This is a genomic window from Vibrio sp. 1457 (assembly GCF_033340195.1).
GTDB classification, from domain to species: Bacteria; Pseudomonadota; Gammaproteobacteria; order Enterobacterales; family Vibrionaceae; genus Vibrio; species Vibrio alginolyticus.
The window spans coordinates 1-115,343 of sequence record NZ_JAWOWA010000010.1; the positions used below are offsets into that span (position 1 = coordinate 1).

General features: G+C 43.2%; 106 protein-coding genes, 2 tRNA genes and 1 pseudogene (1 of these 109 running past the window's edge). 53 read left to right on the plus strand and 56 right to left on the minus strand.

All coding sequences use genetic code 11. From position 1 onward, the window contains the following. The 8 genes from R7Z41_RS12220 to R7Z41_RS12255 all read right to left on the minus strand — a co-directional run. Window positions 1-171, minus strand: a 171-nt coding sequence (locus R7Z41_RS12220; RefSeq protein ID WP_318136370.1) for a transposase, incomplete at its 3' end; no start/stop codon positions are given. A gap of 166 nt (window positions 172-337) precedes the next feature. After that, window positions 338-1,039 carry a response regulator transcription factor gene (locus tag R7Z41_RS12225; RefSeq protein ID WP_169643992.1) on the minus strand — a complete coding sequence of 234 codons (702 nt, stop codon included), beginning with the start codon at window positions 1,037-1,039 and terminating at the stop codon, window positions 338-340. 107 nt (window positions 1,040-1,146) lie between these two features. Continuing rightward, complete coding sequence (locus R7Z41_RS12230; RefSeq protein WP_169643994.1) at window positions 1,147-2,028, minus strand: hypothetical protein; 882 nt, start codon at window positions 2,026-2,028, stop codon at window positions 1,147-1,149. Continuing rightward, on the minus strand, window positions 2,018-4,402 hold the full coding sequence (locus R7Z41_RS12235) for a fimbria/pilus outer membrane usher protein (protein WP_169644015.1): 2,385 nt from the start codon (window positions 4,400-4,402) through the stop codon (window positions 2,018-2,020). Before R7Z41_RS12235 ends, R7Z41_RS12230 begins: the two co-directional genes overlap by 11 nt. A gap of 91 nt (window positions 4,403-4,493) precedes the next feature. Then, on the minus strand, window positions 4,494-5,189 hold the full coding sequence (locus R7Z41_RS12240; RefSeq protein ID WP_169643996.1) for a fimbria/pilus periplasmic chaperone: 696 nt from the start codon (window positions 5,187-5,189) through the stop codon (window positions 4,494-4,496). Window positions 5,190-5,191: 2 nt separating this feature from the next. Continuing rightward, window positions 5,192-5,899: a molecular chaperone gene (locus tag R7Z41_RS12245; protein WP_169643998.1), complete on the minus strand. Its 708-nt coding sequence runs from the start codon at window positions 5,897-5,899 to the stop codon at window positions 5,192-5,194. Between the two features lie 75 nt (window positions 5,900-5,974). Beyond that, a complete protein-coding gene (locus R7Z41_RS12250; protein WP_169644000.1) occupies window positions 5,975-6,475 on the minus strand; it encodes a hypothetical protein in 501 nt (166 codons plus the stop codon). 77 nt (window positions 6,476-6,552) lie between these two features. Continuing rightward, a complete protein-coding gene (locus tag R7Z41_RS12255; RefSeq protein ID WP_225492135.1) occupies window positions 6,553-7,059 on the minus strand; it encodes a hypothetical protein in 507 nt (168 codons plus the stop codon). A 480-nt stretch (window positions 7,060-7,539) separates the two neighbouring features. On the opposite strand from R7Z41_RS12255, the gene R7Z41_RS12260 reads away from it, so the two are divergent. Continuing rightward, window positions 7,540-7,626 (plus strand) — tRNA-Leu (locus R7Z41_RS12260). Between the two features lie 36 nt (window positions 7,627-7,662). Then, window positions 7,663-7,736, plus strand: a tRNA-Cys gene (locus tag R7Z41_RS12265). 429 nt (window positions 7,737-8,165) lie between these two features. Here R7Z41_RS12265 and R7Z41_RS12270 read toward each other — a convergent pair. From R7Z41_RS12270 to rnk, 5 genes are all read right to left on the minus strand, one after another. Continuing rightward, window positions 8,166-9,371: a GGDEF domain-containing protein gene (locus tag R7Z41_RS12270; protein WP_224721242.1), complete on the minus strand. Its 1,206-nt coding sequence runs from the start codon at window positions 9,369-9,371 to the stop codon at window positions 8,166-8,168. Between the two features lie 133 nt (window positions 9,372-9,504). Then, window positions 9,505-9,906 carry a hypothetical protein gene (locus tag R7Z41_RS12275; RefSeq protein WP_225477817.1) on the minus strand — a complete coding sequence of 134 codons (402 nt, stop codon included), beginning with the start codon at window positions 9,904-9,906 and terminating at the stop codon, window positions 9,505-9,507. A gap of 56 nt (window positions 9,907-9,962) precedes the next feature. Further along, entirely contained in the window at window positions 9,963-10,490 is a 528-nt protein-coding gene (locus R7Z41_RS12280; protein ID WP_318136369.1) for an ABC transporter substrate-binding protein, read from the minus strand. A gap of 227 nt (window positions 10,491-10,717) precedes the next feature. Further along, window positions 10,718-11,677 carry a GGDEF domain-containing protein gene (locus R7Z41_RS12285; RefSeq protein WP_025767735.1) on the minus strand — a complete coding sequence of 320 codons (960 nt, stop codon included), beginning with the start codon at window positions 11,675-11,677 and terminating at the stop codon, window positions 10,718-10,720. A 238-nt stretch (window positions 11,678-11,915) separates the two neighbouring features. Continuing rightward, window positions 11,916-12,323, minus strand: a complete 408-nt coding sequence (rnk, locus tag R7Z41_RS12290; protein ID WP_005376048.1) for a nucleoside diphosphate kinase regulator — start codon at window positions 12,321-12,323, stop codon at window positions 11,916-11,918. 526 nt (window positions 12,324-12,849) lie between these two features. Here rnk and nirB point away from each other — a divergent pair. The 4 genes from nirB (at window position 12,850) to cobA (ending at window position 17,731) form a co-directional block, all read left to right on the plus strand. After that, the gene (gene nirB / locus R7Z41_RS12295) at window positions 12,850-15,414 is read left to right on the plus strand and encodes a nitrite reductase large subunit NirB (RefSeq protein WP_213971866.1); all 2,565 of its coding nucleotides are present in this window, start codon (window positions 12,850-12,852) and stop codon (window positions 15,412-15,414) included. Window positions 15,415-15,427: 13 nt separating this feature from the next. Next, the gene (nirD, locus tag R7Z41_RS12300; RefSeq protein ID WP_005387969.1) at window positions 15,428-15,751 is read left to right on the plus strand and encodes a nitrite reductase small subunit NirD; all 324 of its coding nucleotides are present in this window, start codon (window positions 15,428-15,430) and stop codon (window positions 15,749-15,751) included. A 195-nt stretch (window positions 15,752-15,946) separates the two neighbouring features. Further along, a complete protein-coding gene (locus R7Z41_RS12305) occupies window positions 15,947-16,798 on the plus strand; it encodes a formate/nitrite transporter family protein (protein WP_033907034.1) in 852 nt (283 codons plus the stop codon). A gap of 174 nt (window positions 16,799-16,972) precedes the next feature. After that, window positions 16,973-17,731, plus strand: a complete 759-nt coding sequence (cobA, locus tag R7Z41_RS12310) for a uroporphyrinogen-III C-methyltransferase (protein WP_213966209.1) — start codon at window positions 16,973-16,975, stop codon at window positions 17,729-17,731. A 16-nt stretch (window positions 17,732-17,747) separates the two neighbouring features. Here cobA and R7Z41_RS12315 read toward each other — a convergent pair whose 3' ends face one another. Next, window positions 17,748-18,188 (minus strand): DUF4174 domain-containing protein, encoded by a 441-nt coding sequence (locus R7Z41_RS12315; RefSeq protein WP_017820187.1) that lies wholly within the window; start codon window positions 18,186-18,188, stop codon window positions 17,748-17,750. Between the two features lie 119 nt (window positions 18,189-18,307). Here R7Z41_RS12315 and R7Z41_RS12320 point away from each other — a divergent pair, with 119 nt between their 5' ends. Beyond that, window positions 18,308-18,796: an NYN domain-containing protein gene (locus R7Z41_RS12320; RefSeq protein ID WP_005387978.1), complete on the plus strand. Its 489-nt coding sequence runs from the start codon at window positions 18,308-18,310 to the stop codon at window positions 18,794-18,796. 86 nt (window positions 18,797-18,882) lie between these two features. Here the strand turns inward: R7Z41_RS12320 and R7Z41_RS12325 are convergent, their stop codons facing one another. Continuing rightward, window positions 18,883-20,214: an anaerobic C4-dicarboxylate transporter gene (locus R7Z41_RS12325; protein WP_213972772.1), complete on the minus strand. Its 1,332-nt coding sequence runs from the start codon at window positions 20,212-20,214 to the stop codon at window positions 18,883-18,885. Between the two features lie 419 nt (window positions 20,215-20,633). Between R7Z41_RS12325 and R7Z41_RS12330 the strand changes: the two genes are divergently transcribed. After that, window positions 20,634-21,371 carry a siderophore ferric iron reductase gene (locus R7Z41_RS12330; RefSeq protein WP_053303660.1) on the plus strand — a complete coding sequence of 246 codons (738 nt, stop codon included), beginning with the start codon at window positions 20,634-20,636 and terminating at the stop codon, window positions 21,369-21,371. A gap of 89 nt (window positions 21,372-21,460) precedes the next feature. Beyond that, entirely contained in the window at window positions 21,461-23,632 is a 2,172-nt protein-coding gene (locus R7Z41_RS12335) for a TonB-dependent receptor (protein ID WP_005376064.1), read from the plus strand. 49 nt (window positions 23,633-23,681) lie between these two features. On the opposite strand, the gene R7Z41_RS12340 is transcribed toward R7Z41_RS12335, so the two are convergent. Further along, the gene (locus tag R7Z41_RS12340; RefSeq protein ID WP_005376066.1) at window positions 23,682-23,873 is read right to left on the minus strand and encodes a DUF2986 domain-containing protein; all 192 of its coding nucleotides are present in this window, start codon (window positions 23,871-23,873) and stop codon (window positions 23,682-23,684) included. Window positions 23,874-24,009: 136 nt separating this feature from the next. Between R7Z41_RS12340 and R7Z41_RS12345 the strand changes: the two genes are divergently transcribed. Together R7Z41_RS12345 and R7Z41_RS12350 are read left to right on the plus strand one after the other, a co-directional pair. Then, window positions 24,010-24,519 carry a GNAT family N-acetyltransferase gene (locus R7Z41_RS12345; RefSeq protein ID WP_054579612.1) on the plus strand — a complete coding sequence of 170 codons (510 nt, stop codon included), beginning with the start codon at window positions 24,010-24,012 and terminating at the stop codon, window positions 24,517-24,519. Between the two features lie 14 nt (window positions 24,520-24,533). After that, complete coding sequence (locus R7Z41_RS12350) at window positions 24,534-24,923, plus strand: nitrous oxide-stimulated promoter family protein (protein ID WP_054575964.1); 390 nt, start codon at window positions 24,534-24,536, stop codon at window positions 24,921-24,923. Window positions 24,924-24,972: 49 nt separating this feature from the next. Here the strand turns inward: R7Z41_RS12350 and R7Z41_RS12355 are convergent, their stop codons facing one another. Then, window positions 24,973-26,133 (minus strand): MFS transporter, encoded by a 1,161-nt coding sequence (locus R7Z41_RS12355; RefSeq protein ID WP_033907039.1) that lies wholly within the window; start codon window positions 26,131-26,133, stop codon window positions 24,973-24,975. A gap of 176 nt (window positions 26,134-26,309) precedes the next feature. Then, window positions 26,310-26,744, minus strand: a complete 435-nt coding sequence (trxC, locus tag R7Z41_RS12360; RefSeq protein WP_065275331.1) for a thioredoxin TrxC — start codon at window positions 26,742-26,744, stop codon at window positions 26,310-26,312. A 162-nt stretch (window positions 26,745-26,906) separates the two neighbouring features. On the opposite strand from trxC, the gene R7Z41_RS12365 reads away from it, so the two are divergent. Further along, window positions 26,907-28,001 (plus strand): ketoacyl-ACP synthase III, encoded by a 1,095-nt coding sequence (locus R7Z41_RS12365; RefSeq protein WP_206969315.1) that lies wholly within the window; start codon window positions 26,907-26,909, stop codon window positions 27,999-28,001. An 85-nt stretch (window positions 28,002-28,086) separates the two neighbouring features. On the opposite strand, the gene R7Z41_RS12370 is transcribed toward R7Z41_RS12365, so the two are convergent. From R7Z41_RS12370 to R7Z41_RS12415, 10 genes are all read right to left on the minus strand, one after another. Next, window positions 28,087-29,412 carry a DUF1501 domain-containing protein gene (locus R7Z41_RS12370; RefSeq protein WP_206949017.1) on the minus strand — a complete coding sequence of 442 codons (1,326 nt, stop codon included), beginning with the start codon at window positions 29,410-29,412 and terminating at the stop codon, window positions 28,087-28,089. Between the two features lie 9 nt (window positions 29,413-29,421). After that, entirely contained in the window at window positions 29,422-30,990 is a 1,569-nt protein-coding gene (locus tag R7Z41_RS12375; RefSeq protein ID WP_206949016.1) for a DUF1800 family protein, read from the minus strand. Window positions 30,991-31,397: 407 nt separating this feature from the next. Continuing rightward, complete coding sequence (locus tag R7Z41_RS12380; protein ID WP_149192249.1) at window positions 31,398-32,660, minus strand: hydroxymethylglutaryl-CoA reductase; 1,263 nt, start codon at window positions 32,658-32,660, stop codon at window positions 31,398-31,400. Between the two features lie 352 nt (window positions 32,661-33,012). Then, on the minus strand, window positions 33,013-34,230 hold the full coding sequence (gene manA, locus R7Z41_RS12385) for a mannose-6-phosphate isomerase, class I (protein ID WP_176311570.1): 1,218 nt from the start codon (window positions 34,228-34,230) through the stop codon (window positions 33,013-33,015). Window positions 34,231-34,354: 124 nt separating this feature from the next. Next, window positions 34,355-35,695 carry an MFS transporter gene (locus R7Z41_RS12390; protein WP_206949015.1) on the minus strand — a complete coding sequence of 447 codons (1,341 nt, stop codon included), beginning with the start codon at window positions 35,693-35,695 and terminating at the stop codon, window positions 34,355-34,357. Window positions 35,696-35,701: 6 nt separating this feature from the next. Next, window positions 35,702-37,204, minus strand: a complete 1,503-nt coding sequence (gene uhpB, locus R7Z41_RS12395) for a signal transduction histidine-protein kinase/phosphatase UhpB (protein WP_225478083.1) — start codon at window positions 37,202-37,204, stop codon at window positions 35,702-35,704. Next, window positions 37,204-37,812 (minus strand): transcriptional regulator UhpA, encoded by a 609-nt coding sequence (uhpA, locus tag R7Z41_RS12400; protein ID WP_225478082.1) that lies wholly within the window; start codon window positions 37,810-37,812, stop codon window positions 37,204-37,206. Before uhpA ends, uhpB begins: the two co-directional genes overlap by 1 nt. Before the next feature lie 138 nt (window positions 37,813-37,950). Then, a complete protein-coding gene (gene uhpT, locus R7Z41_RS12405) occupies window positions 37,951-39,345 on the minus strand; it encodes a hexose-6-phosphate:phosphate antiporter (protein WP_021707729.1) in 1,395 nt (464 codons plus the stop codon). Between the two features lie 405 nt (window positions 39,346-39,750). Next, window positions 39,751-40,581 carry a formate dehydrogenase accessory sulfurtransferase FdhD gene (gene fdhD / locus R7Z41_RS12410; protein WP_017447522.1) on the minus strand — a complete coding sequence of 277 codons (831 nt, stop codon included), beginning with the start codon at window positions 40,579-40,581 and terminating at the stop codon, window positions 39,751-39,753. A 53-nt stretch (window positions 40,582-40,634) separates the two neighbouring features. Further along, the gene (locus R7Z41_RS12415) at window positions 40,635-41,519 is read right to left on the minus strand and encodes a LysR family transcriptional regulator (RefSeq protein ID WP_005460961.1); all 885 of its coding nucleotides are present in this window, start codon (window positions 41,517-41,519) and stop codon (window positions 40,635-40,637) included. 666 nt (window positions 41,520-42,185) lie between these two features. Here R7Z41_RS12415 and R7Z41_RS12420 point away from each other — a divergent pair. Together R7Z41_RS12420 and R7Z41_RS12425 are read left to right on the plus strand one after the other, a co-directional pair. Beyond that, on the plus strand, window positions 42,186-44,510 hold the full coding sequence (locus tag R7Z41_RS12420; protein ID WP_225478081.1) for an FdhF/YdeP family oxidoreductase: 2,325 nt from the start codon (window positions 42,186-42,188) through the stop codon (window positions 44,508-44,510). 195 nt (window positions 44,511-44,705) lie between these two features. Further along, window positions 44,706-45,183 (plus strand): annotated as a pseudogene (locus R7Z41_RS12425) (DM13 domain-containing protein). Between the two features lie 198 nt (window positions 45,184-45,381). Here the strand turns inward: R7Z41_RS12425 and R7Z41_RS12430 are convergent. Further along, window positions 45,382-45,831, minus strand: a complete 450-nt coding sequence (locus R7Z41_RS12430) for a YkgB family protein (RefSeq protein ID WP_005376100.1) — start codon at window positions 45,829-45,831, stop codon at window positions 45,382-45,384. Window positions 45,832-45,978: 147 nt separating this feature from the next. On the opposite strand from R7Z41_RS12430, the gene R7Z41_RS12435 reads away from it, so the two are divergent. Both R7Z41_RS12435 and R7Z41_RS12440 read left to right on the plus strand, forming a co-directional pair. Further along, complete coding sequence (locus R7Z41_RS12435) at window positions 45,979-46,779, plus strand: PhzF family phenazine biosynthesis protein (protein ID WP_206969327.1); 801 nt, start codon at window positions 45,979-45,981, stop codon at window positions 46,777-46,779. Window positions 46,780-46,918: 139 nt separating this feature from the next. Further along, window positions 46,919-47,617: an aspartate/glutamate racemase family protein gene (locus R7Z41_RS12440; RefSeq protein WP_225478080.1), complete on the plus strand. Its 699-nt coding sequence runs from the start codon at window positions 46,919-46,921 to the stop codon at window positions 47,615-47,617. Window positions 47,618-47,684: 67 nt separating this feature from the next. Here R7Z41_RS12440 and R7Z41_RS12445 read toward each other — a convergent pair whose 3' ends face one another. After that, complete coding sequence (locus R7Z41_RS12445; protein ID WP_017820173.1) at window positions 47,685-49,388, minus strand: FAD-dependent oxidoreductase; 1,704 nt, start codon at window positions 49,386-49,388, stop codon at window positions 47,685-47,687. A 151-nt stretch (window positions 49,389-49,539) separates the two neighbouring features. Between R7Z41_RS12445 and R7Z41_RS12450 the strand changes: the two genes are divergently transcribed. Genes R7Z41_RS12450 through R7Z41_RS12460 form a run of 3 tightly spaced genes read left to right on the plus strand, consistent with a single transcriptional unit; the run spans window position 49,540 to window position 50,704 of the window. Next, a complete protein-coding gene (locus R7Z41_RS12450; protein WP_005376206.1) occupies window positions 49,540-49,830 on the plus strand; it encodes an ArsR/SmtB family transcription factor in 291 nt (96 codons plus the stop codon). A gap of 5 nt (window positions 49,831-49,835) precedes the next feature. Next, on the plus strand, window positions 49,836-50,249 hold the full coding sequence (locus R7Z41_RS12455) for a YeeE/YedE family protein (RefSeq protein WP_372058356.1): 414 nt from the start codon (window positions 49,836-49,838) through the stop codon (window positions 50,247-50,249). A 14-nt stretch (window positions 50,250-50,263) separates the two neighbouring features. Further along, window positions 50,264-50,704 (plus strand): YeeE/YedE family protein, encoded by a 441-nt coding sequence (locus R7Z41_RS12460; RefSeq protein ID WP_213905156.1) that lies wholly within the window; start codon window positions 50,264-50,266, stop codon window positions 50,702-50,704. Between the two features lie 53 nt (window positions 50,705-50,757). Here the strand turns inward: R7Z41_RS12460 and R7Z41_RS12465 are convergent, their stop codons facing one another. Beyond that, window positions 50,758-51,621, minus strand: a complete 864-nt coding sequence (locus R7Z41_RS12465; RefSeq protein ID WP_225478079.1) for an endonuclease/exonuclease/phosphatase family protein — start codon at window positions 51,619-51,621, stop codon at window positions 50,758-50,760. 309 nt (window positions 51,622-51,930) lie between these two features. Between R7Z41_RS12465 and nrdD the strand changes: the two genes are divergently transcribed. Then, window positions 51,931-54,051 (plus strand): anaerobic ribonucleoside-triphosphate reductase, encoded by a 2,121-nt coding sequence (nrdD, locus tag R7Z41_RS12470; protein WP_225478078.1) that lies wholly within the window; start codon window positions 51,931-51,933, stop codon window positions 54,049-54,051. 83 nt (window positions 54,052-54,134) lie between these two features. Beyond that, complete coding sequence (nrdG, locus tag R7Z41_RS12475) at window positions 54,135-54,605, plus strand: anaerobic ribonucleoside-triphosphate reductase-activating protein (protein ID WP_005376213.1); 471 nt, start codon at window positions 54,135-54,137, stop codon at window positions 54,603-54,605. An 84-nt stretch (window positions 54,606-54,689) separates the two neighbouring features. Here the strand turns inward: nrdG and R7Z41_RS12480 are convergent, their stop codons facing one another. Next, window positions 54,690-56,075, minus strand: coding sequence for an MATE family efflux transporter (locus R7Z41_RS12480; protein ID WP_318136368.1), 1,386 nt, complete (start codon window positions 56,073-56,075; stop codon window positions 54,690-54,692). A 120-nt stretch (window positions 56,076-56,195) separates the two neighbouring features. On the opposite strand from R7Z41_RS12480, the gene R7Z41_RS12485 reads away from it, so the two are divergent. The 3 genes from R7Z41_RS12485 (at window position 56,196) to R7Z41_RS12495 (ending at window position 59,091) form a co-directional block, all read left to right on the plus strand. Continuing rightward, on the plus strand, window positions 56,196-57,053 hold the full coding sequence (locus R7Z41_RS12485) for an AraC family transcriptional regulator (protein ID WP_005388028.1): 858 nt from the start codon (window positions 56,196-56,198) through the stop codon (window positions 57,051-57,053). A gap of 155 nt (window positions 57,054-57,208) precedes the next feature. Then, window positions 57,209-58,396, plus strand: coding sequence for an aromatic amino acid transaminase (locus R7Z41_RS12490; protein ID WP_165401668.1), 1,188 nt, complete (start codon window positions 57,209-57,211; stop codon window positions 58,394-58,396). An 11-nt stretch (window positions 58,397-58,407) separates the two neighbouring features. After that, window positions 58,408-59,091 carry an ATP-dependent zinc protease gene (locus tag R7Z41_RS12495; RefSeq protein WP_130545637.1) on the plus strand — a complete coding sequence of 228 codons (684 nt, stop codon included), beginning with the start codon at window positions 58,408-58,410 and terminating at the stop codon, window positions 59,089-59,091. Window positions 59,092-59,213: 122 nt separating this feature from the next. Here the strand turns inward: R7Z41_RS12495 and R7Z41_RS12500 are convergent, their stop codons facing one another. Both R7Z41_RS12500 and R7Z41_RS12505 read right to left on the minus strand, forming a co-directional pair. Further along, on the minus strand, window positions 59,214-59,750 hold the full coding sequence (locus R7Z41_RS12500) for a hypothetical protein (RefSeq protein ID WP_017634623.1): 537 nt from the start codon (window positions 59,748-59,750) through the stop codon (window positions 59,214-59,216). Between the two features lie 154 nt (window positions 59,751-59,904). Continuing rightward, complete coding sequence (locus R7Z41_RS12505; protein WP_047101087.1) at window positions 59,905-60,279, minus strand: YgiW/YdeI family stress tolerance OB fold protein; 375 nt, start codon at window positions 60,277-60,279, stop codon at window positions 59,905-59,907. Window positions 60,280-60,434: 155 nt separating this feature from the next. On the opposite strand from R7Z41_RS12505, the gene R7Z41_RS12510 reads away from it, so the two are divergent. From R7Z41_RS12510 to modC, 4 genes are all read left to right on the plus strand, one after another. Next, window positions 60,435-61,886 (plus strand): cobyric acid synthase, encoded by a 1,452-nt coding sequence (locus R7Z41_RS12510; protein ID WP_213904500.1) that lies wholly within the window; start codon window positions 60,435-60,437, stop codon window positions 61,884-61,886. Between the two features lie 69 nt (window positions 61,887-61,955). Further along, complete coding sequence (gene modA / locus R7Z41_RS12515; RefSeq protein ID WP_053349904.1) at window positions 61,956-62,711, plus strand: molybdate ABC transporter substrate-binding protein; 756 nt, start codon at window positions 61,956-61,958, stop codon at window positions 62,709-62,711. A 27-nt stretch (window positions 62,712-62,738) separates the two neighbouring features. Continuing rightward, entirely contained in the window at window positions 62,739-63,428 is a 690-nt protein-coding gene (gene modB / locus R7Z41_RS12520; protein WP_213901221.1) for a molybdate ABC transporter permease subunit, read from the plus strand. Next, window positions 63,425-64,531, plus strand: coding sequence for a molybdenum ABC transporter ATP-binding protein ModC (gene modC, locus R7Z41_RS12525; RefSeq protein ID WP_225478076.1), 1,107 nt, complete (start codon window positions 63,425-63,427; stop codon window positions 64,529-64,531). The genes modB and modC overlap by 4 nt, the downstream gene beginning before the upstream one ends. A gap of 76 nt (window positions 64,532-64,607) precedes the next feature. Here the strand turns inward: modC and R7Z41_RS12530 are convergent, their stop codons facing one another. Beyond that, on the minus strand, window positions 64,608-65,045 hold the full coding sequence (locus tag R7Z41_RS12530; RefSeq protein ID WP_005376232.1) for a DUF3069 domain-containing protein: 438 nt from the start codon (window positions 65,043-65,045) through the stop codon (window positions 64,608-64,610). A gap of 273 nt (window positions 65,046-65,318) precedes the next feature. Between R7Z41_RS12530 and R7Z41_RS12535 the strand changes: the two genes are divergently transcribed. Continuing rightward, window positions 65,319-66,278, plus strand: a complete 960-nt coding sequence (locus R7Z41_RS12535) for a diguanylate cyclase (RefSeq protein WP_171053575.1) — start codon at window positions 65,319-65,321, stop codon at window positions 66,276-66,278. Between the two features lie 252 nt (window positions 66,279-66,530). Here R7Z41_RS12535 and R7Z41_RS12540 read toward each other — a convergent pair whose 3' ends face one another. Beyond that, complete coding sequence (locus R7Z41_RS12540; RefSeq protein WP_225478075.1) at window positions 66,531-67,769, minus strand: GGDEF domain-containing protein; 1,239 nt, start codon at window positions 67,767-67,769, stop codon at window positions 66,531-66,533. Window positions 67,770-68,022: 253 nt separating this feature from the next. On the opposite strand from R7Z41_RS12540, the gene R7Z41_RS12545 reads away from it, so the two are divergent. The 10 genes from R7Z41_RS12545 to R7Z41_RS12590 all read left to right on the plus strand — a co-directional run bounded on the left by R7Z41_RS12545 (window position 68,023) and on the right by R7Z41_RS12590 (window position 77,874). Next, window positions 68,023-68,391, plus strand: a complete 369-nt coding sequence (locus R7Z41_RS12545) for a late competence development ComFB family protein (protein WP_005376241.1) — start codon at window positions 68,023-68,025, stop codon at window positions 68,389-68,391. A gap of 41 nt (window positions 68,392-68,432) precedes the next feature. Then, window positions 68,433-68,714, plus strand: a complete 282-nt coding sequence (locus tag R7Z41_RS12550; protein WP_005376244.1) for an HlyU family transcriptional regulator — start codon at window positions 68,433-68,435, stop codon at window positions 68,712-68,714. A 434-nt stretch (window positions 68,715-69,148) separates the two neighbouring features. Continuing rightward, window positions 69,149-70,705, plus strand: coding sequence for a Re/Si-specific NAD(P)(+) transhydrogenase subunit alpha (locus tag R7Z41_RS12555; RefSeq protein WP_054575447.1), 1,557 nt, complete (start codon window positions 69,149-69,151; stop codon window positions 70,703-70,705). Window positions 70,706-70,713: 8 nt separating this feature from the next. After that, window positions 70,714-72,090, plus strand: coding sequence for a Re/Si-specific NAD(P)(+) transhydrogenase subunit beta (pntB, locus tag R7Z41_RS12560; RefSeq protein ID WP_005376248.1), 1,377 nt, complete (start codon window positions 70,714-70,716; stop codon window positions 72,088-72,090). Window positions 72,091-72,245: 155 nt separating this feature from the next. Then, window positions 72,246-73,700: a sensor histidine kinase VxrA gene (gene vxrA / locus R7Z41_RS12565; protein ID WP_025767766.1), complete on the plus strand. Its 1,455-nt coding sequence runs from the start codon at window positions 72,246-72,248 to the stop codon at window positions 73,698-73,700. Continuing rightward, window positions 73,675-74,337, plus strand: coding sequence for a response regulator transcription factor VxrB (gene vxrB, locus R7Z41_RS12570; RefSeq protein ID WP_005376251.1), 663 nt, complete (start codon window positions 73,675-73,677; stop codon window positions 74,335-74,337). The genes vxrA and vxrB overlap by 26 nt, the downstream gene beginning before the upstream one ends. Window positions 74,338-74,343: 6 nt before the next feature. Next, window positions 74,344-75,225 (plus strand): DUF2861 family protein, encoded by an 882-nt coding sequence (locus tag R7Z41_RS12575; RefSeq protein ID WP_053303637.1) that lies wholly within the window; start codon window positions 74,344-74,346, stop codon window positions 75,223-75,225. Window positions 75,226-75,285: 60 nt separating this feature from the next. Then, window positions 75,286-76,407 carry a conjugal transfer protein TraF gene (locus R7Z41_RS12580; RefSeq protein ID WP_213961300.1) on the plus strand — a complete coding sequence of 374 codons (1,122 nt, stop codon included), beginning with the start codon at window positions 75,286-75,288 and terminating at the stop codon, window positions 76,405-76,407. Window positions 76,408-76,448: 41 nt separating this feature from the next. Beyond that, complete coding sequence (locus R7Z41_RS12585; RefSeq protein WP_005376257.1) at window positions 76,449-76,610, plus strand: YoaH family protein; 162 nt, start codon at window positions 76,449-76,451, stop codon at window positions 76,608-76,610. A gap of 874 nt (window positions 76,611-77,484) precedes the next feature. After that, entirely contained in the window at window positions 77,485-77,874 is a 390-nt protein-coding gene (locus R7Z41_RS12590) for a universal stress protein (RefSeq protein ID WP_017634770.1), read from the plus strand. Window positions 77,875-77,964: 90 nt separating this feature from the next. On the opposite strand, the gene R7Z41_RS12595 is transcribed toward R7Z41_RS12590, so the two are convergent. Beyond that, window positions 77,965-78,177 carry a hypothetical protein gene (locus tag R7Z41_RS12595; RefSeq protein ID WP_005376260.1) on the minus strand — a complete coding sequence of 71 codons (213 nt, stop codon included), beginning with the start codon at window positions 78,175-78,177 and terminating at the stop codon, window positions 77,965-77,967. Window positions 78,178-78,473: 296 nt separating this feature from the next. Continuing rightward, a complete protein-coding gene (locus R7Z41_RS12600; RefSeq protein ID WP_225478074.1) occupies window positions 78,474-79,313 on the minus strand; it encodes a LysR family transcriptional regulator in 840 nt (279 codons plus the stop codon). 81 nt (window positions 79,314-79,394) lie between these two features. On the opposite strand from R7Z41_RS12600, the gene R7Z41_RS12605 reads away from it, so the two are divergent. Next, entirely contained in the window at window positions 79,395-79,745 is a 351-nt protein-coding gene (locus R7Z41_RS12605; protein WP_225478073.1) for a hypothetical protein, read from the plus strand. Between the two features lie 687 nt (window positions 79,746-80,432). Here the strand turns inward: R7Z41_RS12605 and yciH are convergent. From yciH to R7Z41_RS12625, 4 genes are all read right to left on the minus strand, one after another. After that, window positions 80,433-80,744 (minus strand): stress response translation initiation inhibitor YciH, encoded by a 312-nt coding sequence (gene yciH / locus R7Z41_RS12610; protein WP_005376292.1) that lies wholly within the window; start codon window positions 80,742-80,744, stop codon window positions 80,433-80,435. A gap of 1 nt (window position 80,745) precedes the next feature. Next, a complete protein-coding gene (locus tag R7Z41_RS12615) occupies window positions 80,746-81,132 on the minus strand; it encodes a DUF3319 domain-containing protein (protein ID WP_005376294.1) in 387 nt (128 codons plus the stop codon). Between the two features lie 128 nt (window positions 81,133-81,260). Beyond that, entirely contained in the window at window positions 81,261-82,250 is a 990-nt protein-coding gene (locus tag R7Z41_RS12620) for a D-alanine--D-alanine ligase (protein WP_225477849.1), read from the minus strand. Between the two features lie 149 nt (window positions 82,251-82,399). Next, a complete protein-coding gene (locus tag R7Z41_RS12625; RefSeq protein ID WP_005390018.1) occupies window positions 82,400-82,969 on the minus strand; it encodes an SPOR domain-containing protein in 570 nt (189 codons plus the stop codon). 236 nt (window positions 82,970-83,205) lie between these two features. Between R7Z41_RS12625 and R7Z41_RS12630 the strand changes: the two genes are divergently transcribed. After that, window positions 83,206-85,839: a bifunctional acetate--CoA ligase family protein/GNAT family N-acetyltransferase gene (locus R7Z41_RS12630; protein WP_225477848.1), complete on the plus strand. Its 2,634-nt coding sequence runs from the start codon at window positions 83,206-83,208 to the stop codon at window positions 85,837-85,839. A gap of 77 nt (window positions 85,840-85,916) precedes the next feature. On the opposite strand, the gene R7Z41_RS12635 is transcribed toward R7Z41_RS12630, so the two are convergent. Next, window positions 85,917-86,804 carry a LysR family transcriptional regulator gene (locus R7Z41_RS12635; RefSeq protein ID WP_017634152.1) on the minus strand — a complete coding sequence of 296 codons (888 nt, stop codon included), beginning with the start codon at window positions 86,802-86,804 and terminating at the stop codon, window positions 85,917-85,919. A gap of 231 nt (window positions 86,805-87,035) precedes the next feature. Here R7Z41_RS12635 and R7Z41_RS12640 point away from each other — a divergent pair, with 231 nt between their 5' ends. Further along, on the plus strand, window positions 87,036-89,174 hold the full coding sequence (locus R7Z41_RS12640; RefSeq protein ID WP_213866344.1) for a TonB-dependent hemoglobin/transferrin/lactoferrin family receptor: 2,139 nt from the start codon (window positions 87,036-87,038) through the stop codon (window positions 89,172-89,174). 335 nt (window positions 89,175-89,509) lie between these two features. On the opposite strand, the gene galE is transcribed toward R7Z41_RS12640, so the two are convergent. Together galE and R7Z41_RS12650 are read right to left on the minus strand one after the other, a co-directional pair. Then, complete coding sequence (gene galE, locus R7Z41_RS12645) at window positions 89,510-90,526, minus strand: UDP-glucose 4-epimerase GalE (RefSeq protein ID WP_005376309.1); 1,017 nt, start codon at window positions 90,524-90,526, stop codon at window positions 89,510-89,512. A gap of 54 nt (window positions 90,527-90,580) precedes the next feature. Next, entirely contained in the window at window positions 90,581-92,539 is a 1,959-nt protein-coding gene (locus R7Z41_RS12650; RefSeq protein ID WP_017821899.1) for a diguanylate cyclase domain-containing protein, read from the minus strand. Window positions 92,540-92,858: 319 nt separating this feature from the next. On the opposite strand from R7Z41_RS12650, the gene R7Z41_RS12655 reads away from it, so the two are divergent. The 3 genes from R7Z41_RS12655 to R7Z41_RS12665 are packed head-to-tail and all read left to right on the plus strand — an operon-like array spanning window position 92,859 to window position 95,229. Next, window positions 92,859-93,614 carry a 5-oxoprolinase subunit PxpA gene (locus tag R7Z41_RS12655; RefSeq protein ID WP_225477846.1) on the plus strand — a complete coding sequence of 252 codons (756 nt, stop codon included), beginning with the start codon at window positions 92,859-92,861 and terminating at the stop codon, window positions 93,612-93,614. Then, window positions 93,614-94,297 carry a 5-oxoprolinase subunit B family protein gene (locus tag R7Z41_RS12660; protein WP_225477843.1) on the plus strand — a complete coding sequence of 228 codons (684 nt, stop codon included), beginning with the start codon at window positions 93,614-93,616 and terminating at the stop codon, window positions 94,295-94,297. The genes R7Z41_RS12655 and R7Z41_RS12660 overlap by 1 nt, the downstream gene beginning before the upstream one ends. Next, complete coding sequence (locus tag R7Z41_RS12665; protein WP_213877332.1) at window positions 94,294-95,229, plus strand: biotin-dependent carboxyltransferase family protein; 936 nt, start codon at window positions 94,294-94,296, stop codon at window positions 95,227-95,229. Before R7Z41_RS12660 ends, R7Z41_RS12665 begins: the two co-directional genes overlap by 4 nt. A 28-nt stretch (window positions 95,230-95,257) precedes the next feature. Here R7Z41_RS12665 and R7Z41_RS12670 read toward each other — a convergent pair whose 3' ends face one another. The 3 genes from R7Z41_RS12670 to R7Z41_RS12680 form a co-directional block, all read right to left on the minus strand. Continuing rightward, window positions 95,258-96,697 carry an FAD-dependent oxidoreductase gene (locus tag R7Z41_RS12670; RefSeq protein ID WP_225477841.1) on the minus strand — a complete coding sequence of 480 codons (1,440 nt, stop codon included), beginning with the start codon at window positions 96,695-96,697 and terminating at the stop codon, window positions 95,258-95,260. Between the two features lie 352 nt (window positions 96,698-97,049). Then, window positions 97,050-99,506: an ABC transporter permease gene (locus R7Z41_RS12675; RefSeq protein WP_165439106.1), complete on the minus strand. Its 2,457-nt coding sequence runs from the start codon at window positions 99,504-99,506 to the stop codon at window positions 97,050-97,052. Next, window positions 99,506-100,198 carry an ABC transporter ATP-binding protein gene (locus tag R7Z41_RS12680; protein ID WP_005376323.1) on the minus strand — a complete coding sequence of 231 codons (693 nt, stop codon included), beginning with the start codon at window positions 100,196-100,198 and terminating at the stop codon, window positions 99,506-99,508. The genes R7Z41_RS12675 and R7Z41_RS12680 overlap by 1 nt, the downstream gene beginning before the upstream one ends. On the opposite strand from R7Z41_RS12680, the gene tesA reads away from it, so the two are divergent. From tesA to R7Z41_RS12700, 4 genes are all read left to right on the plus strand, one after another. Continuing rightward, window positions 100,197-100,799, plus strand: coding sequence for a multifunctional acyl-CoA thioesterase I/protease I/lysophospholipase L1 (gene tesA / locus R7Z41_RS12685; protein WP_005376324.1), 603 nt, complete (start codon window positions 100,197-100,199; stop codon window positions 100,797-100,799). The two genes, R7Z41_RS12680 and tesA, sit on opposite strands and share 2 nt — an antisense overlap. Window positions 100,800-100,881: 82 nt before the next feature. Beyond that, window positions 100,882-102,081 (plus strand): enoyl-ACP reductase FabV, encoded by a 1,200-nt coding sequence (gene fabV, locus R7Z41_RS12690; protein ID WP_225477839.1) that lies wholly within the window; start codon window positions 100,882-100,884, stop codon window positions 102,079-102,081. Between the two features lie 181 nt (window positions 102,082-102,262). Next, the gene (locus R7Z41_RS12695) at window positions 102,263-104,176 is read left to right on the plus strand and encodes a sensor domain-containing phosphodiesterase (protein ID WP_017821934.1); all 1,914 of its coding nucleotides are present in this window, start codon (window positions 102,263-102,265) and stop codon (window positions 104,174-104,176) included. A gap of 71 nt (window positions 104,177-104,247) precedes the next feature. Further along, window positions 104,248-105,903 (plus strand): ABC-ATPase domain-containing protein, encoded by a 1,656-nt coding sequence (locus tag R7Z41_RS12700; RefSeq protein ID WP_225477837.1) that lies wholly within the window; start codon window positions 104,248-104,250, stop codon window positions 105,901-105,903. Window positions 105,904-105,982: 79 nt separating this feature from the next. Here R7Z41_RS12700 and R7Z41_RS12705 read toward each other — a convergent pair whose 3' ends face one another. Together R7Z41_RS12705 and R7Z41_RS12710 are read right to left on the minus strand one after the other, a co-directional pair. Further along, window positions 105,983-106,603, minus strand: coding sequence for a DNA-J related domain-containing protein (locus R7Z41_RS12705; RefSeq protein ID WP_005376328.1), 621 nt, complete (start codon window positions 106,601-106,603; stop codon window positions 105,983-105,985). 128 nt (window positions 106,604-106,731) lie between these two features. Then, complete coding sequence (locus R7Z41_RS12710; RefSeq protein WP_005386285.1) at window positions 106,732-107,571, minus strand: isopenicillin N synthase family dioxygenase; 840 nt, start codon at window positions 107,569-107,571, stop codon at window positions 106,732-106,734. A 242-nt stretch (window positions 107,572-107,813) separates the two neighbouring features. Between R7Z41_RS12710 and R7Z41_RS12715 the strand changes: the two genes are divergently transcribed. After that, a complete protein-coding gene (locus R7Z41_RS12715; RefSeq protein WP_005376330.1) occupies window positions 107,814-108,410 on the plus strand; it encodes a DUF2238 domain-containing protein in 597 nt (198 codons plus the stop codon). On the opposite strand, the gene cutA is transcribed toward R7Z41_RS12715, so the two are convergent. The 5 genes from cutA to R7Z41_RS12740 form a co-directional block, all read right to left on the minus strand. Next, window positions 108,372-108,704 (minus strand): divalent-cation tolerance protein CutA, encoded by a 333-nt coding sequence (cutA, locus tag R7Z41_RS12720; protein ID WP_005376332.1) that lies wholly within the window; start codon window positions 108,702-108,704, stop codon window positions 108,372-108,374. The genes R7Z41_RS12715 and cutA overlap by 39 nt on opposite strands. 14 nt (window positions 108,705-108,718) lie before the next feature. Beyond that, on the minus strand, window positions 108,719-108,970 hold the full coding sequence (locus R7Z41_RS12725) for a hypothetical protein (protein ID WP_005376334.1): 252 nt from the start codon (window positions 108,968-108,970) through the stop codon (window positions 108,719-108,721). Beyond that, entirely contained in the window at window positions 108,954-110,663 is a 1,710-nt protein-coding gene (locus R7Z41_RS12730) for an SgrR family transcriptional regulator (protein ID WP_053307684.1), read from the minus strand. The genes R7Z41_RS12725 and R7Z41_RS12730 overlap by 17 nt, the downstream gene beginning before the upstream one ends. 79 nt (window positions 110,664-110,742) lie before the next feature. Next, window positions 110,743-110,976, minus strand: a complete 234-nt coding sequence (locus R7Z41_RS12735) for a DUF3389 domain-containing protein (protein WP_005376338.1) — start codon at window positions 110,974-110,976, stop codon at window positions 110,743-110,745. Window positions 110,977-110,982: 6 nt separating this feature from the next. Further along, window positions 110,983-111,417: a hotdog fold thioesterase gene (locus tag R7Z41_RS12740; RefSeq protein WP_005376340.1), complete on the minus strand. Its 435-nt coding sequence runs from the start codon at window positions 111,415-111,417 to the stop codon at window positions 110,983-110,985. A 201-nt stretch (window positions 111,418-111,618) separates the two neighbouring features. On the opposite strand from R7Z41_RS12740, the gene R7Z41_RS12745 reads away from it, so the two are divergent. Further along, complete coding sequence (locus R7Z41_RS12745) at window positions 111,619-112,407, plus strand: M48 family metallopeptidase (RefSeq protein ID WP_017634168.1); 789 nt, start codon at window positions 111,619-111,621, stop codon at window positions 112,405-112,407. 74 nt (window positions 112,408-112,481) lie between these two features. On the opposite strand, the gene R7Z41_RS12750 is transcribed toward R7Z41_RS12745, so the two are convergent. Next, the gene (locus R7Z41_RS12750) at window positions 112,482-113,510 is read right to left on the minus strand and encodes a site-2 protease family protein (protein WP_225477855.1); all 1,029 of its coding nucleotides are present in this window, start codon (window positions 113,508-113,510) and stop codon (window positions 112,482-112,484) included. 422 nt (window positions 113,511-113,932) lie between these two features. Between R7Z41_RS12750 and R7Z41_RS12755 the strand changes: the two genes are divergently transcribed. Both R7Z41_RS12755 and R7Z41_RS12760 read left to right on the plus strand, forming a co-directional pair. After that, the gene (locus R7Z41_RS12755; protein ID WP_005376347.1) at window positions 113,933-115,168 is read left to right on the plus strand and encodes an outer membrane protein transport protein; all 1,236 of its coding nucleotides are present in this window, start codon (window positions 113,933-113,935) and stop codon (window positions 115,166-115,168) included. Between the two features lie 20 nt (window positions 115,169-115,188). Next, window positions 115,189-115,343, plus strand: partial view of a VolA/Pla-1 family phospholipase gene (locus tag R7Z41_RS12760; protein ID WP_225477835.1) — the 5' end (the start) only. Its footprint extends 2,254 nt past the window's final position; only the first 155 of its 2,409 coding nucleotides appear in the window; it begins with the start codon at window positions 115,189-115,191; its stop codon lies off the right edge, out of view.

Sequence of the window (115,343 nt, forward strand, 5' to 3'; positions counted from 1 at the left end):
AGTAGTAATGGCTAAGTCGCTGAATTGGCGAGGTCTGCCGCGCTTGCCTTGTTTGTTTTGCTTCCACTCGGCTATCGCTTCCTCATCAATCCAAAAGGTCAGAGAACCACGGTTTATTAAGGCTTTGTTGTACTGCGTCCAGTTAGTTGTTTTGTAACGAGGTTTAGGCATGAGGCTACGATGATTAATGGGTGTAGCCGATCAGATCGTAGCTTCTTGATTTAGTTCCATCGATTTAAGCAACAAAGCCAGCTCGCGGGTGAATAGTTACTATCAAAGAACTGATAGATGAATTAGATGTTTTCACCGTGAATTTAGTTTGCAAGCAATGAAAAGGTTAGTGATGATACTGGGTAAATAAAATTTTATCATAAATAAAGCTTGCCTTTTGAATGGCTTCCTTACGGTTATTTACTTTTAATTTTTTATATATGTTGTAAACATGTGTTTTAACGGTACATTCAGCGATAAATAAATCTTCAGATATCTCACGATTGGATGCGCCTTTGATGACAAGTTTAAATATTTGAATCTCTCTCTTGGTTAAATGAGTCTGTTTCGCTTGCAGCTGTAGTGCATAAGGACGAATGTCGGTTATCATCTCTGTCATTACTTTTCTTGGCAGCCACAGATCACCATCAATTACGCTTTTTAAACAACGCGTAAAGTGCTCTATAGGTGCATCCTGGTAGATAATCCCTTTCAAATCTATGAGATACATTAATTGTGTTTCTGCTACTATCATTTCTCCAATTTCTTTAGGAAAATCATAAATTATCCATTTATTGGATAATACCTGTGATAACGTTACTTGGATATCGATAACCTTTTCTAAGGTTAGATAACTAATAAGAACGAGATCAGAGCTGATGGTCTTAGTAGATTTATTAATTTCTTGTAAGCATTTTCTTTCAAAAGAAAAATAGCCACTTTTGTTTATTTCTTGTATTATAAATTGGTTGCTAATCCCGTCATCGCCTATCAAAAGTATATGCTTTATAGCCCGATTACAATTATGTTCTTGTTCTACATAACTCATAGTTATAATTTCCGTTTTTTATTGTGCTCACTTATAGATTAGTCAATTCTAGGTAACAACGCGGAAGTTTGCCAATGTGGTATTCATATTTTGATATATGTATCGCTTTATGGCTGTTGGGATAAATTAGGTTCGATTGATATCTGCAATGTGTCTTCGTATTGACCTCCAGGTTTTTCTTCTGCGTTACCAATAACAAAGATCAGAGGAATAGGTTGACCAGTCGTAGCAGCGTGACGTGGGATACGTACACTAAATTGTGTAAGATTGACGTAGTCGTTGTCGAAGATAATTTGATAGGGAATATCCCACTTGGGTTCATGTGATTCGTGGCGTAATGCACCATGATTTGATGACTCCAAAACAACCGCATAGGCAGAGTTACTTTGAACCCATAGGTTAGGCGATGAATTGATTACTTTGTTTGAGTGTAACGTTCCTAAGTCAAGGTCATAATGTGGTTGTGATAATCCGTAAAAATGAATTTTCGCTGCTGGTGGTACATCCACAGTGACAGGAAGCAAAGTAGGACTTATTTCTATTTTGCCGTCTATTTGTGCATATGACGTAGCAACTTCTAATACGCCTCGATAGATCCCTGACGTTAACCATTGTTTAGCGGGAAAGCGCATTTGTACGGTTGCAGCAGGTTGGTTCTCGGTCAAAGTAAAGCGCCATTGATTAGCTATTGTGTTACCTGATTGCCCACTCCACTCGAAAAAGAGCGAATCTTGACGGCTACTTTTCAATGATTTACTTGTATCGTCAAGCTGTAAAACTAAGTTCAGTTTGCAGCCCTCACCAATAATATTTGCACTCACACGATAGGTATTGGTTGTTGCAAAACTGCTGTTATTGAAGACATCGTATTTTGCTTGTGTTGATACTGGTTGGATAGACAGAGAGTTAGCTTCACAAGCCCAAACAGAAGGTATATTAGCCAATGGTAGCAAGAACAACGCGCTCCGCTTTAGTTGTTTAATCGACATATAACTCTCCTAATCTGATCAAGGTGTCACTTCGTTCACTAAGATTAATAACTACTGACTCTTGTTCTTTAGTGTCAAGAACGAGTTTGTATTGCCCCGGTTTTAATCCAGAAATCGCAAAAACACCACTACGGTTTGTAAAGAATTCAATTGGTTGTTGCTGTGTTTTACCAAGGTACTGCGCAAAGCCCGCAACAAGTGAAATAGGGCTGTTACTTTGACGATCGAACAGTTTACCAATGACGGTTAATACCGCATCAGAACCAATTTGCAGTTGGAATCCTTTTTTATAGCCAGGTTTAACCCAAAAAGCGCCTTCTCCGAGATCGTAACCGGGTGGTAAGTTTTCCACGTCGTATCCGATCACTTGGCTGCTATAGGCCACAAGGTCAGGAACCAACGCAGAAGAGTCTTCATAGAGATAGACGCGTGCTTGCTTACCGTCTCGGGTAGGGTCGATGGCAATGTCGTTCTCTGCAAGGCTTTCATGTTTATTAATGATGGCAAACGCTTCTCTAACGGGTCTTCCTATTGTCACTGATGACCCTGCAAATGCCACCGCACTACTAAGCTTAAGATCGGTGCTATGATTTCTCGTATTATCACTGATGCTCTCAAGGCGAGAGGTGTGACTCGCGCTTAATTCATAGCGGTTTGCCGTATAGTTAACCCCAAGATTAACATCCGCGTCAGTCTCTTTGTTATTAATGGCACTGGCAAATGCAGAAACGCCGCCAGTGCTTCCAATATTATTTTGATAACTATAATCTAAGGCACTTTCATTGAGTTCTGTTGAATAACGACCAACGACACGTGTTTGTTTGCTGAGTGGCCAACTTAAGGTGAGAGTCGTGCTAATGTCATCGCTCCCCCTCTCGTTATTCTTATAATTAACACGAGCGCTCCACGTGGCGGGTGTATCGAATAATCTTGCAGATAGGCTGGGGCTTACAATCCAATAGTCGTTTTTTTTATCAACGCCAGCTCGATAATTTAGAGTAACAGCCGCGCGTAATGAACGTGAAAGATAGATGGATCCAAAAGCACTAGCATAATGAGTCGTTAAATTAATATCACTGCTTGATGCTTCATATGCCGATATTCCACTGAAGCTATTGCTTAAATATTCATAACTGAGGCTTAACTGTGGCTCTAGTGAGTTTGATTTAGAAAATTCGGCATCGAATGCTACTTTATAAGCGTCACCGCGACCATAAATCGGATGATCACTGTGTGAAGCGTTTAATTCAGTAATGCCTAGTTTAGAAGCGAAAAGTGCGCTAGCACCATATTGGTATAGGTTTTCACGCACTTGAGAATTAACTCCTAAGGTTAACCAAGGTGAGACACCAACATCGAGATAACCGTGAAAAATACGTTCATCCGTGAGGTATTCTAATTGTTTATTTTGGATTTCTGATGGAACGCCATACATGATACTGTATTCGAATTCGCCACTGTTTAATAAATCATTACCGGTCGCAATCGAAAATTCAATGCGTTCTTCATTTCCTGAACGATCAGTAATAACGAGCTCAATATCATTGTTTCCTTGTGCTAGTGGAATATCACTGAGATTATAACTGCCCGCACCAAGGGTTAATCTTTGTACAGGGATGCCATCGATATACACATCGACATTAGACGTGCGCTGGAGTGTGAATGATTGACTTGCACGAGGGCGTACATTTTTGGTGGGTATAAGAGTGAAGTCACGCGTCACGCCAACTCCCAAAATGTCTGTTCCATCTTGAAAAGCTTGACCACTGTTGTACATATCGCCTATTACTACTCGAGTACCTTGTTGGGGGTAATCGATATTAAGGCGTGTGCCTTCTCTAATGTAGCTTGAACCGGTTAGAGAACCATTTTCTATAAAGGATTCATATTCAAAATTAAGCATGCTTAGATTGAATGCTGAGTCGAATCGACTGCGATATAGGCTTTCTCGAGCAGAGTCTTCGTCGACAAATTGACTTTCATTGGCGGAAAGCGACACATTCACATAGCCACTCAAAAGGCTTGGCTTCGCATAATTATATAAATTTCCCGCTTCGCTCATAGATAAATTCTGTGTCAGGCTGGACTGTGGTGGGATTGTCAAGACACATTCTAATGAAGCAAAATCAAAGGTTAAACTTACCCCTGTTTGTGCGAAGTGCTGTTGAGACAATATGTCATCACCACTGGATTCTTTAAGCGCATTTATTACCTCTTGTGTCACAACTGACGTTAGGAGAGACAGGGTGTCCTCTTTGGGTAATAAAATTTGGTTGTCTGCCGTAATGGTGATGTCTGCTTCACCTAATATAGTATCACTGACCCTTAGTAAAGAGGTGAGTTTAATATCTCGGCCAGTTGGATTAAGCACCATTTCTTGGCTGTGGGCAGCAGAATTTATTATGAATAGAACCAAGCAGCACATGAAAGTGGGCGTAACCAACGTGCGCATGATCTTAAAAATGTCAGTTTTCATAACCATGATATATGCCAACGGGTAATTGAATCGAAGAAGAATGTACAGTAATAGTAGAATGAGGCGGAACAAACTGCTCACCCAGCGCCTTATGCACGGTCTGATTAATATCATCAGGAAGGTTGTCGAACCTGAGTAATGAAGTGAAGGTAAATCGATTCCCGGTGTTAGTGAGCGTTAAACTACCATGTTCACCAATATGTAACTTTATGTCCGGTTGAAGAGAAGACGAGTGAACGTGTAACAGTGCATTGTAGTGGATCTGTAGATTAATCCCAGTAGACAAACCATTCACCTTTTCAACTTGAGTACTGCTTCGATTTATATCGGCGGTGCTAAAGCGGATAAAGTAACTTTGCGACATTTCGAGAGGCACTTTACTTAGCCATTGTATTCTAAATGTTTGACGCTTTCCGGGCGCGAGCATTGCTGCGGGCGGAAACACCAAAATGTCTTCATTTGGTGAGCTAGACGTAGACGTTTCAAACGTACCATTAGGCGCAAATGTCAAACGTCGAACGTTGGCTTCAAGTGCGAGCGTTTTGGTTGAGTTGTTGGAAACTACCAACTGCGAAGTTAGTTGATGATCCGTATTTAGCTCAATGACCGTGGGGGAGAGTGTAATTCCAAACGCTTGAGTATATATAAAGCACACTATCACTCCGGCTAATAAACGCCATTGCATCGTTACTCCTCCTGTTCAATATCAATTGATAGTGTACGAATGTTGAAGTTCTCGAGTGGCAACATTTCAAAAGAACGTTTGGAGTGGGGCAATACTAACGTCCCTGAGATACGTTGTGAAATTTCATTTCCTTTTAAATAAGTAGATTGAGTGCCATCGGATACTTTCCACGTCGTGTTGGTTAATCGTCCGTAACTGTTGCCGCTATTCAGCACATCTAGAACCCAATTGTCTTTGTCGTTTTGTTTTATACTTGTGACGGAAAACTGGGGCGAGGTGTTTTGCGGACGAACATTGATGAGCGTGTTGAATCGAAGAAGTAAACTCACTTGGCCTTGATTGCTGCTGGCTCGTTCCACTTTAACTTGTTTAACCGCAACCCGATACGCTTTAGATTCAGTGATGGATGGATCGCCTAAGTAACGAATCATAACTGATTGTGCCCGGCCTGGTTCTATAATGGCAGTGACGGGTATGACCAATAATTCTTCATCCGCAGGCACAATGGTCTCGTTACCATATTCATCCATGGTCATGAAATAGGGTTGTAGTTCTACCGTCAATGGCACAGTAGAGGTATTCTCCACCCGCATCGTCATTTGAGCACGTTTCCCTAATGGTGCCATCTCGGCAGACATCGGTTCTACTTTAAAAGCATGTGCGAACATACACGTAAACGACAAAAAGAAAAATGTGAACCAACGAATCATAGCAGTGAGCTCCATCAAAAAAATCTTACATGACAATAAAGGAGGAGGCGAAATACGCCCCCTCATTCTGTACGTTTAGTTTGAGGTGATATTCACAGTTAATGTGTCAGAGTAGCCACCAGCCCAAGGAGATGTCTCGGTAGTAACAATGTCAATTGATGCACCTACACCAGTAGCCAAATTGCCTGAACCACCATAAGATTGAGAAGCTGAAACATCGTTTAGACCAGGGCCACCCGGTGCGTTCAATGTAAAGGATGCTAAACCGCCAGCAGGGTTAAATGTTGCGTCATATTTTAGAGCAAAGTCTTCATTATCATCCGACTCCAAACCACCTTCCGCACTGGTCATGGTAACGGTCGCACCATCTGCATCATTACATTTCAATTCCAGACCACCTACACTAACGCTTTGAATTGTTGAGACGTTACCAAAGTCAATTAACTGTGTGGCAAGGCCAGTCACTTCACAAACAGGTGATACATAACCAACTAACTGAACGTCACCTGGAGCGGCGTAAGCGTTAGCACCAAAAATAGCGGTTACAGCAGCTGCACAGAGTGTTAGCTTTTTCATAAGAAATTCCTTTCACTTTTGATTGTTGGCTCAATTACGGCTGAGCGTATATTGCTCTGCAGTTATTTGCAGAGTTCCTACTTTGTTACGCTATGAATTGAAGGGTATACTTCAATTTCAATAACGTCATGATAATAACCCGCATAAAGCAAGTTATTTTCGAGCGTTACCCTAAGTACTCCTCGTTGAGTAAAAGGAATAACACCAGAGCTGTCTATCATTGCGGGCGAAAGCAATTGTCTACTAAGTCGACTTTCATTTAATCGAAGCTCATCGACTTGCAACGATAATTCGTAATTTTCAATTAATTCAACGCCCTGATGTTCATATTTAAGGCCACCATATTGAGAATTGATGGTGATCCCCAAAGGGCGATTGCAATATAGTGAGAAGGGCAATGATTGCGTCTTCTGCTCAGAAAAGGTCATCACATTGCCTGATAAAAAAGTAATCTCACAACGATCTTTAATTTGACCTGCTAACCCCATGGTCAAGGTGTTCGCACGGACATAGAAAGGGATCGATAGGCTCATAACCGTTAGCGTTATCACGAATCTACGAAGAGTAAAAAATATTTTAGTCATTTACTCGCCCCTATCTGTTCAATTGCATTCGTTGTTTAACAATTCAAACTATAGAAAGCACAGACTTTGGCATAGTAGTAAAAAAAGTTGATTATTAATGGAGAGTAGGAGAAATAGTATGAGTTTAGTTAAAAGAAATGAGCCCATTTGTTTGCAATAGGTTGATATAAAATGAGTTGTATTTATTGAGGTTAAAAGTTAGCGAATAAAGAATATTTTACTTATTGTAAATGTCTGATTTATAAACTAGCAGAAGTATGCGTTTACGATATGTTTTCAGGCAACGAATTGCTAGTACAAAAAGGGGATAGGAATCGACATTTCTGGTATTAATTTATACAAATAGGTGGATTTATCTCCAGTCAGTTGATAAATAGAATATTTTTTGTTGACCTAAAATTATTATCCGTTAAAGTACGCCTCGTTCTCACGGCAAAGGTCGCGAGATAGATGGTGTCTAACCCATCGCATGATTGCGTTGCCCTGGTGGTGGAATTGGTAGACACAAGGGATTTAAAATCCCTCGGCGTTCGCGCTGTGCCGGTTCAAGTCCGGCCCGGGGCACCATCAAAATCTTTGGTGACAGAGATAAAAAATCAGAAAGGCGCCTTGGCAGAGTGGCTATGCAGCGGATTGCAAATCCGTGGACCTCGGTTCGACTCCGGGAGGCGCCTCCATTCTTTTACTTGTCCATGAGTTCCGATAGTAACCTGTAGGATCTCAACTTCTCAGATTGTTCAAACACCATCGTGTTTACCATAATTTCATCTGCCCCAGTGCGTTCCACAAGTTTCTCAATTTTCTGTCCGGTGAAGTTTGTTCCGTCGGAAACGGGTGCCAAATCCAGAACAGATAAACGAGGAAAAGACATAGGATAGTTATAGCCTGTTAATGAATCTTAACTATCATATGGTGGTGAAAGTTGACGTTTAAAAGGGGAGGATTAACCATTCACAATGGATTATTTTTCTTCAATGCTTGGAGAGCGTTTAGCTTACGAGTTTAGCTTTTGCTATGTGATAAAAGCGGCTTTATTACTGTAAGTGGCCACAGTGGTCGATATCGTTGAATATTCGCATGTAGAACGTTTCCACAGCTACTTTAGATTAAAACATAGGCCTCTTTAACAGCGAACTGCTGTTGTCGACAATAGTGAACGAGCTAGCTTTAGAACGTTTTGACTGATACATAGACTTGTCTGCCGCTGTTAATAATTCATGTACATTCGACCCATGCTCAGGATAGAGTGCAATACCAATGCTAGCTCCGACGCATAACTCTTTACCTTTAAAATGAATTACTTTTTCTATTTCTTGGATATAGCGTAGTGCACATGCAGACAGAGACGTACCTGTTGTGTGTGAACGATGAATAATAATAAATTCATCTCCACCAAAGCGGCCTACCATGTCTGATTCGTCGATAATACTTGATAATCTACTAGCTACAGATTTTAACACTGCATCACCTGCCTCATGGCCATGGCTATCGTTAATATCCTTAAATAAATTTAAATCTATAAAAAACAAACTAAACCTATTCTCACTGCCTCTGAAATTACGCGTAAGCTGGATCAAATGTTTTTCTATTGCTCGACGATTGTAGATATTAGTTAAGGAGTCGTGCTCAGACAAAAATACCAAACTTTCTTTTTGACGATTTAGAACTGAAGTTTGATTCTCTACTTCTTCTTTAAGTTTTGATTTTGATATTGTTGTGTGGTTTAACAATGCCGCCATTTTATTGAAGTAACAAGACAGATTTTCAAATTCCGTGAATTGATTTTCTGAAGGGATTTTATAGTCAAAATTTGACCTGCTTAATTGTTTTATTCCATTTATAAACCTTTGAAAGCTTCTCTTGAACTTTATTTTTATATAAAAGCATAATAGCATAACAACCAGAGAGATAAAAATAATACCTGCTTGAGTGTAATAATTTAAATTTTGTAGTTTTGTAGACTTATTATTAAGTATTTTTTTATAAATATATATTATTTCATTATTCATATCCTGGGATACAATGTTTATTCTGGATTGTATGACAGGATTTGATTTATTATAATTTACGACTGAATCATAATGGCGATCTTTGTCTAGTAAATGATTATTTTCGTATTGAACTAAAAAATACAGTTCGAGATTCATTTTTTTTAGGTCTTTAGTAAGGTATAAAACATCTTCATTTTGAGATAATAATTCGTTTAATTTGTTATGAGAAATCATGAATTGTGTGAAATTGTTTTTTCCTCTATTTTGAGTGTAAGCCCAAAGATAACTACTTAATGACTCTAATGATATTTGTATGTCCATTATTTGGTTTAATTGTTTCTTGGCTTTATAATCTTCTATTTTTATGAAGCTTATGTATACTATAACGCTGATACATAGTATTACGCTTAGACTGAATAGTGATGCTAAATAGTGGTTTAACGAACGATGCATTTTAATCTAGACCATCAAAATATGAATTGATATAGTTTTCTTTAAATATTTTTCTGTAATTTGGAATCTGTCCTTCTACATAGTTTTGTTTTAATGCCCAATTAGCTTCTGATTGTAATGTAAATAATAAAGAATTCGTTAAATTTAATCGAAAGTTATAATCATCCCAACTCCAAGATATTTCTTCAACTGTTATGTTAAGTTTTTGTGATAGTATTTTCATTGTTAAATGAGGGTTTTTATCCATCCAGTTAATTGAGTGATGAAGTGACTTTATTATTTTCATTACTTCTTGATCTGATTTTTCAATGTGTATTTCTTTTGATACAAGCAAAAAGTAAAGTTTATACACGCCAATAATTCCTATGTTCTTTACTTCTTCATTTATTCTATTCTTGGCCATAAATCCGTATGGCTCCCAAGTAGATATTGCATCGACGTTTCCTTGCATTAAATGATTTATAATAACCTGCGTTGTTGATGATATTTTTCTACTTTTTCTAAATCAATGTCATTTACCTGTAGCAACAAGTCTAAGTAATATTCGCTAGCGCTCTTTTTTATTACACCAACCTTTTTTCCTGGTAATTTATCTATACTTTCTATGCCAGACCGCTTTTTAGTTAGCAGCTTAATATCATTCGTAGAAGATGCAAAAGAAGTGATTAATGCTAAATCTTTGTATTCAAAGCTTTTAAACATCAGTACGCTTTCAGAAAAAGTGGCGTAATTAACATGGTTTTCTAGAAGTAGGTTTAAACATTCGACCCCTCCAAAGCACATGATAAGTTCGACGTTTAAATCGTTTTCTTCAAACGCACCTATGTGCTCTGCAATGATAAAAGGGGCTGACAGAGGCGTCTTAGATATACCGATTGTTGTAGGTTTGTGGATAGCATTTGATACCGTTGTTAACTTTAAATAAGCAACTACTAATGCAGAAAGAACTAAAATTATGATAACTGTAGAAATCTGTTTTGTATCCATCAAAAACAACTCCCTTCATAATAGTAGTAATTAATCTATCAGTTAAATGAGTGTAGTTGCTTATTGGGTTGATGCTAGGAGAGGAGGGGATTTATTTGTATCGTACCAAATTTATGAGTACCTAGGGGTAATTTCGGTAACTGGCTTAGATATAAAGAATTTATCTTTAGTTAGTTCAAGTTGTAGCAAATGACTGATTTCATAACATGATGATTTATGGAGAGATATCAACTTTTTAAGTTGAAAAATTGTACTCCATTTTTGCCATTTTTCTTTATCTCATACATTGCGTGATCGGCTTTTTGATACACTTCATTAAACGGTTGCTTTCCTTTGTTAAAGAGACAAACACCGATACTCATTCCTATCGTTACTTTATGTAAGTCTTGATTTATCGCTGGAATGATTGAATCTAAGAGTTGATTGCAAAGTTGGGATATTTCCTCTCGACTTGAATGCCAGTTTAAGATAACAAATTCATCGCCTCCTATGCGTCCAACTTGAGACTTGCTTGACGCAAGCTCTGTTAAGCTATTGGCGATATTGATGAGGAGGGTGTCGCCAGTATGATGGCCTAGCTGGTCGTTAACTGCTTTAAAATTATCTATATCAACAAACACTAAAGCAGACTGCTGAGACGGTTCGGTTTGAGGTTGATGATTAAAGTTTTCCTCAATTGCTTTTCTATTTAACAATCCAGTCAATGGATCACTCGAAGCCAACTTGGCCAGTTGCTGCTCATAACGCTTTTCTTTTGTAATATCGATATGAGTACCCATCATCCGTAGTGGTTCGCCATCAGAACCATACTCGACGATGCGCCCTCGATCGTAGACCCAACTATCACTGCCGTCTTTATGAATCATGCGATGAACTACCTCATAAAGGTCGGTTTTGCCAGCTAGGTGATCTTCAAATGCACCCACCGCAAGATCATAATCTTCAGGGTGGAGATTGTTTTTCCACGTTTCAACCGTCGCGGTTAACTCATGGGGCTGATAACCTAGCATTTTGCCCCACTGCATATTGAATATCGTCAAAGTACCTGAAGGAATATGCTGCTCCCACAAACACAGTCCATTACTGTCGAGTGCAGCATTCAACTTTTCTTGTAGTCGCGCATTCTTCCGCTTCAGCTCTTCATTTTCTTTTTCTAAGCAGGCAATTCGAGTTAGATATTCTTCCATTTTGCGCATAATTTACGTCGTTTTCGGAGCGACAATATACGAAAAATACTTTGCAATTTCTATGATTGAGCTTGGAGATATAAATATTGAATATGCGGTAAATAATAAAGAATCGGTGATGTTACTTAAGAGCAGCAAAGTAAATGCTTGGAAAACAAAGAAGGAAATAGGGGGTAAGCGAGGGGCTCTCCTGGTGCAAAGTCTTAAATGGAGGCCTTTGCACCGGGACTACTGAGGGCTAGCGGTTTAGTGCACCACAACGCTCAGGTTGGTATGTGATATCGACAATTTCAATTGTCTTCACTTGATTATTTGGCATTGGCCATTCAAGTTTTTGGCCGACAGACAAACCGATCAGTGCGCTGCCTACGGGCGCAAAAATAGAGATATCATCACTGCTTTTCAGTTCAGAAGGGTAAACCAGTGTCTTTGTCATGGTTCTATCTTCACCTGAAAATTTAAACTCTACAGTCGAGTTCATCGTGACCACGTTATCTGGCATTTGTTCTGGCTCAAGAACTGTTGCTCGGTCGAGCTCTGCTTCTAATTCCACAAGCTCCGCTGCGATGTTTGGCATTTTATCCAACAAGGCCGTGATTCGGTTCATATCTAAGCTTGAGATGTAGATAGAATTGTTTTCTGACATTTTATGACTCCCAAATAAAAGGCCGCCTCACAAAAATGGGACGGCACTCTATATGTCAATTACGGTATCAATCATATGGACGCTATTCCATATGAACTAAACCCGATTTTAGTCTTTATAGTGCGACTTAGCTAGTAAAAAATTTTTGTTGTGAAGCTTGATTTTTCTAAATCTTTCAATCACTTCAGATATTGTTCTCTGATCACCTTGAAACGGTGAAGTCAAGTGAGTGCGTCGTTTAGAAGCAAAACAGGATTTATCGTAGGTGTGCTCGGTTTCGATGGTCAGCCTTACTTCATAAAGCAAAACGGTATAGTCCGTTGCTAGCATGGCTTCGGTTATCTCAGTTTGTTAAAACTACCAATATCCGTTAATAAATTACTTTTTATTTCGCAATAGTCAGATAAATACGTTCATCTACCCCTTTAGGGTAGTTTGAAATTGTAATTGATTTACATCATGTATTAATTTTCTTTCACAATTAACAATGAGCTCAGTGATAAGAACCTAACCCTTAGGAATTATAATGAGCAAGTTGAAGCTAGTAGTCATCGGTAACGGTATGGTAGGGCACCGTTATATTGAAGACTTAGTCGAGAAAGCTGATATGTCTAATATAGACATTACGGTTTTCTGTGAAGAACCTCGTGTCGCATACGACCGTGTGCACCTTTCCTCTTACTTTTCTCACCATACTGCAGATGAACTTTCTTTAGTAAAAGAAGGCTTCTACGAGAAACACGGTATTAACATGCTGATCGGCGAACGCGCGATTAACATCAACCGTGAAAACCGCATTGTTTACTCAAGCACTGGCCGTGAAGTTCAATACGACAAGCTGATTCTTGCTACTGGCTCATTCCCATTTGTTCCACCTATCAAAGGTCACGAAAGCAAAGACTGTTTTGTTTACCGTACTATCGAAGATCTTAAAGCGATCGAAGCGTGTGCGAAGAAGAGCAAATCAGGCGTTGTTGTCGGTGGTGGTCTGCTAGGTCTTGAAGCAGCAGGCGCACTGAAAGCACTGGGTGTAGAAACACACGTTGTTGAGTTCGCACCAAAGCTGATGGCTGAGCAACTTGACCTTGCTGGTGGTAACCAACTTCGTCAAAAGATCGAGCGTATGGGCGTGAACGTTCATACTAGCAAAAATACGCTTGAGATTGCGCCAGAAGGTAAAAGTGCTCGCAACGTTATGCGTTTTGCTGACGGCACTGAGTTAGAAACAGACTTCATTGTATTTTCAGCGGGTATTCGCCCACAAGACAAACTGGCTCGCCAAATGGAGCTAGAACTTGGCCCTCGTGGCGGTGTTGCTATCAACGACCATTGTCAGACTTCTGATGAGAACATCTACGCGATTGGTGAGTGTGCGTCTTGGAATGAAATGTTCTACGGCCTTGTTGCTCCGGGTTACAAGATGGCGACCGTTGCGGTTGATCACCTACTAGGTAACACAGAAAGCAAATTCGAAGGCGCTGATATGTCTGCGAAGCTGAAATTGTTGGGCGTGAAAGTAGGTTCTATCGGTGATGCGAACGGTCGCACTGAAGGTTGTAAGAGTTACGTTTACCAAAACGAAGAGCAAGAAGTTTACAAACGTCTTATCGTTTCTGAAGACAACAAGAAGCTGCTAGGTGCAGTACTCGTGGGTGATACGTCTGACTACGGCGATCTGCTTCAATTGATGTTGAACGAAATCGACCTACCAGAACACCCAGACGCATTGATCCTTCCTGCACACGCAGGCGCTGAGAAACCAGCACTAGGTGCAGACGCTCTACCAGAAAGCGCAGTGATCTGTTCATGTTTCGATGTAACCAAAGGCAAGATCGCACAAGCGGTTGCTAATGGTCACCACACATTGGGCGACATCAAAGCAGTGACTGGCGCTGGCACAGGCTGTGGTGGTTGTATTCCTCTAGTCACTTCTGTTCTAAACGCAGAGCTTGCTAAATCTGGTATCGAAGTGAAGAACGACGTTTGTGAGCACTTTGCTTACTCACGCCAAGAGCTATTCCACTTAATCCGTATTGAAGAGATCAAAACGTTTGATGAGCTTCTGGAGAGATACGGTAAAGGTTACGGCTGTGAAGTATGTAAACCACTTGTGGGCTCTATTTTGGCGTCTTGCTGGGGTGAGCACATCCTTAAGCCACAACTGGTTAAGCTTCACGACACGAACGATAACTTCCTAGGTAACATCCAAAAAGACGGTACTTACTCTGTTATCCCACGTATGGCGGGTGGTGAAGTAACACCTCAAGCACTGGGTGCGCTAGCGAACGTTGCTGCTGAATACAACCTATACACCAAAGTAACCGGTGCTCAACGTATTGGTCTGTTTGGTGCTCAAAAAGACGATCTTCCAGAGATCTGGCGCAAGCTTATCGACGCTGGTTTCGAAACAGGTCAAGCGTACGCAAAAGCACTTCGTATGGCGAAGACATGTGTGGGCTCAACTTGGTGTCGTTACGGCGTTCAAGACTCTGTTGGTCTGGGTTCTTACATCGAGAACCGTTACAAAGGCATTCGTACCCCTCATAAGATGAAGTTCGGTGTTTCTGGTTGTACTCGTGAGTGTGCGGAAGCACAAGGTAAAGACCTTGGCATCATCGCGACTGACGCAGGTTGGAACATGTACGTATGTGGTAACGGCGGCATGAAACCTCGTCACGCAGACCTACTTGCAAGTGACCTAGATAAAGAAACACTAATCAAGTACATCGACCGCTTCATGATGTTCTACATCCGTACTGCTGCGCCACTACAACGCACATCAGTTTGGATGGAAAACATGGAAGGTGGCGTTGACTACCTACGCGAAGTGATTGTTAACGACAAGCTTGGTATCAACTCTCAACTAGAGGCAGACGTAGCGAAGCTTGTAGACGAGTACGAGTGTGAGTGGACTGCGACCATCAACGACGAATCACAACTGACTCGTTTCGCGCACTTCATCAACTCTGACAAGCGCGATGACAACGTTGTGTTTGTACAAAAGCGTGAACAGCACCGCCCAGCAACCTTCACGGAAAAGCACCCTGAAGCGAAAGGCGACATCCTACACGTAGCGATCACTGAAGCATAAGGGAAGGTTGATTATGTCATTTGAAAAGATTTGCCAAATCAGCGACATCGTACCGGGCACAGGTGTTTGTGCACTGGTTGATGGTCAGCAAGTTGCGGTATTCCGCCCAACACAAGCAGAAGAAGTGCTGGCGATCAGCAACACAGACCCGTTCTTCCAATCAAACGTGCTTTCTCGCGGTTTGATCTGTGAGCACCAAGGCGAGCTTTGGGTGGCTAGCCCACTTAAGAAGCAACGCTTTAACCTGACAACAGGTGCGTGCATGGAAGACGAGCGTTTTAGCGTGAAAGCGTACAAAACCCGCGTAACCAACGGCGAAGTAGAAATCTCTGCGTAAGCTTGGTTTTCATTCCCTCCTCTTAGGGGGAGGGAATGAACTGAAACCTAGATTTAATAGACAAAGGCTTTCCAAGCATCAACTCAGGGGAACAGGGAAGCGAGGTGTTGTAGACAGCGTTCAGGTGTCAACGGGAAGCCTTTCTCTATTCAATCTTTAACTTTTTAACTTTCAACTTTGGATAAGGACACATTCATGTCTACTGATTTTAAGCCTGCAGAATTCGTGCAAACCATGATCAATGTTGGTGAAGCGAAAACCAATACAAGCACGCGAGATCTTCTCCTTCGCGGTACGATGGCTGGCGTTATTCTTTCGCTTGCGGTGGTGGTTGCTATTACCGCGATTGTACAAACGGGTATCGGCCTTGTAGGAGCACTTGTTTTCCCCGTTGGTTTCGTAATTCTAAGTGTGATGGGGTATGACCTAGTGACCGGTGTTTTTGGTCTAGCGCCTCTGGCTAAGTTTGCGAACCGTCCGGGCATCACTTGGGGTCGTATCTTCCGTTGTTGGGGTCTTGTAGGCTTGGGTAACCTTATCGGTTCTCTGATCGTTGCTTACCTAGTGGCTATCTCTCTAACAGGTAACTTTTCTCTAGAACTGAACGCAGTAGCGAAGAAATTTGTCGCTGTTTCTACCGCGCGTAGCCTTGGTTTTGAAAACATGGGTATGGACGGATGGATCACATGTTTCGTACGCGGCATCTTCTGTAACCTAATGGTGTGTCTAGGCGTTATCGGCAACATGACGGCACGTTCGGTGTCTGGTCGCGTAGCAATGATGTGGTTCCCAATCTTCATCTTCTTTGCGCTAGTATTTGAACACACCGTAGTAAACATGTTCCTATTCCCACTAGGTATGATTCTAGGTGCGGATTTTGGTATCGCGACTTGGTTGAACTTCAACCTTATTCCAACCATTCTAGGTAATATTGTCGGTGGTCTCGTAATGACTTGTATTCCACTGTACCTAACTCACGCAAAAACAGCGCCTTCTATCAACGTAGTTGAAGAAGAAGTAAAAACAGAGCCTGCAATCGCAAAATAAACCGCTTTTATCTGGCCCTACCTATGGTAGGTAGGGCTGTTCAACTCATTTAACTTTCGATAAGTATTGTATTGATTTAGCTATAAAAAGTAATAACTCCTTAGAGTGGTTTTAGCCCTAAGTGCATAACGCGAGTGTTACTCTTTATATCTAAATTTTTCGATAGGCGTTGATATGACTACTGCTCACTCATCTTTAAACAGCGGCTTTGTTTCTCTTGTTGGTGCAGGTCCAGGTGATCCTGATTTGCTCACAGTAAAAGGCTTAAAAGCCATTCAAGCGGCTGAAGTTGTTGTATACGACCGTTTGGTGTCGAAAGACATTCTAGAATTGGCTCATGCATCAGCAGAGATGATCTACGTAGGTAAAAAATTAGACTTTCACTGTGTGCCTCAAGATCAAATCAACCAAATCTTGGTGCAGAAAGCACAAGAAGGTAAGCGTGTTGTGCGTCTGAAGGGCGGTGACTCATTTATCTTTGGCCGTGGCGGTGAAGAGTTAGAAGAACTAGCGGAATTTGGTATCAAATACGAAGTGGTTCCGGGTATCACAGCAGCAGCGGGTGCAACGGCTTATGCTGGTATTCCATTAACACACCGCGACCATGCGCAAAGCGTTCAATTCATCACTGGTCACGTACAAAGAGATGGTCGTGAGATTGAGTGGCATTCACTGGCGCAATCCAACAACACGCTTGTGTTCTACATGGGTTTGAAGCAAAGCGGCCACATTATGGATAAGCTGATCACTCACGGCTTAGATCCTGAGATGTCATGCGCCATTATTGAAAACGGTACGCGCCCGGAGCAGCGCGTGTTCCAAGGAAAGTTGAACGAGTTATCGAGCATGGCAGAGCAAGCTGTGAGCCCAGCATTGATTGTGGTTGGTAGCGTTACTCAGCTGCACAACAAATTGGATTGGTTCGCAAAGTAATACTGCCCAGAAGTGACTATATTTTACAGGGGCTTTGTTGCCTCTGCATTTCTTGCTTACGCATAGGCATTTGATCAATGAGGTTGTTGATAAACGGCCAGTCTGTTTCTGCGCCCCAACGGTGCTTTTCTAGACCATCTTTACCAAGCAAAATAGCAGTATGAGAACCTTTTTCGACCGCATAAAGACGAGCTAGCATTTTTAGGTCGAACTCTTCTTTAAGCCAAGCAGGAAAAGTATAACCTTGTTCTGTAATGACCAGTGTGACGACATCTCTGTCTTCCAACTCACACTCATTCATAAGTGTTTCTAGCAAGAATTGTTTGACGTATTCATCATTTTCCGGCGCAAAGTAGAGCACACTTCTATGTGGCCAGTATTTGGAGTGCGCTGGATAACCAAATGCTGTCGATGACAAGATACAAGAAAGCAGTATCACTAGTAACTTTCCGCCCATGACAGTTCCCCTAGAAACCCAAATAACTTTTTATACGTTAAGTTTAGTGGAATTGGCTCATTGTGCTTTTTCCAAAACTGGCATAGGGTAGGCAGCAAATAAATTGAGCGTAGAAATAGATGAGTTCGGAAAGCAAACAAAAAATCGCCATTTTGGTTGATGTACAGAATGTGTATTACACCTGTCGCGAAGCGTATCGAAGCAATTTTGATTACAACCAGTTTTGGTATGTTGCCACACAAGGGAAAGAGGTGGTAAGTGCTCGTGCTTATGCCATCGCGAGCAATGATCCCAAGCAACGTCAGTTCCACCATATTCTTCGTGGTGTTGGATTTGAGGTGATGCTTAAACCCTACATCCAGCGTCGTGATGGCAGCTCGAAAGGCGATTGGGATGTGGGTATTACTCTCGATGCAATTGAAATTGCTCCCGAAGTTGAGGAAGTGATTCTAGTTTCGGGAGATGGAGACTTTAGTCTGCTAGTAGAGAGAATTCAGCAGCGCTTCAATAAAACGGTGACCGTTTATGGTGTACCTAAACTTACATCTCAAACTCTGATTGATTGTGCCGACAATTTTGTCGCGATTGATGACGATTTCTTGCTGTAGTGAATAGTGCAATAAAGAAAGGCGAGTCACTCAGGCTGTACGAAACGTACAATGACTCGCCTCTAATTTATCCTTGATTTGGCTAGTTACGAAGGAATGATCATTTGCCCTAGCAAGTAACCCAAGCAACACGCACCAATCACGCCGATTAAGCCCACAGACATGAATGAGTGGTTGAAGTACCACTTACCAATCTTAGTTGTGCCCGAGGTATCGAAGTTCACAGTCGCGATATCTGAAGGGTAGTTTGGAATAAAGAAGTAGCCGTATACCGCTGGCATCAAGCCGATAAGCAGCGCAGGTTCCAAACCTAAGCCGAGACCAACAGGCAGCATCATGCGAGCCGTTGCAGCTTGAGAGTTCACCACAACCGACACAATGAATAACGCAATCGCGAATGTCCAAGGGTAGTTGGTTACCATCTCTACGATGCCGGATTTAAATTGAGGCATAGCGTACTGGAAGTAGGTATCTGACATCCATGCAATACCGAAGATAGCAATCGCCGCCACCATACCTGACTTAAACACCACGCCATTTGGTACGTCACGCGGGTCAGTTTTGGTCGCAAGCAAAATGATACCGCCGAAGCAGAGCATCATCATTTGAATCACAACTGCCATGCTGATTGGCTTCGAGCCATCTACGATGGTACGAATGTCTGGCCACATCGCGATAACGACGATAACCAAGATAGAAGCAATGAACAGCAATACAGAGTTACGAGCACTTGTTGGTAGTACTTCATCAAGAGACGTAGCAGTTGTGTTGAGGATCTTTTCGCGCCACACAGGATCTTTCAAACGCTCTTGGTATTCTTCATCGTCGTCTAGCTCTTTACCACGCTTTAGGCTGTAAAGTGACATCAACAACGTACCGAATAAGGTTGCAGGTACAGTAACGAGCAGAATTGAGAGCAGAGTGATCTCGTGTTGAATATCAGAGAGTTGCGCCAAGTAGTAAACTACGGCCGCTGAAATTGGTGATGCCGTGATTGCGATTTGAGACGCGACAGAAGCGGCAGCCATAGGACGCTCTGGACGAATGCCGTTTTTCAATGCAACGTCGCCAATGATTGGCATAATGGAGTAAACCGCGTGACCTGTACCGAGCAAGAAAGTCATAAAGTAAGTCACAAAAGGAGCAATAAGGGTGACGCGTTTTGGGTTCTTACGAAGCACACGCTCGGCAACTTGCAGCATGTATTTCAAACCGCCAGCGGCTTCAAGAATGGAAGCACATGTTACCACCGCTAAAATGATCAACATGACGGTGACAGGAGGAGAGGTTGGCGGCATCTTAAAGATGAATACTTCAATCACCAAGCCAATTCCGGATACGACCCCAAGGCCTATACCACCATAACGTGAGCCGATATACAGCATCACGAGCAAAAATAGAAACTCAAGATACAACATGTGGATTTCCTTATTCAAAACAGAGGGCTACATAGCCAAATTACCTCTTTGTATTGTCTCGATATTCAGAAAGAAAATACTTCATGTTGTTCACAATCCGCTGGATAAGAAACAGCAATATTCAATTATTGGCAATAACTCACGCTACACAGGGAAACTGTTAACACAGTTTTATCAGGGTGTTTTTATGCTGTGTATTTTTGCGATCATGTGAGCGTTAAATGCGAAGAGGTTTAAGAGTTTGTTGCTATTCATCGCATACGTAACCAGACCTTACAGCTTCACAGAACTCGGAAATACAGTCATAACTAACCCTAAGAGTGCTTCTTTGTTATGAAAACGCAAAGGATAATAGTTTGCATTGCGATTGGGGCTTGGGTATAAAGGTGTCAGAATGACTACACCAACAATAAGCCACCATGTCTGAGCAATTTTTCCCGCAACTGTTTCAAACTTCGAGTGAGATTACACCTTACCTACACGGTGATATCGGCGAGATAGGGCAAGAAGCTATCCATATAGAGAATGATATCAACCCGATCATCCAAGTCCTTTACCAGCAAATCTCGGAGGCTCATCCGGAAGCGGGAAAAGCATATTGGTTGACAAGAACGTGGGATTTACTTTGTTGGCAGCCAGTTTATGTCGCATTCATCTCTATTTACGGTTACCACACGTTGCCAAACATTCGCGAGATAGCGCAGCACCTCAAACCTTGTTTTGTTTCTGGGTACCGATTCGCCGACGAAGCGCATATACATGGCGAGCCAGAAGCGTTGATAAAAGAGGCGGGGCGTCAAATCCGAGAACTGTTCGACTTCTATCAACAAGAGATGAGTCAATGGACACGCATTCGTCCTGGCTTCACCCATCAATTGATGTCGGACGGAATCATGGCTTGTTTAATTCGTCTCCAACAGCGCTTTCCGCAAATGACTAACTCGACACTTCAGGAGCATGCGGTCTTGTGGCTAAGCGCAATGGGTTTGGATGTTGATAATAGCCGCTCACTTCATGAGACGGGATCTGATCAGCCGCTAAAGTTAGTAAGAAAAAGTTGTTGTTTAGTCTATAAGTGTGAAGGCAGAAAGCTTTGTGCAGATTGTCCTCGTTTAGAGGAAAATCGACAGCTTATGAGCAAGAAGGTTCTTAATTAACATTTATTTAACTTGTGTAACAGTGCTCGATTTGAGAGTGAGAATAAGTATCATTGCATGCTCTTGTTGACAACAAAAAGATAAATACAATGATGAAAAGGACGTTTTCTTTCAATCTCATCGTACTTGCGATGAGCAGTGGATACGCAGTTAGCTCAATAGCAGCAGAAGATCTTCAACAAACATCGACTCCGAGCGATGAGCAATTGGTTGTTGTAGGCAGTGTGATGCCGAAATCGATCTCCGATATTCCAGGAACGGTTTGGTTTGTTGGCCAAGAAGAGATTGCTCAGCAATATCGTGCGGGCAAGACACTGGGTGATATTCTTTCTGCAACCATCCCTTCTTTAGACGTCGGCACCGGTGGTCGAACTAATTATGGTCAGAACCTTCGCGGTAGAGCAATGTTGGTAATGATTGATGGTGTCTCGTTACAGTCTTCTCGCCCGATTAGTCGTCAGTTAGACGCAATAGACCCATTCAACATCGAGCGAATTGAAGTACTATCTGGTGCAACCTCCATTTATGGTGCAGGCGCTACTGGTGGTGTTATTAACATTATCACCAAGAAAGCGTACTCGGATGACTTGTCGTTTGAATCCTACGTGAGTGGCACTACAGGCTTTAATAGCAGCGATGACTTTGATTACAAACTCGCTCAGTCTATCTCGGGTGGTAATGAGCGAATTACCGCTAGAGGTTCGGTTGTGTACACCGAGACACAAGGTGCATTTGACGCAAATGGCGACATTGTCACCCCAGACATTTCACAGGGCTCCTTGCAGTATAATTCAACGCTCGATGTTATGGGATCGACCGAGATTCAAATCTCCGATGCCAGCAAGTTAAACCTTGTCGCACAATACTATGACAGCCAGCAAGATTCGCCATACGGTTTGTACATTGTTAACAATAAATTTGTTGATGTACGAGAGGGGTTCGATTCCGACCGTGAACATGGTACAGAGCGAGTTCTCTTAAGTGCGAACTACGCTCACGACAGCGTATTCGGTCATCAACTGATAGGCGAGTTATCTTACCGTAGTGAAGACCAAACCTTTACTCCTTATTACCAAAGTGCCTCTCAACAAAAAACAGAAGTTTTTGCTGGGCGCTTAGCGTTAGCTAAAAGCTGGGAGTCATTCAAACTTGTTTATGGTGTCGATGCGTACTTAGACCGTTTTGAAAGTAACCAGGCTCTGTTCGATCCAACCATTGCGAACAGCTCTGGGAACTTAATTAATCGAACCTATGCCGAAGTGGGGCGTTACCCAGATGTTGATGTGGCGTCTTACGCAATGTTTGTCCAGGGGGATTACCAAATCAATCAAGATTGGTCAGTACAAGCAGGCTACCGCTACCAATACATGGACAATAAGATTGATGATTTTGTTGCCTATAGTATACAAAAGAAGATCGCATCGGGTAATGGTGTATCAGCGGATGCGGTACCAGGTGGCAGCACTGACTACTCTGTGAGCTTATTTAATTTGGGCACCATTTATCAGCTTAACGATGAATCTCAGCTTTGGGCGAACTTCTCTCAAGGTTTCGAACTCGCTGATCCTGCAAAGTACTACGGCCAAGGTAGCTACGATGCCGCGGATGCAAATGGTCACTACGCGTTGAACAATAGCATTAATGTATCTGACTCAAAAATGTCGGGCATCAAAACGGACAGCTATGAAATTGGTTACCGATTAGATACGGATACTGTCGCACTGCAAGCGGCGGGTTACTACTCGGTTTCGGATAACTCAATCAAGTATGACAAGAAGACGCTCCTAATCACCAATGTTGATGACGAGCAACGTGTATACGGTGCCGAAGCAAACATTAACTACTGGGTAAACCGTGATATTTTGTTAGGTGCATCAGGTCACTATGTGGTTTCTGAGCTTAAAACCAACGGTAAGTGGGAAGATCTAAGCGCGGGTAAAGCAAGTACATCAAAAGCGAACGCGTGGGCGGCTTACTATCAGGATGGCTATTCAGTACGTTTACAAAGCCAGACGATGTTTGATTACGAAGATGACGCAAACAATAAACTAGATGGATACACTACGTTTGATCTTCTTGGTAACGTAACACTACCTATCGGGCAGTTAGGTTTTGGTATTCAAAACCTATTTGACGAAGACTACACAACCGCTTGGGGACAACGTGCGCAGATTCTTTATGCAGCACACTACGATGCAGCAGCGTACGACTACAAAGGAAGAGGTCGCACATTCACACTGAACTACAGTGTCGAATACTAAAGCTAACTCTCTCCGAATATCAAAAAAGCCGCTGAAAGCGGCTTTTCTTTTAGGCTTGATCTGTCTGCGCTGTGTCTACAACGTTTTCCGTGTGTTCTGAAGCTTGGTTTTGTTCTTCAGCTTCCATTTTCGCGCGTTCAGCTTTGGAGATATAACGCGGCTTATTGCTCTTATGTAGCTTAGCGTTATGCTTCTTCTGCTTCGCTTTCAAGATCTGATTGATTTTCTTCTTGCGGTTCATGGTGGTGGTCCTTTAATTTAGCGAGGCAGGATAGTTACTTTTTTATCAAGTTACAACTAAATAAGCGCCGGTATCGGTCGCAAAATTCAAGTACGTTCCTATGTCCAATCATCTATCGCGTTTTAATGGAGCCCAAATGAAAACACTGTACACCGAACGTTTGATACTGCGTCTTGTGAGTGTAGATGATGCACCATTTATACTAGAACTTTATAACCACCCAGACTTCTACCGTTTTGTCGGAGACAAACAAATTCGTACCGAATATGAAGCGGCGCGTTACATAAAAGAAAACATGCTACGCATGCAACAAATTAAAGGCGTGAGTTTACTCGTTGTAGAGAAGAAAGAAGATGGGCAACCCATCGGGATTTGTGGGTTGGTTAAACGTGACACATTACAATACTATGATCTCGGATATGGATTTTTACCTTCCGCTTATGGCTTCGGCTACGGAACGGAGTCTGCAACCGCAGTGCTGGAATACGCTAGAGAGGAAATGAAACTCGATAATTTGGTTGCCATCACCAATAATGACAATATTCGTAGTATAAGTTTGCTCAAAAAACTGGGCTTTGAGTTTGAACGAGTTGAGCAGCAATATGATAATGGCCGCACGTTAGAACTTTACACAATGATGTTGTGATTTTTGGATAGCGCATGAGCGATATTTTACTTGGCAAACTCGCCACTGAATTTAAGACAGTAAAAGCCATGGTAGAGGTTTACTGTCATGACCATCATGGAACAAAACGTGACTTATGCTCAGAATGTCGTGAGCTGCTTGAATACGCAGAAGTGCGCCTCGACCGCTGTCCTTATGGAGAGAATAAACCGACGTGTAACAAATGTCCGATTCACTGCTACAAACCAGAGCCGAAAGAACAAATGCGTTTGGTCATGCGTTACTCTGGCCCCAGAATGTTACTGAAACATCCCATCTTGGCGGTTCGTCATTTGCTTCATGAAAAGCGCATGGTACCGGAAAAGCCTGCAGCGAACGCGTCAAACCGTCACAAGCGTTTATCTAAACAAAAATTCGAAGAATAAAAAAACGAGGGCGACATGCCCTCGTTTTCGTTGAGTAGAAGCGGCGTGATTAGAGGCCAGCGGCCATACGCTGCTTGGTTTTGCTCGCAGCAAGTAGCATGTATACGCCAGTCGCAACCAAAGCGGCAAACAAGTAGCCTAGTAAGCCGTGTTCTTGGCCCATGAATTTATCAGCGACAACTGGGCCAGCAACAGAGCCGATGCTGTAGCTAAACAGCATGACTTGTGTCGCAGAGACAATAAAGCGTTCATCAAGTCCTTCGCAACCTAAGTTGATTGCTATCGGGTACAAGGCAAAAGTAGCTGCACCTAAAAAGAATAATGCAGCAGCCAATACCACGGCTGACGAGGAAATAAAGGTCATACCGATCGAAAAAATACCCAAAATACAGAAAAACGCCATTAGCACTGTGCGGCTCATGTATTTGTTTAGCGCGGTCACCATTGGTTGAACTAGCATGCCACCTAGAATCACTAGCGCCATCAATGTACCAATGTCTTGATGGCTAATTTTACGGTTAGTTAACTCAACTGGCATTAATCCGTAGATCGCGCCTAAGGTCAAACCTGAAACAACACAACCAATAATTGCTGCATGGTTTAGTTTGGCAATTTGCTTAAATGATAAAGCGGTTGATTCATGGCTGTTTGGCTGCTCACACTCAATGAACATTAGCACCAGCATCGCCATTAAGATCAACGTCGTGATCGCAATAAACGGAACGCCGCCACTTACGCCAAGCACGCCAATACCAAACTGGCCTAATGCTGAACCACCATAAAGCGATAGCATGTACAAGCTCAAACGTTTCGCACGCGATGCTTCGTCTCCAGACATTAGCCAAGACTCAACAATGACAAAAACACCAGCAACCGCGATACCCGCAATAAAGCGAGCGGCAAGCCACATCAATCCGTTAGCAAACACGGGTAGTGTGACGATAGTTAGCGAAAATACGGCCAAGCAACCAATAAACGCGTTACGGTGACCAACTTGACGTACGATACGTTCAATAAAAATCGCGCCAGTTAATAAGCCGCCATAAAACACACTCGCCAACCAACTCGCGTAATCTGCTGAGATGTTGTATTCACCGAGCATGAGAGGGATCAAGCTCATTAAATAGCCCGAAGCCACCGCATAAAGAGACAGTGCGACGACTGGAACTGTAACTCGTGGTGATGCTGCAGGAACGACTGTGTTTTCCACTGTTTTGCGCCTATAAGTTAAATGAAATCTAAGGGTTATTCGGCGCGAATATGAGGCTAATAGTTAGGCAAGTAAAATGATAAATTTAAGTCGTTTCGATAAATAATATTTGTTAACTAGATAGGTTGATAAGTTGCATAAAAACGCCAACCTACAAACAAGGTTGGCGTGGAAGATTATTTAGTAAGTGCTTGATTTAACCATTGATCGAATTGAGTTTTAGGTAACGCACCATTGATCATATCAACGCGTTGACCATTCTTGAAAACCATAATGGTAGGAATACTGCGAATACCAAATTGCGTCGCAAGTTGTTGTTGAGCTTCGGTATCAATCTTAACAAAACGAGCCGTTCCGGCTTGCTCATGAGCAACATCAGAGAAAACAGGAGCAAAACCAACGCACGGGTTGCACCATGGGGCCCAAAAATCTACTACAACAGGCATATCACTTTGTAATAGAGCAGAAAAGTTATCTTGTGTACCTTCGATAGGCGAGCCGTCTAAAAGTGCACTTTTACATTTACCGCAAGTTGCAGATTCGGCAACGCGCTCATTAGGGATACGATTTAGACCGCCGCACGAAGGGCAGCGAGTTTTAAACGATGACATGACTTCTTCCTTTATTACGTATTGATGAAAACATGACTTACCAGTCAGCCTCATTATTTGTATACTTATTTTTTAACCTGCCGAAATAACGCAGCGCAGGTTTGTATTTGAGCCTAAGGTTCTAAGAAATTTTATTAAAATACAACAATAAATAGGTCTGCGATGACAAATTACTACGCTGAAATTACAGGTTGGGGGAAATGTGTTCCGCCAGCCGTGCTCTCTAACGATGATCTTAGCACTTTCCTCGATACTTCCGATGAGTGGATTCGTACCCGCACTGGTATCGAAAACCGCCGCATTAGTCATGTAAACACGTCAGACATGGCGACCGTTGCTGCTAAACATGCATTAGCTCGAGCAGGCGTCGATGCCACAGACGTGGATTTAATCATTGTGGCGACTTGTTCACCAGATTCATTGATTCCAAATATCGCGTCTAAGGTACAGCAGAACCTAGGTATTCGTGCAGCCGCTGCCTTTGACTTAAATGCCGCATGTACGGGATTTGTCTATGGCCTAGAAACGGGCACACGTTTGATTCAATCAGGTAACTATCGTAACGCGATCATTATTGGTGCGGAAAGATTGTCTTTCTACATCGATTGGGCAATGCGAGATACCGCGGTTCTATTTGGTGATGGTGCGGGCGCCGTTGTGTTATCAAGAACGGAAAAAGAAACGGGTTTACTACAGTCTCAAATCGGTTGTGACGCAAAAGGCCGCGATATTCTGTCCGTACCAAAGTTTGGTACTTGTATGGATCGCTTTGCGGAAGACAACGGTTACTGGGATTTCAACTTTGTAGGACAAGAAATTTTCAAACGTGCAGTAAAAGGCATGGGGCTAGCTGCGAAAACCGTACTGAAAGCATCACAGTTAACGACGGAACAAATCGATGTTGTGATTCCGCATCAAGCGAATATTCGTATTATTCAAACCTTGTGTGACCTGTCTGGAATTCCACACGACAAAGCGTTTGTTAACATTCAAAACTATGGCAATACTTCAGCTGCGACGGTGCCAATTGCATTGTGTGAAGCGGTAGAGCAAGGTCGAGTTAACCCAGGTGATAATATGCTTCTTGCTGCATTTGGTGCAGGTTTGACATGGGGTGCGGCAGTATTGAAATGGGGTGACCGCGTAACGCCAATTGGCGAAAGTGGTGCGGTTCTGCCTGAATGTGAGCAATCCGCGTTAGAATTACTTGAGCGTGCCATTAAGCTGTGTAACGAACGCCGTCGCGACGAGGTGTAACGGACACTTTGCAAACATAAGATGAGTAAGGGAGCGCGAGGCTCCCTTATTTGATGATGTGTTCTACAGCTACCTGTAAAATATCTTACGACATAAAACCCAGGTTTGAATGAGTAAAATTACGGATGTTCGGGAACACGTATTCCAGTGCAGCGTTATCACTCACGCCCATCCACTGTGCTAGTGTTGAACCAACTTGATCAGCGGCAATTTTGGGTATGAGTCGGCCTTGAGAGTAATCATCGTTTCCGCCCAGTATTAGTTCCGGCCATGTACCGATAGGTTGTTTCCCATTTACCGCGCCTCCAATTAATAGTTGATGGCCACCCCAGCCATGATCGGTACCATTTCCGTTGCTCATCATCCGTCGACCGAAGTCAGACATAGTGAAAGAGGTGACTTGCTTGTTTAGCCCTAACCGTTCGACCGCACGATACATTGCTAAAAGGTTTGTCGCGAGATCCTCAAGTAACACTGGATGACGTGCCAATTGCGAATCGTGCAGGTCATACCCAGAGTGTTTAACGAAAAAGACTTGTCGTTGCTGCTTCAGGACATCTTGGCTTGCTATCAATTTGTACACGGTTTGCATCTGCTTGCCGAGCGTCGATGACGTAAACAACGGCTCGTCAGCAATGTGGTTGAGTTGCTCGCTCAGTACACTACTCATTACCATCGACTCATCAACCATCAAATTAAAATGACCATTAAATGGATTGTCAGTTTGATGAGAGAGAAGGCGATCATAGATCCCCTTGTATAGCGGGTTATCAATCGCGGTAAGCTGAACTGCGCGATCTTTTTTCAGGACGGTTTGGCGGTGTTTCATTGCCCGTAACCAAAGCGAGTTGCCATGCACACTGTATAGCGGTGTTATTTCTGATTCAGAGTTTAATACATCCAACATTCTGCCAGCCCAACCAAGATTTTTAGACTCGCTCATTCCACCAAGTAACCAAGCGTCTGTTTGAGAATTATGAGAAAACAGTTGCTCGGGAAGTGATGCTTCACCTTGCTCAATAGCTTGTTTGGTGACGGGATGGTTGAGAATGCCACTATTGAGCACGATGCTGGCATCGCCTTGTTCGAAAACGGAAGTTAACGCATTTAACTTTGGGTGTAAGCCGAGCTTCACTGGGTGATTTGAGCTATCGACAGCACTCAAATTGATAGGGAGTATGTCTTCTTTGGCGACAGAGAGTGGCCCTCTGACTTTGGAATATTGACGATAGTGCGCCTCCGATAATGGCAGTATGGTGTTGAATGCATCGTTTCCGCCTGCTAAATACACACATATTAATGCTCGAAAGTCATTGGATGGCGCTGCGAGAGAGTAACCTGGCAGACTAAGAGAGGCTAGTGCGCCCATCGATAGCGTGCTTTGTATAAAATGTCGTCGTGAAATATCCATAATTCACTCCTAATCCTGAATATAGAATTCGTCGCCAGAAATGGCGGTAAATATCACTAGAGCGAGTTTTGTTGTTGGCACATAGTCCCCACGATAATCATTCAGGGCGGTGAGCATGAGCTCTTTCAATTCAGCAGAAGCCGTTCCAGCAAAGAAACGCTCGTTAACCAATTCGACTAAGGCACGGTGATCGTCCAGAAGAAGATAAAACTCGTTAAGATCGAAGTGGTAGGAATCACCACCTCCTCTACGAGTGCTGGTTAACATATAGTTGACCAAATCGGTATAAACAGACCAATTGAGAAGTTCATACTCTGGAGAGTTAATACCAGACTCCGTAAACTCGTTAGACGGCTGATAGTCTGGAGAGTAAAAATTAAACACGGAAGGAGAACGAAGCGGCCCTTGATTAGCGATGTTCATCATCGTTGTTGCGTCTTCGTAACGTGATCCTTTAACCGTAAAACCTGATGCTCGATGAAAATTAGTCAGGACCAGTATCGGTTCTTTCACTTTTATAGGCGGTGTATCCGTCATCCCTAATGCTTCAGGATCGAGCAATATGGCTCGAACAACGGCGGTTAGATCGCCTTTTTCTCCTTCCCCATTGTTGTTAAATATCGTAGCAACACGCGCGACGTACTCTGGGCTTGGATTTGAACTGACCAAACGTTGGATAAGTAATTTTGAAACAAATGGAGCAACATTTGGGTGAGACATCAACATATCAATCACTTTTGAAAGCTCTTCTTGTGCGGTTAGACCCGATGGGATCACGTTCCCTAGAAATCGCTTCTCGCCGGTGTCGTGTCGCTGACTGATAACTCGCATCGGTTTCACGAATGCGATGTCGGAATTTTTCCATCCAGTTAATGCTCGCGCGAGCTCTTGAATATCAGTTTGATTGTACGTGGGGATAGGTTTGCCTGTTGCGTGGTTTAGTTTTTTACTGCCATCTAAATTGAGTTCATACAAACCGATAGTGAATAGCTGCATTAACTCTCGAGCAAAGTTCTCATCGGGAAGCGTTCCTGTCGCACTATTTTCTTTTGCACTACCGAGCATAGATAAATAGCTCCCCATGACTGGATGGATGGAAACGTCATACAACAGGTCTCGGTAGTTGCCAAACGCATGTTCAACCAACAGATCGTAGTAATTCACTAACCCTGTAGGTTTGCTGGAAAGAACGCCGCCATAACGAGAAACGACTACGATCTGACTCAATGCATAAGCCATTCGCTGTCTGAGCTGATCTTCAGCAGTAACAACAATCTGATACCAAGCATTTTCGCGGTTTGACTGTAGGCCTTTAGAAAAAGGCGTTTGATAAAGTGGTTGATGGTAGGTTGCTGGCAGGTTGATTTGTTCCTGTATCCAGTCCTCTAACCCGTTTTCCCTAACCTCATTAATTAACGCAGGAGTTGGTCCAAAAGAGGTTTGATAGAGAAAACGCGCAACGGTTTGATCGGATGGGGATTGCTGTATTTGTGCTGATACATTAGGCACATGGCTCAGCAATAAGATAGCCAATCCTAGTACCCAAGCAGAGATTTTATTTAGCTTCTGACGTCTCATAGTTAACTCGCTTACCCGAAGTAACGATTTAAGTCCATTTAACGGGAGTTATTAAGCTCTTTTGAGCTGTTTAGTAAATTTATGAAAATCAAGCAGCTGCATAGGCGAGTATAGTAGCTATAAGTGGTGAACAAAAAACTCAAACGGTGAATTTGGTACTATAGTGCTAGAAGTTTTTGATGCTATTTTTTCTAAGATACTGATATTAAATATGGCCAGTGAAGAGTAATAAGAAGAGATATCGCAATGGATATAGAAGGGGGACAGCTAAAGTACTGTTAACAAGAGATTGGTATGTTTGTTAAGGCTTAAGTTAGTTTCAAGAAATTATTGAGCCAATAAATAAAGTCCATTGGTTTGCACAAGAGAAAACCACACGGATGTTCTCTTGTACAAAGCAACAAAGGTTATTTTCGGGCAAGCTTATGGTGAGCACGAGAAAAGTGATCGGCACAAAATGCGCCAACAATCGAGAGTTCGCCAGCCAGACAAAGCGCAGCTGCGACTTCGGCTAACGCTTTCGCTTTGCCGTTGCCGTGCAAACCCAAAATATCCAAACATGCTTTTTGTGTTGGAAGGCCAGTACCACCACCAACCGTCCCCACCATGATGTTTGGCAAGGTCACGCACGCGTACAAGTTGCCTTGAGCGTCCACATCCATACGAGTGATTCCAATGGCAGACTCTGCAACGCAAGCGGCATCTTGACCACAAGCAATGTACAGCGCGGCAAGCGCGTTTGCGTAATGCGCGTTGACGCCAATTGTCCCGCTGAGTAAACCGCCCACTGTGGTCATTTTGCCAAATTGAACCATAGACTCCGGCGTCGTATGCAGATATTTTTCCACCAACTCAGCAGGAATGGTCACTTCGGCGGATACTTTCTTACCGCGTACCGAGCGCAGTGTGTGTGCGTTTGGTTTTTTGTCGCCTGATAAGTTGCCATCCAAGAATGCTTGAGTTGGTTTGATTGGGCTGGTCGCCAAAATATGATGGAACACTTCGTTTGTTGCGATGGTCACCATGTTTTGTCCGGAAGCGTCACCAGTCACGTATTCAAAGACCAAATAAACATGGTTTCCTTCGATATTTACATTGATGTCTTTGAGTTTGCCATGTGAGGTGGTGGATTCCGCTATTTGACGAAATGCGTCAAACTGGGTCACAACCCAACTGACGAACTGGCCAGCGTCGGCAAGGTTATTAAAGGCGAACACTGGCGTTCGGCTCACCCCTTCACTCAGCAACAATGCGCTCGCGCCACCAGCGGCGGTGATAAGATTTGCGCCACGGTTGTAGGAAGCGACTAACGCGGCTTCTGTCGTTGCGAGCGGAACCAAAAAGTCATCGTTCGCATACAAGCCGTTGACGCGCAAAGGGCCTGCAATGCCGACCGGCACATTAACAGTACCAATGAAGTGCTCGATGTTGTTGGAGTAAGCATCGCAATGTGACTGCGTGAAAGGATCAAGGAGATGATCTTTATTGGTCACGTGTTCCAATACTTGCCAACGGCGCGCCAAATGCTTATCCGATAGGCCAGGGCTTAAGCAGAGACGTTTCTCTGGCTTGTGAAACTTCGGTTCTAATGCCGATTGAATCTTACTGCTGGTTTCGATATCGGAAAGGGCGGAGCTTTGAACAGGGTTATCTTGGTTTAACTTCGGCATACAAACGTTAACTGAAAAATCGAACCAGAGATTGTAGTGATTGAGGCTTTGATTACAACGTTGATTATACGTTTTGCAACAAATACCACTATGCAAGCGCCTTTATTATCCAAGTGATTTGATATTGGAGCGACGAATTTACCGGACATAAATGGGTTTTGACAATGAATGTTGCAGTAAATGGCAGATCCGGGAGGTTATGGCTTTTAGAGAAACTGGCCTGTAGGTGTTTGGATTCGGCAAGGTGTAAGCATGAGCGCCTTAAAAGCGGAATGGTTCAATCTATGAAAGGAATAAATTGTCTAACCCAGTCCCTTGGGTCAGACGTTAGTTTGAATCGGTTGTTCAAAAACTAGTTGAAGGCGCGAGCCACACGTCCCGCACTTTGAATACGGTAATGGCCAACGTAAGCAGGAACAAATACAGATTGTCCCTTCGCGGCGGTTAACGTCTCACCGTTATCACTGATGAGTGTCAGGTCGGCATCAATCGCCATCAAAATCTCTGCGCTATTGGCATCAACCACTTCATTGTTCGGTTGGTTAAGAATGCTGAAACTAAAGTCTGCCACTGGGACCGGATAAAGGCTTTGGCAACCATTGGCATTGGGTTTAAGAACAAGGCTGTTAAACGGCTTAGGCACAAAATCTGTGCATTTAACCAGTTCTTCAACATCCATATGTTTCGGCGTGAGTCCTGCACGCAAAACGTTATCTGAGTTCGCCATGATCTCTAATCCCGTACCTTTAATGTAAGCGTGTGGCGTTCTTGCGCTCAGGAACATCGCTTCGCCAGGTTGCAGCGTGATGACATTCAACAGTAATGGCGAAAACAAGCCGACATCGCCAGGGTATTGAGTGGATAGATCCAAGATGAGCTGGTAAACGTCGCTGTCAGTGCCTTGTTCCGATTGACGTGAAGCGTGGGCAAGAAGCTGTTTCAGTGCTCGCTCTTTTGTTTCTCCTTCCATGGTAAGAATGTGCACAAAGAAATCGCGTAAACCTTGTGAGTTGATTTCGCGTTTGAATGTGTCAAGAGGCGCGCGTAGCTCATCGATATCGCAAAGGCTAAATGCCTCAATAATCTCGGCATACGAGCGAAAACCGTTCATGGCTTGGTAACTTGTCAGCGCGTACACCAACTCTGGTTTGTGGTTTGGATCCTTGTAGTTACGATGGCTTGCGTTTAGTGGGATCCCGGCACTTTGTTCTTTTTCGAAGCCTATTTCGGCATCTTGTTTGCTTGGGTGAACTTGAATCGACAGTGCATGTTCGGCCGCTAAGATCTTAAACAGAAAGGGCAGGTCGCCAAATTTCGCTGCGGTTTCTGCTGATAAGTAAGCGGGTTGGTTTTGTTTGATCAGTTCAGACAAAGGCAGCGTGTTCTGCTCAATCTGAACTTCAGAGCAGCCGTTTGGGTGAGTACCCATCCATACTTCTGCTTGAGGCTCATTCGTTTCGTTAGAAAAGCCAAACAAATCGTGAATAGAAGAGGTGCTTCCCCAAGCGTAGTTTTGGATTTTGTTGTTCATTTGAAAGAAGCTATGCGATGAAATAGTGTTCAAATTCATGAATTTTTCCCATAGTTAACCCTCCGAACTGAATCGGAAGAAAAATTGAGCAGAGATACGTTAAATAAGGTGGGCGAGCGCGGTTAGGTCACTCGCCAATTTGCCCGAAGGGCGATAAGTCGATTTACAACCGAGGTTTTGGTTCGAGTGGTTTTCGTGATGGTTGCGCTTGCAAAAATGGCAGCAACAAAAGGCCAATGACGGCTGCACAAACTGAAATGGTGATGAAGAAACCCGTCCAATGATATTCTTCAAGAATTAACGCCAGTGGATAACCAGACAATGCTGCGCCCATGTAGGCGAACAAGCCCACGAATCCTGTTGCCGCGCCGGCAGAGTCTTTGTGAGAGCACTCCGCCGCCGCCATACCGATCAGCATTTGTGGTCCAAAGACAAAGAAGCCGATGGAGAACAATCCCGCTGCTTGGAATGCAAAGTTGGTCAGAGGCATTAGCCAAAGCGCAGAGACAGATAAGAAAATCCCAATCGCGAACAGCAAGTTCATTGGTCCACGGTTACCGTCAAAGAGTTTGTCTGAGCCCCAACCCGCAACCAATGAACCAACAAAACCGCCAATTTCAAACATCGACAGAGCAGCGTTGGCATTAATCAGGCTATAGTGATGCTGCTCGGTCAAGTACAGGTTTCCCCAGTCATTGATTGCGGTTCGGACGATGTAAACCAACACGTAACTGAACGCGAGTAGCCAGATGTATTTGTTGTTAAATACGTACGATTTCAGAATTTCTCGGTAGGTGAGGCCACGTCCGTAATTTTCTTGCGCAAGTTCTAGTGCGTCGTTGCGCCATTGTCCGACACTTGGTAAGCCCATTGTTGTGGGTTTGTCGCGCAATCGCCAACAAACGAATAGACCGAGTAATACCCCGATGATGCCGGGTAGAATAAAGCCTTCACGCCAGCTGTAGTGCAACGTTAAATAGCCCACCAAAATAGGGATCAGAGCGCCACCAACGTTGTGTGCGGTGTTCCAAATCGCCCATAAGAAGCCACGCTCGGAGCGTGAATACCAAGTGGTTAACAGCTTGGAGCATGAAGGCCAGCCCCAGCCTTGGAACCACGCGTTTAAGATCCACAGAGTAATGAAAGCCGCGAGTGAGCTAGAAAAACCGAACGCGATATTGACCAGACCTGTCGCAATCAATCCTAATCCCATGAAATAACGAGGGTTAGAGCGATCTGAAATCGTACCGGAAATAAACTTCGAGCAGCCGTAAGTAATGTAGAAAAGCGTACCGATAAGGCCCAAATCGCCCTTATCTAAGCCAAGATCGGTAATCATCGCTGGTGCGGCGTAGTTAAAGGTCTTACGAGTAAAGTAGAAACCTGCGTAGCCGATGTACATCCCCAACATAATGTGCAAACGCCAATGGCGGTAACGCTGGTCGATTTGCTCGTTGCTCAGACTCGGTTGAGTAAATTTAGGTGAACGTAAAAATCCAAACATCTTGAGTTACACCTTAGGTAAAGTAATGCTGATTTGTGTGCCGATCACTTGATCGCTGGTGGAGTAGATAACCATTTTTCCACCTAACGCGTGCACACGCTCTTGCATGCCGCGAACGCCCATGCCTTTCATGCTGTCCTGAACTTTGAAGCCGACACCATCATCGTGAATCATCAATGACACCGCCGCTTCTCCGATCGTCAGTTCAATAGTGATCAACTGCGCTTCTGCATATTTGGCGGCGTTATTCAATGACTCTTGGCATAAACGGAATAGGGTGACTTTGAGCGTGTCACTCAAGTTGGTGTAATCGCCTTGCCAGTTCAGTTGAACAGTCGTTCCGTGATTGGCAAATTCCATCTCTCGCGTCAGTTGCTCGACGGATTCTTTCAAGTCCAAATCATCCAGCATTTTTGGTCTTAGCTTGCTTAACAGTCGCTTAGTGGTGTCGTACACGTTGAGGGAAAGCCCTTCGATCATGTCGGCGCAACCCACGCTTGTTTCTGTGTTATTTACCCGCTTAATGATGTTGGCTTGTGTGCGGATCGCCGTGATGTTCTGTCCAATTTCGTCATGTAGCTCGCGCGCAATATCGCGTCTTACCGATTCTTCCGCTTTGATAAGCTGGCGAGACAAATTCTGATTGCGTGCAAGTTCGCCGCGCAGTTTGTGATTGAGGTCTTTTTGTTTCTGAACCCCTAAGCCGAGCATAATGCCGGTGATGGTTTGCGCCGAGAGAGATAATAACAAATCGGTGATTTCTAGATTTGATACGCCGCTGCGAGCCGCAATCAGCGCAATGCTGTTGAGCATGGTGGCGAGCAGGGCTCCTTGCCAGCCGTAACGAAGTGCCAACACGATAATTGGGATAGCCATACAAAATGGCGCAAATCGTTTTAGCTCTTCAGGTAAACTGGTTTGCACCAAAATACTGCCGATCAAAAGCAGCGCATAAAGCACGATATGACGCACCTGAAATACAACGGCATTACTAAGTAGGAGAGAGCTAAGCGGAGACCAACGACTTTGGAACAAATAGCTCCACAACAGGTAGCACATAGGAACCAGCATCAGCCCACCAGAAATACTGGCTAACCACACCATGTAAACAGAAGGCACGTGAAAGCCGACCGCCATTACGTTGATGAAGGCGGTAATGATGATCACAACGCCCATTACGGCTAAGTGGCGGTTTTGGTCACCGTAGTAGTATTTTTTCGCAATCAGTGTGACCGGGATACTGGCAATGCTCGCAATCAGCACGGTAAGCCACTGCGGTTGACCCAGTAACATCGCAAGTGCGATGGAAAGTCCCCACTCCGAAAGGTAAATCGTCGGCCAATAAGCGGCACGAGTGTGAAGGGCGACACCTAATCGTAAAGCGAAAGGAAACAATAAGATCGCCAACTCGGGATCATTGACAAAGTAATAGGCAATCACCCACAAGCAAAACCAGGCGCAAGCCATAACAAAAAGTCCGCAAATGGTGGTAACAGCATAAGCTCGCATTAAAAGGACTCTTGAGAAAATAGTTTGGCGAGCTCAACGTTGTTTTTCACGCCGAGTTTGTCGATGGCATTCGCACGATGAACATGCACAGTCTTGTGGCTCAAGCCAAGCTCTGCCGCGACAGACTTTACATCCAACCCAGTGGCAAGTAGCTGACATACCTCGTTTTCACGTTTTGTCAGTTGGCATAGAGAGGCGGTGTTGTCTCTAGGCGTTGCAAGTTTAAGTGCAATATCTGATGTGAGGTAACAGCCGCCAGAAGCACTGGTTCTCACGGCTTGAATAAGTTCGTCTGGGCTACAGCGTTTACTAAGATAGCCTTTTGCACCTAGCTTTAGTGATTTTTCCACCATCGCAGGGGAGTCATGCACGCTAAGCATCACGCAGGCAATGCCAGTTGGTATTTCGCTGAGAAAGTTTAAGCCGCTTTCATCTGGCATGGAGATATCTAGGATGACGACATGAGGGTGTACCGCAGGCAAGCCTTTTCGCGCTTCGGCGACAGAGCCGAATTCACCAACAACGGTAATATCACTTTCTAAATTTAATAATTGTGCGAAACCTGAACGCACGATGACGTGATCATCAACTAGAGCAACATGAATCATTATTACAACCAAATAGAGCAGACGACTAACAACAATAAGCTCCAACAGGAGCCAATAGAAAAATCTTTAATGATACTGAATTGAGCCATGCTTTTTAATGATCTTGCGCGCTTTACCGAAGTAAAGCGCGCAGAGAAGTTAGGCTTGGTTTTGTGCAAGTTGAAGCTTCTTCGCGTGTCGAATCTTCTTCTCTTCCGCGATAGCGACGAAAGCAAGCAAAACAATACAAATCATGGCGGAGGTATCTAGGGCTGCGAAGGTACCTTTCCAACCTGTTAAGCCGAAGATAGGTGTACCGTCTGCAATCATACCGAGACCAAGTTTCGCGAAGCTGTCACCGATTAGGTAAGCGAATGTACCTTTTACGCCGTCAGCCACACTGATTGCTTTTTTAGGGACAAAACCAACCGCGGCAACACCGATAAGAAGTTGCGGACCAAACACCAAGAAGCCCAATACAAATAGAGAGGCTAAGTACATGAACTCGCTAGTGGCGTGTTGGTAGAACTCAAGCGATACGATGATCAAGCCAAGAGACACACAAGCTACCAATGCGCGGCGACCGTTTGCTAGGTCAGATAAGTAACCCCACATCAAAGTACCCACAAGCGCACCGACTTCGAACAGAGTAAAGCCAGAGATTGCCGTTTCTTTTGAAAGACCAAGCTCTTGGTATGCGTATACCGTTGACCATTGGTCGATACCGATACGCACGATGTAAAGGAAGATGTTGGCAAAGCAAAGTAGCCAGATAACTTTGTTTTTAAGAACGTATTCAACAAAGATTTCTTTTTTGGTCATCTGGTTTTCTTCAGCGGCGGTGTCTTCTTCACTCACTGCTTCATCGAAAAGTTCTTCTACTTTACCTAGACCGTAAGCTTCTGGAGAGTCGCTACCAAAGCGCATACCGATAAAGCCGACGATGATCGCGATGATAGAAGGGAACACGAACATGCCGATTACGTGCCCGTCGAATAGGTAGTTGGCACCGAAAAGAGCAACACCGGCTGCGCCCGCACCACCAACGTTGTGTGACATGTTCCACAAGCCGAGGTAAGAGCCGCGTTTGTTACGAGGTGTCCATTTTGTAATGGTTGAGTAACTAGAAGGGCCACCAGTACTTTGGAAGAAACCACTTAGAGCGTAGAAAGCCACCATCAAGAACAGGCTTGCACTACCGCCGCCCATGCTGAAGCTGAAACCAAGCATTGCAAGACCAGAAAGGATCAGCATAAAAGGGAGGAATTGCTTGGTGTTCTTACCGTCAGCGTAGTAAGACACAACGGTTTTACCGATGCCGTATGTGATGGAGAAGCCAAGGCCAATAAGACCTAGGTCTGTCATGCTCAAACCGTAAGTTGAGATCATGTCGTTTTGCGCGACATTGAAGTTCTTACGAATCAAGTACATGGTTAGGTAGCCGATGAATACGACCAAGTAAGATTGGATGAACGGTTTAAACCACATCTTTCTTCTAACTTCGACGGGAAGATCGAGGGTCGGCTTCCGCACCTGTTCGAGGAATTTTAACATGATGAACTCTCTTGTAATTGTTTTAGAAACACAACGGAGACCGTTATGCGCTCTTGTTACCTTTGACTGAGCGGAATTCTAGAGAGTGGTTTTGTGAGGCACATGAGATGGTTGCCTAGATCGGCTAGGAAAAATTCCTAGAAATGCCTAGTAAGGCGGAAAAGCGTGAAAAGAGTCACACAAAATCCTTACTAATCTATGGGTCTTTGACAGGGTTCTATCGGATTGGAAAGCGTTCAAATGCAAGCAGGTTAATATACGCAAGCTTAGTGCTGACAAGGGGTGAGCACGTTTGGTTGGAGAGAATAGTGGCTTGTCGCTAAGTATCAATTGGGAACGAGAAGCAAACAACAGAAACCCGGAGGTCTCTGTTAGAAATATTAGGAATTTGGCTAGGTTGACGTGTTAAGGCGCAGGGCTGTATAGACGTGGCGAGCCGTGTTTTGGTAAGTGAATTAGGTTCAAATGGTTTCTTCTTGCCCATTCGACAGTTAACGCTGTAGGTGCAGATAAGCAAACCAGAGTGGGGATACGCGCGCGAACGGCTTTGTGGATCAACTCTAAGCTGCAACGGCTTGTCATGATAGCGAAGCCACTTTGAGGCTCGATGTGATTGTTGGCCAATGCGCCAATCAACTTATCTAGCGCGTTGTGACGGCCGATGTCCTCTCGGCACAACTTGATGTTGCCTTGTAAATCTGCAAATAAAGCGGCGTGTAACGCGCCAGATTCACGTGCGGCTTCTTGATGCAGTGCGACTTTGTCTCGCAGCCCTTCAAATACATCGGAGCGCGGAGGAAGAGACGGTGTTAGCGGTGCCAAATCAGGCAAAGCTTGTTCCAGAGCCTCTACACCACAAATGCCGCATCCGGTTGTGCCGGCAAGATTTCGGCGCTGTGTTTTTAACGCCCAGAAAGCGCGGTTGCTGATTTCCACTTCCGCATAGTGAGATTCGTGATCGCCACCAATTTCAATGTCTTTAATCTCTTTGAAATCGTGGACGATGCCTGTGCTTAGGCTAAATCCTTTCACGAAGTCTTCCAGATGGCCTGGCGTCACCATCATGACCGCTTGGCTAATGCCGTTATAGCTGATAGCTAAGGCGGATTCACTCGCCAGCGACATTTGTTGCACTGGGCGGCCATCAATCAATTCTCGGTAATTGAACGCACTTGGTTGAGGTGGTGCTTGATTGAAATCGGACAGTTCAAAATAAGATTGAGTAGTACATCTCATGAAATCACCTCATAAGCCGTTATGTATGCCAAAAATTGACGTGTGGATTCTTGTTATCGATTGAATATGTTTTTTGCTTCTGCGAAGCACTGATCGGTTAGCGCGGAGAAGGGTTCTTGTTTTCGCTTTAACAAACCTAGCGGGGCGTGAACGGCGGCTTCTTCGATAGGGATAATGCGAAGCGTATCGTTCAACTCTTCCAATCCACAATTCAGCGGCATAATGGCGCAACAAAGGCCACTGGTTACTGCTTGGATCAAGTGAAAGGTGGAGTTACTTTCAATGACGGTTTGCGGAACCAGCCCTTTACTCACAAAGCTAAGATCAATGGAGTGGCGATAGTGCATGCCCTTCGAAAGCAGCCCTAGCGGAATGTTATTGAGTGACTCCCATAACACTTCAGATTCGGCAAAATCAAAATGACGCTCATCGAATAAAACGCCAAGTTTGGTCGAGTCGAGCTCGATAACATCGAAGTAAGCGGTGTTAACTTGATCGACATAACACATCCCCAAATCAAGTTGATTTCGATTGAGTTGGTCTATGATCTGTTCGGTCGTCATGGAGAGTATTTGAAAGCGTAACTCAGGGAACTGTTGAGCTAATGGTTTGAGCAATTGCATAGGGTTTTGGCTGGCGAGTGGCACCATTCCAAGCCGAAGAGAGCCGACCAATTGACCACGGCAGTTGGCGGCTTCGGCTTGCAATCCATCATGAGCTGCTAAGACGGTTTTTGCCCAAGCCAAAATGCGTTCTCCGGCTTCTGTAAATCCTTCAAATCGTTGACTTCTTTGGATTAATTCGAGATCGAGTTCTTCCTCTAAGCTTCGGATCCTCATGGACAAGGTAGGCTGCGTAATGTGGCACAATGCGGCGGCTTGACCAAAGTGTTTGGTCTGTTCAAGTGCGATGAGATATTTAAGTTGTTTGATATCCATAATGGCTTGTTAACCTTGCGTTGTGAGTCACATGTACGGGGGAACTCCCTAAAAAGGGCACAGCACTACCGTACTTTTTAAGCGCTGGAGCGTTTTAACTAGGGAATGGAAAACCAAAACCAAGTCAAGAATAAAACCACACTCAAAATTGATCTGAATCAAGGCTATTCCTGATATTAATTAGGGTCAAATTTAAAGTATCTATAGTGTGATAGATATTATCTATTATCAAGAGTGCCGATTTTATTGAGTTCGTTAATCGAACTAGGTGGAATCGAATGGGAAAACGATTAACCTCATAAATTGTATTGATTAAAAATGTGATAACCGTCAGTGGAAAAATTCGTCATAGATTTTGTTTATCACTCGGTCAGGATTATCAATTGGACGCATATTGAATATCGACTTAATCTTTGATTTAGATCAAGACGCAACAATGCGAATTGAATCTACCAGTCATAGAAACAGTAGGCGGGTATCCGATATCAAGAATCTAGATAAGTAAACGCTCGGACAAGCGAGAGCATGTTGAGTGGTTACTTATTTGGATTAAAAAATACATGGATTAGAAACTAAGCCCTTCAATACTTCCGCATTATCTCAATAAATAACGCGCTTGTTTTCACGGGCACCCTGCTTGCTGGTATATCTGCGAGGAGTAAAGTCGTGAGCCAAAAAGAACAAATAAAAGCATACAAAGGTCCAGCTGGTGGTTGGGGTGCACTGAAAGCCGTAACCAGAAGTTGGTGGGGCAGTGAAAATGCAGTTAAAAACATTCGCACTATGCTCAAAACCAACCAAAATGGCGGTTTCGACTGCCCGGGATGTGCATGGGGTGAGTCGCCAGATAGTGGTAAAGTCAATTTCTGTGAGAATGGCGCGAAAGCGGTAAACTGGGAGGCGACCAATCGTCTGGTTGATCCTGAGTTTTTTGCCAATCACAGCGCTTCTTCTCTCTCAACTCAAACCGATTACTGGTTGGAATACCAAGGCCGTATCACGCACCCAATGCGATACGATGCTGAATCCGATCACTACGTGCCAGTCTCTTGGGATGAGGCTTTTGCACTTGTCGCGAAACATCTCAATCAATTGGATTCGCCACACCAAGCTGAGTTTTATACCTCTGGTCGTGCAAGCAACGAAGCGGCGTTTTTGTATCAGCTATTTGTGCGCGCATTCGGTACCAACAACTTCCCAGATTGTTCCAACATGTGTCACGAAGCCAGTGCAATAGGGATGAAAGACACCATTGGCGTTGGTAAAGGCACAGTGATCTTTGATGATTTTGAAGAAGCCGACGCGATTTTTGTGATTGGTCAAAACCCGGGCACGAATCACCCACGAATGCTTGAACCTCTGCGCGAAGCGGTAAAACGTGGTGCACAGGTTATCTGTCTAAACCCGCTGAAAGAGCGCGGATTAGAGCGTTTCCAAAACCCACAAATGCCGATTGAGATGTTGAGTAACGGCTCAGAGCCTACCAACACGGCGTACCTGCGTCCTGCTTTAGGTGGAGACATGGCAGTGTTTCGTGGCATCGCGAAATTCTTGTTGCAATGGGAACGCGAGGCATTGCAAAACGGTGGCAAAGCGGTATTTGACCGTGAGTTCATCAAGCAACACACGATAGGTATTGATGAGTATTTGGCTGAAGTGGACGCAACCTCTTGGGAACACATCGCGGAACAATCGGGTCTTGATTTAAGTGAAATCGAGATGGTAGCGAGCATGTATCGACGTGCAGAACGTGTGATCATGTGTTGGGCGATGGGGTTGACTCAGCATCGTCACTCTGTACCAACCATTAAAGAAGTCGCAAACGTGCAATTGTTACGAGGTAACGTTGGTAAGCCGGGCGCGGGTCTTTCACCAGTGCGTGGTCATAGTAACGTTCAGGGCGACCGTACGATGGGCATTGATGAAAAACCTTCAGGTCTGTTGTTGGATCGCATTGAAAGTCGATTTAACTTTGACGTCCCGCGTGGTGAAGGCCACAACACTGTGCAAGCCATTAAAGCGATGGAAGAAGGGCAAGCGAAAGTATTTATCGGTTTGGGCGGTAACTTTGCACAAGCAACGCCAGATACAGAACGTACGCACAACGCGATGCGAAACTGTAATTTAACCGTACACATTTCGACGAAGTTAAATCGTTCTCACCTTGTCACAGGTAAAGATGCGCTTATTCTTCCATGCTTAGGCCGTACTGAGATTGATCAGCAAGCGACTGGCCCACAAGGCGTGACGGTTGAAGATACCTTCAGCATGGTACATATCTCATTTGGTCAGCTAAAACCGCGTTCGGAGCATTTGCGTTCAGAACCAGCGATTATTGCCGGTATTGCCAATGCGACACTCGGGGCAAAACCAATTGATTGGTTGTGGGCGATTGAAGATTACGACCGTATTCGCGATTTGATTGCCGACACGATTCCGGGCTTTACCGACTTTAACCATAAGCTTAAACACCCGGGTGGATTCCACTTGGTAAACCCAGCTGCCGAGCGTCGATGGAATACACCAAGCGGCAAAGCACAGTTCAGCTCTAGCGAGTTGCCGAAACAGTTGATCAGCGAAGCGATACTCGAAAAAGGCCAAAAGCCAGATTTGATCTTGCAAACCATGCGCTCACACGACCAATACAATACGACACTTTACGGCTTGAATGACCGTTATCGTGGAGTATTTGGTATGCGCGAAGTGCTGTTTATCAATGAAGCGGATATTCGTAAACTCGGTTTTGAACCGGGCGACAAAGTGGACATGGTGTCACTGTGGGAAGATGGCGTTGAGCGCCGTGTGAGCGGATTTACGCTTGTTGCCTATGATGTACCAGCAGGTCAGGCGGCGGCTTACTATCCAGAAACAAACCCATTAGTTCCTTTGGAAAGTTATGGGGATAGAACGTTTACGCCAACCTCTAAGTTTATTGCGATAAAATTGGAAAAATCGACATCCGATAAGATCGCTTTGGTGGAAGCGGAATAGTGAGCAAACCGGCACAACGACATTTCCGATAAGCAAACGGCTGATATTAATTATCAGCCGTTTTTAATTGTGCTCAGTCTGCATTTAGTGCGCATAGCTTGTGTATAATGTTAATGACATTATGCTGCTCGATAATAGACAGATAAGGCCGATTTGAATCTAATTTCAAGTAGTAAAACTAATAAGAAGATGCTTATGACCTTGAAAAATATAATTAAATTAACAATCAGTCACTTAGTGGCAGTTTCTATTGGCATTGCGATAGGTATCTATACTTTACCGATCCTTATTGCACCACCTGCGCCGACCGATGAACAAGTTGCTAAGAGCAAGCAAGGTGCAGAATACAGCGCAGTGTTTAAGAGGGAACTCAAAGGTAGCGATGCTTTTCATTGGGGGAGAGGGAGAAATTCATTTGAGTTCTGAAGTCATTACGTTGGTAGGAAAACTCGCTCCCGGACCAGACTATAAACTCTATCTATCTCCTAAGTTTGTCGAAACGGAACAAGAGTTTAATGACCTTAAATCTGAGATGAGCTTAATTGGTGATGTCAAAACGTTCGATAACTTCGTTGTTGAGGTTCCTCAAAGCACTTCAATTTCTGAATACAATACGGTTGTTGTATGGTGCGAGACATTCGGTGAGTTCATTACTTCGGCAAAGTATCAATAAACCTTAGCAGTAGAGTGAAAGGCTTTTCTTTTCACTTTACGCTAGGATGTTGTTTCGCATAATTAAGAGGCAAAGACTCTTAAACACTCTAAATTTAAGAGCCTTTGTTTAGAGTTATTGACAGAACCATTCGACCTGTAAGTCGTTTGCACCTTTCAGGCTACGTTCTGGAAAAACAAGATTTCGAACTATTTAGAGTTATTCTCTGTTTGGCTTGTTTCGTTCGATGACGCTAATCGCAATGGCTAAAAATAGAATATCTTTTACTAAAAAGAAGTTTGTCACCAAAACCCCATCAGACACTTTCCATGTATTCGGTGTCGTAATTAGAAAGCTGAGTGTCGCAAGAAAAATAATTGCGGCGGCTATGCCAGAAAAATAAGCGACTCGTGTGTTTTTAAGGCCAACGATTAATCCAATAGCGACAATGATTTCTGTTGCGCCAATGATGTTTGATACGGCTTGAACTGACATCACATCATACAACCAACTCATCAGAAAATGATTTTCAACGAGCGGTTGTATAAGCTTGGCCTCTGTAGGTGTGAATTTATAAATACCAATCCATATTAGAACTAAAGAAACGCCGAAAACTCCGATAAGATATCCAATTGAGTCACATTGATGATGGCTTTTTACGTTTTGCATAATTAACTACATTCTCCTGTTTGTTAGCGCTTCCAACAAGACCTATAAGGTTGGTAGAAAATTTCATAGGTTTTTTTCGCTCAAACAACAGATATTAAAAATCACGTGATACAGAATTACGTGTTTGATAGAACTTAAGGATATTTCGTGGAAGTTAAAATTTTTCAGGTTGACTCGTTTACATCAGAGGTTTTCAAAGGTAATCCCGCGGGTGTTTGTATCACAGAGTCAAGCCTTGATGAGGAAACGATGTTGGCCATCGCGGCCGAGATGTCGTTATCTGAAACGGCATTTCTGTCACTCAATACAATGCAACTTCGTTGGTTTACACCGAGGACGGAAGTTGCTTTGTGTGGACACGGCACACTTGCAACGGCGCACGTTCTGAAAGAGCAGGGGTTATATAATACTGGAGATACGATTGAGTTCGTTACGCTATCTGGGGTTTTAACTGCACAACTCGATCATGAAGAAATTCATTTGGTGTTTCCTGCGCCAACTTTAGATATGAGAGCGAGTATTAACAAAGACTTACTTCATGGCTTGGGGCTAGATGCCGCCAATGTAGTCGCCTACGGTCAGTTTGATAATAAGCAGTTGATCGTCATTAATGATGAATTTGTGCTTGAACAGCTCGACCCTGATTTTGGTGCGCTGCTTAAACAAAAGGGCCGTGGCGTCGTCATCACTGCTCAATCAAGTACTGACGCCGATTTTGTCTCTCGATACTTCGCGCCTTGGGTAGGTGTTAATGAGGACCCAGTTACAGGCTCTGTACATTGCGCTTTATGTGTTTACTGGGCTAAAGAGCTCAACAAAAAGCAACTGAAAGGCTTCCAAGCCTCCGAGAGAAGTGGGGTCGTCCATACAGAGTTGTTAAGCACTGAGCACGTTAAGCTTTCTGGAAATGCAGTAACGATATTGCGAGGATATATGAGAATCGCGTAGCTGTCCTTGTGGGAATGATTTTATTTTCGTGTTACCCAATGCTCAATATTGAGGACGCTTGAATGCTACTTATTTAAGTGGCTGATTTTTTTTGTAAAAACACCCCTGGCACGGTGGTGTATAACGATTGGAGAGTTATATGAAAACTATCGGTCTTCTAGGTGGTATGAGCTGGGAGTCGACGCTTAGTTATTACAAATTGATCAACGAAGGAGTCAAAGAGACGTTAGGCGGCTTAAATTCCGCAAAAATTTGTATGTATAGCGTGAATTTTTCGGAGATAGAGAAACTTCAACATCAAGGTAAATGGGAAGAAACGGCAAGCATTCTATCTGATGCTGCATCTTTAATAGAAAAAGGGGGCGCTGACTTCATTCTTATTTGTACTAACACAATGCACAAAGTTGCGCCTCAAATTGAAGCCAGTATTAATATCCCCATACTACATATCGCAGACGCGACTGCTGAGTTACTTCGTGAGAAAGGGGTTCAAAAGGTCGGACTCCTTGGTACTCAATTCACAGTGGAGCAAGACTTTTATAAAGGAAGGCTTTCCGACCGTTATGGGCTTGATGTCGTCATTCCCGATCAAAACGACCGCTCTAAAGTACATAACATTATTTATAAAGAGTTATGCCAAGGTGAAATCAAAGAGGAGTCAAGGACGATATACTTGCAAATTATTGAAAAACTAAAAGAGCACGGAGCTGAAGCTGTGATTCTCGGGTGCACTGAAATTGCCTTACTTGTAAACCAAAGTCACACCGAGGTTACACTACTTGATACCACTTCTATCCATGCTCAAGCAGCAGTCCGTTTGGCAATTGAAGGTGAATGATCTACGCTTTCTTTCCTGAAAAAAAAGAGAAAACCAAGCACGTGGTTTTCTCTTTTTTATTATCAAGTTATAAGCGAGCAAATTTGAGAGTTCTGTATCCACCAATCAAGTTGCGGGCTTTGTAACCATTGTTGACCAGCTGACGGTATGCTACGTTACCGCGTAACCCAACTTGACAGTAAATCACGATCTCTTTGTCTTTAGGAAGTTCGTGCATGCGACGACGTAGTTGATCGACAGGAATATTAATTGCACCTTCAAGATAACCAACGGACTCCAATTCACCAGGATTACGAACATCAAGTAACAGTTGGTCTTCTGTCAGTGAATCCATTTCATCATAATGAATCGCGGTCGCATCGCCTTTGATGATGTTATTTGCCACAAACGCCGCTTGGTTAATTACATCTTTAGCAGAGCCATAAGGTGGCGCGTAAGTTAGCTCGAGGTGTTGCAGTTGCTCTACCGTCATACCAGCACGCTGAGCAACTGCCATTACGTCGATACGTTTATCAACACCGTCTTTACCTACTGCTTGTGCACCTAATATTTTACCTGTTACTGGATCAAACAGCATTTTGAATGACACGGTTTCTGCACCTGGGTAGTAACTCGCGTGACTTGCTGTATGCACATACACTTTTTCATAAGCGATGTTTTCACGTTTCAGCTGTTTCTCGTTTTTACCAGTAGAAGCGACGGCTAAATCAAAGATCTTACAGATCGCCGTGCCTTGCGTACCTTGGTAAGTTTCTTGGCGGCCAAGCATGTTGTCTGCTGCCATTCGGCCTTGACGGTTTGCCGGGCCCGCAAGTGGCACTAGAGTTTGCTCGCCAGTCACGAAGTCTTTCTCTTCTACCGCGTCGCCGACAGCGTAGATCGAAGGATCGCTGGTTTGCATGTATTCATTGGTATAAATACCACCAAGAGCGCCGATTTCTAAGCCAGCTTCTTTTGCTAATTTGGTCTCGGGGCGAACACCAATTGCCATAATCAGAATATCGGTGGTGAGTCTTTCACCATTGTTTAGTGTTAATTCCAATTCACCTTCTAGATGTTGGTGTTTTTCGCTCTCACCAGAGTCGAAACTTGCCACGTGCTCGTTAGGTACGAATTTCACCGACTCAAGTGCGACGCCAAGTTTAAGGTCGATGCCTTTCTCACGAATTTCAGCATGTGCGAAGCCAGCCATTTCACGGTCAACGGGCGTCATCACTTGATCCGCCATTTCAACTAATGTGGTTTTTATGCCTAGCTGGTGGAAGGCTTCCATCATTTCCAAACCGATAAAACCACCACCAACGACCGTAGCGTGTTCAACTTTGTTGGTTTCGATCGTTTTAATGATGCGATCCATATCTGGAATATTGCGCAGCGAGTGCGTTAACGGGTTATCAATACCCGGAATAGGCGGCACAACTGGACCTGCGCCAGGGCTGAGTAGAAGAAAGTCGTAGCTCTCTTGGTATTCAGAGCCATCAAGCAAATTGTTAACCGTAACCGTTTTGTCTTGACGGTTAATAGAAACCACTTCGTTCATCACACGGACATCAACATTGAAACGCGCTAGAAAGCTTTCAGGCGTTTGAAGAAGCAGTTTGCTGCGCTCTTGGATATCGCCACCAATGTGATAGGGTAAGCCACAGTTTGCAAATGACACAAATGGACCGCGTTCAAACATAATGATTTCTGCGTCTTCACTAAGACGACGAGCGCGAGCTGCTGCAGATGCACCGCCAGCAACCCCACCAATAATCACGATTTTGCTCATGGATTTCTCCTGCTGAATGATCGAAAACGCCTACACCTTACTTAAATAAATTAGCTAAGTCTAATGTTATTTAATCTACATTAGCATTGACTTAATAATATTAATTAGTAATATCTAATAAAATGTAATGTAGTAATGAAGAGGCATAAGAATGGGCGACAGTATGCTACAAAGTGCGACCGAAGCGAGTGAGCTGCTTAAAATTATGGCTCATCCAGAGCGCCTAATCGTGATGTGTAAGCTGATTGAAGGCGAGAAAGGGGTCGGTGAACTTTTTGAAGGTTCATCATTAAGCCAATCTGCTTTTTCACAACATCTCACCGTATTGAGAAAGCACGACATTATTAAAGCTAGAAAAGTTTCTCAGCAGGTATTCTATTCAATTTCTGATGAAAGAGTTGGTCCGCTGGTTGAGGCCTTTAAGCAAGTTTTCTGTAAGTAATCAGTTTGGCGGTTGCTATGTTTGAAGTTCCTTGGATGTCGCTGTTGGGCGGCATAATAGTTGGCGTATCAGCGATAACACTGATGCTATTTACTGGCAAGACTGCTGGGATCAGTGGGATCTTAAACGGTGCCGTTGAGAACGCAGATCGCGTTTGGCGCATTGTTTTTTTAATTGCGATGGTATTAGGTGGCGTGTTTGCTGTTTATGTTCTTGGCGGGCATGTACCAGAACAGTACAGCGGTTCTGTTGTTTTAGTTATCGTTGCTGGCTTGTTAGTCGGTGTCGGTACGCGTATCGGCAATGGTTGTACTAGTGGTCATGGCATTTGTGGGATAGGGCGTTTCTCAATCCGTTCTGTGGTCGCGACGTGTACTTTTATGGCCACAGCCATGTTAACCGTCTTGCTAGTATCGTGAGGAATAGTGCCGTTATGAAAACTCATGTAATGAAAAGTATTAAGCAAATGTCCGTTGTTGCATTTTCTGGTGTGCTCTTTGGTATTGGTATGGTGGTCTCTGGTATGGCTGAACCGGCAAAAGTGATTGGCTTTCTCGATATTACTGGAGCATGGGATCCAAGCTTAGCCTTTGTAATGGGCGGAGCACTTGCGGTGTTCGTTCCAGCTTATCTTTTATTAATAAAGCCAAGAAGCGAATCTGTGTTTGGTGATGAGATTGTATGCCCAACTTCTAAAGCGATAGACAAAAAGTTAGTCGGTGGTGCTGTACTGTTTGGTATTGGTTGGGGTTTACTGGGTGTGTGTCCTGGTCCTGCGGTTGCCAGCCTTTTCACTGGCAACACACAAGTTCTGCTCTTTATAGTGGCAATGTTGGCTGGGTCATTCACCGCTAAAAGAATGGTTCGTGGCTAAAGAGTTCTTCAACGCAAAAAAGAGTATCTCAACGTTAACAGAGAACTTAAACGCTAAAAAGTGAGTGTCGTAGAAACCGGGCAATGGTCACTCAGTTTATAGTCGAGTACATCTTGTGTTTTGAAAACGGTTTGAACACCAGACGACACCTTTAAATCACCACTCGCAATGATGTGGTCTATCACCGAGCGGAATTGGTGGGTTTTATTCGGCTTACGATTAGAGCGCACTTTACATTCCGCTTTAGTGTCTTTAGTCACTAGCTTTGCACTAGTATTGTCCGATATCACGTCCCACAACCAATCTCCTTGATAACCCAAGTTGTGGTTAAAGTCGCCAAGCACGACATAATGTTGTTTGTTGTCCTCGCGCGCCTTTATCCACTTAGCTAGTGCCTGTCCTTGTTGTTTCACTATCTTACAATCGCGGTTATTACGATACGCGCCACTGCAACCCGCTTTCAGATGTACAGAGAGTAGGTGAGTCTCGTTTTCTTGGTTTGGATTTAAAACAAGGTAGCTCGCGAAGCGCAGCTTGCTGTTGCCTCGTGTGATAGAGAAGTCTGGCTTGTCTAATACGCTTACGCCATTGCGCACGGCAAAGCCTGTGTATTGGTTGGTGTCGTTAAACTGAAGGTGTCGGTTGGAGGCGTTTGAACGATCGGAAAGATAAATAGTGAAGTCATTGCCAACGGCTTTTTGGATGGCAGCAGCACGTTCGACTTCTTGAAAAGCAAGAATGTCGGCTTGTGTTTTATCCACATAGTGGGTCAGTTTTTCAAAATCTTGTGGTGTTCTCGACACTTTTCCACCATCTATAGATAACCATTCTATGTTCCAACTGGTTAGATTGATGGAGTTTTGAGCAAATGAAAGAGAACTAAAAAGTAATATTAACGTAACAAAAAGTGATCGCATTTTGGCCTGTTGCACTTCTATCTTTTAGCGTATTCCTTTCCATCCTTTATCCTACAAGACCTCCAAAAATAGCAAGTAGATTTAGTACCAATTTTGCAATTTTCATGGTTTTCTTCGCAACTGAGATCAACGCCAATAAGATCGATTTCTTCTTGTTCGCTAGCCAATCTTTATTGATCAAAATCAATGTTTTCGAGTGGTGCTTCTCGTTAAATACGCCACAATATATTGTGTTGCCAGAATAAAAAATAACCCCATATAGTGTGTTTGTGGATAACTCTGTGAGTATGCTCGGGTAAGGAGAACAAAGTGAAACCAATCGTAATCAAACGCGACGGATCAAGAGCTCCGTTCAACAGGGATCGTATCCAAGCAGCAGTTGAAGCAGCAGCGGAAAACAAAGATAAAGATGTCGCTATTTATGCTCTTAATGTGGCTCTTGCTGTCGAGTTACAGTTAAGAGAACACGATGAAGTTCACATCCATGAGATTCAAGACTTAGTCGAAAATGAACTCATGCAAGGTCCTTACAAAGCCCTAGCGCGTTCTTACATTGAATATCGCCACGATCGCGACATCGCTCGTGAGAAGCAAAGTGCACTAACTCGCGAAATCGAAGGTTTGATTGAAGAAAGTAATCTGGATCTAATCAACGAGAACGCGAACAAAGACGGCAAAGTAATTCCGACTCAACGTGACTTGTTGGCTGGTATCGTAGCGAAACACTACGCGAAGACGCACATTCTTCCTCGCGATGTGGTTCAAGCGCACGAAGTGGGTGACATTCACTACCACGATTTAGACTACGCACCGTTCTTCCCAATGTTTAACTGTATGCTTATCGATCTTAAAGGCATGCTGACGCATGGTTTTAAAATGGGTAACGCTGAGATTGATACGCCAAAATCAATTTCGACTGCAACAGCGGTAACAGCACAAATCATTGCTCAAGTCGCGAGCCACATTTACGGCGGTACAACCATCAACCGTATTGATGAGGTTCTAGAACCGTACGTAATCACAAGCTACGAGAAACACCTAGAGATTGCAAAAGAGTGGAACATTGCTGAGCCAGAAGAGTTCGCAAAAGCGCGCACTGAGAAAGAGTGTTACGACGCATTCCAATCTCTAGAATACGAAGTAAACACGCTGCACACAGCGAATGGACAAACCCCATTCGTTACGTTCGGTTTTGGTCTTGGTACAAGCTGGGCATCCCGCCTTATTCAGAAATCGATTCTGAAGAATCGTATTGCAGGTCTAGGCAAGAACCGTAAAACAGCGGTATTCCCTAAACTTGTATTCGGCATCAAAGATGGTTTGAACCACAAATCAGAAGATCCCAACTACGACATCAAGCAACTTGCGCTTGAGTGTGCGTCTAAGCGTATGTACCCAGACATTCTTAACTACGACAAAGTAGTGGAAGTAACCGGTTCATTCAAAACGCCAATGGGTTGCCGTAGCTTCCTTGGTACTTACGAAGAAAACGGTGAGCTGATTCACGAAGGTCGTAACAACCTTGGCGTCGTGAGCTTGAACCTTCCTCGTATCGCTATCCGTGCAAACGGAAGCGAAGAGAAATTCTACGAGTTTCTAAATGACCGCCTACGTCTTGCTCGTAAAGCACTAGAGACACGTATCTCTCGCCTTGAAAACGTGAAAGCACGAGTGGCCCCAATCCTATACATGGAAGGCGCATGTGGTGTTCGCTTGAAAGCAGACGACTCAATCGCAGATATCTTCAAGAACGGTCGTGCGTCTATTTCTCTTGGTTACATCGGTGTACACGAGACAATTAACGCGCTATTCGGTACAGAAGCGCACGTTTATGATGACGCTGTTTTGCGTGAAAAAGCGGTCGCGATCATCAAGCATCTAAAAGATGCTGTGAATCAATGGGCTGACGAAACAGGTTATGGCTTCAGCTTATATGCAACGCCAAGTGAAAACCTATGTAGCCGTTTCTGCCGAATCGATGCGAAAGAGTTCGGTGTAATTGAAGGCGTAACAGACAAAGGTTACTACACCAACAGCTTCCACTTGGATGTAGAGAAGAAGGTGAACCCATACGACAAGATCGACTTTGAGATGCCTTACCCAGAAATCTCAAGCGGCGGCTTTATCTGTTACGGCGAGTTCCCGAACATGCAACGCAACGTTGAAGCACTAGAAAACGTATGGGATTACAGTTACACCCGAGTGCCTTACTACGGTACAAACACGCCAATTGATGAGTGTTACGAGTGTGGCTACAACGGCGAGTTTGACTGTACAAGTAAAGGCTTCACTTGCCCAAGCTGTGGCAACCATGACTCAACTAAAGTATCAGTAACACGTCGAGTTTGTGGCTACCTAGGCAGCCCAGATGCACGCCCGTTTAACTTCGGTAAGCAAGAAGAAGTGAAGCGTCGAGTTAAGCACCTGTAAGGTTTACTACCACTCGTTTTACACTTTGAAAATCAACTTTAAACAGGTTGATTTTCTCTTTCTCGATAACACAGAGACGCATTATGAATTACCACCAATACTATCCAATTGACGTTGTTAACGGACCGGGTACGCGCTGCACGCTGTTTGTGTCGGGTTGTGTGCATCAGTGCCGTGGCTGTTATAACCAGTCGACGCAACGTTTGGATTCTGGTGTACTTTTCACGCAAGAAGCGGAAGACAAAATCATCGCTGACTTAAACGACACGCGTATCAAACGCCGTGGCTTGTCGTTGTCGGGTGGAGATCCGCTTCACCCTGCTAATGTGCCTCATATTTTGAAGATAGTGAAAAGGGTGAGAGAGGAGTGCCCAGGTAAAGACATTTGGGTTTGGACTGGCTACACGCTGACGGAACTGAATGACGCGCAAAGGGAAGTGGTGCAATACATCGATGTTTTGATTGATGGTAAGTTTGAACAAGACAAGAAAGACCTCAATCTCGAATGGCGTGGCAGTTCAAACCAAATCATTCATCGCTTTACGGACATCTAATCAAGCATTCTCCGCACATAAAAAGGGCTCACGCGTGCATAACGGGTGAGCCCTTTTGGTGTGAGTTCGTTAATGTCTTTTTGGTTACGCTGTCACCGATTGGTCATCTTCAACCATATTATTTATCCAATGTTTAGATTGAATACGGTAAGTCGTCAGTACGCCTTTCACTAACTCTTCCGCGAGCAGAGACATCAAGACAAAATGCAAAGGCAGCCCTAACACCATGCCTGTGTAATAAGTAAGGGGGATGCCAATAGCCCACTGACCGAACGTGTCGATGAAAATGCTATAGCGAATATCAGCGCCACTCTTTAGTACGCCGCCAATCCCAACCATGTTAAACACCCTCAAAATCATACCTAGCGCCATGACTAAACATACGTTAAGTGCCATGTCTGCATCGGTTAACGGGCTCAGTACCAATAGGTGATGAATCATGGGCGAGCTCAACCACACTAGGAAAAACAGCAAGGTGGCTAAGATTGCGCTGGTTAACACATACCACCACGCCGTTTTCTCGACTCGGTCATAATGTTTTGCACCAATATCATTCCCAAGAAGAACGGATGCAGCGACCGCAAATCCCATAAAGGTTGAAATCAGTACCCCTTCAATCGGTGATAAGAATGAGATGATCGCCAGTTCTGAAACGCCCAATTGACCATAGATGATGCTGTAAACGATCAATCCACCAGTCCAAAGCGCATCGTGGACCAACATGGGTAAAGAAACCTTAAAGTACTTTTTTCGATACTGTTTTAAGCGGCCTTGTACCCAATCGAACTTAGTCGGAATTAGGTAAGCATATCGTTTGTAGAAAAAATAAATCAAGACGGCGGTTTGGAAAAATCGAGAAACAAAACTACCTACGGCTGCACCAAATACGCCCCATTGAGGGAAACCAAATAAACCAAAAATCAAAACATAATTAAGCGCGACGTTAACGACAATGGCGGAGATACTAACGTTGGTTGCAAGTTTGGTTTGGCCCACGGAGCGCAATACCGCTTCAATCGGTACTACTATCGCCGTAGCAATGAGGCTAAAGCCCGTAACCACAAGATAATCACGTGCATAAGTGACGTATTCAGGATCGTCTGACATAAAAGAGACGATCTCTTCATCAAAAATCGCATAAAGAACGATAAACGGCAGCGTCACCAAAATGGAAATAAACCAAGATTGCGCCAACGTTCTGCGAATTCCGGCTAGGTTTCCTGAGCCGTAGTATTGAGAAGCAAGTACGGTAACTGCACCGCACAGGCCAAAGACAACCGCTAGGTTGAAGAAAAAGATACGATTTCCAACTCCAACTGCTGCCGTTGCAGATTCTCCGAGTAGGCTTACTATGAAAATATCCACGACGCCGAGCAAAGCAAAAAGCATGGACTGAAGTGAAACAGGTAGGCCAATCGTAATCAGCTTTTGCCAAAATGCTTTATCGATGTATTCGCGTGTTAAGAGCATCGCATTTCTCCTTAAAGATTAATGCGAGTAGTTTATCCTCATGATTTGGCGGTGTATTTTTCAAAGGAATCCAAAACCTTTGTAAAACTCTCTACTAACGCACATGTGAGCCAATAAATCATGGAAGATAAACAAGAACGCTACGCGATTTCAGAAAAAACTTATCAAGAGTTTATTGATCACAGTCGAGTATTAGCACTTGAGGAGAGAGGCATTGTGCAGTGCGGCATTGCCACTTGTCGTGACTTCTTCTCTGTTTATCGTAAAAACCAAAAGAAACACATGCTGCTCTATACGGTGCGTGGTAAAGGGTGGCTAGAGAGTGGGACTTATCGATACGATTTGGAACCGGGCTCGTTGATTACAGTACCCGCAGGTGTTGAAAACGGTTTTGGTATAGAAGAAGAACCATGGCAGATCGCGTGGCTTTTTCTTGCTCCTGATAGAGAGTGGCCGATATTAGAATGTGATGTTCGCTATCAGCTTTCATCTACACCTGAAGTGATGTATGCATGTATCCAAACACTACTACGCAGCATTCACCTTCCAATCGATTATGGTGGTGCGGTAGGTGAGCATAGTGTGGCTCAGTTAGAGCTGATGTTAAACATGCCGCCCTCAGAGTCGATATCACGCAGCCAATTGAGGCTTCGGCGTGTATTTGACCTTGTCCAACGTCAGCTCCATAAGGATTGGAGCGTTGAGCAGGTGGCGGCTCTATATCCATGTTCGGAGCCTCATTTGCATCGACTGACTCAAAAGCAGTTTGGTCGAAGCCCAATGGCACATTTAACGCGTATGCGCATGGAATATGCTGCTAGGTTACTTCGTTCAACAGAATGGCCAATTCAGCATATTGGAGAAATAGTCGGATATCCGACCAGCGCTAACTTTAGTACACGTTTTAAAGCGTGGTCGACCATGACACCAAGAGAGTTTAGAAAAAACGGTAGAGTGGATTGGTACGACGAGGAGTGAATCGTTCTTTTTCTGAACGATAGAGCGCACAAAACTCACCGCAATCCAGAATTTTGTTCTCTAATTGATGAAATAAGTGAAAAATCATTTCGTCATTTTTTGCGATGGTGTTAACGTGAGGTTCGGTACTTGAATTTCAAAGGGTTATGACTTTCATGTTTTCTAATCTCCCAACTCCCGTATTAGATCCTATTTTATCTCTATCCGTTGCATACCGTAACGATGAACGTCCAAACAAGGTTGACCTTGGCATTGGCGTATACAAAAACAGCGCAGGCGAAACGCCGATTATGAAAGCCATTCAAATGGCGCAGGATGTCGTTGTTGAAACTCAAAAAACCAAGTCTTATGTTGGTCTTGCGGGTTGCGAAGAATTTAATAAAAGCATGATCGATTTGCTGCTGACGGGAACGTCTGCAATGGATCGTGTTGCAGCTATTCAAACGCCAGGTGCAAGTGGTGCGCTGCGTATGCTCGGTGATCTAATGAAGATCGCACAGCCAGATACGACGGTTTGGATTTCCAACCCAAGCTACGTAAACCACAAGCCCGTGATGGAAGCAGCAGGCCTTAAAGTTAAGTTCTACCACTATTTCTCTTCGGAAACGAAACAAGTAGACACCGCAAAAATGATGGATGATCTTGCGAAAGCTGGGCCTTCAGATGTGGTACTTCTTCATGGTTGTTGCCACAACCCAACTGGTGCAGATATTGACTTCTCTGCTTGGCAAGCCATTACAGAATTGTCGCAGAAGAACGGTTTCATCCCATTTGTGGACATTGCTTACCAAGGCTTCGGTGATGGCCTAGAAGAAGACGCAAAAGGTCTTCGTTTTATGGCAGATAACGTTGAAGAGATGTTGATTACTACTTCATGTTCGAAGAACTTTGGTCTGTACCGTGAACGAACTGGTGCAGCGATTGTGGTTGGTAAGAACATGCATGATGTAACCAATGCAAAAGGTAAACTCCTCACTCTAGCTCGCTCGACTTACACGATGCCACCCGACCATGGTGCATCTTTAGTTAAGACCATTCTGCAAGATGACAATCTCACTTCCGTTTGGAAGCAAGAATTGAGTGAAATGCAACATCGTTTGGTTAGCCTTCGTCAAAGTTTGTGTAACGAGTTGAGAAACAACCATAATACAGATCAATTTGATTTCATTGAGGGTCACAAAGGCATGTTTACTGTGCTAGGCTTTAGTGGAAACCAAATGGCGCAACTGCGTGAAGATTATGGCATTTATGGTGTTGGCGATGGTCGAATTAACATTGCCGGACTTACCGAAACTCATATTCCATACGTAGCGGACGCAATTAAGAAAGTATCTCAAGCTTAATTGGAGTGTGGATGAAAAACTGGAAACTGATTCTGCCGCTTATGATGAGCGGCAGTTTAATTGCTTGTACGTCAACTCAAACGACGCAGGAACCTGTTGAGCCAAAGTCGCCAAAGGTCGAAGAGCCCGTTAAAGTCGAGCCAGAAGTGAAACCTGATGTAGATCCAAAGCCAGAGGTGGAGCCCAAACCAGAAGCGAAACCTGAGAAAAAGCCGGAACCAAAACCTAAGAAGCCAGTCAAGGTCACAAAAACACCCGATGGCATGTTAATTCTTGGTTCTGAAGAATGGGTTTATGTTCCTGAAATTGACCAGACTTTCAAGGCTAGAGTCGATACAGGGGCGACAACATCATCAATTAGTGCGACTGACATTGTTCCGTTTGAGCGTGATGGTAAAGACTGGGTTAAATTTAAGATAGATTTAGGTGACAAAGACACCAAAGAATTTAAAGTACCCGTTGAGCGCTGGGCTAAAGTTAAGCAGTCTTCGTCAGAAGAGGTGGATAAACGAGCGGTGGTAAAAGCCTACATTACCGTTGGGGAGCACAAAGAAAAGACAGAGTTTACGTTAGCGGATCGCGGACATATGACGTTTCCAATTTTGCTTGGTCGAAGCTTTTTTAGAGATATTGCCGTTGTGGATGTATCGAAAAAATATGTGCAAGATAAACCTAAAAAAACCGCTAAAAACTGATGTATTACAGCTAGTTTCTGCTACAAGCTAATAATTCGTGATTAACAAAAAATGGCCTCCAAAATCGGAGGCTATTTTTATTGAATCATATGCTTGCTTGTGATGCCTGGTAGTCATATCCACTAAAATGCAAAACGAGCAGACATTACAATTTGCTGGCCATAGACACCATTATTTTTAAAATCTGCACCAAGCGATAGTTGCTGAGTTGAGTGGAATCGTGCGCCTAGATTGTAAATGGTATTCGAATCGTCATTATCTATGATTTGGCCAATACGGCCATGTAGCTCAACATTTTGCATAAACCAAATACGAGTGCCAATATTCACTTCCGTGCGCCACTCGTCGCCGACTTTATCACTGCCGTTCTCTTTAATGTTGTGTACCAACATTTGGCCATAAATATCTGCAAATTGGCCTGCTGGCCCATTAAAGCCTATACCACCAGCAATGTCCCAGTCTCCGCTGAATTCACTGTCTGCGCGAGCAATGAAATGGGTATTCTCTGTAAAGTAGGTATTGAACTCGCCACCAAATGTACCAGGGCTAGTGCCCATGCGAAATTCCATCGTGTTGTAGTTGAAATTATTTGCATGTGCGGAAAGTGGCAAAATAGCACACAAACCAAAGGCTGCAACCTTTAGAGCTTTACCTAGCATGGTGTCTCCGGGCAAGATGAATAAAATGAACAAAAAAATGGTCTGCAAAAAGCAGACCAAGATTGATAAAGCTATCATTTTAAGTGCTTGCCGTCACTATTTAGCTGTAATCGTAACTACATCATGTTGATATGCACAGCAATCGGGGTTTGTTTTACATGACCACGAGTTGTTCGACTTCAATCTCTGGTTTGTTCCCGCCTTCAAATTCGCCAAACAGACGGACTTTAGTCGTGTGATCAATCGGAGTATTTAGCTGAATATCGTCATCGAGTTCGACCATCACTTCACCGGAACCATCGCTAAAGACAAACTTATCCGCGCGAACTTGACGTAATAAGTTACCTTCAACGACTACATCTTTTTCAGTAAACATATTGGAGTCGTTTAGCAAGGCGTCCAATTTTTCCACAGTGACAGGACCATTAAACTGCAAGTTTGATTGGTTTTGAGCGTGATCTTTCGCGAACGCGATAGAAGGAGCAATAACTAAGGCGGCGATTGTTGCGATAATTGTATTCTTTTTCATGTTACATCCTCATCGGTTTGTTTTGATGGGTTCATTAAAACAGAGCTTGTTTGAACCAATGATGATTTCAACATTCATATTCTATTCATTTGCTTGAGTAAGTGGGGACGATGACGTTATGATTGTTCATCTTCCTCTATTCCTTACAAATGTTCATGAAATCAGCGATCCCATCTTTAATGGTTCAAGGCACCACTTCGGATGCCGGAAAAAGTGTCCTTGTGGCAGGTTTATGCCGTGTATTAGCACGAAAAGGGATAAATGTTGCCCCATTTAAGCCACAAAACATGGCACTAAATAGTGCGGTAACCAAAGATGGCGGTGAAATAGGTCGAGCACAGGCCGTTCAGGCACAGGCGTGTAATATTGAGCCAACTGTACATATGAATCCGGTTTTGATTAAACCTAACAGTGATACAGGTGCTCAGATCATTTTGCAGGGTAAGGCGATTTCCAATATGGATGCGGCTGGCTTTCATGATTACAAGAAAGTAGCGATGGACACGGTGTTAGATTCCTTCTCTCGTCTGACTCAAGAATTTGATTCGATCATTATCGAGGGCGCGGGGAGTCCTGCTGAAATCAATTTACGAGAAGGCGATATTGCAAACATGGGTTTTGCTGAGGCCGCTGATGTACCAGTGATCATTGTTGCTGATATTGATCGTGGTGGAGTGTTTGCACATTTGTACGGAACACTTGCGCTACTTTCTGAATCTGAACAAGCGCGAGTAAAAGGATTTGTTATCAACCGTTTTCGAGGTGATATTCGTTTATTGCAATCGGGCCTCGATTGGCTAGAAGAAAAAACAGGTAAACCTGTACTTGGTGTACTTCCTTTTCTTCATGGTTTGAATTTAGAAGCAGAAGACGCGATCACTGCACAGCAAGAGCTGCACTCTGAGGTAAAACTGAATGTTGTTGTGCCTGTTTTAACCCGGATTAGTAATCATACTGATTTTGATGTGCTGCGATTGAATCCAGACATCAATCTACGTTATGTAGGTAAAGGCGAAAAAATAGATAAAGCCGACCTGGTTATTTTGCCTGGGACCAAATCGGTCAGAGACGATCTGGATTATCTAAGAAGCCAGGGGTGGGATAAAGATATCTTGCGTCATATTCGTCTTGGTGGAAAAGTGATTGGTATCTGTGGCGGCTACCAGATGCTTGGAAACTTGATTGATGATCCAAACGGCGTCGAAGGCCAACCAGGTCAAAGCGAAGGACTTGGCTTGCTTGATATCACTACGACGCTAACTAACAGCAAACAGCTTACAAACACACAAGCACAGCTTTCTCTTAACGGCAAAACAGCCAATGTAAAGGGTTATGAAATCCACGTAGGGCGAAGTGAAGTACGGGGCCTGCAACCTCTTACATTCAATTCCGGTGAAGCGGAGGGGGCGATCAGCGAGTGTGGCCAAATCATGGGAACCTACCTTCACGGGTTCTTTGACGAGGCAGATGTCTTAAGCCTGGTATCAGAATGGGTAAACGGCATCCAAATCAAACAACAAGACTTTGAAGAGTTAAAGGAGCAAGGCATTAATCGCATCGCAGATGCGATAGAACAACATATGCGCCTTGATTTTTTGTTTAAATAGCCCATTAACTGATTGAACTTTATATTTAAATAACCTGTTCTTTCGCTTGCCTTGTATTGGAGTATCTCTATGAAAGCATGGAAACAGTATGCTTGCCTTACGGTAGTATTAAGCATTTCATTTTCAGCAAACGCAGCAACGAACCTAAAAGTGTATGCAGCCTCTTCTATGACGAATGCGATTAACGAGATCGCGCAAAACTTTGAAGAAAAGTATGACGTTTCTATCACTCCCGTTTATGGTGGTTCTTCTTCTATCGCTCGACAAATTATCAATGGCGCACCAGCGGATGTATTCATTTCTGCGAACACGAAATGGATGGATTATTTGGTCGATAAAGACGTCATTTATCGTGACAATGTCACAAATCTAGTGCGCAATAGCTTAGTGTTGATTGCGCCTCAGTCTTCAGAATTAACCTCATTTAACTTTTCTGATGCAAAGGCATGGGAGAAGGCATTGCATGGAAATCGTCTTGCTTTAGGCAATCCGACGTCAGTACCTGCTGGTATGTACGCGAAAGAGTCATTGACTACACTGGGTGTATGGAAAGCGGTTCAAACTCACGTCGCACCAGCAAAGAACGTGCGCTTAGCTTTGGCGTTGGTTGAACGTGGAGAAGCGCCTTTAGGTGTGGTCTACAAAACCGATGCTCAGTTAACTGATAAAGTCAAAATTCTCGGCGAATTTGCGAGTGATACGCATGCGGCTATTGTTTACCCGGCTGCAATTGTGAATGATTCTACTGAGTCGGAGCAGTTCTTCCAGTACCTAAAATCGGACGAAGCCGCACGCGTTTTTGCTCAATATGGCTTTCAGCAATAAACCGGCCTTCAATTATAGGAACGAAGCGTGACAGAACTGGAATACCAAGCCTTAATGTTAAGCCTCAAAGTAGGCGCGTACGCAGTACTTTGGCTGATTCCTCTCGGCGTTTTTCTTGCTTGGCTACTTTCTCGAAAAACGTTCTTTGGTAAATCGATTCTCGATAGCTTAATTCATTTACCACTGGTATTGCCGCCAGTGGTAATCGGCTATTTATTGTTGATTTCTTTAGGACGACAAGGGCTCCTTGGAAAGTGGCTCTATGAAAACTTAGGGGTAGTATTTAGCTTTAATTGGAAAGGGGCAGTAGTCGCTTGTATTGTCGTGGCTTTGCCTTTGATGGTTCGTTCAGTACGCTTAAGCTTAGATAGCGTCGACCCTAAATTGGAGCACGCAGCCTCTACGTTAGGCGCTTCTCCTTTAAAAGTGTTTCTCACCGTCACGTTACCACTGACCATTCCCGGAATTATTACGGGCACGATGCTGTCATTTGCTCGTAGTCTTGGCGAATTCGGGGCGACGATCAGTTTCGTCTCTAACATTCCGGGTGAGACCCAAACGATTCCGCTGGCAATGTACAACTTTATTGAAACGCCAGGTGCAGAAATGCAGGCGGCTCGTCTGTGTATCATTTCTATCGCGTTAGCCTTGTCTACATTAATGATCTCTGAATGGCTAAATCGTAAAGCGGCAAGCAGATTGGGTGCGAAACAATGACGATTAAAGTCCAATTTAAACAAATGCTTGGTGAGACTGACTTCGACATCAAACTTAAGTTACCCTGTAACGGAATTAGTGCCTTGTTTGGACGATCTGGTGCAGGTAAAACGACGTTGATTAACATCATCAGCGGATTGGTCACTCCAAGGCAAGGGTATGTTGCGGTTGGTGAGCATGTTTTGTTTGACAGTGAACAGGGAATCAACCTACCAACGCACAAGCGTGGTATTGGTTATGTGTTTCAGGATTCACGTTTGTTTCCTCACTATTCGGTTCAAGGCAATTTGTTATATGGCGTTAAAGAAAAAGATGACGAGTATTTTGATGCAGTCACCGAACTCTTGTCTATCAAACCGTTACTAAAGCGCTTTCCGGTATCACTTTCTGGTGGTGAAAAGCAACGTGTTGCGATTGCGCGCGCATTGCTATCTAAGCCCAATTTGCTTTTGATGGATGAGCCACTTGCCTCACTCGATATGCCAAGAAAGCGTGAGGTAATGCCTTTTCTCGAGGAGTTGTCGGAGAAGGTAAATATCCCTATTATCTATGTCACACACAGTCTCCAGGAAATTTTAAGGCTTGCTCAGCACCTTGCAATTATTGACCAAGGTAAAATTTCGAGTTCAGGTAAGCTTGAGGAAGTGTGGGCTTCTCATGCTATGCGTCCATGGCAATCTTTCTCAGATCAAAGCAGCTTATTTGAAGGCCGGATTGCTGAACATCATGAACGTTATGCACTGACTTGTATCAACCTTGCACCTAATGTATTCCTGTGGGTGCAAAAGATTGACGGAACACCAGACACGCCAATACGCTTGCAAGTGCGTGCCAACGACGTTTCTATCACGCTCGAGCAACCCAAGGCGACGTCGATTCGAAATATTTTGCCTGCTATTGTCGATTCCATTGAGGCGTTTAACGCAGCCGATGACAAGCAGAGTATTAATGTATCACTCAAGCTAGACGAGAAATGTTATTTGTGGGCAACGATCACACCGTGGGCCCTTGATGATCTCAACCTAAAAGTTGGTAGCCGTGTTTTTGCACAAATTAAAGGTGTCAGTGTGACACAAAAAGATATGGCACTAACGCCTCATTAACCGTTTAGACTGATTTACGCTTCATGATCAAAAAAGGCCGCAAAGTGCGGCCTTTGTTACTAGAAGAATGTCGGAATTACTTCGCGAATACTTCTTTGAATTCACGCTTAAGAAGTGGGTCACGACGTGCTTTCTTAAGTTGCTTAACCATGTCTTTCACACAGTTGTGAAGCACATTATCAAGTAGTTGAGCACGGTATTCTTCTTTATCTTCATCTGTCATGTTTTCTGGCAGATTAAGAGTCGGAAACTCTTCCATCACATTAATACCAGCGAATGCTTGGCCTACAGAAACTAGAGCATGAAACTGTTCAAAGTTGTCTAGAATGTTCTGTGCACTTGCTGGCATTTCGTCCCATGATTCACGTACCGCTTCTTCAGACACTTCATGGATAGAGGTAACCATTTCGAACATTTGCTCTGGAACTTCGTCAAATTCGATAACTTTACGTAGCTCTGGAGAAATGCTGGCTAGATCGATTTTTTTGCTTTCGCTGTTAGTTGCTTCTGACATGGTGTGTCTCTCATTACAAAAAGGCGGGAATATTAATACCAAATGCATCAAATAGCTATACCCATTAATCCACAAGATGACCAAAGTGAATTAGTTTGTTGAACTTCTGCTCACAGGCCATGATTAGATAGGGTAACGTCCAGTCTAACTGCTTTATGCAATGGATTCCGTGATATTCAAACAAAAATATAGCACTTAATTATGAGTCGAATGCAACAACTCTATGAGTATGGTATATGTTTAATAAAGACATAATTAAAAATGGAACGCGTTATGCAACCGACAGGGACATCGATGCGAATCCTTCTGGTTGACGATGTTCAGCTAGACAGGATGCAGTTGGCTATTCGTCTAAAGCAACTTGGACATATTGTAAAAGCCGTAGGTAGTGGACTAGAGGCGTTAAATACCTACGAGAGTTTTGATCCGGAACTGGTGTTACTCGATATATCAATGCCAGATATGAACGGGTTTGAAGTCTCTCTTCATATAAGAGAAACGTTTCCGGATTGGATCCCAATTATTTTCTTGAGTAGTCACGAAGAGCCAGAAATGATTGCTAAAGCCATAGACGCGGGCGGTGATGACTATTTAATTAAGCCGGTAGATAAACTGGTACTGAACTCTAAACTTATCGCAATGCAGCGTATTGCTCATATGAGACGAGAGCTTAAGCAAGCGACAGCTCAATTAGAGCAAGTTAATCAACTTTTGACTCAGCAAGCGAATGAAGATGGCCTAACCAAACTCTATAACCGCCGTTATATCGACCATAAGTTGGAATCGATGGTTGCATGGCATGGCCGTCACAACATGCCAATGGCTTTGATTCTATTGGACGTCGATTTTTTTAAACCGTTTAATGATAATTACGGTCATATTGAAGGCGACCGTTGCTTGCAAGCGATTGCGAATCAACTCAAGGCTACTTTTTGTCGCTCTGGGGAATATGTAGGTCGATATGGTGGAGAAGAGTTTGTTGTGTTGCTAGGGTGTACCGACACTCAAACAGCAGAAAGAGAAGCCGAGCGTATACAAGAGGCTATGTATTTTCTCGATTACCCACATGAGTATTCTAGTGTGTCAAGTAGAGTGACGGTGTCACAGGGTGTTTTTGTTTTTCAACCGACAGGGAAAGAAGTGCAATCAGATTTGTATGCGACAGTTGATAAAGCACTATATACATCAAAATCTTTGGGAAGAAACACACATACTGTGGTTAATTCTTTTTAAAAACAAAATCTTATGAATATTACTCCTTTTGTTGCGTTGTCACTTTTTGGTGGTTATTTTAAAGCTAACTCAAAGTAAGATAGGCAAAACAGTGCGAACGGAATGTCGCAATCGGGCGTATACCTTATACCTTTGATTAGATAGATAACATCGGGATAGTGGCAACGATGAGTGCTGTTATTATGCTGATGGGGAAGTTCGGTTTTGTTTTAAACCCGGACAAGCTTGTTAACTTTCACGATTGGTGAGGGTCTAACGAAGCTTTATGCAGTTACGTCCGGCCTTTTTCGCTTTGTAAAGTGCTTCGTCCGCTAATTTAATGACGTCCAGAGGAGCTTGCCCACTCCGGCTATCAGCAACTCCGAAACTTGCGGTAACAAAAACCGACTTTCTTTTCGAGCTGTTGCTACCACGACGTTTTTGTCCTTGTTTATGGTTCTCAGGGCGAGATTCTTCATCGCGTAATATCATCTCGTATTCTGCAATCGATTTGCGAGCTTCTTCCAAAAAGTTCTTACATTCGTCAGCGTATTTGCCTTTAAAAACGATGGTAAATTCTTCTCCGCCAAATCGATAAACTTTTGCGCCGCCTGGGGTTTTAGTGAGGCGCGAAGCGACCATTTTTAGAACGTCATCACCAGTATCGTGACCGTAGGTGTCGTTAAACTTTTTAAAATGGTCAACATCAAGCATTGCGATCGTGAACTTCTTACCCATGTGTTTTAGATCGAGATCAAGTGCACGTCTGCTCGGAATCAGCGTTAGGCTATCGGTGAAAGCCAGTTGATGGCTAGCGGAAGCGGCATAAATAATGATAAGCAGCCCTGTTAGCGTAAACATGGTGCTTGATATGTACTGCACATCAAAGGAAATGAACGTCGCAGACGCCAATACCATGGCAGAGTAGGTCATCGCATGGATAATTTCATTCTTCTTTAAAACAAGGATTCCAAGAAAACAGACAATACCCACGCAATATAAAACAAGAATTAAAGGCAGTTTAGAGACCGTAGGTACAATAAATAAAATACCGCTTGTCCATTGTTCAAACCCTCCTTCAACGTAATATGCTAGCGTTAGATAAGACCAAAGAACGAACATTGCTAACATCAAGATGTAAGTCAACATGGCTTTAGAGTCAAAACCTTCTTTACTAAACAAAAATACCGTAAGAAACGAGACAGGAAGTAACGTGGCTAAAATGGTTAGCTCAAGTAAAGCGGTACCACTTTGAAGCGGGACTTGTAGGCGGTGCTGTATCACGAAATAGGCTAGCAACATTGCCAAGCACACCATGGACTCTCTGCCTTGCTTAAATGAATAACAAAGGAGTAGCGCACAACCTAATAGTATGTACGGCAAGTTTGCGGCAATGCCCCAGTTTGCCTGAGTCATCTGAATAATGCTGTCCATGCCCGAACTCACTATGCCCAGTAGCAAAAAAGGGAATAAGAATCTGAAGCCTGATGAAGTCATTGACGATGAGGACATCTATTACAAACTGCCTGAAAATAGTTGACTATATAATTGGTTAGGTAAATCGTTTTATCAATATGGATATTTATCCGTTATTGAATTTCGAACTTTGAGAATTAGCAAGAATACGTCTATTTGTTCCTTTTCCCAAGTATTTTGGAAGACATTACGGCAAAAAGAGAGAGATTGATTAAATTAAGAGCAATCAATAAGTTGTTATAAACAAGTCGTTGCTATACTCATTTCATAGGAAAAAGGAGATTTACAGATGCAGATAAGCTCAGATGTGCACAACTACATGGAAACATTAGTAGGCCAGGTTCTCAGTTTGCCCGAATTTTTAGAACAGTATGACAACGAACAGTTAGCCGATATTGCTTGCCTTGCGCTTATCCAGCTCAAGCCTGTCTATATCCGTCATGATATTGATTTTTTGTCTTCACTTCCTGAACAAAAATTAAGCCAGTTTAAGCAAAGCGCGGATATAGCGGTGAAAAACGCCGCAGAAATGGTGAAAGAAGACAGGCGCAAGAACCGAGAGTATGATGTGCCTGTAATTTTTTCCCATACTAGTTATGATGATGACAAAGAGTTGGATTGGTATGAAAAACCGATCCTTAACGTTAATATTAAGTAAGAGTCGCTCAGTTGACTAGTGAGCTGACCCAAGGAGGAATCGTGGGATTTTTTTCGCGTTTGTTTGGTGGTAGTGAGAAAACGGTTGAAGCCAAAAATATCGAACCAGTTGAATATAAAGGTTTCCTTATTTACCCAGAGAGCCTTTCAGAGGGCGGACAATATCGCATCGCTGGTCGAATAGAAAAGCATGACAATGATGAAGTGAAAACACATCGGTTTATTCGCTCCGATTTGCTTGGCTCAGAGCAAGATGCCAATGACCTTATGTTGAAGAAATCTCAAATGTTTATTGATCAAATGGGCGATAAAATCTTCGACTAGCAATTTACTGCAATTTGATTCCAGTCATCTTAAAAAGAGCCATTAGTGTATATGCTAGTGGCTCTTTCTTTTTAACGCTTAAATCTCTGTTAAGTCGGTATTTAATCGTTACCTGGTTAGACCTCAGTCTAGTACGGTGTTGCGTTGTTATTTTTCGTGCACAGAGCGACAATCATTCATTACTTAGCGTTATATGTAATGAAATTTAGTATTTAAATTACAAAACACTTGAAGTAATGAGACGCGTTCGATACAAACAGAATAATAACAGGGCTGTTAGTCAAGGTGTTATTGTGCAAATGGGTGTCCCCAAACATCATCTTTCGTTTGCAATTGTCTTGCGTGGTAAACAGATAGAAATAAAAAAGAATTAGAGTAGAGCAACGCTCTGTTTTGGGACTAATTTATTGATATGTATACAAGGAGTATGCGTTTTGCAAATCGGTGTACCTAAAGAGATACTCGCGGGTGAATCGCGAGTGGCTGCATCGCCGAAGTCGGTTGAGCAGTTAATAAAATTGGGATTCGATGTCGCGATTGAATCCCAAGCGGGGGTGCTAGCGAGTTTCGATGATGCCGCTTATGAAGCAGCTGGTGCGAAAATCGTTTCTAGTGAAGAAGTTTGGGCATCTGGCCTTATTTTAAAAGTTAATGCGCCAATTGTGGATGATGAGCAAGGCATTGACGAAATTGCGTTACTGCAAGATGGAGCAACACTGGTTAGCTTTATTTGGCCGGCTCAAAATGCTGAGTTGATGGAACAACTTTCCAGTAAGAACATTAACGTTCTTGCCATGGATTCCGTTCCTCGTATCTCACGTGCACAAGCCTTAGACGCGCTATCTTCGATGGCTAATATCGCTGGTTATCGTGCAGTGGTTGAGGCAGCTCATGAGTTTGGTCGTTTCTTTACAGGTCAAATTACGGCTGCCGGTAAAGTACCTCCAGCGAAAGTATTGGTTGCGGGTGCTGGCGTCGCTGGCTTGGCGGCTATCGGTGCTGCAGGTAGCTTAGGTGCCATTGTCCGTGCGTTTGACGTCCGCCCAGAAGTAAAAGAGCAAGTTGAATCGATGGGCGCTGAGTTCCTGACCGTTGACTTTCAAGAAGAGTCTGGCTCTGGGGATGGCTACGCAAAAGAAATGTCTGATGACTTCAACAAAAAAGCGGCAGAGTTATACGCAGAGCAAGCTAAAGATGTTGATATCATTATTACGACCGCGCTCATCCCTGGTAAACCTGCGCCGAAGTTGATCACCAAAGAAATGGTCGACAGCATGAAAGCGGGCAGTGTAATTGTCGACTTGGCAGCTGCTAATGGCGGTAACTGTGAATATACAGTGAAAGACCAAGTTATCATGACGGATAACGGCGTAAAAATTGTTGGTTACACTGACATGGTTGGTCGTTTGCCAACACAATCTTCTCAGCTTTACGCGACAAACCTTGTCAATCTTCTAAAACTGTTGTGTAAAGAGAAAGATGGCAACATCAATATTGATTTTGAAGATGTTGTTATCCGTGGCGTTACCGTGGTGAAAGAAGGTGAAGTTACTTGGCCAGCGCCACCAATTCAGGTTTCAGCTCAGCCGCAAGTGAAACAAGAACAGCCTGTGAAGCCAGAGCCTAAAGTAGAAGAACCTACGTCTCCAACGAAGAAAATTATTGGTGTGGCAGCGGCTGTTGGAGCCTTTGCATGGGTAGCTTCGGTTGCTCCGGCAGCGTTTCTTTCTCACTTTACTGTATTTGTTCTAGCGTGTGTTGTCGGATACTACGTAGTATGGAATGTTACCCATGCACTTCATACTCCACTAATGTCAGTAACGAATGCTATCTCTGGCATTATTGTCGTTGGTGCATTACTGCAAATTGGACAAGGTAATGGCGTCGTTTCATTTCTATCTTTTATTGCCGTATTGATCGCGAGTATCAATATCTTCGGTGGTTTCACCGTCACCAAGCGTATGCTTGAAATGTTCCGCAAAGATAAATAGGAGTCACAATGTCTGCAGGATTAGTACAAGCAGCTTACATTGTTGCTGCATTATTTTTCATCATGAGTTTGGCGGGGCTTTCAAAGCAAGAGTCTGCTCGTAATGGTAACTACTACGGTATCGCTGGTATGACGATCGCGCTAATAGCGACGATCTTTAGCCCAGATGCGCAAGGTTTTGGTTGGATCATTATCGCGATGGCGATAGGTGGTGCGATCGGTATTTTCTATGCGAAGAAAGTAGAAATGACCGAGATGCCAGAACTGGTTGCGATTCTACACAGCTTTGTAGGTTTAGCTGCGGTTTTAGTTGGCTACAACAGCTACCTAGATGCGCCAGAAGCAGCAACACATGCTGAGCATGTTATCCACCTTGTAGAAGTATTCTTGGGTGTGTTCATCGGTGCCGTAACTTTCACCGGTTCAATAGTCGCATTTGGTAAGCTGCGTGGTGTGATTTCTTCGTCGCCACTTAACCTGCCTCATAAGCACAAAATGAACCTCGCAGCGGTTGTTATTTCTACGCTTCTTATGATCTACTTCGTAAAAGCAGATGGCAGCATGTTCGCTCTTATTGTGATGACTTTGATCGCGTTCGCATTCGGCTACCATTTAGTCGCTTCAATCGGTGGTGCTGATATGCCAGTTGTTGTCTCTATGTTGAACTCATACTCAGGTTGGGCAGCAGCGGCAGCAGGTTTCATGCTAGCAAATGATCTATTGATTGTAACAGGTGCTTTGGTAGGTTCATCAGGTGCGATTCTTTCTTACATCATGTGTAAAGCAATGAACCGTTCGTTTATCAGTGTTATTGCCGGTGGTTTTGGTCAAGAGATAGTGATTTCAGGTGACGAAGAGCAGGGCGAATATCGTGAAACAACGGCTGAAGAAGTTGCAGAGATGTTGAAGAACTCAAAATCAGTAATCATCACTCCAGGATATGGCATGGCAGTAGCTCAGGCACAATACCCTGTTCATGAAATTACTGATGTACTTCGTTCACAAGGTATTGAAGTTCGCTTTGGGATTCACCCAGTAGCGGGTCGTCTACCGGGGCATATGAATGTGTTACTCGCTGAAGCAAAAGTACCGTATGATATCGTTCTTGAAATGGATGAAATCAATGATGACTTTGCAGAAACCGATACCGTATTGGTTATCGGTGCTAACGATACGGTCAACCCAGCCGCACTGGAAGATCCGAACAGCCCAATCGCTGGTATGCCCGTATTGGAGGTATGGAACGCGAAAAACGTAGTGGTATTCAAGCGCTCAATGAATACTGGTTACGCAGGAGTACAGAACCCACTGTTCTTCAAAGAAAATACATCAATGCTATTTGGTGATGCGAAAGAAAGTGTTGAGTCTATTTTTAAAGCACTTTAACCATTCTTGATTTAAAACTATACAGGGTCAGCAATCGCTGGCCCTTTTTTGTTCCGTTTCAATGTTATAGTAATGCAAATCCTTCTGTTAGCAGATGTCAATTGCTTGTAGATTGATGTATAGTTTTGGCTAATGTAACAAGTGACGGTAACAGTTTGATTAAAAAGTTTTTGCTCGGTTTTGCAACTGTATTGCCGCTTTTTTCGGCACCTGCATTTTCCGATTCACTACCAGAAAGAATAGATACGTTTACAGAGCTATTTAACTATGAAGTAGCTCTTAAGTCGTACGATATTCGTATTCTGCAATCAAATTATCCTACCAAGTTACTTGCGCCAGATTCGCTTCTGCCGCAAACGTCTGACTATCCGTTAAAAGATATCCAACAGCTTTACAGCTTGGCGAATACTTGTCGTGGCAAATTACCATTAAGTCCTTTAATTACTGAGCCTTTAGTATTTACAAGGGCGATTTGTAAAGGGACGCAGCTGACACCTCGTTGGTTCTCGCGTAGTGGTCTCATTCACCCTGGTGGTGGGACGTATGCGGCACGTTATGTGGATAAGTATCCAGAACTCAAACCCAAACTATCTCAGTACATGCATATAAAAGAGCGTGATAACGAGGAAGGGGATGAGTTGCTAGAAAGCTTGAAAAACATGGATGACGACGCCATTAATGCTTTGATTGCAGGCGCGAGCATGTTTATTGAAGGTAACGAACTTTGGTTAAGACGTGGTGACCGTTACTTTGTTTTCGAGAAAGATATCTGGCAAGAGAACGTAGCGAATGCGGGTCTGTCATACGCTCTAGCGTCTCAAAGCAAAAGTTGCTTTGTTAAACGAGGTAATATTTGTTGGGATGTAGAAGATCACTCGCAAGTTTTGCGGATCAGTATGATCATACTGGTAATCGCCAATATTCTTTTGGTGATTGGTTGGGCGGTGTACCGTTGGAATAGCAAGCGAGAAGAACTACGTAGTAGAATGCTCGTGTTGCAAATTTTAACGCATGAGCTCAGAACACCGATTGCATCTCTGTCACTAACGGTTGAGGGCTTTCGTCGAGAGTTCGAGCATTTGCCTGAAAGTGTGTATGACGAATTCCGCAGATTGTGTGAAGATACGCGCCGCCTGCGTCAATTGGCAGAAGCGAGTAAAGATTATTTGCAATCTGATAACCAAATGCTTGCAACAGACTGGGTACCATCCGTTGCAGATTGGTTAGAATTTAAGATCGAAGAAGAATTTGATAGTGCCGTGCTTTTTAACATCAATGAAGATGTGGCTGCTAAAGTTAATGTGTACTGGTTAGGAACTTGTATCGATAACTTGCTTCGTAATGCGCTTAAGTACGGTGTCGCACCGGTTGAATTGGATGTCTCAACTAGTGAAGAAAAAATAGTATTCCAAGTCCGAGATGCAGGAGGCCTAACGGCTAAAGATTGGGCAAATTTGAAGAAACCGTTCGTAAGTAAGAGCGGGTTAGGACTTGGATTAACAATCGTTGAATCTATGGTAGGCCGCATGGGCGGAAAAATGTCCTTAATGGGACCACCTACAACTTTTATATTGGAGATACCTTGTGAAACAGACACTGCTTCTCGTTGAGGACGATAAAAACTTGGCTGACGGCCTGTTAGTAAGCCTGGAACAAGCAGGATATGAGTGTTTACATGTGGAGCGTATTGCAGACGTAGAGCCACAATGGAAAAAAGCTGACTTGGTAATTCTCGATCGCCAACTCCCAGATGGTGACTCTGTACAATGTCTCCCAGAATGGAAACAGATTAAAGACGTACCAGTTATCTTGTTAACGGCACTTGTTACCGTAAAAGATAAAGTTGCAGGCCTTGATTCCGGCGCGAACGACTACTTAACAAAGCCTTTTGCTGAGGCGGAGCTTTTTGCGAGAATCCGTGCACAGCTACGAGCACCGGATTCAGCAGAACAAAGCAACGCTGATAAAGTGATTACAAAAGACTTAGAGATTGACCGCTCGACTCGTGAAGTGACTTATAAAGACGAGCTAATTACGCTTACTCGAACAGAGTTTGATTTGCTGCTATTTTTGGCGTCAAACTTAGGTCGCGTGTTTACTCGTGATGAGCTACTTGACCACGTTTGGGGTTACAATCACTTCCCGACAACACGTACGGTTGATACACATGTACTACAGCTTCGTCAAAAACTGCCAGGACTGGAAATTGAAACACTTCGTGGTGTTGGCTACAAGATGAAAGCATAAGTCGTAATGAAAATACTACTCCCTGTAGTTCTCTCATTAGCGTTAGTGAAACCAGTCCATGCAATGGACTGGTTTCAAACTAACACGCCTTTAACACAGGCACATCAACACTTACTTGAAGATGATCTTGCGGGTATGTTCAACTCTCTTGTTGAACTCTGGCAAACGGAACCAAGTAAAGATTTGACTCCTCACCTTAATGATCTTCTTGGTCAGTCACTATCTAAAAACTGTGGCAAGGCTCTCACTGGTGTAACGCTGCCTGATTGGATAAGTGGTGTGAACGTTATTCGTCAGACTATTCAAAGCCCTGGGCGAGATACATTTAGATTGGTAATCAAGCTAAGAGCTACAACTGACATCGAAAATATTTCATTTAATCGATGGGTGGATGATTCTATATCCGCGGACAGTTCATTCAGCTATGAACAACAGCCGAACGGGACAGAACTTGCCAACGAGCGTAGTTACTCGAAACGCTATAACTTAACCGGTAAGCTTGAAGCTGGTTTATATCACTTAACCGTTGTTTCTACTGATAAACAAGAGTATCGAACTTGGGTAATACTTGGAGATTCAAACTCTTCTCAATATGTTCGTTGGACATCTAAAGAGAATTGGAAAGTAGAAAAGAGCGCACTTCGTAATCCCCATTGTCCATTACCGCAACTTGAAGTCGGTTTGTATGACTACATTGATGGCCAGTACGAGCAAATGTGGAAAAAGACTTACGAGTCTAACTATCCAAATTCATTGGAGCTAGCGGGTGTCCCAAACGATAGATACGTATTGGCGGTAAGTATCAATAGTCGCCGTTGGCAGGGCGATATAATTGTTGAGCAGGCTCAAACTATTAGCCGAACCTATGATCTTTCCCAGGAAGAATAGTTAAAGAAATACTACTTGTGCCGATAAAGGTTCAGGACGAACTAAAATCACAAGTGTAGTATGAAAAACAAATATAAAATTCTTGCCACTTCTGTTGCTACTATTCTTTTCGCTAATGCTGCTTCTGCTGCTACTTATGCGATAGAGGCTCGTAGTGATGCAATGGGTGGCGTTGGTACCGTATCAGCAACTTATCTAACTGCGCCTTTTTTCAACCCCGCTCTTACTGCGATTTATCGCCGAAATGACGATGCAGGCATGATCGTGCCAAGTTTTGGTGGCAGCTACGATGATCAATATGATCTAGTTGATGAGATCGAACGCATCAGCAAATTGACAGACGTCGATGAAATCAAAAAATCGATGGATGCTATCGATGGGAAAAAGACAGACTTTGATCTTGGTGGTGTCGTTGCCATTGGTATTCCCAACAAATTCTTATCTGCAACTGCATACGGTAAGCTATACACTGAATCATTCGTACAACCAAATGTTGATACCTCAGGTACTAATCCATTAGATGATAGCTATGTACAAGGTGTTTCTATTGGCGTGGCTGAAGCAGGTATTTCACTTGCTAAATACACTAATTTCATGAACCAACACCTTTCTTTTGGTGTTACTCCTAAACTGCAGCGTATATACACATACTCATACGCCACGAGTTTTCAGAATTTTGATACTAAAGACTTACGTGAAAATGAGACCGCGGAAACGATGTTTAACTTAGACGCCGGCGCACTTTGGTTCTTTGGCCCATATCGTCTCGGTATTTCAGCGAAAAATTTGATCGGAAGAGACGTTAAAACAAAATCATTCGAGTATGGCAGCGATACGATAAAATCATACGAATATAGCATGCGTCCTGTATACACCGTTGGGGCAGGGATTGTTGCCGATTACTTTACGATGAGTGTTGACTACGATCTTAACGAAGAAAAACGTTTTTCATCCTTTGATGATAATACGCAAATGATTCGAGCCGGTATTGAATTTGATATTTTGCGTCAAATGGCATTACGAGCAGGGTATATGAAGAACTTAGCTCGAAGTAATGACGAAGGAACCATTACTGCTGGTATCGGATTGTCTCCACTTAAGTTGTTCGAATTGGATATCGCAGCTCAGTACACAAACGAGAACGCTATGGGTGCATCCATTAATTTCCTTGCTACCTATTAATCGAATCGTTATAGTCAGCTCCTCAAAATGAGGAGCTTTTTATGTTTGACGATTTACCCCCTCTATCTCACCAAGAGCAACAACAAGCTGTAGAGAGAATTCAAGAATTGATGGCGAAGGGCACAAGTACTGCAGAAGCTATCAAAATTGTTGCCGAACGGATTCGATCTGAGTACGCAGAAAAACAACAGCAACAAAACTAATCAATTCATGGACAGGGCATACGCCCTGTTTTTTTGCCTTTCTATTTTCTATTCCTCTACATTCCCAAATACCACCCTGGTTACGCTGTAACTACAATTTACTATACCTATATGATTTTAATCTTGTTCAATTACCTTTAAGACTAAATAGTAAGTTGGTAAAATTTTACCTCATTATGTTAACCTTGGTTTGCATAGTGCAGGTAATTAGGCGTTTTTTAAAGAACTTATAAATTAAACTCAATTATATCAATTGTTTACCACGGTATTTTAATCTGCCAACCATATTGGTCGCGATTGATCTTGTAATTTAATTACAAAGTCCAAGAGGGCCTCGTTCTCAGGCAGAAGATTATGCTAAAAAAAGAAAAAAGAGACACCGTAACTTATAGCGATAATTCAACTAGAGTTATTAAATAAGCGATATAAGAACAGTAAGCACTCGCAGACATATGTAATAGATGAAGCGAAATTCATCTCATTGAGCTGCTTTTTTTAGCCGAAATACGTCTCCTGGATTTGAGCGGAGCGTTACATATTGAGCATGCTTAATCTAAAGTAGTTTTACTAAACTAGGCGACGTTGAAGTGGGTAATATGAAACCTCAAGAGTAGTAGAAATCAAGAGTAGTAACGCGTGTTACAACGTAATGTTTTCTGGCATCCTTCCTGTTAAATAGTCCGATAATTAGAGAAGAAATTGGAAAAACATCGTTGATCTTTGGATGAGAGGAAGCAACAAGGTTGCAATGAAAACTATTTGCCTGTTTTACACTAAACTCCTTTAACTATCATGTAGCAGTAGTTTTGATGTTGTGTTCGCTCTATGTGGACTAGACTTAATATGAGAACAAAAACTAACCTAGGGAGGAATGATGGGTTATAAGCACGTTTTGGTTGCTGTCGACTTATCTCAATCTAGCCAAGCCGTTATCGAAAAAGCAATAATGCAAGCAGATAACTCAAGCAGCAAACTCTCATTTGTTTACGTAGATGTTGATCGCATAGTCATGGAAGCGAAGGAAGAGCAAGAATTGGAAAGAAGGCTGCAAGAGCTCGCTGATAAATGCTTATATCCAGTAAACGAGACCATGGTAGTAATCGGCGATCTTCATATAAAACTATCGGGAATCGTCAAAAAAGAGGGGATAGACTTAGTTGTATGTGGTCATCATCACAACTTATTGAGTCGCTTTTTTTCATCGATACCAAAGGTTGTGAACGAGGTTGAAGCTGATTTATTAATCGTCTATTTAGACGAGTGATCGACAACTCTTGTTCGCACTCATCATTTTTTGTCACTAACAAGCCGAACGTTTATGTTCGGCTTGGTGTATCGGTGATAATAAAAGTTTTTAGCCAGGAATGATTGATGCCTCATGAGATAAAACAGATGCAGACTCTGCGTTTGACTGCAGATCAAAATGTACGTTAACTTGCACGCCTTCTCGCTCAAAAGTGACATCATCAAAATCGGTCATAGCGATTTTGAATCCATTTCTAGCAAAAAAGCCAGTCACCATAGTTCGCTGCTTAATTTCTAATGCAGACGCGAGTAGCTTATCCATGGCATTCTCCTTGGTTATTGTGGGGATATGGGTAGAAGATACACATAGATTGGTATGAAATCAATTTTATATAAAGTTGCTTTTGATGAAAATTTTAATGTAAGTCAATCTATCGTTTACCCCACGTGATTTATTCCACGCAAAACCTTGATAACAAGACGGCAGAGCATTTCACATTGTGATAGCAAGCATAAAGATGGGGGTGTTAATAAATACCGCTGAAACAATATGTTACAAAGATTAGCGTTAGGCCTAGTTGAGTAGACAGCGCAAAATTCTAAATCTGAACAACCGCCCTAAAATGACTCACTCTTCAATACTTGTGATAACTCAGACCTAATAAAAGTAGATATCTCAGCTAGCTTTCTTGGCAAAGGGTTTTGATAAGGGTAGGCAATATACATGGAACGTTCTATATCAAAAGTTTGCGATATTCGGATGTTTTTGTCTATATAGTTACTTTTAATAAGATAGTTTGGAATGACACCAACCCCAACTCCCTCAGAAACAAAGTTTATTAAAATAGAGGTGTTATCAACTTCGATAACATCAGTATATTGATTTTTAATTGATTCCTTATTCGAATGATGTTTGTAGATTAATAGTGTTTTGTTGTTGGCATTACTTACCCTAGATATCAAAACATCACTATAATCACCAATTTTACGTGCAATAAGAGTGTCATCAATAACATTATTAAGCCTAATCGCTAAATCTACATTGCTTTCTAATAAATTTTCTACATTGTTACTTGACGATATTTCAAAATCAACTTTTGGATATCGTTCTTGTAAGTCTTTAAGAACAGAACCAAAAATAGAAGAGGCTATAGAGTTGGGCATTGTGATTTTAAACTTTCCATCAATGCATTCACTCAACGAGCTAGCTCTGTAATTTAACTCGTGCAAACTCTCTAACGTCTTGATAGCAAGCTCTCTAATGCTTTCGCCATGATCAGTTAAAACGAGTTTCCTTGTTGTCCTGTGGACGAGTGTTACACCAAGTTGTTTTTCTAATGCTGCTAGCTGCCTGCTGACTTGAGCTTTCGACTTTCCAAGTTCTTTTGATGCCTCTGTAAGAGAGAGGTGTTTACAAATGGCTGCAAAGCAGATCAACTCATTGTTCATCAATTCCATGATTGTTACCTTTTTGCAACTCTGAGTCACGTTGTCTTTTAACTGGTGGGAAAGTATAACTTGCTTCATCGGAGGGGGACAATGATATTTAAAAGCCGCCATGAAATAAAGGCAGACTACTATCTTAATAAAATCATATTGGATATTAAGTTAAACCGATATCCTGAAGAAATTAAATCAATCGGATTAAATATAAAAAATAAAGATTTAAAAATAAAAAATTTGTCTCGTGAAATTACTAAGTTGGATTCGGGTGATTTAATTCTTGATTGTGCATCATTGATAATGACTCATTCCATATCGGAAAAAGTAATAATAAAAGTTGAAATTGACTCTTTAAATTATAAAGTTAAACGTGTGAGGATATTTAAATATGAAGACTGCAATACAAAATTCGAAAAGATCTGTTTATCAGAAAGATACATTGTATAGAATAATAAATAATATTAGTGCTTTGTATACCAAATCACTAGTAAAATTATTTGGTGAAGAGTTGAGAATCCATCATTGCAAACATAAGATTAATGTAAGAACCACTAACGAGTTGAGTGAGCATATGAAGAAAGATCTAGGTATAGATTGAAAAGTAGAGAGTTTACACCTGTTAGATTCCTTGTTCCTATAAAGATAATCTAGTACTTACACGTTTGGGTTAAGCAAATGCGTGTCCATGTTGACTCATATCGAATGAGCAAGATGCAAAACCAACGTGCATGGTGTCGGACGTAACCAAAGATACAGTTCAAGTGGTCGCTGTGGTGGAATCGAAGTTCATGGCCCATACAAGACAGCTGATGAAATTTGCAAGGAAGCAAAAGCCAAATACAGTGTAACTAAACTGACTTCACCAATGCTAATCTTCTAACTCTTAAGTTCGCATTATGTATATTATGTTAAATTGCATGTCGCCGTACGCTAAATGCTGTCTGAGTATGCTCCTATTCCCCTGCAGATTTTAAATTTAAGGGCCTTACTGTGAGCATTAAACATAATGGTTATTTACCATAAAATAGCTAATATCGATCTATCAATCTACGATTGCTTGCTCTTCAATTAGCAACTTATAAAAAATGGCGTCTATTTCTTTAGACGCCATTTTTGTTTACTGGAAATATTAAATTAGCCACCGGCTAATTTGACTGTCATGCCTTTCTTTTCAAGATGTGCCTTGATCTTGTCTCTAGCATCACCTTGAATCTCGATATTGCCATCTTTTACAGAGCCACCACAGCCACAGACTTTTTTGAGTTCTGCCGCTAATAACTTTAAAGGTGCATCATCCAAGTCTAAACCTGTAACAATGCATACGCCTTTACCTTTACGGCCTTTCGTTTGGCGCTGAATCCGAACAACACCATCGCCTTTAGGGCGAGATACTTTTTCTTCTTCCGGTTTAATTCGACCGGTTTCTGTTGAATATACCAGAGTCATTCTATTGTTTCTTTTGTTGTTGAGCTTGCATCGCTTTTTGCTTTGCAACCAAATAAGCTTCGATATGGCGTTGAATAGCGGCTTTACTGCCCTTAATCAGTTTACCATTAAACATACAGTACCAAGAGTTAGGTTGGCCTGTATCGTTTTGAATAGTATAGCCGTTAAAGACCTCTGATTTTGCAACACCAGTTTGCTGCACTCTTTGTCCGAGTGAAGCAAACTCTTTGGGATCAATAATCGATGCGGTGTCACACCACCAATCAATGCTTTTCTTTACCGCCGTCAAACTGCCCTGTAAAACGTGGTTCTTGATTTTAACCTTCCAAACACTGCCATCTGATCCGACTGACTGCAGGTTAAAACCTCTATAATTTGAAATCGCCATACCACTGAGTCATCTGTTTAATGCGTTGATATAATCATAATTGCTACTGAGCAATATTCAAATACGGCTTGAATAATCCTTGCTCTAGAAAACAACTTGTATCATAAAACGCGTCTCGATAACGTTAATCACTTTGCACTGTTTATACAATCTTCCAAGAACTCATGAAATTTGTGCCCGTTGTTTTGAAGCATTTTAGGGAACATTGAGATCGGAGTCATTCCTGGAAATGTGTTTACTTCGTTTAAATAAATCTCATCATCTTCCGTTAGGAAAAAGTCGATACGAGATAAATGACGAAGATTCATTTGTTTAAATACCGTCTCTGACGCGTGTTGGATGGAATCTAATTGTACTTGAGTTAGATTCTTCGCCTCAACTTCTGTGAGCGAGTGACTTGAACTGCTGTACTTTTCATCGTACGAGTAAAAAGCACCATCAGGCGCGATGACCTCGCCTGGCTTAGTGATATGTAGTTGGCCATTCATCTCATATGCAGCAACTTCAAGTTCTCGAGGTTTTACTGCTTTCTCAACCAACACTTGGTCAGAAAACCCAAAAGCATCATTTACTGCATTAGAAAGCTTGTCTTTTTTTGTGACACTGTAACAGCCAACGGAAGAGCCTTGGCGAGCGGCTTTAACAAAAACTTTTCCCCACTTTTCAAAGGCTTTATGAGCTTGAACGTGAGCTTCTTCATCGTTTCGCGTTAAGAATAAGTATGGCGTATTGGGTATGCCGATAGCGTCGTACCAAAGCTTAGATGTGATTTTATTGAAACTATTGCTACTCGCTTCTGGCCCGCAGCCAAGATAAGGAATACCTGCGATTTCAAACAGAGATTGAATGTCGCCTGTTTCGCCAGGAAAACCATGTATACAAGGCACGATGAAATCAATGGTTTGATTAGATTCACTTGAGCACAACTGCTTGGTATTGAGATCCAAGTAAACCAACTCACCTTGGTTGGTCATCCAACCTTCGTTTTTTATTTCTACGCGTGTAACGTGAACGTCTTCAATAAGATTTAGTTGTTGTTCGACAAAGTTTGCAGACAATAATGAAATCTCGTGCTCAGAAGAGCCACCGCCGCATAGTAAAAGAATATTTTTAATCATGAATCCATCTTTCCGTGACCTACAAAAGATACTATTTATTATGATAAACCTTTGAAGTGTGACGTACAGTAATTTTAATGTGAGGAATGTTGTTCGAATAGGATTTGAGCAAATAAATAAGGGAGCTATTCGCTCCCTTATTTGATGTGTTAATTTAATTTGTTAAGCGTTGGGTAAGCTGAGTTTTTGATTGCATCAATGCTTTTAACAAATGGCCTTAACTGCTGAAATTGAGCTGGCAAAGTCGAAATCGCTTGCTTGGCTTCTGCGCTTGTTGCGTAGTCTCCGTATAAAACTGAGAACCACTTAGTACCGTTTACAACTTTGTAGTTTTCCCAAATTGGCTGACCGTTCTGTGGCAGCTTATTTGCAAACTGATCGACTTTAGCTTGGCTACCCACAGCTGCGACTTGAATGGTATAGCCGAATCGTTGAATGCCAGCTTGCTTTTTACTTGGTGGTACGATCTTAACTGGCTTCGCCTGCTCTTTTGGCGTTAGCTTGACTACTTTCTTTTCTTCAGGCTTTGCCGTCATTTTCACAACAGTTGGTTGTACGTCTTTTTCTACTACAGCGTTTTCAGACGCCATAATTGGTTTAGAGATACGATCTGATTTGTAGTCCTCTCGGTAACTTTCTGAGGTCACATCCGTGATGTAAGTTTCAGATGCACAAGCAGAAAGCAGAACTGACAAGCCGATGATTGCGATTTTTTTCATGAAGTAACAAATGCTCTGGATAAATATTACGATAAATCATGCCGATAGCAGGGCCGTTTATCAAGCATCAAATACAATAATCTGTGATTTTGATGTGATGAATAACACAAACTCCATAAGCATCGTACACATTTTCTGCAATGTCTGGTCTGAAGATGTTTTATCAGTAAATTATTCGTTTATGATTGATATGAAACCGAGAAGCCAACGTGACTTACAAACGGCCAGGAGTCAGCATGAATAAACTACATAAACTCTTTAAACCCAACTCTGTGGCCGTTATTGGGGCATCTCAAAAAGCATTGCGAGCAGGACATGTTGTGATGCGCAACCTTCTACAAAGTGGATTTGGTGGCGCGATTATGCCAGTAACGCCGCGTTATAAAGCCGTATCTGGCGTGATCGCTTACCCTGATGTAGCTTCCCTGCCCTATACGCCAGATATTGCAATTTTGTGTACGAACGTTTCACGTAACGAGCAATTGCTTAAAGAGCTAGATGAGAGAGGCACACCGTTTGCGATTGTTATCTCTGATGACCCTAATCCTTTAGATATTTCATCATTGAACATTCGAGTTTTAGGCCCAAACAGCTTAGGTATCATCCTTCCTTGGCACAATTTTAACTGCACGTTTTCCCCTGTCGCAGCTAAACCCGGAAAAATTGCTTTCATCTCACAATCCGCGGCGGTTTGTACCACGGTTTTAGACTGGGCAAATGATAAGAACATTGGTTTTTCTTCGTTCATTTCGATTGGGCGTGGACAGGATATCGATTTTGCAGATTTGCTCGACTATTTGAGTATGGATGGAAACACAGAAGCTATTCTGCTTTATGTTGATAATATCCAAGACGCTCGCCGATTTATGTCTGCTGCGCGAGCCGCTTCACGTAACCGACGTATATTGGTGCTAAAAGCGGGCCGCTCTAAAGAGATGAATACTTTTGAGCAGCAAGACGGAGATACACTTGACGTAATTTACGATTCTGCTATTCGCAGAACTGGTATGTTACGAGTCAGCAATACGCATGAGCTTTTTGCCGCGGTTGAAACACTCACGCATTCTGTGCCACTTCGTGGAGAGCGTTTAGCGATCATCACCAATGGCGGCGGCCCTGCTGTTATGTCCGTTGATACTTTGATTGAACGTGGTGGCCAACTCGCAACGCTTGATGACGCTTCCATTGAGCAATTACAAGCAGTACTTCCATCCAACTGGCGTGCTCGAAATCCAATTGATCTGTCTGGTGACGCAACCCAAAAACGCTATATTGATACCATTAACGCACTGATGAATAACGACTGTGCAGATGCGATATTGATTATGCATAGTCCTTCTGCTGTTTCTGATCCTCTTGAAACTGCTCAAGCCGTTATTAATGCAATCAAATCTCACCCTCGGCATAAGCATTTTAATATCTTGACCAACTGGTCAGGAGAACAAACGTCGAGAGAAGCGCGACTGGCATTTACTCAAGCAGGTATTCCAACCTATAGAACACCTGAAAGTGCGGTTGTAGCGTACATGCACTTGGTCGAATACAGACGAAACCAGAAACAACTAATGGAAACGCCAACAACGGCAGAGCCGTTACATTCTGGAAGTGTGAGTTCAGCAAAAGAATGGGTAAACGAACGACTACTGGATAAAAACACAGTCACCTTGGACACGCATCAAACCAGCCCATTATTTAAGCTGTTCGGGTTTAACGTTTTGCCTACGTGGATTGCATCTGACGACATTGAAGCTGTTCATATGGCAGAAAATATTGGATACCCTGTTGCGGTTAAATTACGTTCTCCAGACATTCCTCATAAATCGGATGTTCACGGTGTCGCTCTAAATTTAAGAAACAGTCGAGAAGTTTCCAACGCAGCGCTATCCATTTTAGATACCGTAAAGCTCAGTTACCCTTCCGCCAATGTACATGGGCTGTTGGTACAAGGGATGGCAAAGCTCGGCAGCGCTGAAGAGCTACGGGTTAGTATTGCAGTAGATAAAGTCTTTGGACCAGTGATCTTGCTTGGTCAAGGCGGCTCTGAGTGGAATATAGCCCAAGATGCCGTCGCTGCACTTCCTCCTTTGAACATGACGCTTGCGCGCTACCTTGTCGTTGTTGCCTTAAAGTCTGGAAAGATTCGCCTGCAGAAACACAAAGATGCGCTCGATATTACTGAGTTGTCAAAGTTCTTGGTTCGTATCTCCCAAATGGCAGTTGAGTTACCAGAAATACAAAAACTGGATATCCATCCAGTACTGGTGTCCGGAAGCGATTTAACTATCCTTGATGCAGATGTCACACTGTGTAAATACGAAGGAGACGCCCAAAAACGGCTAGCGATTCGCCCTTTCCCGGCAGAGTTTGTCGAAACTGTAACGCTTCGAGATGGCCAACCTATCCTGCTTCGTCCTATCTTGCCTGAGGATGAGCCGCTACATGCTCAATTCATTAATAGCGTATCGAAAGAAGATCTCTATAAACGTTTCTTTTCTGAAGTTGGAGAGTTCAACCATGAGGCTTTGGCAAACTTTACTCAAATCGACTACGACCGCGAAATGGCGTTTGTTGCGGTAGCGTTTAATACTGACGGACCGTCTATCATAGGGGTAGCCCGCGCATTGATTACACCAGACAATAGTGACGCTGAGTTTGCTATTTTGGTTCGTTCAGATTTGAAAGGAAAAGGTTTAGGCAAAGTGCTGATGCAGAAAATAATCAGCTATTGCAAAGTTAAAGGCACAAAGCAAATGTCTGGAATGACCATGCCAACAAACAGAGGAATGTTGATGTTGGCTCAGAACTTGGGGTTTGAGATCGATGTCCAGTTTGCAGACGGTACGGCAGATATGGTGCTCCCTTTAAATTGAAAAGCGCAGCATTAGCGATGACTTTTACTTCTTACATTCGATAATCAATGGGAATCTAAGAAGTAAAAGTTACGTTGTTACTTTAGTTTCCAATTCTTTTTTAAGTACTGAATACACCAGGATTTTGCCTCACCCATAGTGTTCCGGCGCCATGCCAAAATAATATCCATCGGCTGTTCTTCAGTGCCTTCGATTCGTTTCAATACACCACTATCAATAAGAGGTTGTGCAATTTGGCTTGGTAATGTACCAATGCCTAAACCTGCAGTTAGCGCTTCTACTTTTGCCGTAAAGTTGGTGACGGTCAAGCGAGGCTGTTTTTGAATGATATTAATTGAGAGCGCGGGTTGCTCACGTGCGGTATCTGCAATAGCAATAATCCGATACTTTTCTCGCGCTGCTTCATCAAACTTACCACTACGCTTGTGAACATAGTGATCAGCGGAAGCTACCCAATACATACTCATTTTACCAATTTTTTCTGACTTAACTTCTTGAGGAAGCGTATCCAGTGATGGGCAAATCAGTAAATCAGCTCTCCCCGTATTCAACGACTCCCAGCTACCAGCCAGAATCTCCTCTTGCAGCCTGACTCGAGTTGAGCTGACCTCGGCCAGCGCATCAACCATCGGGAAAAAATTGGATATAGGAATAATGCCATCAAAGGCAATGGTAATATCCAGTTCCCAACCATTCGCCAATAACGTTGCATCGTTCACTAACTTTTCACTGGCTTGTAAAATAGCTCTTCCTCTTTCAAGAATAAGCTTACCTGCTTCAGTAAAATGGGCTTTGTGACCAGAGCGATCGAAGATAATAATGTCTAAGTCTTGCTCGAGTTTCTGGATTTGATAGCTCAGCGATGACGGGGCTCTGTCTAACTCATTCGCAGCAGCAGCAAAACTCCCTCTTCGATCAATAGCATCTAGAATATGGAGTGCTTCTAACGTAATTGGACTCTGCACATGGCCTCCCTTAATGTGACATTCATCACATTCGTTGTATTTGGATGAACTTATCAAGAACTAACGACAAATAATATAACATATTGATAACTAAAGACTAGGAATGCTCATAGCCTAAGAATAAGATTCAATACAAACCAATAAATGACAATGGTAATGATAGTAATTACCATTTAGATCCATTAGTATCCGCGTGTTGTTACCTATTATGGATCTAAGGTATTGAAGCCAATGTATAAAAAATCAATTTTGTCAGCCTCCATTTTAGTTGCCCTTTCCCATACTGCTCATGCGGAAGAAGCTTCTAAGTTTGAAGAAGTCGTTGTGTCGGCCACCCGTACCAACCAAACCATAAACACTGTTGCTGCTTCTGTTGCTGTTGTATCAGAGAAAGACATCGAAGAAAACATGGTAAAGGACTTGAATGATCTATTCGAGTATACGCCAGGTGTTACTGTTAATGGCACTCAACGCCAAGGCGTCCAAAGTATTAACATTCGCGGGATGGAAGGTAAACGAGTTAAAATCTTAGTAGACGGTGCATCTCAACCAGGTGTATTCAGCGGTGGACCCTATTCGTTTATCAATTCTAGTGCCGTTACTGTCGACCCCGATATGCTAAAGAGTGTCGAAATTGTTAAAGGAGCAGCTTCTAGCCTACATGGTAGTGATGCAATTGGCGGTGTTGTCGCATTCGAAACAAAAGATCCGAAGGATTTCCTCAAAGATGGTAAAGACTTTGGTGGTCAAGCTAAACTCTCTTATTCATCGGAAGATAACTCTTTTAGTGAGCATGTAGCTTTAGCAAAGCGTTTCGGTAATACAGAAGCACTTATAGCCTTTACACGCCGTGATGGTGCAGAGCTACAAAATTTCTCTAAGGCGCCTTACGATAACTATTCTGTGGACAACCAAGATTATTACAAAAACGATCTATTGGTAAAATTTCAATCTCAATTGAATGACGCTCATCGCTTGGAGTTCTTGGGAGAAGTTATTTACAACGAGACTGACTCAGAGATCGCACATAAAAGTTACAAAAACTTCAACGCTGAAGACACAACCAAGCAAAATCGCATTGGGCTCAAGCACATTTGGTTTGCAGATGCAGCTATCTCGGATACGATCACGTCCAAGCTTACATGGATTGGTAAAGAAGAAAACGGCGTGTCTAATCGCTTTATCGAAGCCAGCCCAGGTTACCCACCTTACGTACCGCCTAGTGGTGACAACCAACAGAAAAAAGATTACGAATATACTGAAGACAAATTTGAATTCGAAACTCAGTTAGATAAAGAGATTCAAAATCACTATATTGTTTACGGAATATCGTACAAACATAGTGACATCAGTAATACCAATCGCGAGTTTAATTCCGATCCTGGCACGCCAGATACTGTTTACGTTTACACACCGGATGCAAAAGAAGAAAGCTTTGGTTTATTCTTGCAAGATGAAATTTCGCTTCTTAATGACAAGCTAATTCTGACTCCAGGTGTGCGTTACGATTACTTCTCGACTAATCCTTCAAATACTTCTGAAGAGTCATTCGAGAAGTTTAGCGACTCTGCATTAACTGGTCGTTTAGGAGCAACTTACTCTGTATCGCAACCTGGCACGATCTTCGCGCAAGTGAGCCAAGGGTTCCGAGCGCCATCGTTCGACGAGCTTTACTACACCTACGATAATCCGGCTCATGGCTATACCAACCGCCCTAACCCAAATTTGGGATCTGAAAAGAGTTTGTCTTATGAGCTTGGTTACCGTCATAACACTGCAGCGTCTGCAACTGAAGTAGCGTTCTACTACAGTGATTACAGTGACTTTATTGAGCAAACGTCATCAAACAATGGTGGTTTAACTGAATTCACAAATATCAATATTAGTGAAGCAAACATTAAAGGGGTTGAGCTCTCTAACCGTCTTGATTGGCATGCCATTGCTGGTCTTCCATCAGGCGTGACAACTCGCTTTGTTGCAGCATACACAGAAGGTGAAGATGGTGATGGTAATCCTTTGAACAGTGTAAACCCATGGAATGCCGTAGCTGCTGTAAATTACGATTCACCAAATGCACTTTGGGGGACAAGCCTAAAAGTAAACTACACGGCTAAGAAATCGAACAGTGATATCAACTCTGATGGTGATAAAGGCGGAATCAAAGACCAAGTTGCTTTGCCGTCTGCGACAGTCGTTGACTTAACGGCGTACTACAAACCAATGAAAGATATAACCATTCGTGCTGGTGTTATGAATCTAACGAATGAAGAATACCATCTTTGGAACGATGTTCGCGGTAAGACTGAGTTAAGTCGAGACAAAACGCAAGCTGAGCGTAATTATAACATTAGTGTTAAATACGAGTTCTAAACCTTAAAAACACAAAAGCCAGCGTAATGCTGGCTTTTTTTATGGCTTTCATTTCAAAAATGTAAAGAAAAGTATGAAAAATGAAAGTTTACTGTTTTGCCATCTCTTTTTTCACCATTACTGCTGCTGCAATGATGAAAGTGATGATCAGACCGAGTTCCATGAACTACCCCAATAGCTATGAGAAAATTTATAACCCAAATTAAGAGTCGGGCATAGTTTAACAGCTCTATATATACTTGCTACCTTTTAACCAGTAATTTACGATTTTTTCCGATTTGGATCAAAAAAGACGCAATCACGCGCCTTTTTGTTACTATTATGTAAATTAAAGATTAGGCGTCTGGATAACCTTGAGGGTTAGTAGACTGCCAGCGCCATGTATCGCCAGTCATTTCTTCTAGAGTGCGAGTTGCTTTCCAACCTAACTCATTCATCGCTTTTGATGGATCCGCCCAACACTCTGCAATATCACCTGGACGACGCTCAACAAGTTGGTATGGGACATCTTTACCACTTGCGGCTTCAAATGCTTTCACCATGTCCAGTACACTGTAGCCGTTACCAGTACCGAGGTTATAGATATGAAGGCCAGCTTTGCTACCTACTTTTTCTAATGCAGCAACGTGACCATCGGATAAGTCCATTACATGAATATAATCACGTACGCCTGTGCCATCTTTGGTCGGATAATCACTACCAAACACAGAAAGGAACTCTCTTCGCCCTACCGCAACTTGAGAAACAAACGGCATTAAGTTGTTTGGAATACCTTGAGGATCTTCACCTAGCTCGCCTGTTGGATGTGAACCTACCGGGTTAAAGTAACGAAGAAGTGTAATGCTCCAGTCAGGGTTCGCATTTTGGAAGTCGGTTAAACACTCTTCCACCATTAACTTGCTGCGACCATATGGGTTAGTTGCGCTAGTTGGAAAGTCCTCAGTGATGGGTACAGATGCAGGATCACCGTATACAGTCGCTGATGAACTAAATACCAACGATTTAACTCCGGCTTCGCGCATTGCATCAACCAATACTAAAGTGCCATTAACGTTGTTGTCGTAATACTCTAGAGGTTTTGCTACAGACTCACCGACGGCCTTTAAACCTGCAAAATGGATAACAGCTTCAATATTGTGCGACTTTAGTGCTTCTACCATCGCCAATTTATCTCTGATATCGGCTTTAATGAAGGTTGGCTTTACACCACATACCTTTTCAATTCGATCTAATACCGTAGATTTACTGTTGTACAGGTTGTCTAGAATCACTGGCGTCATGCCAGCTTCGATCATTTGAATACACGTATGACTACCGATATAGCCCATACCACCCGTAACGAGTACTTTCATTTTATTATTCCTTCTGACGCGAATTGGGTTAGTTTAAAGCTTTGACGTTACGATTTAAACTGTCTCTTGTAATTCGCATCCCATTAATATTGCTTGGCCTTTCCCGGCTTTCTTTGCTTGATACATTGCCGTATCCGCACTTTTTAAAACTCGAGTAGCATCGCGCTCATTTACGCCGACTAATTTTACGCCGATACTAACGCCAACTTTGAGTAAGTGACCTTTGTACTCAATTGGAGCACATATGCTCTCGAGCAACTGTTCTGCTATTCGGGTGACCACTTTTTGATTGGCGGGATTAACCAACATGACAAATTCATCACCAGAAAGTCTTGCGATTAAATCACTATGTCTCGTCGCAGATGTTAGACGCTCGGAAACTTTTTTCAAAACTTCATCACCTGCATCATGACCGTAGGTATCGTTAACTTCTTTAAATCCATCCAGATCGAGGTACAAAACTGCAAATTCGTCACGCAAGTATCCAGAGCGTTGTACTAGTTGTTCCAACTCTAAATGGAACTTAGATCGATTGGCTAACCCCGTTAAAGCATCGTGATGAGCTAAATGCTCCAATCGTTCCATCTCTTTTGCGCCGGAAAGGTCGGTAAGAACAATAACCAGATCATAGAAACCATAGTCTTCACACTTAACGATACGATTGACTCGAGCAAACATCGGTACAAACTGACCAATATGGTTCTTCTCGATAACTTCACCTTGCCAAACGCCATAATTTTCTATCGACTCGATGATACTAGGCATCATTTCCTGTAACTTGCGCCACTTTAGCGTTTGGATGAATGATTTCCCAATAAGCTGATCCACCTCTAAGCCGACTAACTTAGTGACGGCAGGGTTTGCCATCGTAATGACACCGCGATGATTAAGAACAATGAGACCATCTTGGCTGCTTTCAAAAACACGTCCCGCAACACGTTGCCGGTTTATGGCTTCTTCAATTTCGGTGATATCTTGAATCGAAAACAGTAAGTATTCATGTGTCGAGAGGCGACGACTGGTTAGGCTCAACTGCTGTTCGTTATCTGCATTTTTGAGGTGAATATCATCGCACTCTAGGCCTCGACTCAGGATCTGACTCAGCTCATTCGGTGTTTTAGTTTTAATTAGATCACGAATATTGGCATATTTAAGTTCATCTAATTTTTTTTGAAATATTTGCTGGGTCGCCGTATTACAATGAATAACACGTCCGGAATTGTCTGTAATAACTAATGCATGCTGAACAGATTCGATAACCTCTTCTGAAAATGCGCGCTTTTGTTCTAGTGTGTCTAGCGAATGTTGCCGCTGCTTCTCACGTACTGTTAACCTATTCATCATTTGATTGAAAGAGCTCGCGAGGTCTCCAATTTCATCCTTGGCGTAATAGCGAGCTTGATGTTCCGTGTTTCGTCCGTGTGTCACATTCTCTATTACGCGGTTGAGTTCCATCACGGGCTTGAGAACAAGCCTCTCGATACTTATGTAAAAAACAGTGCCACCAGCGATAAGAAACAGAAGAAGTAAAGCGCCATCTTGAAGTAAAGATTGTATGGCTTCTACAATTGGGCGATGAGAAAGCGTAACTCTCATGCTACCAATGACATAGCCATCATGGATAATCGGCTCTAGAACATAAAGAAATTTGGTTGATAAGGCATAGCCTAGAGCGTGCAACCTACTTCTTTCGGTTTGACTTGGAACGGGTGCTAGTGCCCCACTTATCTCCATAACAGCGAATGGTTGGTCATCTTGGTCATAAAGTTTGACCCGCGTTACATTTGGCTGGTTTAAAAAGTTGGCGAGAATAGTTTGAGCTTTTTGCTTGTCCTTTGTTGTCAGCGCATCTTTAATTGAGAAAGAAACATTGTTAATCAGCTTTCTTGTCTGCTCGACCAGTTCATGCTTAGACGATTGGTATACAGTATACGAGGTGTAACCTTTTGAGATAACAAAGATAGCCGTTAAAAAGACCAGAAGAGGCCAAATAAGCTTCGCTCGTAATGACATATATATTCCTGTCGCAGACAACTACAAAAATGACAGAAGAACCATTATGCAATCTATCACCCATGAAGGGCGACAAGATTAACACGATGCTAATGCAAAATAACCTTAAATTCTCAAAAATTGGATGGAAAAGAAACGAAATACCTCAAAATTCGGATCAACTCAAATAACGGCAACATCTTTATGGACTAACGTGATCTTTTTCGTCACCTATCTGCTCAAAAAGCCTCGTTTTCATGATAGAAGAATGAAGTGAGTCACTGAACCTAGATGCATTTTCCTGCATCGTAAACCCATTGCTTGTGTAGAAATAAAACGTATGACATTGAATAAACAGCAACTTACATTGAACTGTGATATGGGCGAGAGCTTTGGCTCTTGGAGTATGGGCGCAGATGAATACGTGATGCCCCATGTTGATATGGCGAACATCGCGTGTGGTTTTCATGCCTCCGACCCTAATGTCATGCACGACACCATCACCCTAGCGAATGACAACGATGTTGATATTGGCGCACACCCAGGTTACGCCGACCTACAAGGCTTTGGCAGACGAAGCATAAGCATGACGGGTGATGAAATTACGAACATGGTTATATATCAGGTTGGTGCTTTACAAGCATTATGCCGGGCGCAATACACAGACATCAGTTACATAAAACCTCATGGCGCTCTATACAACGACATGATGAAAAGTGATGCGATATTTAGAGCGGTAGTAAAGGCGGCAGCACTGTTCAAAGTACCGTTAATGATCCTAGCTTCACAGGAAAACGAAAAATACTTAGAAATCGCAGACGATTATGATGTTCCCTTGCTATTTGAAGCATTTGCAGATCGTTTATACCAAGATGACGGCTTACTGACTCCTAGAACACAGCCCAATGCTGTGTTAAAAAGCGAGCACGCGATACTTGAGCAAGTCCGGACCTTAGCTGACTCTGGGCGTGTCAAAACCGCTTCAGGCGGTTACATATTATTGGAAGCCGACACAATTTGTGTTCATGGTGACAATGAAGAGTCGATCGCGCTGATCCAAAAGATCCGCCAAAGCCTATACGCTGGAGGAAATTAATGCATAAAGAGAAATTTAATATCTCTTTGATCTCCGAGTGCAGTATTTTCATTAAGTTTGATGTGAGTATTTCTGAAAATGCAGTCGGAGAGATTGCTCGCAGCATAAGAGAAACTTTCGCTTCAATTATTATGAACGTTGTCCCCTCCTATCAAACTATTCTCATTGATTACTTACCTTTTCGAATCAACGAAAAGAACTTAGTCAATGAGCTGCAACAAATCGTGAGCCAGTTTGATACTCAATCACTTAAGCTTTCCCAGCCGAATCACATTACTATCCCTGTATATTACTCTGAAGAAACCGCGTTAGATCTATCTCGTTTTCAAAAGCGAGGTCTGTCATTAGACGATCTTATTACCCTGCATACGAAAACCGAGTACGCGGTTTCTGCAATTGGCTTTGCTCCAGGCTTTGCATTTCTCTCTGACGTTGATACTCAATTGTACATGCCAAGGCTTGCCACACCAAGAACACAAGTGCCGGCCGGAAGTGTAGGAATCGCAGACTCTAAAACGGCTGTCTATCCATCAGATAGTCCTGGCGGATGGAACATTATTGGTAAAAGCCCTCTTGCGCTCTTCTCCGACTCTCCTCCTTTTATACCGTTTGAAGTGGGTGACAAGGTCACCTTTAATGCTATTTCAAAACAAGAGTTTATCGATTTAGGAGGCGTACTATGAGTTACGGTGGATTACTGGTGGAAAAGCCAGGACCGCTCTCTTTAGTTCAAGACTTTGGTCGTTTTGGCTTAGCGCATGTCGGTGTGACTCAAGGTGGGCCGGTCGACGACTATGCTTACAGCTGGGCCAACCATTTGCTTGGTAACGTAGTCAATTGCGTTGCGATTGAAATTACTTTGGGTAACGCTTGTTTTATTGCCTTGCATAACTGCCACCTTGCTATATGTGGCGGTGATTTAAATGCAAAAATAGATGGTGAACCTATTTCAAATTGGTCCGACTTTACGTTGAAAAAAGGACAGAAGCTTCAGTTCGGAGTCGCAAGAAATGGACTCCGCTCCTACCTGGCGGTTAAAGGTGGATTTAATGTTGCTCAGCACTTAGGAAGCGCATCGACCGTCTTGCGAGAATCTCTAGGTGGTTATGATTCAAATGGTGGCGCTTTGAAAGCTGGCGATATTCTTCCCTTTGTCCCTCATAACTTACCGAAACGTAAACCAAGGCAAATGACGTTTCGCTTTAAACCAGATTACAACTTACCCATTAAGCTGAGAGTGATTGAAGGCTATCAGAACGAGGACTTTGATGAAGACGCTCGCCAAGCATTTTACAACAAAGCATTCATCATCTCCCCCAATTCGAATCGCATGGGCTACCGTCTTGAGGGCAATAACATTCGTCCACCTTACGAAGGCGTCCTATCAGAGGGAATTGCATTAGGTTCAATTCAAGTACCTAGCGATGGTAACCCTATTGTGCTGCTCAACGATCACCAGACTATTGGCGGGTATCCTAAATTTGGTTGCGTAGCTCGTATTGACTTACCTAGACTGGCACAGGCGAAACCCGGACAAAAAGTCAATTTTGTGAAAGGAGAGAGACTAGGCTTGCAAGAAGTATGGTGCCAATGGGCTCAGTTTTTTGGGTATTAATACAACCACTGAGCCCAAACACAGCCGATTATGCAGGCATACCATAACGCACTGCCAAAGCTTGAGGATAGCCTCGCTCTTGAGTGAGTTTAATCGCGTACTGCTCGACCTCTTTTTCAGACCACTTTACAGCGACCGGATGCTGTGTTTCCACATTTTGGTTAGGATCGATGTCAAACCAGAATTGAAGCATTTTTTGTGCTGCGAGTAGTGTCGATGACGCTTTTACCACCTCTATTCTCGCGTAGTGGTTATCTTCAAAAGTCACATCTGCCGCTCTGAGTACTGGATCTGTGCCGGGAATTTGCTGAGCGCCAAATAATGCTTTTCCTCCTTTTACAGCAGAGTGATAGTCGGGAATGAACTGTGCCATGTGTTTGATGGCGTTGTTCGTTCGCTCTTCTAACACTTCTTCTCTCCAGCCGTAACGGATCTTCGAGAGTAAAGGCATAGGCAGTTCAGGTTGAGCAGATGAGTTCGTGCTCTCCACTAAACCATCTTCAAACAGCGTGATTCCTTTTGTCATACCATGAAGTTGAAAGTAACCATCGCCATAAGGCGTCAATTGAGCCATTCCTTTATCGGTTCCACGCGGGCCATGAAAAATAACTTCTGGCCATTGTTGTTGACAGTCTGCCCACCTCGTAACGTAAGCGGCTTTAAACTCCACCAACCTGTCTCGCTTGGCACCAACTGTGTTGTCAATTGAGCCTGTTTCAAAGCCACACGCGTTAACCAAGTAGTCGCATGTCATCAGGTAATCGATACCTTCACGTTCATAGCCAAGTTGCCAGTGTTCCCCCATCCAATCGGCTTGCTTAAACGTTGCTTGTGTGAAGACCGAAGCATTAGGAAGCGTATCTAGTGTTAAGTTGGCAATTGCGGCGAGGCGAAAAACACTCCAACCATATTCTTGAACTGCGACAACAGGATACTTTAGCGCTTCAAGATCAGCATGTTGAGCAAAAGGAATGCACCACTCATCGAAGTTTGTAGGATGACTTGGTTGAGTACGTTGCGCGAGAGCTTCTAGCTCCGCTTTTGAATACAGTTTGTAGTATTCGCTTGGCTCGCCGAGCACTTTATTACTCTCATCTTTATCAACGAGCGTCTGATAAGCACTTTTCACAACCTCTAATCGCGGAATTAGTGTGGATGGGTCTCCACCATCGGAATGAGGAACCGCGATGATTGTCGGACGAATATTCAGTGAAAGCGGATACAGGCGAACAGTATCAATAGATTGTGCTAACAAGTCTAAGCACTGTTGCTCGGAAATCTCTCGATATAAATTACCACCAGCATGCAAATGACAAATGGGTGGACCATTTACTAGTGATACGCCCTTCTCTATTACGGAAACTTTAAAACCCAGCTCCGCAAAATGAATTGCTGCTGTTGCACCTGCTACACCGCCACCAACAACAGCGATATGCTTATCTTTATAACTTGGAAACTCAGACTTCATTGCTTCACTAAAAATTTTATAAGGAAAATTCTTTACTAACGGTGAATTCTACTCGTGTTTGGACTTGATTAAAATCACAAAAAGTTCATGGGTTTGCGAAATATCCAACAGCGCCTGTAAAGTGCATTAAAGTAGAAAAAATTTGCGAAAAAGTACTTGACGACATGGTTAAGAAGACACTTTTTTGTGTCTATGTGAATAAGAATTTCACTGTAAGACCCATGGCGCAAAGCCTGCAGAAACACCCCACTTTTTACCCCATTTAGTTATCCCAAAAGTTATCCACTGTTTTTGTGGATAACTAAAATAAAAGTGTCATGGAGTGTTCCAAACTTGATAACACTCGCTGCGATTAAGTGTTTACTGGCGTTAACAATCTTTTCAACAAACTCATCACTACAAGTGCCAACGTAACAAATGTTGCAAGCGGTAAAGCTATCCACAATTCGGGGTGAATTTGTGCATTGAGATCGAATCCATATGTCATGACTGCGGCCACACAAACTTCCGCAGCGAATACCGCAACACCACTAGCAATCAACGCCATAATTCCGTACTCGGCCCACAGGGTTGTGTTGATCCGTTTCTTACTTGAACCTAATGTGCGATACAAACGAATCTCTTGTTGGCGTTGGGACAAGCTTAACCTCAGTAGCGTAAAGATGAGCAGCAGACCAGCAACAACGCCTAAAAGAGCAAGGATGGTGATTGCTGATACGATTTGCTGAATCAAAGCCTGAATTTTCTCGCCCATAGTTCGGATATCTAAAACAGAGACCGTTGGGTGAGCACGTGACATTGACGTCAACAACGCTTCATTTCCTTCTTCAATCCTATAACTGATGAGGTAAGAACCAGGTAAATTAGCCATCACGTCAGATGAGAAAATAAAATAAAAGTTAGGCTTCATGTCACGCCATTCGACATAACGGATGGTATCTACTACTGCATCGTAATTCTGGCTGTTTATTACAAAGCGCAGCGTATCACCGAGTTTTATGCCTAAGTCATTTGCTACATCCGCTTCTACAGATACACTCCCTTTGTTTGTCCATTCACCCGAAAGCACATCATTATATTCTGGTAGGGTATCTCCCCATGTCAGGTTTAGCTCTCGACGTATCGCGTCAGAACCTTCTCCTTCGTAATCAATCTCTTTGACGTTTTGACCGTTAATCTCTGTTAGTCGTCCACGAATTATTGGATAAGCTTGTGACCGCGTAACTCCATTTTTATCTAGGGTTTCTAGGTAGTTATCGAGCTCATAATCACCAATGTTCAAAGCGAACACATTTGGCGCGTCTGCAGGTAAGGTTCTCTCCCAATCCGCGAGAATATCGCTGCGCACAAGCCAAATGATAGACAGCAACATCAAAGATAATGCCAAAGCACCAAACTGTAGGCCGCTGGTTACTGGCGTCCGGTTGATACGACTCAACGCAAGCTTCATTGCAGGATGGGTTGACACACGTGCAAACAGCTTTGTGAGTGTGACGCTAACTGCTGCGAGTACCACAAACAGTACCGCTATACCAGTGAGCACGATCCAAACTAAGGTGTTATCAGCATACAGTAAAAGTAATGGAATAACGGGCACTAGAACAAGTAACATTCGCTTCCAAGAACGTTGCGCTTTACCCTGCTGTAGCACTTCTAACGCGGGAGTTTTAATCAAGCCTAAAAGTGGTATACCGAGAGCAGGCACCGTAATCAAGACTGCTGAGATAAATGCCACCAAAAATGGTGTGACGCCGTAACTAGGGAGTGGGTCGGGTAATAAGTCTTTGAGTGGAATACGTAATAAATATTCCAGCCCGCTCCCTAACAATAGACCGACGACACTGGCACTAATGAGAAGGATTGTGACTTGAATAAATAACCACTTTTCAATCCATCGGCGGCTCGCACCAAGACTTTTCAACATCGCGATAGTTTGTGTCCGGCTGTTCACGTAATTTTGACAAGTAAGAACCAATGTTGTCGCTGCCATAATGATGACAATCGCTACGGTCAACGACAGATACTGCGTCGTGCGTTCAAAAACCTCATTACTACGACTGGCAGTATCTTGCGTGCGCCAGCGATCGCTCGGAGAAAGCTGCGTATCATCTTGTAAGCTCTTTAGTGTTTTATCATCGGCTTGTAAAAACAGACGGTATTGAACTCGGCTCCCAACTTGAATTGCTCCTGTTTTATCTACGTCACTTTGATGAATGTATGCAGAAGGCATTTGCTGAAATGGATTAAAGCTCAAGCCAGGTTCCATCAATACTGCGCCTGATACAGTAAACTCGGCATCGCCTATCGTGACGCTGTCACCTGAGTTTACGTTTAGTTGAGTCATAATCCGCTCATCAAGCCAGAGTTGGTTCTCTTTAACGCGACCGGCCGGATTATTTTCAAGAACGAGCTCTCCCATTAAAGGGTAATTATCATCCACCGCCCTTACAGAAATAAGCTGCATACCATTATCGCTAAATGCCATAGTGGCAAATCGCGTCATCATCGAACGTTCAAGGTTTTCAGTCGAGGTTAACAACGTGTCCGGAATGGGATTAGCAGACACAAACACCGCATCTGCCGTTAATGCATCCTTCCCCTGCTTGACGATCACCTGCTCCATTCGTTCTGCTAATGCAGAAAGCGCAAAGATACTCGCAATCACGAGAATAAGAGCAACGCTAATAGGCCAAAGATTCCCCTGCCTTATTTCGCCGAAACTCCAACGTATCAAACTTTTATTCGACGAGTGCTGTGTTGTACTGTTTTGCTCTGTGGATGTTGCTTCACTTGATGATACTGCAGACATTATATCTCCTCCTTAAGCTCACCCGCCTCCATACGATAGATACGGTCACATCGGCTTGCTAGATGACCATCGTGTGTTACTAAAATCAGAGTTGTCCCGTGCTGTTCATTAAGATCGAATAGCAGCTCAATCACTTTGTCTGCGGTTTGATGGTCAAGATTGCCGGTAGGCTCGTCTGCGAACAACAGTTCAGGTTGTGTCATAAATGCACGCGCTAGCGCAACTCGCTGTTGTTCACCACCAGATAACTGGCTTGGTAGATGATCGACACGTTTTTCCAATCCAACAGCAGCTAACAATTCCGCTGCTCTTGCTTCATCTTCGGCTTCACCACGTAAAAGACAAGGAAGCGTGACATTACGTAATGCACTCAAACTCGGGATTAACAGGAAACTTTGGAAAACGAAACCTAAAGAGTCAGCCCGAATTTTCGCACGTGCTTCATCGTCCAGTTTTGATAATTCATGACCTAATAAAGTAATTTCGCCTGATGTCGGCGTATCAAGACCAGCTAGCAACGTCATCAATGTTGACTTACCTGCACCGGAAGTTCCGACGATGGCGATTTTTTCTCCTTTTCGGATGTCAACATTTACGTCTTTGAGGATTGTTAATTGTTCTTGATTAGTAGAGACTTGTTTAGAAACCAAATTGGCTTGAACAATAGGTGCATTAAGTACAGGTGTTTGCATGATTCGTATACTTTCCTTAGTTCTATTTTTTTGTTTTTCCGCTACTGCACATGCGAGCGAAAAGCTACTTGTCTTGGGTGATAGCTTGAGTGCAGGCTATCAGATGCCGATCGAAGAGAGTTGGCCTAGCTTACTCCCTGATGCGTTGTCAGAACATGGTCAAGATGTAACAGTTATTAATGCCAGCATTTCTGGCGATACCACTGGCAATGGCTTAGCACGGTTACCTCAGTTGCTAACTCAGCATAGCCCTGACATGGTACTTATTGAGTTAGGTGCCAACGATGGCCTAAGAGGTTTCCCTCCTAAACTTATTACGTCGAATCTTTCAAAAATGATTACCATGATAAAAGATTCTGGTGCGGACGTTGTCATGATGCAAATTCGGGTTCCGCCTAATTATGGTAAGCGCTATAGCGATATGTTTTACGATATCTACCCTAAGCTTGCACAGCATCAACAAGTTGCCTTGATGCCATTCTTCTTAGAGCATGTTGTCACCAAACCAGAATGGATGATGGATGATGGCCTTCACCCAAAACCAGATGCACAACCTTGGATCGCTGATTTCGTTGCTCAAGAATTAATTAAACATCTCTAATTTTAATGGTCTAGCTCAATAAGTTTTACGTAACTTTACGTTAATCTATTTTCAATTCCACTCATCGAGGATAGATAACAACATGCGAATAGAACCGTTAATTCAAGGTGTTGTTGCTCGCTCTGCGCACCCCAAAGGGTGTCATGCATCTATTAAAGAGCAAATTGAATACGTAAAGCACGCCCCACAGATCAAAAAAGGCCCAAAACGGGTTTTGATTATTGGTGCCTCCTCTGGTTTCGGCCTAGCGGCACGAATAGCCCTAACGTTCGGTGGCGCTAACGCCGATACCATTGGCGTCTCATTTGAGCGTGGCCCTTCAGAGAAAGGGGTTGGGAGTGCGGGTTGGTATAACGACGTCTTTTTTAAGCAAGAAGCAAATCAAGCCGGGCGTACCGCAATAAATATTGTTGGCGATGCATTCTCTGGTTCGGTGCGCAATCAAGTGATTGAAGCCATTGAAACGTACTTTGAGGGTGAAGTTGACTTAGTCATCTATAGCTTGGCAACCGGTGTTCGACCTAAACCTGAATCTGATGAGTTTTGGCGCAGTGTCATTAAACCTATTGGTGAACCTGTCACTGGCGCTTCTATCATGCTGGAGAACGATAAGTGGATAGAAACCACCTTAACGCCTGCAACAGAAGAGGAAGCCAATGCCACCATTAAAGTAATGGGCGGCGAAGACTGGGAAAGCTGGATTGACACACTCATCAATAACGACTCTATCGCAAACGGCTGCAAAACCATCGCCTTTTCTTACATGGGCCCTGACATTACGCACCCAATTTATCTCGATGGTACGTTAGGTCGAGCGAAAATCGATTTACACCAAACCAGTCATTCATTAAACCTCAAACTCGCCAACTTTGACGGCGGTGCTTACGCAACCGTGTGTAAGGCGTTGGTGACGAAAGCCAGTGTATTCATCCCTGCTCTAAGCCCTTACCTGTTAGCGCTTTATCGAGTGATGAAGGAAAAAGGTACTCACGAACGCTGTATTGAACAAATGCAGCGGCTGTTTACTACGAAGTTATACGATCAAGAGAAAGTGCCAGTTGATGGCGAACGCTTGATTCGAATAGATGACTTGGAACTTGAACCGCAAGTTCAACAAGAAGTCCACGCTCTTTTAGAACAAATGAATGCTGATAACTTTAAAGAGATTGGTGATTACCAAGGTTTCAAAGATGAATTTATGAAGCTCAATGGCTTTAACTTTAAAGATGTCGACTATTCGCAAGATATTTCTATTGAATCGTTAATGTCGCTTAAGCCTTGATGCTTGTTATCTGTTTCAAGGATGAGATATGTGACAACTATTCCTAGTCCTGAACACTTTTCAGGACTTTTTTTTGTTTCGAGCCCTAGCCACCCTATACTTAATTAAAAAGCGAGAACAAAATAGAGCAGTCTGCATTTTTAAATTCACAGGAAGTGAAACCACGTAAAGGATGACCTATATGGGGAGATTGCAAACATTAGACTACGAAATCCCTGAGTCTATGCGAAGAAGTTGGCAAGAAATCGTCAACTTACTGGCTCAAATAACACACGTACCCACCACATTAATTATGCGTATCCATCCGGATCGCATAGAAGTAAATACATCTAGCGAAACTCTAGGTAATCCTTATCGTACTGGCGATGCAGAGCAGCTTGGTAACGGTTTGTATTGCGAGCAAGTTATAGAACAGAAAGGCGAGCTTGTAATCCCCAATGCGCTTGAAGATGAAGAATGGCAAAATAACCCAGACATCAAACTAGGCATGATTTCTTATTGCGGCTTACCGCTATTCTGGCCAAATGGGGAGTCATTTGGAACAATCTGTATGCTTGACTCTGAGAGAAACGAGTACAACGATAGTTACCGTCAGTTGCTTGAAACTTTCAAAGATTCAATCGAAGCACAGCTTTCAGTTGTGTACCAACAACATAAACTTCAGCGACTTAACACCGAGCTAAAGAGTCGAATTGAAAATCGTACCACGGATTTAGCCCAGTTAAGTTACTCCTTAACACAAGAAATTGATCGCCGTAAAGCCGCGGAAAAACAAGTGAGCTACCAAAAAACACATGATCAGGGAACTGGATTTCTAAATCGTTCTGCACTTGAGAACATTGTCCAATACACCTTACAGTCCCTTGATAGTGATCAGCAATCGCTTGTGGTCATCAACATTGGTTTTAGTAACGCTCGCAGTATTCAGACCAGGCACGGGTTCGAGGTCTTTGACAACATTTTAAAAGAATTTCACTCCAGATTAACCAGACACGGTGCTAGCGGATTTATCACTGGTAGACCAAGTTCGAATGACATGGTTTTATTGATTTGGGGAGAGGATATTGAAGCTCGGTTAAATCAACTATTAGATGATATCACTAAAATTAGCGTAGATGGATTTGTCTTCAACAAAACAGAAATACATTTGCACACGTATATCGGTATAGTTCAAGCTTACAAAGATTGCAGCAATGCTAAGCGTATCCTTCAACATGCATGTTACGCGATGCTTCTATGTAAAGAATCCGGCGAACCTTTTAGTTATTTTAGAGAAAATCATTCGGCTGATCTCAATAGTCACAATGAACTGGAAAGTTACCTTTTACAAGCAGTGCGTAACGACGATTTAGTGTTGTACTTTCAACCTCAAGTAGACTCCAAAACACGTAAATGGATTGGCGCAGAAGCCTTGCTTCGTTGGAGACATCCAATACTTGGCGACGTTTCCAACGAAGCATTGATACATATGGCCGAACAAAACGGGCTTATCTTTGAAGTTGGCTCTTTTGTTCTGCGTACCGCGATAGACAAAGCGAAACAATGGTCTGAGTTAATCGATAACTTCAAAATTGCCGTCAACGTTTCTCCCATTCAATTACAAAACGTAAATTTTGCAGAACAAGTGCAACACCTACTCGACACTTTCCATTTGCCAGCACACTTTCTCGAACTCGAAGTAACCGAGAGCGCTCTAATTGCTGATGAAATAGTAGCACGCACAACGTTAAATAAGTTGCATAAACTAGGTGTGACATTGTCACTTGATGATTTTGGTACAGGATATGCTTCGTTCAGCTATTTAAAGAAATATCCGTTTGATGCCATCAAAATTGATAAAAGCTTCGTCCAGCAAATGGAAAAGTCAGATGATGATCGCGAGATCATTTGTTCAATCATACACATTGCAAAAAAACTGGAACTCCAAGTAGTGATCGAGGGCATTGAATCCCACCAACAAGAGCAGTTTCTTATTGGTGAGGGTTGTGATATCGGACAAGGTTTTCTTTATGGTAAACCTATGCCTTGTAATGAATTTGAGCAAAGTTTGTTTAATCAGCGCCTTTCTGGCGGGCAATACGCCTACTCTTCCTAAGCATTCTCTTTACTATGAGGGCGGTGGTTTCTATAATCGCCGCCCGCTTCTATTAAAAGGCCAATATCTTCATGGATCAGTTGACTGCCACGCTTAAGAAAATTGAAAAGCAGAACTACCGAGCTTATCAGCAAATCAAAGGTCAATACGACTTCACTGATTTCACTTTGTTTATCGATCATGTACAGGGTGACCCTTATGCATCGGCGTCACGTTTTCGTGCGACTCGCGCATGGTCTTTGACTGGTCTTGAGTGGCTAAGAGACGAGTCTCCTGCATTTCAAAGAGCGGCACGTGATTTTATTGCGCGTAGTTTTGAACAGTTTGCTAAACAAGAAAACTCAGTATCAATTTCACTGACAGGCCAAACTGTACTGGATAGCACCGCGGTGTTGTTTACTGAAGAAGGTATTGAACTGCGTTTTCGAGTTAACTTACCAGCCGAAGGTCGTTCAGTATTGGGGAAAAAAGCCAACAACATACTGACTTTCCACCTGCCTAAGTTTATCCGTCGAGCAACTTTAGAGCGTGAACTCGACAAAGCCGCTTTAATTAAGCACTGCCAAGTTGTTGAAGACCAAGATGCCCTACGAGAACAGTTAGAGGCCAATAACTTAGTCGCGTTTGTCGCAAACGGCAGTATTCTTCCTCGAATTGCAGGTAATTGCGACCTTCCAATGAAAGAAGCCGTTGAGTTTAAAGCCCCTGAATCTCTACAAGTCACTTTACATGCGCCAAACAAGGGCCATGTCACAGGATTAGGAATTCCAAAAGGTATCACACTGATTGTAGGTGGTGGCTTCCACGGTAAATCTACCTTATTAAATGCAATAGAGCGTTCAATTTACGATCATATTCCAGGAGATGGTCGCGAATACATTGTTGCCGATAACAAGGCTATGAAGATTCGTGCCGAAGATGGCCGATGCCTACACCACTTGAACCTGTCAAACTACATCAACCATTTACCGATGGGTAAAGATACGGCGGACTTTTCTACTCAAGACGCATCAGGCTCAACGTCGCAAGCCGCTTGGCTTCAAGAGTCTATTGAAGCGGGTGCAAGCACATTATTGATTGATGAAGATACTTCTGCTACCAACTTCATGATTAGAGATGAGCGTATGCAGGCATTGGTGGCAAAAGGTGATGAGCCAATTACTCCTCTCGTCGACCGCATTGGTCAATTACGAGATGATCTTGATATCTCTACCATTATCGTTATGGGTGGGTCGGGCGACTACTTAGACGTTGCCGATACCGTCATTCAAATGCACGACTACCAAGCCGTTGATGTGACTGAAAAAGCGAAAGAAGTTATCGCTCAGCACCCTACTCAACGCCATAACGAGTCAGAAGAACGTTTACAGACCTTCCCACCTCGAGCACTGAACCGCGTTGCGTTGATGAATATTCTGACTGACGGCAAGTTCCGTGTGAATGCGAAAGGCAAAGAGTCACTTCGATTTGGTAAAGAGTTTACTGATCTTAGCGCTTTGGAACAGATAGAGTCAGCCGATGAAGTCAACACAATTGGCTGGTTATGGTTCCAAATTGCTCAACTTCCAGGTTGGTGTAATCATCCGGCGAAGGAGATTGAAGAAATGCTGTCTGGTGAGTGGCATGCCGCTCTTCCTAAACAAGGCGACTTAGCCAAACCACGCACACTAGACGTTATGGCTGCCCTCAACCGCATGCGAAAATCTCAGTTTAAGTCATCATGCTAGTTTTGATACGCTGACAGAGACAGTTCAATCAAAAGGCAGCTATAGTTAGCTGCCTTCCTTTATCTTTATTCTTAGCGAATCATTCGTTTCTCAGTACATTCCACGCTTCACAAAGAACTCTAAATCTTTCTGCATCGCCATTTTCTCGATCAGGATGCCAACGAAGCGCGAGTTTTCGCCATTGTTTTCTAATTTCCGCAGGCGTAGCGTCAGTGTTAAGTTCAAATAGTGACAGTGCCTTTGTCTTATCTACGCTGGCTACTGACGAACCACCGATGAACTTTTGATAAGTTGTCCAAAATTCATTCAACAGTCGACGCACTTCATCTTCGTCCGCTTCGTAATTGCGCCAATCTAAGTAATACTCACGCAAAGGATCATGAATATCGATCTTATGCCTCAAAGCTTCCATCGAAGACATGAGCTGAATATCCATGGCTTCGACTTGAAGCCAACTATCCGGATACAGAGTGTCTTGCAGTTGATATAATGCATTCATGATCAGGAAATTTCTTTTGAATAAATCCTTATCGGGAGAGTCGTCCAGCTTTGAAATATAACCTTGTTCACCCAACGAGCTTGCCAAGGTGTGCACTTTCCAATTAGAGGGCTGTTTTCTCAGGATTTCTAACATTGGCCAAAGCAGCGGATTTTCTATTGCATGAGGCTCAATACTATTGACAGTACGTTGTCCTTCCATTCATCCTCTCTGACACGAGTTTAGGGCCCCATTCACGGCACAAAAAACATAGTTTCCACTTTGTAGCATAAATGCAAAAAGGCCGATAGTCATTCACCATCGGCCTTTGTAAGGAGATCACGTAAAGGTTAAATAACCCCTAGCTCACGTAAACGTTCCATAAGGTAGCTATGTGCAGTGTAGCGCTCAGATAACACCACTTCCGGCTTTGGATGCAGGAACAACGGTAATGAGATACGTGACTTTTCTTGACGGCCACCCGTAGGGTTGATTACACGGTGAGTCGTTGAAGGGAAATAACCACCTGACGCTTCTTGAAGCATATCACCAATGTTGATGATTAAGTTCCCGAAGTCACATGGTACATCGATCCAATCACCCTCTTTACTCTTTACTTGCAGTCCAGGTTCATTAGCAGCAGGCAAAACCGTTAACAGGTTAATGTCTTCATGCGCAGCAGCACGAATAGCGCCTGGCTCTTCTTCGCCTGTCATCGGTGGGTAGTGAAGCACGCGTAGTAATGTTTTGTCACTGTTATTGATCATTTCTGACAACGCGATAGAGAACTTCTCTTGAACGTCCTTAGGTGCGTACGCTTCAACCCAGCCTAATAGCTCTTGAGCAAACGCATTGGCACGCTCGTAGTACTCTAAGATTTCAGCTTTAAGCTGCTCTGGGATCTGACCCCAAGGGTAAACATGAAAGTACTCTTTGATGTCTTTCACTTTGTGCCCTTTCGCCACTTCAGACACAGAAGGTGGGAAGTAGCCATCTTGGGTGTCTACGTTAAAGTGAAAATCATTCTTTTGTTCTGAACAGAAAAACTCATGCCAGTTTTTGTAAATTGACTCTACAAGCTCTTGTGGAATCGGGTGGTTTTTCAACACACCGAACCCCGTTTCGCGTAGAGAGGTAACGAACTGTTGAGCAGCATCGTCAGCAAGATAATCGACAGTTTCCAGTTTCATGGCTTTACTTCTTTTTTATTAGACTGAATCATGGATTCTATGGATGGGCATGTTGTAAATCAAACTTTAATGAAAAGTGCACGCGCAAACGTTTTAATGTTGAGCAGTTTGCCAATAAATCAACATTTTCAGTGATCAAAAAACCCATTAAAATATCAATTGCACAGCGTTCAATTAAGTGCAATCATTAACACAATCTATGGAGTCCCACTGTAAGATAAATTGAAGGATCAAGTAACTCTATGAAAAGCACCTCGACACTCTTAGGATTAACGATTTTTTATGCCATCGTGTTTTTATTTTCTGCGTTGGAACCTAACTCACGAGCAGTTTGGTTTGCGGAGATTATCCCGGCGATTGGTATTCTTGTTGCTATTTGGGCGATTTCGATTCGCTATCAGTTCAGTAATACGGCTTACTTTTTAATGTTCATCTGGCTCTGTTTGCACACTATCGGTGCGAAATATACGTTCTCCGAAGTGCCGTTTGACTGGTTTAACGACATGATTGGTTCAGAGCGAAATAATTTTGATCGCGTTGCGCACTTTTCAATTGGCCTTTACGCATATCCGATCGCTGAATACTTGATAAACAAAAAACGGTTCAACAAAGCGTTCTCTTGCTGGTTTGCTTTGTTTGCTATCATGTCACTTGCTGCTGGCTATGAGATTATCGAATGGTGGTATGCGGAGTTGGCTGGTGGCGATGAGGGAATTGCCTTTCTGGGCTCGCAAGGTGACATATGGGACGCCCAGAAAGATATGTTGTGCGATACCGTTGGTGCAGTGTTGTCGTTATTCTTAATGTCGGCTCAACGTCGATTCTCTCAACCATTCTAAATAAGGGTTAAACCCATCAACAATTGGAACCTGTACGATTTGAGCTACCTCGTATTCGTGCAGGTTTTCTATTTTCTCTTCCACCAATTCATAAAGTTCTCGACGAGTTTTGATCACCAGCAACCATTCGTTGTCAGTACAAATCTCCCCTTTCCACACATAGTGACTTTCAATAGGCATCGTTTGAATACACGCGGCTAATTGAGCATCTAGCAAACCTTTAATGATCTGATCTCGATTTTTTTCATTACTGGTTGTACTTAAAACCATGCAATAGTCATGTTTCATACTCATTTTCTAGCCCTTTATTATTTCATCGTCACTTTGCCGCCAATCATTTTGTAAGCGGGGGTTCCTCTTACTAAAGTGTCTCTTGCAAACTCTTGTCCGCAAGCGGGGCAAATACATGGGGTTTGTGTGAAATCGTCAACAATGCGCTCTTTGAAGCATTTAACCAGTGCGCCTTTCCCGCCTTTACGGTACTTAAATAGTTGAGTTTTACATTTAGAACAAAAGATATCGACGGTTTTCGTCGGTTGTTTTTTATTCGGTTTCGCCATGGTTACTTTCTATATCCGGTTTGACCCATACATTATTAAAATCAAACCAACCTAAGGCATTACACTTTGCATTTTGTAACGCACCGCTGTGGTCTTTATTCACGCCTAGCCAGCAGTGAAACATAGGAATCACCTGACAGCTTTTTACTAATTGTCGTCCTAGCTCACGCGCAGGAAAGTCTGTGTGCATGCCGGCACGCCATTGATCGACAAGTTTAGCCCATTCACTAAAATCGTAACCTGAACTGAACTTCTCAATATCACTGTAATCCAGGAGCCAGCCCGCCAACGCGTCATTTCGGTTCGTTGCAATGCCCATAGCTTTCACCCAGATATCCACTTCCTCCGGTGCGGGCGGTTGAGAATCATAACGAATAAACTCAACCTCTATACCGTGCGGTTTTAAGAGTGTCTTGATGGCCTTGGCAACTACTGGAAACATCGGATGCTTTTTCTGATACGCTACGGAAATTACCTTATTAGCCTGTGGTACGCTGCCCGCTTCCGCTGGCCTGAGATCAATCCAACCGGGCTTAAGGCCAAAGGCTTGCAATACTCCCAGTTCCATCACTTTATCTTGTGGAACATGCGCGTAAATCTGGTGACTGTTGAGGGTTTGCGAGAGGAACTCTGCCCAACGTGGATCTTTTGCAATCCCGGTGTTTTTGTTTAGTAATAGGAATGTACATCCAGGGTCCAGCTCTACTTCATCGGATGAACCTTGTTTATCCATCTTCGGCTTTGACAGGCTTGGATAAACCATTGAAGAATAGGCTTCATCGATTACCCACACCTCCACTTGGTCAAGTAAAGGGCGAAAACCAAAGTAGCCATCAAAAGCAGTCAAAATAAGACGCTTATCATCATTCATTTTAACTTGGAACGGCCCAGTCCCTATCGGTTGTCTATCGAAGCTTTCAGAACGCAAAGCACTCGGTAGCAAAATTTTTGCTTGCGACTCACTCAGAGCCAGAGGCAGGTAGCGATCAGGACGGACGAGCTCAATATCAACGGTCCACTCTTGTGGCGAAGACACCCGCTTTATGTGAGAAAACAAGTTCAAGCTATTTAACGCAAGCACACTTTCAAGAACACAACTGGTTGTTAACGGTTCACCGTTATGAAAGCGTACTCCACGACGAAGATAAAAACGCCAATGTGTATCAGAAATTGCTTCCCACGTGTGGGCTAAATCTGGTTGAAGTTGTTCATTTTCATCAAGGCGAGTGAGTCCGCTAAAAATTTGTCTGGCGATGTGTTGTTCAGAACGCCGCATCGGTTTCTGCGGGTTTAACATCGACAATGGTCGATAATAAGGCAAACGCACGACCTGCTCGCCCTGTCGATGCTGAAGCCCTAAATAACCTTGGATAACCTGCGTTAATCGTGCCGCATCGTTATCAAGCGCATCTAGAGCCTGACCGATTTTCCCTTCATCGAGATAACGCCTGGCGAGGTTTTCGCTGACGTCGCTTCGATTACGTTTAAAAACGAGTTTCGAAAGTTTTCCTCGACCCGCTGCCGGATGCCACTCAATCCAGCCCTCTTCTTCAAGTTTATTTAGAACAATACGAGCATTACGACGTGTACAAAACAACGCTTCGGTGATGTCTTCGAGCTGAACGTCCGTATCGTGACCGGAAAATTTTTCAAACAGTGTTTCGAACTGAACACGTAAACGAGGGCTACTCATAAAGAGGAAATTCTTATCTTGTTGTCGATAAGCTAAGTTTCCTCATTTTTACCAAAAAGTGCAAACATCACACTATAAATTATTGAATATCGATACCAATTTCTCGCGAAAGTTCGGCCAGTTGTTCCTCGTTGTCCAGCTTGATAGACCATTTGCACTCTGCTCCATGAGATAAAACAACGTTCGCTCCTCTACCCAGCAACTGAATTGCATCGGTTTGCGCTTGCAAGGTTACCATTGCACTACCGGAGAGCTTAATCACTATTTCACGCTGGGTTGCAATGATTTTTCCTAATGAAAACTCAATCACCATCTTAGTTTATACCGACTTTGTTTTGTGTTGTTTCACAGCGATGGTCAAGCGACTGGTACACACTAAACGGCCTCGCTCATCAGTGATATCGATTTGCCACACTTGCGTTGAAATACCCAGATGAAGCGGTTTTGCCGTACCAATCACATGACCACTTCGCATGGCTCGCACATGGTTCGCGTTAATATCTAAACCGACGCAGTAGCTGCCCTCATCGACAGAGAAGTTTGCAGCCAATGAGCCTAATGTTTCTGCGAGCACGACTGATGCACCACCGTGAAGCATTCCTAAAGGTTGATGAGTAAAGCTGCATACGGGCATGGTTGCTGTAAGGGAGTCGTCAGTGAAATCTGTATATTTAATTTGTAGGTGCTCGATCAGGGTATTTTTTGACGTGGCATTCAGAATCTCTATGCTTACGGGCTTTTTCCATATACTCATTGTTTTACTCTTAGTTTCACAAACTGGTTTGTTAGGTTGTAACGACGTGCTAGGAAGCTAGCATAGACGCTACTTGGGCATAACTTCAAGACGTAACATCTCACCCTCTTTATTAATCAGATGAATAACTTGATCCATGCATCATGTTACTATTTGGGTATATACTATTGCTTCAAAACAAAAAATTAAATGGAGCCTGTTATGAAGGTATGGATGAAAGCCTCTGCTCTTTTAACTATCGCGGGTTTAACAGCGTGTAGCGCATCACCGACGGGTCGCAACCAGATCCTGATGTTTTCAGATCAGGAAATGTCATCGCTTGGCGCTAAATCTTTCGAACAAATGAAGAAAGATATCCCAATCAGCAAAGATCGCAAAACGAATGCCTACGTTCAATGCGTTGCCAAACACATCACTGACACCATTCCCGCTCAATCTGGATTTAAAGACTGGGAAGTCGTTGTTTTTGATAGTGAACAAGTCAATGCGTTTGCTCTACCAGGTGGGAAGATCGGCGTGTATACCGGGCTTTTAGATGTCGCGAAAAACCAAGATCAGTTGGCAACAGTTATTGGTCACGAAGTCGCTCACGTCCTCGCTGACCACAGTAATGAACGTCTTTCACAAAGTCAGTTAGCAAATGCCGGGTTGTCTCTAGCAAACGTTGCCATTGGAGCTTCCGAGTACAAACAGTATCAACAAATGACGATGGCGGCACTTGGTGTCGGTGTCCAATACGGTGTTATTTTGCCATACGGTCGTACTCAGGAATCTGAGGCTGATATTGTCGGGCTGGAATTCATGGCAAAAGCAGGTTTCGACCCACGTCAAAGTGTCGATTTATGGAAAAATATGAGTGCTGCATCAGGTGGTTCTCAACCACCTGAATTCTTCTCAACCCACCCATCGCACAGTACGCGCATTAAAGATTTACAAGCAACCATAAATAAGCTGCCTGCGTATAACGCGAAAGCACCAAGATGTGGCTAATTCATTGCTACTATCGTCTACTACTTAAGCTTGCCAAATAAAAAAGCTCCCTAGGGAGCTTTTAATGATTCTAATCAAGTGCCCAATATCTGTAGCGGCAAACTTAACAAACTATCTCCGAGAGTGGCAAAATACCAGATGATAGAAACAAAACCTCCGACAGAGACCAAGTACCAAGCCAGTGAGAATAGCTGCCCATAACGGGTTAATGGCAATAAATGGCTTTGATGTCGAGCTCTCCATTCCATCACCACTTCCAACATTCCCATTAACAATAAAAACCCTAGCAACGTCAGACCGAAATAGTAACTGATAAAAATGCCTAATAAAGCGGTCGCAATACTGCCAACTAACCCGACCCAAGTATTCATTGAAAAGGTAATACTTTTGAGCACATGGCCACCATCTAATGGTAAAATAGGCAGCAGATTAAATAGGTTTAGCAAGGCGTTAAACACAGCAAGCCCAGCGAAGATCACCTCACCAGTCATCCAATAAAGCAAAGTAAAAACAATACTAAGTACTAAACCGAAAAATGGTCCCATGATTGAGATAACCACATCCTGCCAGCGCGTGTTTATCTTTTCGTCACTTAGCGCCAAACCACCTAGGAATGGAATCAAATAGATTCCTTTGGTCTTCATTCCAAAATACTTCATCGCTCTAATGTGACCATATTCATGAAAAACCAAACAAGCGATCAACGCTAGCGCGAACTCGATGGAAAATAGCCAAGAATATGCAGCGAGACTTGCAGACGCTAACGCCACTTTAATAACTTTCGCACTTTTAAGTGCTTTCACCCCAAGAGATACGAGGCCTATTACACTTAAACGCTTTTCGGATGGTGGCGTAACTTCTGGCACTTGGCGCTCGATGTCTTTTTCATTTCGACAACCTTCATTGACGAGCTCACCGTTAATTGTGACCTTGTAACTCATTTCAAACGGTTGCCATGTTAAAGAACACTCTAAATGACAGTTCAGGATTTCCTCACCCGCAGAGAGCCTAAACTGGTGTAGACAAGTCTCTGCGGTATTGTCACTGGCATCGATTTGAGACACCAACGTATTATCCCAATATAACTGCTGCCACCCAGCCATCGATCCTTCGAGCCTTAGCGAACGACCTAAAAATTCAACATTCAGTAATTCCAATGCGGTTCCTATTGCGTCTATTGAATAACTACATAGCGAGCGCGAATTATGCCTGTGAAGTGAAGAAACAGCAAAGCGAGCTATCTCTTGATTTGATCGTTATTTAACTATAAAGCTCGCAAAACAATTCTGGTCGTACCATTCTCTTCAAAAATATAAAGATAATACATGCCCTTACAAGCCATCGTTTGACCTATGCATCATATTTAAAACGCAAAATACGCTCAAACTTTGACAAGTTATTAAACATACAATTAACATTACATTTACATCATCGTTGTATTTCGCGTATTAACAATTGGTGTAAGTACCACACAACAATTACAAGGACTTCGGTCCAGCATTATGACACCCTAGGAGGGTCAAGGATGAACAAGAAGCACTGCTCTCTGCTTACAATTTCAATATTGTTTGCGTGTAATGCCCACTCAGCGGGCTTCCAGGTAGCTGAACATTCGGCATCTGGTCTTGGTCGAGCATTTTCAGGTGAAGGGGCTGTCGCAGATAATGCCAGCGTCCTTGCTCGTAACCCTGCAGCAATGACACTTTTCAAAGAAGCTCAATTTTCGGGCGCGTTATCTATCATCGACCCTGAAGTCGATGTGTACGACACTGTAAACAATGAACACGCGAAAGATGTCGCTCCTTTACAGATCGTGCCAGCAGGTTATTACATCAGCCCTATCAATGATAACTGGGCTTGGGGTATCGGTATGTTCACAACATACGGTGTTGCTACCGACTATCCAAATGATATTTCCGCAGGTGATATGGCGGGTGACACTTCCCTACTTTCAGTAAACATCAACCCTAATGTCGCTTACCGTATCAACGAGTCTTTCAGTGTCGGTGGTGGTATCAACCTCGTATACGCTGAAGCAGAGCTGACTCGTCACAAAGGCGCACTCGCCGGTATTTTAGGTGGTAATAAGTCCGATAACCTTGTCGGCATGGAAGGTGAAACTTTCGCTTGGGGTTGGAATGTCGGCGCTTTATTTGAGCTAAATGAAAACAACCGTTTTGGCTTTGGCTACCGCTCTAAGGTTGATCTAGATTTTGATGACGGTGAGTTTAGTAGTTACGACTCTGGTCGAGCTTCATCACCAAAAGTGGATGGCCGTTTAAAAATCTCTCTTCCTTCAATTATCGAATTATCGGCTTTCCATCAATTGAATGAACAATGGGCTGTACATTACGGCTGGCAACAAACCGACTGGAGCACATTTAAAGAACTAAAAGCGACCAGTAACGAATGTAATGACGGAGTATGTTTCTTTAAACCTGAGAAATATGAAGACAACAATCGCTACTCCATTGGTGCAACTTACATACTTAATACAGACTGGACATTCCGTGCAGGCTTTGCGTACGACGAACAAGCAGGTGAAGCGACATTGAGTATCCCTGACAGTGACCGTTTTTGGTACAGCGCGGGCCTAACTTACGCAATGAGTGAGAATTTAACTTTCGATGCAGGCTTTGCACTTGTTAAGAGTAAATCAGGCTCTTTCACTGAGACAAATGCTCTGGGTGAAGAGATTAAGTTTGACTCAGAAGGTACTGCTTACATCAGCGCGGTACAGATGAACTACACCTTCAAATAATGGGATTACGGAGTAAACCAATGAAACACACGTTTAAATTATCAATGCTTTGTTCTGCAATCCTTCTTGCTGGTTGTGGTGATGATACCTCCAGCTCTGGTACTTCCGACAAAGTTCAATTTGAAGATGAAGTCCAAGCATTGCTTGATCGCGAAACATCCATCAGTTTTACGCT

Coding starts and splice junctions, on each gene's coding strand:
- R7Z41_RS12590 (WP_017634770.1), top strand. CDS start 77,485: ATGGGTTATAAGCACGTTTTGGTTGCTGTCGACTTATCTCAATCTAGC.
- R7Z41_RS12240 (WP_169643996.1), bottom strand. CDS start 5,189: ATGCAATGGCGTTTATTAGCCGGAGTGATAGTGTGCTTTATATATACT.
- R7Z41_RS12230 (WP_169643994.1), bottom strand. CDS start 2,028: ATGTCGATTAAACAACTAAAGCGGAGCGCGTTGTTCTTGCTACCATTG.
- uhpA (WP_225478082.1), bottom strand. CDS start 37,812: ATGATTCATGTTGCTCTAGTTGATGATCACGTCATCGTGCGTTCAGGT.
- R7Z41_RS12625 (WP_005390018.1), bottom strand. CDS start 82,969: ATGAAAAAAATCGCAATCATCGGCTTGTCAGTTCTGCTTTCTGCTTGT.
- nirD (WP_005387969.1), top strand. CDS start 15,428: ATGTCATTTGAAAAGATTTGCCAAATCAGCGACATCGTACCGGGCACA.
- R7Z41_RS12730 (WP_053307684.1), bottom strand. CDS start 110,663: ATGAGTAGCCCTCGTTTACGTGTTCAGTTCGAAACACTGTTTGAAAAA.
- R7Z41_RS12710 (WP_005386285.1), bottom strand. CDS start 107,571: ATGAAACTGGAAACTGTCGATTATCTTGCTGACGATGCTGCTCAACAG.
- R7Z41_RS12585 (WP_005376257.1), top strand. CDS start 76,449: ATGTTTGACGATTTACCCCCTCTATCTCACCAAGAGCAACAACAAGCT.
- R7Z41_RS12335 (WP_005376064.1), top strand. CDS start 21,461: ATGATGAAAAGGACGTTTTCTTTCAATCTCATCGTACTTGCGATGAGC.
- R7Z41_RS12615 (WP_005376294.1), bottom strand. CDS start 81,132: ATGGCGATTTCAAATTATAGAGGTTTTAACCTGCAGTCAGTCGGATCA.
- R7Z41_RS12325 (WP_213972772.1), bottom strand. CDS start 20,214: ATGTTGTATCTTGAGTTTCTATTTTTGCTCGTGATGCTGTATATCGGC.
- R7Z41_RS12745 (WP_017634168.1), top strand. CDS start 111,619: ATGAAGGTATGGATGAAAGCCTCTGCTCTTTTAACTATCGCGGGTTTA.
- R7Z41_RS12370 (WP_206949017.1), bottom strand. CDS start 29,412: ATGGATATTTCACGACGACATTTTATACAAAGCACGCTATCGATGGGC.
- R7Z41_RS12225 (WP_169643992.1), bottom strand. CDS start 1,039: ATGAGTTATGTAGAACAAGAACATAATTGTAATCGGGCTATAAAGCAT.
- modC (WP_225478076.1), top strand. CDS start 63,425: ATGACGATTAAAGTCCAATTTAAACAAATGCTTGGTGAGACTGACTTC.
- R7Z41_RS12535 (WP_171053575.1), top strand. CDS start 65,319: ATGCAACCGACAGGGACATCGATGCGAATCCTTCTGGTTGACGATGTT.
- uhpB (WP_225478083.1), bottom strand. CDS start 37,204: ATGCGAGCTTATGCTGTTACCACCATTTGCGGACTTTTTGTTATGGCT.
- R7Z41_RS12735 (WP_005376338.1), bottom strand. CDS start 110,976: ATGGTGATTGAGTTTTCATTAGGAAAAATCATTGCAACCCAGCGTGAA.
- R7Z41_RS12655 (WP_225477846.1), top strand. CDS start 92,859: ATGACATTGAATAAACAGCAACTTACATTGAACTGTGATATGGGCGAG.
- R7Z41_RS12500 (WP_017634623.1), bottom strand. CDS start 59,750: ATGCTAGGTAAAGCTCTAAAGGTTGCAGCCTTTGGTTTGTGTGCTATT.
- pntB (WP_005376248.1), top strand. CDS start 70,714: ATGTCTGCAGGATTAGTACAAGCAGCTTACATTGTTGCTGCATTATTT.
- R7Z41_RS12600 (WP_225478074.1), bottom strand. CDS start 79,313: ATGGAATTGATGAACAATGAGTTGATCTGCTTTGCAGCCATTTGTAAA.
- R7Z41_RS12640 (WP_213866344.1), top strand. CDS start 87,036: ATGTATAAAAAATCAATTTTGTCAGCCTCCATTTTAGTTGCCCTTTCC.
- R7Z41_RS12305 (WP_033907034.1), top strand. CDS start 15,947: ATGTCTACTGATTTTAAGCCTGCAGAATTCGTGCAAACCATGATCAAT.
- nirB (WP_213971866.1), top strand. CDS start 12,850: ATGAGCAAGTTGAAGCTAGTAGTCATCGGTAACGGTATGGTAGGGCAC.
- R7Z41_RS12695 (WP_017821934.1), top strand. CDS start 102,263: ATGGGGAGATTGCAAACATTAGACTACGAAATCCCTGAGTCTATGCGA.
- R7Z41_RS12725 (WP_005376334.1), bottom strand. CDS start 108,970: ATGGCGAAACCGAATAAAAAACAACCGACGAAAACCGTCGATATCTTT.
- R7Z41_RS12380 (WP_149192249.1), bottom strand. CDS start 32,660: ATGCCGAAGTTAAACCAAGATAACCCTGTTCAAAGCTCCGCCCTTTCC.
- R7Z41_RS12430 (WP_005376100.1), bottom strand. CDS start 45,831: ATGCAAAACGTAAAAAGCCATCATCAATGTGACTCAATTGGATATCTT.
- R7Z41_RS12270 (WP_224721242.1), bottom strand. CDS start 9,371: ATGGACATACAAATATCATTAGAGTCATTAAGTAGTTATCTTTGGGCT.
- R7Z41_RS12235 (WP_169644015.1), bottom strand. CDS start 4,402: ATGGTGCTTAATCCAACTGGCCGAGATATTAAACTCACCTCTTTACTA.
- nrdG (WP_005376213.1), top strand. CDS start 54,135: ATGAATTACCACCAATACTATCCAATTGACGTTGTTAACGGACCGGGT.
- cobA (WP_213966209.1), top strand. CDS start 16,973: ATGACTACTGCTCACTCATCTTTAAACAGCGGCTTTGTTTCTCTTGTT.
- trxC (WP_065275331.1), bottom strand. CDS start 26,744: ATGTCATCGTTTAAAACTCGCTGCCCTTCGTGCGGCGGTCTAAATCGT.
- R7Z41_RS12315 (WP_017820187.1), bottom strand. CDS start 18,188: ATGGGCGGAAAGTTACTAGTGATACTGCTTTCTTGTATCTTGTCATCG.
- R7Z41_RS12340 (WP_005376066.1), bottom strand. CDS start 23,873: ATGAACCGCAAGAAGAAAATCAATCAGATCTTGAAAGCGAAGCAGAAG.
- R7Z41_RS12665 (WP_213877332.1), top strand. CDS start 94,294: ATGAGTTACGGTGGATTACTGGTGGAAAAGCCAGGACCGCTCTCTTTA.
- R7Z41_RS12495 (WP_130545637.1), top strand. CDS start 58,408: ATGAAAAACTGGAAACTGATTCTGCCGCTTATGATGAGCGGCAGTTTA.
- R7Z41_RS12460 (WP_213905156.1), top strand. CDS start 50,264: ATGAAAACTCATGTAATGAAAAGTATTAAGCAAATGTCCGTTGTTGCA.
- R7Z41_RS12680 (WP_005376323.1), bottom strand. CDS start 100,198: ATGCAAACACCTGTACTTAATGCACCTATTGTTCAAGCCAATTTGGTT.
- yciH (WP_005376292.1), bottom strand. CDS start 80,744: ATGACTCTGGTATATTCAACAGAAACCGGTCGAATTAAACCGGAAGAA.
- R7Z41_RS12580 (WP_213961300.1), top strand. CDS start 75,286: ATGAAAAACAAATATAAAATTCTTGCCACTTCTGTTGCTACTATTCTT.
- R7Z41_RS12280 (WP_318136369.1), bottom strand. CDS start 10,490: ATGGATACAAAACAGATTTCTACAGTTATCATAATTTTAGTTCTTTCT.
- R7Z41_RS12530 (WP_005376232.1), bottom strand. CDS start 65,045: ATGTCAGAAGCAACTAACAGCGAAAGCAAAAAAATCGATCTAGCCAGC.
- R7Z41_RS12540 (WP_225478075.1), bottom strand. CDS start 67,769: ATGTCCTCATCGTCAATGACTTCATCAGGCTTCAGATTCTTATTCCCT.
- fdhD (WP_017447522.1), bottom strand. CDS start 40,581: ATGAGATGTACTACTCAATCTTATTTTGAACTGTCCGATTTCAATCAA.
- R7Z41_RS12740 (WP_005376340.1), bottom strand. CDS start 111,417: ATGAGTATATGGAAAAAGCCCGTAAGCATAGAGATTCTGAATGCCACG.
- R7Z41_RS12350 (WP_054575964.1), top strand. CDS start 24,534: ATGAGCGATATTTTACTTGGCAAACTCGCCACTGAATTTAAGACAGTA.
- uhpT (WP_021707729.1), bottom strand. CDS start 39,345: ATGTTAAAATTCCTCGAACAGGTGCGGAAGCCGACCCTCGATCTTCCC.
- R7Z41_RS12415 (WP_005460961.1), bottom strand. CDS start 41,519: ATGGATATCAAACAACTTAAATATCTCATCGCACTTGAACAGACCAAA.
- R7Z41_RS12510 (WP_213904500.1), top strand. CDS start 60,435: ATGAAATCAGCGATCCCATCTTTAATGGTTCAAGGCACCACTTCGGAT.
- R7Z41_RS12450 (WP_005376206.1), top strand. CDS start 49,540: ATGGGCGACAGTATGCTACAAAGTGCGACCGAAGCGAGTGAGCTGCTT.
- R7Z41_RS12250 (WP_169644000.1), bottom strand. CDS start 6,475: ATGAAAAAGCTAACACTCTGTGCAGCTGCTGTAACCGCTATTTTTGGT.
- R7Z41_RS12330 (WP_053303660.1), top strand. CDS start 20,634: ATGTCTGAGCAATTTTTCCCGCAACTGTTTCAAACTTCGAGTGAGATT.
- R7Z41_RS12365 (WP_206969315.1), top strand. CDS start 26,907: ATGACAAATTACTACGCTGAAATTACAGGTTGGGGGAAATGTGTTCCG.
- R7Z41_RS12595 (WP_005376260.1), bottom strand. CDS start 78,177: ATGGATAAGCTACTCGCGTCTGCATTAGAAATTAAGCAGCGAACTATG.
- R7Z41_RS12490 (WP_165401668.1), top strand. CDS start 57,209: ATGTTTTCTAATCTCCCAACTCCCGTATTAGATCCTATTTTATCTCTA.
- R7Z41_RS12545 (WP_005376241.1), top strand. CDS start 68,023: ATGCAGATAAGCTCAGATGTGCACAACTACATGGAAACATTAGTAGGC.
- R7Z41_RS12440 (WP_225478080.1), top strand. CDS start 46,919: ATGAAAACTATCGGTCTTCTAGGTGGTATGAGCTGGGAGTCGACGCTT.
- R7Z41_RS12750 (WP_225477855.1), bottom strand. CDS start 113,510: ATGGCTGGGTGGCAGCAGTTATATTGGGATAATACGTTGGTGTCTCAA.
- R7Z41_RS12715 (WP_005376330.1), top strand. CDS start 107,814: ATGAAAAGCACCTCGACACTCTTAGGATTAACGATTTTTTATGCCATC.
- R7Z41_RS12650 (WP_017821899.1), bottom strand. CDS start 92,539: ATGTCATTACGAGCGAAGCTTATTTGGCCTCTTCTGGTCTTTTTAACG.
- R7Z41_RS12620 (WP_225477849.1), bottom strand. CDS start 82,250: ATGATTAAAAATATTCTTTTACTATGCGGCGGTGGCTCTTCTGAGCAC.
- manA (WP_176311570.1), bottom strand. CDS start 34,230: ATGAATTTGAACACTATTTCATCGCATAGCTTCTTTCAAATGAACAAC.
- tesA (WP_005376324.1), top strand. CDS start 100,197: ATGATTCGTATACTTTCCTTAGTTCTATTTTTTTGTTTTTCCGCTACT.
- R7Z41_RS12255 (WP_225492135.1), bottom strand. CDS start 7,059: ATGACTAAAATATTTTTTACTCTTCGTAGATTCGTGATAACGCTAACG.
- R7Z41_RS12700 (WP_225477837.1), top strand. CDS start 104,248: ATGGATCAGTTGACTGCCACGCTTAAGAAAATTGAAAAGCAGAACTAC.
- R7Z41_RS12445 (WP_017820173.1), bottom strand. CDS start 49,388: ATGAGCAAAATCGTGATTATTGGTGGGGTTGCTGGCGGTGCATCTGCA.
- R7Z41_RS12670 (WP_225477841.1), bottom strand. CDS start 96,697: ATGAAGTCTGAGTTTCCAAGTTATAAAGATAAGCATATCGCTGTTGTT.
- R7Z41_RS12345 (WP_054579612.1), top strand. CDS start 24,010: ATGAAAACACTGTACACCGAACGTTTGATACTGCGTCTTGTGAGTGTA.
- rnk (WP_005376048.1), bottom strand. CDS start 12,323: ATGTCAGAAAACAATTCTATCTACATCTCAAGCTTAGATATGAACCGA.
- R7Z41_RS12485 (WP_005388028.1), top strand. CDS start 56,196: ATGGAAGATAAACAAGAACGCTACGCGATTTCAGAAAAAACTTATCAA.
- R7Z41_RS12285 (WP_025767735.1), bottom strand. CDS start 11,677: ATGGAAGAATATCTAACTCGAATTGCCTGCTTAGAAAAAGAAAATGAA.
- R7Z41_RS12275 (WP_225477817.1), bottom strand. CDS start 9,906: ATGGCCAAGAATAGAATAAATGAAGAAGTAAAGAACATAGGAATTATT.
- cutA (WP_005376332.1), bottom strand. CDS start 108,704: ATGAGTATGAAACATGACTATTGCATGGTTTTAAGTACAACCAGTAAT.
- R7Z41_RS12630 (WP_225477848.1), top strand. CDS start 83,206: ATGAATAAACTACATAAACTCTTTAAACCCAACTCTGTGGCCGTTATT.
- R7Z41_RS12245 (WP_169643998.1), bottom strand. CDS start 5,899: ATGATTCGTTGGTTCACATTTTTCTTTTTGTCGTTTACGTGTATGTTC.
- modA (WP_053349904.1), top strand. CDS start 61,956: ATGAAAGCATGGAAACAGTATGCTTGCCTTACGGTAGTATTAAGCATT.
- R7Z41_RS12705 (WP_005376328.1), bottom strand. CDS start 106,603: ATGGAAGGACAACGTACTGTCAATAGTATTGAGCCTCATGCAATAGAA.
- galE (WP_005376309.1), bottom strand. CDS start 90,526: ATGAAAGTACTCGTTACGGGTGGTATGGGCTATATCGGTAGTCATACG.
- R7Z41_RS12755 (WP_005376347.1), top strand. CDS start 113,933: ATGAACAAGAAGCACTGCTCTCTGCTTACAATTTCAATATTGTTTGCG.
- R7Z41_RS12605 (WP_225478073.1), top strand. CDS start 79,395: ATGATATTTAAAAGCCGCCATGAAATAAAGGCAGACTACTATCTTAAT.
- R7Z41_RS12480 (WP_318136368.1), bottom strand. CDS start 56,075: ATGCTCTTAACACGCGAATACATCGATAAAGCATTTTGGCAAAAGCTG.
- fabV (WP_225477839.1), top strand. CDS start 100,882: ATGCGAATAGAACCGTTAATTCAAGGTGTTGTTGCTCGCTCTGCGCAC.
- R7Z41_RS12575 (WP_053303637.1), top strand. CDS start 74,344: ATGAAAATACTACTCCCTGTAGTTCTCTCATTAGCGTTAGTGAAACCA.
- R7Z41_RS12675 (WP_165439106.1), bottom strand. CDS start 99,506: ATGTCTGCAGTATCATCAAGTGAAGCAACATCCACAGAGCAAAACAGT.
- R7Z41_RS12320 (WP_005387978.1), top strand. CDS start 18,308: ATGAGTTCGGAAAGCAAACAAAAAATCGCCATTTTGGTTGATGTACAG.
- R7Z41_RS12375 (WP_206949016.1), bottom strand. CDS start 30,990: ATGAGACGTCAGAAGCTAAATAAAATCTCTGCTTGGGTACTAGGATTG.
- R7Z41_RS12390 (WP_206949015.1), bottom strand. CDS start 35,695: ATGTTTGGATTTTTACGTTCACCTAAATTTACTCAACCGAGTCTGAGC.
- R7Z41_RS12465 (WP_225478079.1), bottom strand. CDS start 51,621: ATGCGATCACTTTTTGTTACGTTAATATTACTTTTTAGTTCTCTTTCA.
- R7Z41_RS12660 (WP_225477843.1), top strand. CDS start 93,614: ATGCATAAAGAGAAATTTAATATCTCTTTGATCTCCGAGTGCAGTATT.
- R7Z41_RS12505 (WP_047101087.1), bottom strand. CDS start 60,279: ATGAAAAAGAATACAATTATCGCAACAATCGCCGCCTTAGTTATTGCT.